The following is a 109,969-nucleotide window of genomic DNA, read 5'->3' as shown; positions in this document are numbered from 1 at the left end:
CGTATTGGCCGAAAATATTCTGTCGGCGGGAGGGAATGTCGCTCTTTTTGGGATTGTCGGGTGTCGGGGCGGCCTGAAATTCAGCTGAAACAGTTCGCACCGGCGGGTCTCGGCCACAAGGGAGCCGCCGGCCCCCGGGGCGCCCGCCCCCTTGCTGTGAACGGGGTCGCGGGGCGAAACGGGGGCGCCGGCAATTCGGAGAAGTGAATTCCGGTTGTGTGGGAAACCGTTGACAGCTGCTGAGCAGGCTTGCGATGTTTCTCACCGCGCCGGTCGAACGAATGGTCGGCGAGCGGTACGGGGGAAGTAGGTGCAGTGGGGGCGGCAGATGGAATGCGGCATGACCGGCACGTGCCGGGCCGGAATCAGCCGGCGGACGGGGGCGGTGAGGCGGTCCTCGTGATCGTCGGGGCCAATCCGACCGTCGCCCGGGAGGCGGCGGCCCTGCCCGCCGAGTCGGTGCACGTGCAGCTGCCCGGCGCGCCTGCCCTCGACCCGGGGGCCAGGGTCCTCACCGCCGACTTCCTGGACCTGCCCGCCTTCCTCGCCTTCACCGACGAGGTCCTGCGGCCGCTGGCGCCGGCCGCCGTCGTCTCGCTCACCGAGCTGGGCCTGGAGCCGGCCGCCCTGGCGGCCCGCCGGCTCGGCGTCGCCGGCGTCGACCCGGCCGCCGTACGGGCCACCCGCGACAAGCTGGAGATGCGGCGCATCCTGGAGCGCGAGGCCCCGCACCTGAACCCGGCCTTCGCGGCGGGCGACGACGCCGAGGCCGTGGCCCGCCTGTTCGCCGCCCACGGCCGGGCGGTGGCCAAGCCGGTGGACGGCGTCGGCAGCACCTCCATCGCCCTGGTCGAGGGCATCGACGCACTCCCCGCCGACCGCCGCACGGCCGCCACCCTGATCGAGCAGTTCGCCGAGGGGCGCGAGTTCAGCGTCGAGGCCCTGTCGGCGGCCGGTCGGCACACCGTCCACGGCATCGCCGAGAAGGGCACCACCGACGGGTTCATCGAGGTCAGCCACATGATGCCGCCGCCGTCCCTGGACGCGCGCCGGCAGGAGCTGGTCGCCCGTGCCGTCGGCGAGCTGCTCGACGCCCTCGGCGTCACCGACGGCCCCAGCCACACCGAGGTCAAGGTCGACGGCGACAAGGTCGTCGTGATCGAGACCCACACCCGCCTCGGCGGCGACGGCATCGCCGACCTGGTCCGCCTCACCACCGGCGTCGAGTGGCGCCGCGCCGCCCTCGGCTGGGCCGTCGGCGCCGAGGTCGTCCGGGGGCCCGCCGCGGCGGCCGCGGCCGCCACCGTCTTCCTCACCGCCCCGCCCGGGCGGGTGACGGCCGTCGCGCCGCCGCCCGTACTCGCCCACGGGGACGTCCACACCTGGGACGTGTCCGTCCGCCCGGGCGACCCGGTCGGTGCCCTGCGCTCCTCCTCGGACCGGCTGGGCATGGCCGTCCTGACCGCAGCGGACACCGACGCATGCGCGGCAGCCGTCACGGAGCTGATCGGCCACCCGGTGGTCACCACCGCACCCGATCCGAACCTCTGACGAGCACCCCGCACGTCCGGGGGCACGGCCCCGCGCGGCCCGTCACACCGTCACTTCTCCACCGATCACGCCACCGCAACCGCAGGGGGGAACACATGTCTGTCCAGAACGCGCCCATTTCCTACGATTTCCACGGAGACGCCCCGTTCTCGATGCCCTTCAAGGACATCAAGCCCGAGGACATCCACATCTACCTCGACCTCGACACCAAGGTAGGCAAGAACACCTGCGGCCAGAAGTGCACGCACTGCTGGTTCGTCAACTACGAGAAGGTCTACGACAAATCCTTCGCGATGGAGGAGGGCCCCCGCATCCTGGAAGGCCTCCAGTCGCACGGCTACCACGTCTACCCCCGCTACGTGGACAGCTTCGCCTACGACGGCGAGTTCATGCGCCTCTACGGCCCCGCCAACAACCGGGAGTTCCGCCAGGAAGCCGACCACACGCCCACCGAGACGATGGAGAAGGGCGACGCCTGGACCAGCGGCCGCCCCCTGCTCGCGGACAACTGGACCGAGCTCCTCGACCTGGCCGTCAAGAACGGCTACGGCACCATCTCCATCACCTACCACGGCGTGATTGACGAGAACCTGCAGGTCACCGACCACAAGACGTACCCCATCAAGGGCGTCTTCTCCGGCGCGGAGACCGAGGAGGTGCTGCGCCGCATAGCCGAGTACAACAAGGGCGTCGCCCCCGAGGACGCCTTCCGCGTCAACATCGGCGTCACCATCGGCCGCCACAACCACGGCCGCACCTCCCTGGAGCGCTACGCCCACTACTTCAACAACCTCGGCGTCGACACCGTCCGCTTCAACAACTTCACCGACCACGGCGGACGCCACCCCGAGCTGCGCCTGACGCGCGAGGAGATCGAGCAGGCGTACCGCGACTTCAAGTGGGTCCACGAGACGATCCCGCTCCGCTTCCAGCTCGGCGTCAGCGAGGACTTCGGCACCTTCGGCATCAAGGCCATGGGCTTCCCCTCCCACGTCGGCTGGTGCCGCGCCGGCCGCCAGCTGTTCGCCGCCATCCCGGCCCAGGAGGAGGTCCTCTCCGACAGCCCCGCGGGCCGCCGCGAGAAGATCGGCGACGTCGTCGGCTGCGTCAACACCTTCGAGCCGCACCTCGGGATCCTCGTCCGCACGGTCACCACCGGCGAGGACGGCGAGCACACCGCCTACGACGTCGAGTTCGACCACGACGCGATCGAGGCCTTCACCGCCAAGCGCCTCTCCGGCGTCTACAAGGACGGCTGCTTCGCCACCGAGCTGTCCGAGGAGCTCGGCCTGATCTCCCGCGTCCCCCAGCGGCGCCGGCTGCCGCTCCTCGTCGACGCGCAGTCCTGACGCCGCGGCCCCGCCGCAGCTCCGATGCCGTCCTGACGCCGTCCTGACCCGAGAGAAAGACCGCCGCGATGCGCCACGTCCTCGTCTTCGCCAAGACGCCCCACTCCAAAACCCCGTACGACCAGTGGCTGGCCGGCTCGGGGATCACCCCGGTCATCGTGACCGCGACGGAGTACGCGGCGGGATACTCCCACCTCCCGCACGTGCACGCCTTCGACGCGTACGACACCAACCAGCTCGTCGAGAAGACCGCGCTTCGCCTGGCCCGCGAGTTCGCGGTCGAGGCGGTCTTCGCCCGCGCCGAGGCGGACGTCGTACGGGCCGCGCAGCTGCGGGAGCTGCTCGGCCTGCCCGGCCAGCACACCGCGAGCGCGCTCGCCTTCCGCGACAAGGTCGTCATGAAGGACCACCTCGCGGGCGGGCCCGTCGAGATCCCCGCCTACCGGCGGCTCGACTCGGCGTACACCGCGCTCGGATTCGTCGCCGAGCACGGCTACCCGGTCGTCATCAAGCCGGTGTCCGAGTCGGGCTCGCTGGGCGCGGCGATCATCCGCGACGAGGCGGAGCTGGACGCGTACCTGGCCAGCCCGTGGCGCGGCTCCAGCGAGGTCGAGGCGTTCGTCCCCGGCCAGATGTACCACGTGGACGGGCTGGTCGCGGGCGGCGAGGTGGTCTTCGTCCACCCCTTCCGCTACCTCCACGACTGCCTGTCCTTCCGGGACAACGACTGGGTGGCCAACCTGCCGCTCACCCCTCAGGACCCGGCGTACGACCGGCTGGTCAAGGCGGCGCGGGCGGTCCTCGCCGAGCTGCCGACCCCGCCGCAGACCGCCTTCCACGCCGAGTTCTGGATCACTCCGGACGACCGGCTGGTCTTCTGCGAGATCGCCAGCCGCACCGGCGGCGGCATGATCAGCTCGATGGTGCGGCACGCCTTCGGCATCGACCTGGACAAGGAGTGGCTGTACGCGGAGTGCGGCCTGCCCCCGACACTCGGCACCCCCGCGTACCGGCCCGCCGGGGCGCTGTGCATCCCGCCGCAGAACGGCGTGCTGGAGCAGCTCCCGGCCGCCGGGGCGGGCACGGACCGGCCCGGGTGCGTCCGCGAGGCGATGCTGACCGGGACGGTCGGCCAGGAGTTCCACGGCGGCGTCAAGTCCGGGCTGTTCCTGGCCGGCTATGTGGTCGACGGGGACACCGAGGAGGATGTGGCGGCCAACCTCGAACGCGTGGCGCGCTGGTTCTCCGACAACACCCGCTGGCGGCCCGCCGACTCCTCCGGAGGCACCGCATGAACGACGCGACCGCATCCCCCGCCCCTGCTGCGGGAACTGCCGACGGCGGCCTGCCCGGCCCCCTCGTCTCCGCCGACTGGCTCGCCGCGCGGCTCGGGGAGGGCGCGGGCACCGTCCTCTTCGACGCCTCCGTCGGCGCCCACCGCGGCGCCGCCCTGCGCATCCCCGGGGCCCGGCCCTTCGACCTCGACGGCGACCTGTCCGACCACACCTCCGCCGTACCGCACACCATGCCCGGCGCCCCGCAGTTCACCGAGGCCATGCGCGCGCTCGGCGTGCACGACACCGACACCGTCGTCGTCTACGACGCGCAGGGCATCTACTCCAGCGCCCGCGCCTGGTGGATGCTGCGCGCCATGGGCTTCGACCGGGTCGCCGTCCTCGACGGCGGCCTGCCCGCCTGGACCGCCGCCGGCCACCCCGCCGAGCCCGTGGCCGCCGCGTACGACGGCCCCCGCGGCGACTTCACCGCCCGGCCCCGGCCCGGCCTGCTCGTGGACGCCGACACCGTCGCCGCCGCCCTCGCCGACCCGGCCGCCGCCGTCCTCGACGCCCGCACCCGCGAGCGGTACGCCGGCACCGCACCCGAGCCGCGCCCCGGCCTGCGCGGAGGCCACATGCCGGGCTCCGCCAGCCTGCCCTTCGGGGAACTCCAGCGGGACGGCGGGCTGATGCGCCCCGCGGACGAGCTGCGGACGGCGTTCGCCGCCGCTGCCGGGGAGCGCGAGCGGCTGTACTTCAGCTGCGGATCCGGCGTCACCGCCTGCGTCCTCGCACTCGGCGCCACCCTCGCCGGGTACGGCGGTCTCGCCGTGTACGACGGCTCGTGGAGCGAGTGGGGCATGCCCTCCGACCGCCCGGTCGCCACCGGGGCGGGGGCGGCCGGAGGGAGCGGCTCACCGTGACCGGGAAGCGGACCGGCCGCGGCGGCGGACCGGCGGCTGCATGGCGCACGTTCACCGGGCTGCCGTCCGGCCTCAAGGCCCTGATCGGCCTGTCCTTCGTCGTCGCCCTCGGCAGCTACATGGTCACCCCGTTCATCGGGGTGCTCATGGTCGAGGCCGTCGGCATGGACGTCCGGGTGGCCGGCGTCCTGGTGGCGGTGGCCACCTTCATCCAGTTCGGCGGGAGCATCCTCGGCGGCCCGGTCGTGGACCGGCTCGGGCTCAAGCGGACGATGGTGCTCGCGCTGGCCCTCCGCACGGTCGGGCTGGTGCTGTTCGGCCTGGCCGTCGCGGTGCCCTGGGTCGCGTACCCGGCCGTCGTCCTCGTGGCGGCCGGCCCGGCGCTGTACCTCCCCGCGAACAAGGCGTACATCGTCACCAGCGTGTCCGACACCCTGCGCCCGCTCTTCCTCGGCGTGAGCAGCGCCGCCCTCAACGCGGGCATGGGGCTCGGACCGCTGCTCGCCGCGCTGCTCGTCGACGCCGACCCGGTGCTGCTGCTGATCGGCCTCGCCGCGCTCTTCGCGCTGATCACCGCGGCGCACCAGGCCGCCCTGAAGCCGGTGGAACGCCGACCGGCCGAACCGCCGGCGGAGGCGGCCCCGGTCGGCGCCGGGGCCGGGACCCGGGGGAGGCGGGCGGCGCTCCGCTCCGCGCTCCGCCCGATCCTCTTCACGTCCCTCGCCTTCTACGTCTACTTCTTCTTCCAGAGCTTCATGGGCCTGTACGCGGCCGGGGTCGGCAACATCCAGGTCCTCGGCTGGGTCATGCTGCTCAACTGCGCCATGGTGGTCGTGCTCCAGCCGGTGTGGGCCGACCGCATCGCCCGTGCCGACTACCGCCTGCTGGTGGCCGGCTCGTTCGCGCTGATGGCCCTCGGTACGGCGGCCATGGCCCTCGGCAGCATCCCCGCCCTGCTGGCGGGCACCGCCCTCTTCACGCTGGGCGAGATCTTCCTCTTCCTGCGCTGCGACCTGGAACTCGTCGACCGGGTGCCGGGCAATCCGGCCTTCGCCTTCGGCGTCCAGCGGCTGACCGCCGGCATCGGCGGACTCCTCGCCGGTGTCGTCGGCGGCTTCGTCTTCGCCCACTACCAGGCGGCAGGCGACATCGACGCGTTCTGGCTGGCGGTGGCGGCCCAGTCCGCGGGCGCGGCCCTCCTCGCCGCCCTGCTGGGCGCCGGCCGCCGTACCGCCGCGCAGGCACCGACCGAACCCGAACAGGCAGTGGCGGCGACCCGATGACACACGAGGCACCCCTCTCCCCGGAGACACAGCTCGTCCACGCCGGCTCCGACCCGGGCCGGCAGGGCGGCTACGTCAACCCGCCCGTCCACCGCGCCTCCACGGCCCTCTACCGCGACACGGCCGAGATGGACGCCTCCCAGGCCGACCCGCTCAAGCGCGGCACCCCGGTCTACGGCCGCTTCGGCACCCCGACCGGCCGCGCCTTCGAGGAGGCCCTGACCGTCCTGGAGGGCGGCCACGCCACGGTGGCGACCTGCTCCGGCCTCGCGGCGATCACCACGGCGATCCTCGCGTACGTCCGGGCCGGCGACCACATCCTCGTCAGCGACTCCGTCTACCTGCCGACCCGCAAGTTCTGCGACTCGCTCGCCGCCCTGGGCGTGGAGACCGAGTACTACGACCCGTGCGCGACCGGCGCCGCGATCGACGCGCTGATCCGCCCCCGCACCCGCCTGCTCTACCTGGAATCCCCCGGCTCGACCACCTTCGAGGTCCAGGACATCCCGGCGATCACCGAGGTGTGCCGGGCCCGCGGGGTGGCCACCATCGCGGACAACACCTGGGCGACCCCCGCCTTCTGCCGGCCGCTGGGGCTGGGCGCGGGCGTGGACGCGGTCGTCCACTCCGCGACGAAGTACCTGACGGGGCACGCGGACAGCATCCTCGGTGCGATCGTCTGCACGCAGGAGAGCTACCCGCTCATCCGCGGCGCGGCCATCCGCCTCGGCCAGTGCGCGGGCGCCGACGACCTCTACCTGGGCCTGCGCGGCCTGCGCACCCTGGGCCCCCGGCTGGCCCGCCACCAGGAACAGGCCCTGGACCTGGCCCGCTGGACCGCCGCCCAGGACGGCGTGGCATCCGTCCTCCACCCCGCCCTCCCGGAGGACCCGGGCCACACCCTGTGGCGCCGCGACTTCACGGGCGCGGCGGGCCTGTTCGGCGTGGAGCTGGACCCGCGGTTCACGAAGCCCGCCGTGGAGGCCATGCTGAACGCCTTCCGCATCTTCGGCCTGGGCCACAGCTACGGCGGCTACGAAAGCCTGGTCGTCCCCGCCGACCCCGCCGCCGGCCGCCTCCCGGGCACCTGGTCGGGCCGCGGCCCCCTGATCCGCGTGCACGTCGGCTTCGAGTCCCCGGCCGACCTGAGGGAAGACCTCCGGACGGCCCTCAAAGCCCTCCACACCGCCTGACGCCCGCCACACCACCCGCCCGGGCCGACTCCGGGAGTCCCGGGCCCGCCACGCCGGGTGACACAGACGACATCCGGCATCACGCATCGTGGCATGCTGGCGGGGAAGGATCCCTTCCGCAGTGACGCCGGGAGCCGGGTACGGGCCGCAGCACGACACGCGCGGCGGGTGAGTCCGACCGGCAATCGACGGCTCTCGTACCGCCTCATTGACCGGAGAGAAGGCATGAACATCAAGGACATCGGGCCGGACCCCCAGAGCTTCGACCTCGAGAAGGCGACGGTCGGCAACACGGACTACCGCACGGTCGCCTGGTCCGGGAAGTACCTGCAGCTGACCCTCATGTCGATCCCGGTGGGCGAGGACATCGGCCTGGAGGCGCACCCGGAGACCGACCAGTTCCTCCGGCTCGACGCAGGCCGGGGCCGCGTCCAGATGGGCCCCGCGAAGGACCGGCTGGACTTCGAGCAGGAGGTCGAGGACGGCTGGGCGATCTTCGTGCCGGCCGGCACGTGGCACAACGTCACCAACATCGGCGACGAGCCGATGCAGCTCTACGCCGTGTACGCGCCGGTCCACCACGCGCCGGGCAGGGTCCACGCGACGGCCGCCGACGCGGAGGCCGACGAGGAGGCGGGCGGCGACGAGCCGCCGAGCTGGTCGGTGCAGCCCGTTCGCCAGCCGTCGGACAAGCACGCCTGACGGCCCCGCGCGCGGCTGCGGCGGGGGGAGGGGCAGGACGGCCGCGCCGCCCGTCACGGCCGCGCCGGGTGCCTCGTATGCCGCATCGGGCAGGCGCACCACGCCGCGGTCCTTCCCGCCCGCTCCGCCCCGTGGCCCCAACGTGCAAGCCCCGGAGGGTGGTTCGGGGTACGGGCGGCGAACTCCGCGACGGCGGGGACCGGGCTCATGCGTCCGCTTGCCGGCCTGCGCAGTAGGCGTTGAGGAGCGCGGCGCCGCGTTCGGAGTCGTCGACGCTCACAGCGAACTCGGCACCCTCGCGGGGGCGGATGACCAGGCACTCGCCGGACCGGAGCATGACCGTGGTGCCCAGTCCGCCGAGCCGGTAGCCCCAGCCGCCGACCTGTGCCGGGGAGCGGTCCTCGGAGCGCGCCGACACGATCTCGGCGGCCGTCCAGCGGCGGACCGGTCGGCCCAGGGGGCCGAAGGAGACCTCCAGGCCGGCCCCGGTCACGCGCGCCTGCACCGAGGAGCAGGCGAGAACCAGGACCGAGGCGCTCGCGAACGGGGTGATCACCGCCCACTGCATACCGGTCAGGAGCCCACCCGCGGCCGCCGCGGCGGCCGCGACGGCGATCAGACCCGTGAGGGCAGCGGTGAGGTGGAGCCAGGGGTTCGACGTACGGGAGAGCCAGACCCGGCGCTCCCCGGCCGGGATCTCCATGACGGCGCCTCCGACGGGCTGCCCCGGCGCAGCGGGCAGCGCCGCGTGCCGCCAGGCCACCCAGCCGAGCAGCCCTGCGGCCGCAGCAGCCGCGACGGTGACCACCACTCCGGTGTCGACCGGGCCGGCGTCCTTCCAGTCGGCCCGGTCCAGGTTGGCCCGCACGATCGACGCCTGGGTGCCCGCCAGGAAGACGCCCCCGGACAGCAGCGCAGCCCCGACCCACCCTCCCGAGGGTGAGCCGCCCCGCCGCCCGGCGAAGGACAGCGAGAGGACCAGTACGGCCCAGAGCGCCGCCGGGAGGAGCGCTGCCGCCCACAGCGGCATCGAACCGTCAGGGGAGCCGTCCCCCCAGTGCGTGGCGAGCCGCTCCGGGAGCCGCCTGTTCGCCGAGAGGGGGAGTGCGGCCAGGACGGCCAGCACGCCGGCCGCCCATATCGCCGCCCCCCACCGGGCGCCGTCCCTCTTCGTACGGTCAGTCACGAAAGCCCCCTGATCATCGCGATGAGATCGTTCTTGCTGTAGCCGAGGTGCGCCGCGTCGGCCACCAACTGCCGTGCCCGGTCGAGCAACTGCGCGCGCTGGTCGGCGGCCTCGGCGACGGTGACGCCGCGCCCGCGCCGGAACTCCAGCACCCCCTCGTCCCGCAGGGCGCGCAGCCCGCGGAGGACGGTGTTCGCGTTCACGCCCAGCGCGCGGGACAGGTCCCGCGCCGGAGGCAGCCGGTCCCCCGGCGCGCACTCGCCCTCGGCAATGGCCCGCCGGATCGCTCCCGCCACCTGCTCGTGCAGGGGGCGGCTGTCCGTGGTGTCCAGTCTCAGCAACATGATGCTAATGACAGTAGCACTATAGGTGTCATGATGGCGATGCAGCTGTGCCGTAGAACCTGGGGACGCGGTGCACCGTGCGAGCCGCAAGGGCGCACGCCGCATGCGGCGGGGGCTCCGAGCAGCGCAGCCCTGCGTTGGGGCACGCGGAGGGCGCGTCGAGGGCACGAGAGAGCCGCACGGTGACGAACGCCCCGGTCTCCGACGAGGGCGCGTGGGCGCAGCAGCGGGGCACTTCTCCCGACCGGGGAGCGGCGGTACCGCCGCGGGGACGGCAGGCGTCACCTCCACGTGCTCCGCGGCACGTAGATCATGCGCGCCCCCACCACGGGGCGGGGCTGCGGGGAGGTGTCGCCCTCCGCCTGAGGGTCCCCCCCACCGGCCCGTGCCTCCCGCAGGCGGCGGCCGGTCGCGTCCTCGTCGGCCATGAGGGTGTCCGTGGTGCGGACATTGCCCGGGGCGGAGGCGGCGGCCATCAGGCGCGCGGCGGACGCGCGTTCGGTCTCGGGGGGAAGCACGAGCAGGTCGCAGCGGCCGAGGCTGTACGAGAGCAGGATCATCGTGTCGCGGGGCTGGCCGGTGAACCAGCCGATGTGCACGGCGTATCCGCCGACGGAGACCCTGTACGGGGCCGGCGGCCACGGCGCGGGGTTCGCGGTGATGCGCGTGACGCGTCCGAAGCGGTCCCGCAGCGCGTCCACCAGGGGCGGCAGCTCGGCGGCCAGATCGCGTGAGTACGGCCACCAGGCGCCGTCCAGCAGGCCGGCCATGGAGGTGTGCGGGGTGAGTGCCAGGCGCGCCTGGTGGGTGGGAGCGGTGGTGGCCATGAGACCGGGACCCGTCCCCGGGACGCCTGCGGGCGCCCCGGCCTAGTGATCGCCGGGAACGACATCCGCGTGAGGGCGGCTGTGCGAAGTACTCCCGGTACCTCCAACGTACTCCGCGCCGGAACCGGACGCGCCGAGCCCCGCGGGCCGGTCAGGGTTCCTCGGAGTGCGGGCCGGTGCCGCTCGGGGGTCTGCTGGTGGCCAGCCAGGACCGGGCCGGTTCGGCGGCGTGGTCGGTGTCGACGGTGAGGTGGAGGCGGGTGCCTCCGCCCGGGGCGGGATAGCTGCGCTGCTCGTCGCCGCCGAAGCACCGGCGCAGCACGTCGGCCACCCTGCGGGCGGCTTCCGGGGTGGCGGAGACGATCCGCACTTCGGCATGGCCCGGCGGCGGCATGGCCTCCGCGTCTGGCTCGTGGCGGTCCAACGCTGCACCGTCCTCTTCTCCCGAAGGAGGCCCGCCCGCGACGCCCGGAGCGGGCCGGACCGGCCTTGGTACCTCCACGGTACGTCCGGAGCGCGGTGCCGACCGGTTCCCCGGCGGGGAGCGGCGTGTCCGCGCGGCCCCGCGGAGTACGGTGAAGGAACGGGGCCGTCGCCCCGCCTGCCGGCCACCGCAGCCCGGGACCGGGCAGCCGCGGCACCACGCCGGACGGACGGACTGATCATGACCGACGCAGGTACTTCCCCGCACGACGGCGCCCCGCCGCCGCGCCTCCTGCCGGACGAGGTCCACGCGGCCGTGGCACCCGGCACCGCGCTGCTCCGGCTGGAGACGACGGGGGCGCGGCAGAGCCTCCTCGACGGTGCGTGGTGGCCCCGCTCGCGTGACGTCGAGCGGGAGCTCCCGCCGCTGATCACCGCTCTGACCGAGCACCTCGGGCCCCTCACCCGGGTCGGCCTGGACGCCTCCGCCTGGAACCGCATCCCGACCCGCCTGGTCGTCGACGACCGGGTCGTGCACCTCGACTCCTTCCCCGTCGGCGACGACACCGTCCTGATCACCCGCGGCGAAAACGACCACTTCTCCCTCATGGTCGTCCCGCCGGCCACCGAGCCCGAGGCCGCCCGTACGGCCATGGCCCGCGCCGTCCACGCCGACAACGTCATCGGGGCAGCCGACATCCTGCTGGCCGAACTCCACCGCCCGGCGGGCCCGCGGGGCGGCAGGGCCGCGGAGAACGACGAAGGCCCGGGTCTCTGACCGGAGCCCGGGCCCTCTTCGCTTCGCGTGCCGACGGAAGCCGACCGTGTCCGTCAGGTGTTCCGGCGGGCACCGAGCAGCGCGGATTCCTGCGGGAGCAGGCCGAGCAGGCCCGTCGCCCCGGCGGCCGGAGGGGCCGTGTGGCACGTGAACCCGAGCCGGGCCATGGCCCGGAGCACTTCGCCGGCGCTGAAGTCGCGGCGGTCCTGGCCGGTGATGATCTGGCCGACCTGCTTGACGGGGTAGGTGCGGCGGCCGATGGTCACCGATGCGCCGGTGACCGGCTCGGGCGCAATGCCCTTCATCGACTCAAGGACACCGCTCTTGGTCAGGTCGAACGGGAAACGTGCGATGACACAGCGCATGAGGCCTCACAGAAAGGAAGGGGAACGGTCGTGTCGCGCGGCGTGGTTCAGCGCGCAAGGTCGAGGACGCCGACGGCGCTGCCCTCTTCGTCGACGACGGGCAGGAGGTCGACACTGCGGTGGCGCATGGCCCGTTCGGCTTCGGCCATGGCGGTCAGGGGCGAGGTGAACGGCCCGCGGCCGCCCAGGACGTCGCGCAGTCGGGCCCGGTCGGTGTAGGCCGGGCTGTCGCGGATGGCGGTGAGCCGGGCCCGCGTGACCAGCCCGGTGCACAGGCCGTGCTCGTCGCTGACGAGCAGATGGCCGGCGCGGGCGCCGGCCATGACGGCCAGGGCCACTTCGACCGTCATGTCGTCGCAGACCTGCGGCCCTGTCGCCTCCATCGCGTCGCGCACCGTCCGGTGCGAGCGGTGCAAGCGGTTCGAGCCGGGGTTCGACACGGGGGGCTGCATCCGGGCCGGTGTCACAAGGTGCCTCCTGAAGAGATGTGCCGGTTTCCTGCTCATGCGGCTCTCAGGCCGCCGGGTCGAGCCCGGTCTGCCGCACCCTCGTGCGGCGGTCCGTCGGAGCAGGCCGGCGCCGCCTGCCGGGGTCGGACGTCCTGCGCCTCGCCCGTTCGGCGGCCGGCGGGGTGAGGACGACGGGGACGCCGGTGGGCGGCTGGGCGCCGGTGATGCGGTTGAGGGCTTCCTCGCCGGAGCGGACCCGGGTGGTCTGCGGGGTGATGCCGGCGGCCGCCATCAGGCGGGTCATGTCGCGGCGCTGGTCGGGGGTGACGAGGGTGACGACGCTGCCGGACTCCCCGGCGCGGGCGGTACGGCCGCCCCGGTGGAGGTAGTCCTTGGGGTCCGTCGGGGGGTCGACGTTGACGACGAGGTCGAGGTTGTCGACGTGGATGCCGCGCGCCGCCACGTCCGTCGCGACCAGCACGGTCACGTGGCCGGTCTTGAACTGGGCGAGGGTGCGGGTGCGCTGCGGCTGGGACTTGCCGCCGTGTAGGGAGGCGGCACGCACCCCGCTGTTCAGGAGGTCACTGGTCAGCCGGTCGACGGCGTGCTTGGTGTCCAGGAACATGATCACCCGGCCGTCGCGCGCCGCGATCTCCGTCGTCGTCCGGTGCTTGTCGGCGGCGTCGACGTGCAGCACGTGGTGCTCCATCGTCGTCACCGCACCGGCCGAGGGGTCCACCGAGTGCACGACGGGGTCGGTCAGGTAGCGCCGGACCAGCCGGTCGACGTTGCGGTCGAGGGTGGCGGAGAAGAGCATCCGCTGCCCGTCGGGCCGCACCTGGTCCAGGAGCGCGGTGACCTGCGGCATGAACCCCATGTCGGCCATCTGGTCGGCCTCGTCGAGGACGGTGGTGCCGACGTCGTCCAGGATGCAGGCGCCCCGGTCGAGGAGGTCCTTCAGCCGTCCGGGCGTGGCCACGACGACCTCCGCGCCTCCCCGCAGCGCCCCGGCCTGCCTGCCGATCGGCAGACCCCCGACGACTGTGGTCAGGCGCAGCTGCACGGCGCGGGCGTACGGGCCGAGGGAGTCGGTCACCTGCTGGGCCAGCTCGCGCGTGGGGACGAGGACGAGGGCGAGCGGTCGGCGCGGTTCGGCGCGCCGACCGGCGGTACGGGCCAGCAGGGCGAGGCCGTACGCCAGGGTCTTGCCGGAGCCGGTGCGGCCGCGGCCGAGCACGTCACGGCCGGCGAGGGTGTTGGGCAGCGTTGCGCCCTGGATGGGGAAGGGCACGGTCACCCCCTGGGCGCCGAGGGCGGCCAGCAGCGCGGCCGGCATGTCGAGCTCGGCGAAGGCGCGGACGGCGGGCAGCGCGGGCGTGAGGGTCTCCGGCAGGGCGAATTCGCCTCGGACGGCGCGCATGCGCCGGGGACGGTCGTTCGTGCGTGTGCGGTTCATTCAGAACCTTCCCTGATGCGGCACGTGTCAGGGAATTCCCGCGGTGGAGAACACGGCAGGGAATAACGAGAACGAGCCGAACGGAATGCGGATGCTGCTCTTTGTGCGCCCCTGGGGAGTGGGTGTGTGAAACGCGTGCAGCTGGGGCCCGCACCCCGAAGGATGCGGGCCCCAGCTGTGAAATGCGCGTCGGCGTCAGGCGGGAACGATGTTCTCGGCCGTCGGGCCCTTCTGGCCCTGCGCGATGTCGAAGGTGACCTTCTGGCCCTCCTGCAGCTCGCGGAAGCCCTGGGTGGCGATGTTCGAGTAGTGGGCGAAGACGTCGGCGCCGCCGCCGTCCTGCTCGATGAAGCCGAAGCCCTTTTCCGCGTTGAACCACTTCACGGTGCCAGCAGCCATGTTTTTCTCCTTTGGGGCAGTACGCAGGCGTCCGCACTGTGCGGATGCCGTGTCGCCGCGATGATGCCCTGCCGGAAATAACCGGAAATACGAAGCGCTTCAGTGCGGCACGGAGGCCGGGCGAAGCGCTTGAAATTCATGGGTACCAAAACTGCAACTGGGATCGACAGTAGCACGCCCGAGAGGTTTTTGTGCGCGGCTTATTTCGCTGCGCGCGGCGGGGGTAAAAACCCTCCCGGTGGCACCCGCCAAAATCTGCAGCGGCGAAAACAGAAAATTGAACCCCCGAGTGCGGCGTTTCGCGGGAGGTCCCGCGCTTGCACGGTGCGGCCCCGACCGCGGCTCCCGGCCGCAGGAGGGCGGGACTGCGCCCGGTGTGAATCGCCGTGTATGACGCGCGGCCAAGGCACGTCCGGCCGGCCCGGCCGTGGCAGTCTTCTCGCCAGGCAGGGTTCTCGGAGTGGAGGTACGTCCGCCGTGGGTGTCACTGGAAACCCCACCGTCAGCAGGCGCCGACTGGGCTCGGAGCTACGGCGGCTCCGGGAGATCAGCGGTATGACGACGCAACAGGTGGCGGCACGCCTGTTGATCTCCCAGCCCAAGATCAGCCTGCTGGAGAACGGCCGCCGCAACGTCAAGCCACGCGACGTGCGAGACCTCTGCGGGCTGTACGGAGTCCGGGACCAGCGGCGTGTGGACGATCTGATGCGGATGGCCAGGGAATCGGGCCGGCAGGGCTGGTGGCACGCCTACGACGACATCCGGTACGGCGCCTACATCGGTCTCGAGAGCGAAGCGGCCGCGGTCCGCTGCTACGAGGCCCAGGTGGTCCCCGGCCTGCTGCAGACTTCCGCCTATGCGCGGTCCGTCATCGCAGGAACGATCCCTCAAGCCACTGCCGAACAGGCCGCCAGACGGCTCGAGGTGCGGATGCGGCGCCAGGACCGCCTGCGCACCACGGGCACTCCGCTGCGCTTGTGGGCTGTGATGGACGCATCGGTGCTCTGGCGCGTCGTGGGCAGCCGCGAGGTCATGCGCGCACAGCTGGAACACCTGATCCGCATCAGCGCCCAGCCGCACATCACCCTGCAGGTTCTCCCCCACGACGCCGGTGCGCACCCGGGTGTCGCGGGACAGTTCACGCTGCTCGATTTCGCTGAGGCCACCGACGGCAGCGTGGTGTATCTGGAGAGGTTCACCAGCGACCTCTACCTGGAGAAGCGATCCGACGTGCGGCGCTACAGCGACATGTACGCGCACGTGCAGGCCCGGGCACTGAGCCCGGACGGCACCCGGAGATTCGTCGAGGACGTCATCAAGGTGTACGCCGGCCCGGAACCGTCACCGGACGACCACTCGCGCAGCCGCTGAGCCCCGCCGGCGGACGGCCGGTGCCGTTGAGCGGGCTCCATCCCCTGCCTGCCAGGGGCAGGCCCTGGAGGGTGGTCCGTGACGGGGCCCGGCCGGGTCGCTCCGGACCGGCGGCCGGGCCCTGCGGGTGTGCGAGGGGCGTTCCGGTCAGAGGTTCTCGTCGTGCAGGTCTTCTTCGCGCAACAGGTCGTCCTCGCGGCGGTGGGAGGTCTCCGCTTGGTCCTGCTTCCGGCCCTGCGCGCGCGATGACTTGCCCGGCCGGGGGTGAGCGGGGTCTCCGGAGCGGTGGTGCTGCTGCGCCTCGCTGCCCTTGCCCGGCTGGGGCTTGTCCTGCGTACCGCCCATGACGGCGACTCCTCTTGATGAGTGGGGTACGGATGCCTCACCGACGACGCTGACACGCACCGCCGCACTCTGCACCCTCTCGCCGCCGAAGCGAGGCACGCAGGTGACGCCCGTCCCCGATGTGGCGGCGTCAGAGGGCGGGTCGGCCGATCGGTGCCGAGGACGGGTCGGACGCGAGCCCGGTGGCCGGCGTGGTGTCCTTCGGCGCAGGGGCGGCTCGGCGCCCGGTGCCGGGTACGCGGGTCCTGCCCTGCGGCGGTACGGTTCCTGACCCCGCCGCCCGGCCGGGTGCCGGCCGCCGCATCCCCGTGCGCCGGGCCGCGCGCCGCCACAGGTGAGGCAGGAAGGCGTAGAAGCGGTCGGGAAGGAAGACGGCGTCCGCGACGATCATCGCGCCGGAGAAGAGGGGCAGCCCCAGGAGCACCGCGATGCCGAGGTGCATGCCCAGCAGCACGGTCAGTACCGGGTACTTGAGTCGGCCGAAGAGCACGAACGGGAAGGCCACCTGCAGGAGCACCGTCACGTGGCCGGCGATCGCGATCACCATCGGGTACTCGTCCACGAGGTGGGAGAGCGCGGGCCAGGGCTGGAAGAGCTCGAGGTTCAGCGCGTAGTGGAGGGCGGTGCCGCCGCCCCAGGTGGAGCCCTGGATCTTGTACAGGCCGGACGATCCGTAGAGGAAGCAGACCTGTGCCGCGATGACGAGCATCCCGCAGTTGTGCACCGCCGTGGTCAAGGTGGTGCGGGCGGCCCGGAGCTGCTCTGCGTGAAAGCGCCTCACCGGCTCCGGTGCCTGGTCCGCACGAGCCGCCCTGAGCCGCTCTCGGCGTGCGTCCAGGGACCAGCGCCGACCGCACGCGGTGAGGACGAGGTAGAGGGCCATCAGCAGGACCAGGTTGTCGCCTCCGTCCGTCATGAAGATCGACCTGGCGTGGAAGGAGGTCACCACGACGGCGAAGAGGATGGACATGGCGCGGGTCCGCCAGCCCAGCATGAACAGCGCGGAGGTGAGGAGGGCCGCCGCGTAGCAGAGTTCGAAGTAGGCGCGGCTGTCGGACAGGATCAGGATGCTGTTCCAGCCCGTCTGGTCGAAGAGCTGGTGTGCCAGCGCGGGCGTCCAAGGGGAGCCGGGGCCCCAGATCTCGTCGCGGTGCGGGAACTCGCGCAGCAGGAAGACCAGGTAGAGCAGCCCGTAGCCGATGCGCAGGACCGACGCGGCGTAGAGGGAGATCGGCCGGTCGGTGAGAAGCGCCCACAGGGCGCCGATCCGGTCGAGCAGGCGGCGGCGGGCCGCGAGGGCGATCGAAGTCTCCTGGCCCGGCGGGTGGTGCGGCCCGGCTGCCGTGGAAGGGTGCTGGGGGGCCTGTTCATTTCCCATGGGGGGTCACCTTCCACCAGGGCAGGAGCCGGTCCTCGGTGGGTGCCGGCGGGCGGTTCCCGGCCGGTGCGCCGGGCGCGGCAACGGGCAGTGTGACGACCCGGAGCTGAATGAAGCCGAAGGCGCGGCCGCCGTGGTGGGCGGCGAAGCGGTCCGCGGCGATGTTGCGCAGGTACGTCTGCAGCATCACGGCGCGTTCCGAGCGCGCCGTGTCACTTCCGCCGTGGGTCTCGACGTAGGAGGTCCAGGCGCGGCGCAGCAGGTTCTGGGACGTGTGGCTCGGAAACGGATTGTGGTCGACTGCGGAATGGTCCACCGCAGCCAGGTCGAACCAGGGGGTCACCTGCACCGATCCTGTGGAGTCGGTGTGTGCGGTTCTCGCCAGGATCTTTCGGTTGAAGGAGTCGGGGTCCGGGGCGAAGAGCCGCCAGTTCTGTTCGAAGAGCGGGAACACCCATCCATTCACCTGGGAGCTGTACCGCTTCGACACGGGGCTGGCGGGGGCCACGTGGAGGAACACCAGGGCGATATGGACCAGGGCCGTCACCAGGCAGAGGGCCACGGCGGTGTGCAGCCCCGCTTTCAGTGCACGAACGCCCATGGGGGACCCGCCCGGTCTGACCGCTTCGCCAGGGCGCTGCACGGGGACCGGACCGGAATCGGACTGAGGGAGTTCCTTCACGTCCGCAGATTCAATCCCGCTCGACACCGCCCACCCGGTCCTTCTCATGTCTGTTGATCGCCTGAGGTACCTGCGCGACTCTCACCGGCGGCGCGCGGCGGACTCGATGAGCATCCCGCCGCGCGCCGCCCTTCGGTGATCGGGTTTCGTGCAGGCTGCTGCCTAGCCCTCGATGCCCGCGGGCTTGTTGCCGTAGCCGTAGTGGTCGTCCGGCTTCCCCGTGCCGTCGCGGCCGTGGTCATGGCCCGGCTTGCCGGGTGCCTCCTCGTGCCCGTGGTCGTGGCCTGGCTTGCCGGGTGCCTCCTCGTGCCCGTCGCCCGGGCCGCCGTGCTCCGGCCCGTGGTGTTCCAGGCCGCTGTGGTCCCGGCCCGGCCCGCCGTGGTCCGGTGCGCCGGGCTTGCCGCCCTGCCCGCCGGTGACGTTTCCGCCGGTGGTGTTCCCCCCGATGGTGTTCCCACCGACCGTGTTCCCGGCCGTGTTGCCCGCGGTGTTCCCGGAGGTGTTGCCGGCGATGTTCCCCGAGGTGCCGCCGGACACGAGGTCGACGATCGGGCCGCCCAGGAGGCCGCCACCGATCAGACCCACGGTCGTGCCGGTCGTCGTGCCGGCCGTCGGCGTGCCGGTGGTCGTGCCGGTGGTCGTTCCGGTGGTCGTTCCGGTGGTCGTGCCGGTGGTCGTTCCGGTGGTGGTTCCGGTGGTGGTCCCGGTTGTCGTGCCGCCGGTGGCGCAGCCGCCGAGGAAGATCCTGTTGTTGTTGAGGGTCACCTCGCCCTCACGGGCCAGCGCCCGGCCCTCGATGTTCGCCCCCTGATTCACGAAGATGGAGGTCAGAGCCATGATGGTGCCGACGAACGTGGAGGTGGTGCCGATGGTCGCCGAACTCCCGATCTGCCAGAACACGTTGCACGGCGAAGCGCCGTTCGTGAGGAGGATCCGGCTGCTGGACGCCGTGGTCAGGGCTTCGGGAACCTGGAAGACCCAGACCGAGTTGGGGTTGCCCCCGGCGTTCAGGATCAGGTCGCCGGTGAGTCAGACACCGGATGTGGCCCTGTGGACGCCGGGAAGCAGTTCCTGGCCCCCGCCGATCCCGGCCGCGAGCGCGAAGTCCGGTGCCTGTCCGGCCGCCTGGTTGTACGCCACGATCAGATCGCTCTTGGCCTGAGCGGCCGCGGCGTCCGCAGCGTGCACCGCGCCGAGCACCAGTCCGGGCGGGAACCCGGTGATGGCCGGGTTCGGGTGCGTCCCAAGGTCGTGGTCGAGTACCGAGGGACCGGTGTTCGTGACTCCCTGACCTGCCAGGACGGAGTAGCTGGCGGTGGTGCCCAGCGGCACGGGTGTCGCGATGGCGATTGCCTGTGTCGGCAATCCGGCGACCATTACAGCGGCAATCGTGACGGCGACGGCCGAGGACAGCCAGCCGGAAAGAGTGCGGCGCCGGGCCGCCTGGATTTTCAGCTTCATCAAGAGGCCATTTCCTGTGGGGGGCGTGGCGTACCGGGCCCTACCGTTCGCCCGGGAAGCCCTGGTGTGTCGCTCGCCGCATATTACGCAGGAAATTTCGCGCAGCTACAACAGATGAGGGGTGGGGAGGGGGGTTAATACAAACACATACATGACTGAAATCGTGCCGAAAATAACCGGACTCGCATTGTTGATCATCCGACAATGCCGCCGAATAGGCAGAGCGCGATTAACTCGTAGGAGGGTGCATCGCACACCTGCCCCAGCACATCCGGTGGCCCGTCGCGGACATGTGCCGCCGGTCAGGTGATCTCGCGGATCCGCGGGCGCGGGCGTGGCGGCCGGTTCGCCGCCATGTTCCCCGCTCCGGCGGCGCTGTTGGTCTGCTTCTGCCGCTGCGGCCCGATGCGCCCGGACGGGCAGGCGGCCCTGCGCGGGGCCTCGGCCGCCGGGCGGCACCGGGCCGAGGCCCGCGCGGACTCCGTGTGTCCGCCGGCGTCCCAACTCCCGCCGACGCCCCGGCCCGAGGTCCGCTGCGGCTCGCGGCGCATGTGCGCGAGCCCTATGCCTCGACCGCGGCGGGGCGGGGGGAGTCGACGTCGTCCATGAAGGACAGCATCCGGGCGTTGACCACGTCGGGGTGGTCGATCTGCGGGCCGTGCCCCGTCGCGGTGATGATCTCGGCGCGGGCTCCGGGGACGAGGCGCGGTACGCGTTCCAGCTGCCGCCTGGGGTGAACGAGCAGGCTGTGCTTGCCCATGATGACGTAGAGCGGGGTCCGGATGGACCGCAGCGCGTCCTCGTCCAGCGGCAGCGGCGCGGGGCGGCGGATCCGGTACGCGCGGGCGCCGAGCTGGATCCACTTGCGCATCTCGGGGACGGCGATGACCGGCTGGTCCAGCCACTTGGCGAGCCGGGGACGCAGCGCCTTCGGGGCGAAGGTGGCGAACAGGCTCACGAAGACCCAGGCGAAGAAGCGCAGACCGACCTTCTCCAGGCCGCCGGGGTCGAGGGCGGTGACCGAGGCGAGCCGTCCGGACCGCCGGTGGGCCTGGTTGAGCACCAGCCAGCCGCCGTAGGAGGAGCCGACGAGGTGGACCCGGTCGAGGCCGAGCGCGTCGAGGGCCTCGTCCATCCACTGGGCGGCACGCTCCGGCTGCCACATGGGCTCGCGGTGGACGCTGCGGCCTGCATCGCCGGGCGTGTCGAGAGCGTAGACAGGGCGGTCGAGGCTGAGCCCAGGGGTGTTGGGGTACCACATCGCCGAGCTGTAGCCGGCGCCGTGGATCAGGACGATCGGGGTCCGGGACTCGGCGGCGGGGTCCGAGGGCCCGTACCGGTAGACGTGGGTGGTGCCGAAGCTGGTCTCCACGTCCGTCTCGGAGCGGGCGGGCGCCCCCATCGCGTAGAGGGCGTCGGCGGCGGCGAAGTAGCGGTCGCGCAAGGCGTCGTTGACGTAGCGGCCGACATCTCGGCGTACGCGGGCTTTGTTCTCGGGCACGGCGGCACCTCCGGTGAAGTCCCCTGGTTGTGGTACGACCGTACCATCAAAATGGTACGCCGGTATCATGAAAGGCCCGGGCAGGAGAGCACGGCCCCACCGACGACGGGCGGAGACACGGAACCATGCCGAAGCGGGTGGACCACGAGGAGCGGCGCGCCCAGATTGCCGAGGCGCTCATCCGGGTCGCAGGGCGGCGGGGGCTGCATGCCGTCGGCATGCGCGACGTGGCCGCAGAGGCCGGTGTGTCGCTCCGGCTCGTGCAGTACTACTTCGAGACCAAGGAGAAGCTGCTCTTCTACGGCCTCCGGCACCTGACCGACCGCTTCACTGCAAGGGTGGGGGCGCGCCTGGCTGCTGCCGGCCCGAACCCGGGCGCGCGCGCCACCGTGGAGGCGCTGCTCCTGGCCTCGCTGCCCACCGACGAGGAGAGCCGGACGTTCCACCTGCTGTACAGCTCCTACGCCATCCTGTCCGTCACCGACGGGGCGCTGGCTGCGCAGCCGTTCATCGACAAGCCCGACGCTGCGGAGAACGCCCTGGCCGGGCTCCTTGAGCAGGCGCAGGCGGCCGGCCTGGCAGACCCGGACGCCGACGCGCGCACGGAGGCGATCAGCCTGCTCGCGATGGCGGCGGCCATGGGTACCAGCATCCTCGTGGGCCAGCGCAGCCCGGAGTCGGCGATTGCGGTGCTCCGCCACCACTTGGACCGGATCTTCAGGACTGCTTCCGCCGCGGAGCGGATGCCGGAAGCCGAACCCGCGCCCCGGGCTTGGGGATCACCCGGCGCGAGGTCTGTGTAAAGGGAGTTCGACCTGCGCGCGAGCCGGTTCGAGGCCGGCGTCCCGTCGTTCCCTCGCACCATGGTGTCCGCCTGCAAGCGCCGCTGCCGGCACGTGCGGCACCCCCTTCCCGGTGGCGCGTGCGCAGAGGGAGCCGCCCCGGGGTGCATGTGATCCAGTGCACACCGCCGGGAGCGATGACTTCGCCTCCTGCCGCCGGTCATACAAGCGAAACCACCGAGGGAAGGAAGGCCCGCCATGCCTCACACGCTGACCGCCCCGCGCGACACCGTCTCCCACGCGCCCGCCCCGCGCCCCGCGGCACGATGGACGGCGAGCGGCGGCGTGGTGGCAGGTCCGCTGTTCCTGGCGGCCGGGCTCGCCCAGGGCATGGTGCGGGACGGCTTCGACTTCACCCGGAACGCGATCAGCCAGCTCGCCCTCGGTGACTCCGGATGGATCCAGACGGCGAACTTCCTGCTCGCCGGCGCGCTGCTGCTCGCCGGTGCGACGGGCATGCGGTGGGTGCTGCGCGGTATGCCGGGCGGGACCTGGGGCCCGGTCCTGGTCGGCGTGTTCGCCCTGTCCTTCTGGACCGCCGCGGTGTTTCCGGCCGACGCCGGGGCAGGCTTCCCCGCCGGCTCGCCCGAGGCGACCGTGATGAGCGTGCACGGTGCCGTCCACATGGCTGGCGGGCTGGCCGGGTACCTCGCCCTGTGCGCGGCGTTCGTCGTCCTGGCCCGTCCGCTCGCCGCGCGCGGCCTGCGGGGATGGGCCGTCGCCACCCGCCTCGTACCGGTGGCCGTCCTCGCCGGCTTCATGGCCTCGGCCGTCTCCGTCCTGGCTTTCACCGCCGGTGCGGGACTGGGCCTGCTGTGGCTGACCGCGGTGACGGCCCGGCTGGCCGCAGCTCCGGGCACCCCCTGACGGACCGCGTCTCCCACAGGCACCATCGACACCAACCAGCCCATTCCGCTGTGACATACAGAAGGGGATACCCGTGACCGCCGCTGTGAAGGGCCCTGCCGCCTACTTCCCGTCCATCGAGAAGAAGTACGGCCGTCCGATCGCCGAGTGGAAGGACCTCATCCGCTCTTCCCCGCTGACCAGGCACATGGAGCTCGTGAACTGGCTCAAGTCCGAGCACGGCCTGGGCCACGGCCACGCCAACGCTCTCGTCGCCCACACTCTCGCCGAGAACAGCGGTCGGTGAACCCCGTGGCGGCCCGCTACCCGGGTGGCGGCGGATCGCGAGACCTCGCGAGCAACGTACGGCGCCCCGGCAGGCGCGGATGGCGCACAGGAGGCGTGTGATGCCCGGCAGATGTTCCGTGTCTGCGACCACTCGGTACGGGCCGGCAGCGTGATGGACGCGATGATTCGGCAACCTGATCGCCCATGCGGGGATCCGTCCCGCCTGTTCGCGGGAACTCCGTCGCACCGGCCTCCGGTCTGAGGCCTTCGAGGAGACCCTGTGTCCTGACCTGCCGCTGGCCGGCCGGCTACGCAATACCACCCGCGAAGTCGACCTCGCCGGAACGCTGATCCCGGCCGGAGCGCACCTGCTGCTCCTGCCCGCTGCCGCATTCCGCGACGAATGCCACCGGCTCACCTTCATCCACCCGGAACGGTGCCACCCCGACACCCGGCAGGTAGGCACGGTACGGCCCGCCGTCTCTCACGGGCTGCCTGGTGCCCGGTACGCGGCGAGGAAGGCGCGGATGCCGGCCGTCGCGTAGAGGTCGAGGTCGGCCTCCGTGTGCTGGACGCCGCCGTGGAACATGGCCCGGTTCACGGGGATCCACAGCAGCAGTCCGGCGAAGTGGTGGGCGGCCAGCATGGGGTCGTCGGCCTTGAGTGCTCCCTGGTCGGTCAGGCGCTCGAAAGTGGCCGCCAGGGTGGCCAGGACCCGTTCGAAACCGTGCTCGTACCAGGCGGCTCCCAGCGCGGGGAAGGTGTCGGCGTTGGCGATGATCAGTCGGCGCAGCTGGATGACCTGGGGCTGGGTGAGGGCTGCGAGGAACCGGCGGGCGAGACGAGTCAGGTTCTCGTCCAGGGCGTCGGCGTCGGCGGGCACCTCGGCCACCAGGTCGATCATGCCGTCGATGCGGTCGGTGGTGGCCATGACGATCGCGGCGAAGAGCTTCTCCTTGTCCGCGAAGTGCTTGTAGACGGTCTGCTTGGAGACCGCTGCCAGCTTCGCGATGTCGTCCATGCTCGCCCCCGAATACCCCTTGTCCAGGAACACGGTGGTCGCGGCATCCAGGATCGCCTGGTGCTTGCGTGCCGAACGGCTGTCCATCTTCGACTCCTCCTGCCCGTCGTCGCCGGTGCACCCGAAGAGTACTGGACCGTGCAGTACTCGACCGAGTACTGTACGGTCCAGTTCCGAACGGGTGGAGTCTCACGGCAGACCCGCACACCTATGGGGGGTTTCACATGGACAAGGTCTTCTCGGCCGACGCCACGGCCATCGCCTTCGAGCAGCGGGGATCCGGCCCCGCGCTGGTGCTCGTCGGGGGAGCGTTCATGACACGGCACGAGTCGGCGGAGCTCGCCGCCCTGCTGGCCGAGCGCTTCACGGTGATCACGTACGACCGCCGCGGACGGGGCGACAGCGGCGACAGCCCGGCGTACGACGTGCAGCGTGAGGTCGAGGACCTGGACGCCCTGATCGGGCACGCCGGCGGCGAGGCCATGCTCTTCGGCATGTCCTCCGGCGCCGTCCTGGCGCTGGAGGCCGCGGCGCGGGGCAGCGCCGTGACCCGGCTGGCCCTGTACGAGCCGCCCTTCGTCACCGACGACAGCCGTCCGCCGCTGCCCGCCGACTACGTCGCCCACCTGGACGAACTGGTGGAACAGAGGGCGTACGGCGATGCGGTGGCGTACTTCATGACCGCGGCCGTGGGCATGCCCGCCGAGGCCGTCGCCGCCATGCGGCAGGCCCCCTTCTGGGCGGGCATGGAGGCCGTCGCCCGGACGCTGCCCTACGACGGCCGGGTCATGGGCGGCACCATGTCCGGCCGTCCTCTGCCTGCCGACCGCTGGCAGTCCGTGACGGTTCCCGTCCTCGTCGGCAGCGGCGACGCCGGTGCACCGCACATGCTCACCGGCGCCCGTGAATTCGCCGCCTTGGCAGACAACTTCACTTTTCGGGTCTTTCCCGGGCAGGAGCACACCATCGCCCCCGCCGTCCTCGCCCCCGTCCTGGCGGACTTCTTCACCGCCGGGGAGCAGGTGTGAGGAGGGTCTTCGCCAGTCTGGGCATGCCCCTGGACGGCTTCATCTCCGCTCCCGACTCCGGCCCCGACAACCCGCCCGGTACGGCGGGATGCGCATCCGCGAAGGGGTCTTCGGCATCGAGAGCCGACGGGCCCCCGCCCTTCCGCGCCTCCTCTTCGTCCTCACCCGCGCGCGTCGGGAACCGTAGGTGCGGCAGGGTGCCAGGCCCTTGACCTTTGCGACCGAGGGGATCGACAGCGTGCCGGCCCAAGCACGCCGGGCCGCAGGGAGTAGGGACGTCCAGATCTCCGGCGGTGCCGACACCGTACGGCAGTTCATCGACGCCGGACTCGTGAGCGAACTCCAGATCCACCTCGCGCCCCTCGTCCTCGGAGCCCGTCTCACGTACCGGCTCGCAGTGCCCTGGCTCCGAAAGGCCAGGACAACAAGCAAGCCCCAGGTCGCTGACCTGGGGCTTTGCTGTGGAGCGGATGACGGTAACCGAACCCGCGCCAGAGGCTTGGGAATCAGCCGGTACCGGGGTGCGCGAACGCCCTCTGACCTCCGGAAACGGTCACTTCCGGCTCTGGTCTGGCCGCTTCGCCGACCCCTTGCGGACCGCTGTTTCTCCGCCCCCACGGGCACGTCGTGGCACGGAGCCGGCCGAAGGAGCGCCACGGTGGGCGCCGTCTCCGGCACTCACCCCGCGCGTCAGCCGGTCGTGGTCAGACCTGCCACTCGATCCGTTCCACCGTGTCGTTGTGCTCCGCCGGCTCTTCCAGCTTCTCGCCGGCCTTCAGGATGCGCGTGCCCTTCTTGCTGATCAGCTTCGCGTCGGTGTCCGTGTTGTTGAACCATGACGACACGTTCTTGGACATGGTGTCGCCGCCGGGCAGGGGCAGGAGGCCGAGGTCCACCTTGTAACCGGGGCCGATCCCGTATGCCTCGCCTGCGCGGTTGTAGTGCCGCCACAGCCCCAGGGTCATCTGCGGGCAGGGTGCGCCCTCAGGCGGGCTGATGACGACGACGCCTGCGGGCAGGGTGGGTGCGCTCATGACTCTCTCCGTTCTCGCGATCCCGCCGGTCTGTCCGGCGGGTGCGCCACCAACGTCCCGCCGGGAGCCCCTGGCGTATGCCAATGGCACGGGAGTGATCGTTTCTGCCGTGTGCATGACCACCCGTCCGGCCGAGAGGCGGCCCGGGCCCGTCATCACCGTCCCGGCACCCCGGACGACGCTGCCCGCGCCGATGAAGCAGCCCTTGCCGGTACGGACAGGACGGCGCTCGATCAGGTCCGAACCCGGCGTGCTTTGCAGCGTCACGGCGAGCCCGCTGCTGTGGGCGAAGACCTCGGCGCGGACGCCGATGGGCGCACTGCTCTCCCGGCCCCGACCGGCGCATCCGCCGCGAACGCGCCCCCCAGGCACGGAGCGTCGCCGGGCCCGGACACCATCACGCGGCGCCCCGACCTGTCCCAGGCCCGTCGCCCCCTCGGGCACCATCCGGCACGGAACTTCGACCGGGGCCTGCAGGACACCATCCGATGGGCCCGGCACCTGGGCCCGTATGCCCTCACCCTCGACCACGAGACTCGGCCCGTCCGTGGACCGGTCCCGAGGCCGAAACGAAGGCGCGGGCGACCTGGTTGACGTCGTCGCCGGCGCGGCCGAGGCACCGACGGGCGGCGACCCAGTAGGCGGTAAACAAGCCCCAGGCCGCTGACCTGGGGCTTTGCTATGGAGCGGATGACGGGAATCGAACCCGCGCTATAAGCTTGGGAATCACCCGGCGCTTGCGCCGTGGAATCGCATCTGACCTGCGGAAACGTTAGCCTGGCGTCGCGTCTTCGCTGTCTCCCCGGGTTCGTTGTTGTCCGCTGCTGACCGCCCCTACTGGCACGTTGTGGCACGGCGGTGGATCAGCCGCGCCACTCGACCAGGACGAGGGTGGCATCGTCCGAGGTGGCTTCGCCGCGTGCTCGCTTGAGCGTGTGGGACAGGTCCCGTGCCACCGCGCGGACGCCTCGGTCCGTCTTCTCCAGCTGGTTCACCCAGTCGAGCAGCTGTTCCTCGCCGAACTGCTCCTGGCCGCTCTCGTGTTCCTCGATCAGGCCGTCGGTGAAGCAGAGGACGCGGTCCCCCGGCTCGAGCAGCACACTGCTGACCTGCGGCTGTGCTCCGCCGAAGCCCACGGGCAGGGTGGTGGGGCTGTCCAGGCGGCCCATGACGCGGTGCTTGCGGATCAGGACGGGGGCGGGGTGTCCGGCGTTGACCCACTGGAGATGGCCGGTGGTCGTGTCCAGTTCCAGCATCTGCGCGGTGACGAAGTGGTCGGGGGCGAACTGCTCGGCCACGGCCCGGTCCATGAAGAGGTAGATCTCTGGTAGATCGATGCCGATGCGGCGGGCGTGCCGGTACGCGCCGATGGCCACGGTGGCCATGGTGGCCGCGTCCAGGCCGTGGCCCATGGCGTCGATCACGGCGAGGTGGAAGGTGTCGCCGTTCAGGGCGTAGTCGAAGCTGTCGCCCGCGACGTCGTAGGCGGGCTCCAGGACTCCGGCGACGGCGACGCGCGGCATGGTCATCGCCAGTGGTGGCAGGAGCGCCCATTGGATCTCGGCGGCGACGCTCATCGGCTCGCCGCGGCGGGTGCGGAAGAAGAGATCGGTGTGGCCGTTCTTGGTCTGCAGCAGGTCGGCGACCAGCCCCGCGATCCTGCGCAGGAGTCGGCGGTCCTCCTCGTCGACCGCGTCCAGGGTGACGGCCAGGACGCCGCCGTCCAGCAGCGCCACGTGGACGCGTACTCCGTCTTCCACCGCCAGCTCGACCGGGAGCGACGTCAGGAAACACCTGCCGGCGTCCGAGCCGTCGATGGACAGCGGCTCGCCGCCCGTCAGCCCTTCGGCGAGCAGCGGAACGAGCCTCTGCTGCCCGTAGTCCTGGAGCAGGATCTGCGGGTTCCTGCCGCCTAGCCGGGCCACCGTCTCGGCGACGACCAGTCCGACCCGGTGGGGCGGCAGCTCGTCGGCGCGGTCCAGGATCGTTCCCAGGAGTTCCTCTCCGAAGCTCTCCGAGCGATCGGGTTTCCCGAACCGTCCGACGGCCATCCCGTTGCCTCCAACCGAGCGGCGACGGCCTGGTTCGGGTCATGCCGTACGGGGCGGGTGTCGAGGCCCTGCGGCGGCCGGGGGCGGGCGCGGCGCGGACCAGAGACGCGGCCTCCAGGATGCATCTCGGCTGCCGGTCGCGCCACTCGGCCTCCGCTGTGCGGGGCCCGGTCGCGGGTCGTCGCGTCGCCCTCTCCGGGCCCTTTCGAGTCCGCCTGGGCCTGAGGTGGACCGGCTCAGTCGCCCTTTTCCTCCTCCGCCTCCATGAGGCGGATGCCCTGATGGGTGAGCGAGACCATCGCGGGTGTGTTTCCCGGCTCCCAGTCGACCGTGACCAGTCCCTCGCCCGCGAGGTAGGAGCAGGCGGCGGCGAGGTCCTGCTCCGGGATGCGCAGGTCGTGGTTGAGCGCGGCTCCGGTGATACCGAGCAGGCGGTTGCCTTCGGCGGCCGTGTAGAGGGCCTGGAGGATCTGTCGGCGGTACCGCTGCCGCTCGTGGAGTGTCGCCATGGCCGCGTGGTCCTGTCGTCGTGCGTGGCGGTCGTTCGTGACCGGTCAGGGTTCCTCGGTGTGAGGTCCGGAGCCGGTGGGCTGTCTGCTGGTGGCGAGCCAGGTGCGGGCGGGTCCGGCGGCGGTCTTGGTGTCGACGGTGAGGTGGAGCCGTGTGCCGCCGCCCGGCCCGGGGTAGCTGCGGTGCTCCGCCCCGGCGAAGCACCGGCGGATCACCTCGGCGACCGCGCGGGCGGCCTCGGGGGTGGCGGAGACGATGCGGATCTCGGTGTGACCCGCCTCCGGCAGGGTCTCGTTCTCGGTGGGACGCAAGACGGTGTGCTCCGTTCGGGACGAAGGCGAGAGGCCGGCGGGTGGGTTGTCCCTGCTGTCGGGTGCCCCACCCGCGGCCTTCGGTCGGAGGAGCGGTCTGCGGTCAGGGCCAGGAGCCCGTGGGCCGGCGATGGGCGATGTGCTCGGGCGGCCCGGGGTTGCCCTGGCCGGGGGGACGGCTGAGGGAGGGGTAGGGGTCGCTGAAGCGGTGGGCCGCTATGCGTGCGTCGTGCTGGGCGTTGAGCCGGTGGATCAGGCGTGTGCCGAGCGCGATCAGGAGAGCGCCTGCCAGGAGGGTGATCACGGTTTCCATGCCCTCACCTCCCGGTGTGTCCCGGCAGCGGAATCATCCGCGCGCCGACGGCGGGGTGCGCCGTTGGGCGCGGCTGCGGCTGCGGCTGCGGCTGCGGCTGGGGTGCCGGGCCGGCCCCTCCCTCACTCTCCCAGGCGCTCTCGCTGCTTCGCGCCTCCCGCATGCGGCGGCCGGTCGCGGCCTCGCCGGACATCAGCGCGCCCGCGGTGAGGACGCTGCCGGGGAGGGCGGCGGCGGTCATCAGCCGGGCCGCGGAGGCCGGGTCGGTCTCGGGCGGAATCACGAGCAGGTCGCAGCGGCCGGTCGTGTAGGACAGCAGAATGATCTTGTCCGGGTCCTGCTCGGTGAACCAGCCCGAGTGCAGCACGTGGCCGATGACGGCGACCTTGTGCGGGACGACCGGCCAGTGGGAGGGGTTCACCAGGACGCGGGTGATGCGGCCCCAGCGCCCTTCGAGGGCGTCGACCAGCGCCGGCAGCTCGGCTGCCAGGTCGCGTGAACGGGGCCACCAAGCGCCGTCGAGACGACCGGTGAGCGTGGTCTTCGGGGTGAGTGACAGGCGGACCGGAAGTCCTGGGTCGAGGGCGCGGTTCGCTGTCCTGTGGAGGGTGGTGGTCATGGCGGACCTGCCCCCGGGCTGCCCGTCGACAGCCCGGTTTTTCGTGTTCCCCGGAAATGACACCTGCGTGGAAGCTGGTGCTCGAAGTACTTCCGGTACTTCCAGCGTACGTCCGATCGGTCCGTTTTCGGCCTTTTATGAGGAAAAGCTTCCGGTCCGTACGGACGCGTGCGCGGCGACGGGCGGACAGGCGTGCGACGGGGTTACCGTGAGGTGACGGCACAGTCGCCCGCCGTTGGCCCGGCAGCACCCAGGTGAGGCCACGAGGGCCCCTGCGGCTCACCCGTAGACGAGCGGATCCAATCATGGCCGACTCAGACATCCCGTCCACGCCCCAGAGGCTCCTGCCGGACGAGATCCACCAGGCGGTACGGCCCGGTACGGCGCTGCTCCGGCTGGAGACGACGCACTCCCGGCAGGGCGTCCTCGACGGGGCCTGGTGGCCGCGCACCCGCGACGTGGAGCAGGAGCTCCCCGCGCTGGTGTCCGTGCTGGCCGAACACCTCGGACCCATCACCCGGGTCGGCCTGGACGCCACCGCCTGGGACGGGATTCCGACCCGGCTGATCATCGACGACCGGGTCGTCCACCTCGACTCCTTCCCTGTCGGTGACGACACCGTCCTGGTCACCCGAGGCGACAAGGACCACTTCGCACTGATGGTGGTTCCGCCGGACACGGAGCCCGTTGCCGCCCGCACGGCCATGGCCCGCGCGGTCCACGCCGACAACATCACGCAGGCCACCGAGCTCCTCGTCGCCCCGCTTCCCCCACCGGCGGCCGAACAGGGAGGAGAGACATGATCCAGACGGCGGACATCCGCGAGTGGCGCAACCAGGTCGTGATGGACCCCGACGGCCACAAGATCGGCGAACTGGAATCCGTCTACGTCGACACCAGCACCGACGAACCGGCCATGGCGACGGTCCGCGTCGGCCTGCCCACTCGGCACCGCCTGGTGTTCGTCCCCCTGGAAGGGGCGACGGTGGGGCCGGGGTACGTGCGGGTCGCCCACGACAGGAAACTGGTGAAACAGAGCCCCTCCATCGGCACGGACGGTGTCCTGCCCTTCGAGGACGAGGAAGCCGTCTTCCGCCACTACGGCCTCGCTTACGAACCCGGTGCGAACGGCGAACGGCAACTCGCCCGACGCTGAGCCCCCGACCGCCGGGGAGGCGGCCCCCATGACACTCTTCCTCGCCTTGATCATCGTCGCGATCATCCTGGGCCTCATCGGCGTCGTCGCCGACGGACTCCTCTTCCTGCTCTTCATCGGCATCGCGGTACTCGTGGCAGACCTCCTCTACATGGCCCTGCGCACCCGCCGCTCCGCCCGCCACCGCCCGCTCCGGTGATGTGAGGACCCTGCCGAGCCCGTATCGACCCTGCACCGGCTCCGCCACAGGGCCCCCGACCCACGACGCCGAGGACGGGCCCCTCCACCGCCATGCTTCCGGCGTGCTCCCGGCACGCTTCCGTCCGTTCCGTGGAGCGGTACGCGCGTCCAGGCGTCGACGCGGTGGCCCGGCACATCGCCGAGCGCGACCCTGCCGCCCGCCGCCGAGGCTGAACAGCATCCCCGAGGGTGCTCGTCCGCCCTGGCAGGTGGGGACCGATGGTGCGTAAAGAACGCGTCAAGAGATGCGGTGTGTGCCGGGAAGCCTGGTCAGCGAACAAGGGCGCGTGTGCCATTTGCCGATGCCCCGGAGGACCCGTATGCCTGCTGCCCCGCGTGAGCGTTCCGTCTTCCTCGCCCTGCTGCCGTGGCCGGAGCGTGTACGGGTGGCGCGGGCCCTGCGCACCGAGACGGTCGGCGGGCTGGTGCTGCTGGCGGCGGCCGTGGTGGCGCTCGCGTGGGCGAACACCCCCATCAGCGGAACGTACGAGCAGATACGCGACGCCCACTTCGGCATACCCGCGCTCGGCCTGGACCTCTCGGTGGAGCACTGGACCGCCGACGGTCTTCTGGCCGTCTTCTTCCTCGTCGCCGGGATCGAGCTGAAACGCGAGCTGGTGGTGGGCGAGCTGCGCACCCCGGCCACCGCGGCCCTGCCGGTGGTCGCCGCACTGTGCGGCATGGCCGTCCCTGCCGCCCTCTACCTGGCCACCACCGGGCTCGGCGGGGGAAGAGCGCAGGGCTGGGCGGTGCCGATGGCCACGGACATCGCCTTCGCGCTCGCAGTCCTCGCGGTGCTCTCCACCCACCTGCCCTCCGCCCTGAGGGCCTTCCTGCTGACCCTGGCCGTGGTCGACGACCTGGGCGCGATCCTGGTCATCGCCGTCTTCTTCACCGCCGACCTCAACCCGGCCGCGCTCGGCGGTGCGGTGGCCGGGCTGGTCCTCTTCTACCTGCTCCAGCGCTACCGGGTCCGCGGCTGGTGGTGGTACGTGCCCCTCGGGCTGGCGATCTGGGCGCTGATGTACAACGGCGGGGTGCACGCCACCGTGGCCGGCGTGGCGATGGGCCTGATCCTGCGCACCACCCGCGACCAGGGCGAGAAGGCATCGCCCGGGGAGCGGACCGAGCACCTCCTGCGGCCGGTCTCGGCCGGTGTGGCCGTGCCGCTGTTCGCCCTGTTCGCCGCCGGGGTGGCCATCTCGGCCGCTTCACTGGGCGAGGTGTTCACACGCCCGGAGCCGCTGGGCGTGGTCCTCGGCCTGGTCGTGGGCAAGACCGTGGGAATCTTCGCCGGCACCTACCTGGCGGCCCGGTTCACACGGGCCCGCCTCAACCCGGACCTGGCGTGGGCGGACGTGCTCGCCGTGGCGGTGCTGGCCGGGATCGGCTTCACCGTGGCCCTGCTGATCGGCGAGCTCGCCTTCCCCGACCCGGCCGATGCCGAGCACATCAAGGCCGCCGTCCTGATCGGCTCGCTGATCGCCGCAGCCGTGGCCGCGCTGCTGGTCAAGCGCCGCAACGGGATCTACCGCCGCCTGTGGGAGGCCGAGACTCTCGATGAAGACGCCGATGGCCTTCCGGACATCTACCAGCAGACCGACCGCCGAAACCGCGGCACCGCCGGCGACAGCTAGAGGAGGAAGGTCGTGCGCGCACGGGATCCCGCCGAGCCCTCCCCTTCGTGACCACCGACGACATCCCCGCCGCACTGCCCGCTCTGACCTACCTGGGTGGCATCACCGCGATGACCACGACACCTGTCAGGCAGGGACGCAGCAGATGCTTGCCGAGGTTCGGGCGTACCGCTTGGCGGAGGTGCGGAAGCGTCAGCACATCACGCAGAACCAGGTCGCGGAGATCTTGGGTGCCACTCAGGGCCGCGTCTCAGCCATCGAGAGAGGCGAGGTGAGGCGCTCTGAAGCCGAGACCCTGGCCTCCTGCGTGGCGGCGCTGGGAGGGCAGCTCAAGCTTGTAGCAGTCTTCGGAGACGAATCCCCAGCCTAGTCCTTGGCTGACTCGGCTGCTGCGGTGGTAGCGGGCTTGGACCCTCTCCTGGCCCCGGCCTGGGCTCAGACCTACCGGCACAAGCGGGGTCTGCTCGGGGCTGCTTGGAGTCCCTCAGGGCGACCAGGTCGCCGATGGCCTTCCCCTCGCTGAGAAGGTGCGGGAGGAGCAGGAAAAGAGGGCAGGTGGTGCACAGGTGGTGCAGGGCGCCTGAGGAGGTCTAGACAATGAAGAAGCCCCAGGTCGCTGACCTGGGGTTTTGTCATGGAGCGGATGACGGGAACCGAACCCGCGCTATAAGCTTGGGAATCACCCGGCACGTGGGCCTGTGTATGGCCTCTGAACTGCGCGAATGCCCGCCGATGGCTTTGTTCTGGCTGTCCCGTCAGACCTCTTGGTGACCGCTGTTCACCGCTGCTGCTGGCACGTTGTGGCACGGAGACGTGGGCATCTGCCGTGACGGTGCGAGTCGGCTGTCACGCCGCCTGTCCCCCGTCCGTCACCGTTCTTCGGGCAGGCTCGGCCTTCCGGTCTCCGCCGCGGGATCGAAGAGGGCTCCTGCTGCGCGCCGCGGCAGGTGCAGGCGTTTGAGCGCGAGGGCGTTGAGGGCGACGATGACGCTGGAGCCCGACATGGACAGGGCGGCGATCTCGGGTCGCAGGACGAGCCCGGTGGCGGGTTCGAAGACACCCGCGGCGATGGGGAGGGCGATGGCGTTGTAGCCGACGGCCCAGCCGAGGTTCTGCCGCATCTTGCGCAGGGTGCCCCGTCCGATGCGCAGGGCAGGGGGTACGTCCAGCGGATCGGAGCGCATGAGGACGAGGTCGGCCGTCTCGATGGCGACGTCGGTGCCGGCTCCGATGGCGATGCCGAGATCGGCCTGAGCGAGGGCGGGGGCGTCGTTGACGCCGTCACCGACCATGGCGACCTTGCGGCCCGGGCCTTCCCCGCGCGCGGTGCCACCGCGCTGGAGTTCCGCGATCTTCGCGGCCTTCTCGCCCGGGAGCACCTCGGCGATGACGGTGTCGATGCCCAGCTGGTCGGCGATGCGCCGGGCGGTGGCCTCGTTGTCGCCGGTGAGCATGACGACCTCGACGCCGAGGGCGTGGAGTTCCGCGACGGCGGTCGCGGAGGTGTCCCGTGCCGCGTCGGCGATGCCGATGATCGCCGCCGCCCGGCTGTCCACGGAGGCGATGACGACGGTGCGGCCGGTGGCGGCCAGCTCGTCCCGCCTCTCCGCGAGCGGACCGAGGCCGACGCCTTCGCGTGCCGCCAGGCGCCGGTTCCCCACGGCGACGCGGTGGCCGTCGACCACGGCGGTCGCACCCTGGCCCGGTACGTTCTCGAAGTGGCGCGCCTCGGCCCGCGGCACACCGCGGCCGTCGGCGTGACGGACGACCGCCTCAGCCAGGGGGTGCTCGGACTGCCGCTCGACGGCGGCGACCAGCCCCAGTACCTCGTCCGGGTCCGCGCCGGGGGCCGTGATGACGTCGGTGACCTCCGGCTCGCCCTTGGTGAGGGTGCCGGTCTTGTCCATGACGACGGTCTGGACGGAGGCGGAGGCTTCGAGGGCTGCCGCGTTCTTGAACAGCACTCCGCGCCGGGCGCCCAGACCCGTACCCACCATGATCGCCGTCGGGGTGGCCAGGCCGAGGGCGTCGGGGCAGGTGATGACGACGACCGTGATGGCGAAGAGCATGGCGGAGCTGAACGGCCGGTCGGTGGCCAGCAGCCACACGGCCAGGGTGAGCGCGCCGCCGATCAACGCGACGAAGACCAGCCAGAAGGCGGCCCGGTCGGCCAGCCGCTGCCCGGGGGCCTTGGAGTTCTGCGCCTCCTGCACGAGCTTGACGATCTGGGCCAGTGCCGTGTCCGCGCCGATCCTGACGGTCCTGACGTGCAGCGTGCCGTTGGCGTTGACGGTCGCGCCGACCACTTCGTCCCCCGGTGCCTTGTGGACGGGGAGGCTCTCACCGGTCACCGTCGACTCGTCGACGTCGCTCTCGCCCTCCTCGACCACGCCGTCGGCGGCGATCTTCGCGCCGGGGCGCACCAGGAGCAGGTCACCGACGGCGACCTCGGCCGTCGGGATCTCGACCGGCTCGCCGTCGCGCAGCACCAGCGCCCTGGGCGGGGCGAGATCCAGGAGCGCGCGGATGGCGTCGTTGGCCCCGCCCCGGGCACGCATCTCGAACCAGTGTCCGAGCAGGACGAACGAAGCCAGGACGGTGGCCGCTTCGTAGAAGACGTCACCGCCCCCGGTGAGGGTGACGACCAGCGAGTACACCCAGCCGGCGCCGACGGCGACGGCGACCAGCACCATCATGTCGAGGGTGCGGGCCCGCAGGGCCCGCACCGCGCCGGTGAAGAAGATCGTGCACGAGTAGAAGATCACCGGCAGGCTCAGGAGCAGCGCCCACACGTCCTGCCGGAGACCGAACGGCACGGGGGCGTGGAGGCCGAGTACGTCCTCACCGATCGGCGACCAGATCACGATCGGGACGGAGAAGAACACCGCGACGAGGAAGCGGTTGCGCATGTCGGCGACCATCGCCGACATCGACATACCGGCGTGCCTGCCGTGCTCCATGGCCTCGTGCGGCGGTCGCGCCTCCCCGGGCGCGTGAACCCCCGGAGGGGCCGCGGGCGGATGAGGGGGACGCTCGACGGGCGCCGTAGGTCCGGCGGGCGCGGGCCGGGCCGGCAGGGGTGGGTCCGGCTCGGCCAGGGGGTCGCAGATGTGCCTGGGCACCGACTGCCCGGCACAGTGGTAGCCGCACTCCGTCACCCAGAGGCGCAGCTCGGCCAGCGACGTGCTGCGCGGGTCGAACACCACGGTGGCCTCTTGGGCGACCGGGTTCACCTCGACGTCCAGCACACCCGGCCGGCGACCCAGCACGGCGGCGACGGTGCTCTGCTGAGAGGCCCAGTTCAGCCCCCTCACATCGAGTACCGCCGTGCTGCGCCCCTTGTCCCCGGTCCCCGGGATCCGGGGACCGTTCCTCTCCGGCGGGTGGGACATGTGCCTCATCTCCCGACGAGTCGAAGGCAGGATGCTCCCTGAGCCAGTGTCCCGCGCACCGCAAGCGCGTGCCGCTCATGCCGCCGCGTCCGCGGCGGACGCGGCTGTCGGTCCCCGACTCCGCCACGAGCACGAGCCCTGAACCCGGAGGCCGCGGCGCAGACCTCATGGCGTCCGAGAGGCTGGAGGGTGCTCACTCGTACCCAGGAACTCGCCGTGCCAGGTGTGGTACCACACCTGTCCCGTGGACGAGTTGACCGACAGCATGCCCGTGATCCGGTCGCCGCGCAGGGTGTGCAGCGTGTAGTAGCCGGGGAACGCCGTCGTTTCGGCGGCGCGCAGGCCGGGCCGGTACTGCTCCAGCCATTGGTCGGCGATCCGCACGGCCTGACCGGAGGCGATCGTGCGGGAGCCGGTCTCGACGGGCCGCGCCATCATGCCGTACGCGGTGTTCCACGTCATCGCCGGGCCGAACTCCACGTGGACGGTGCCGCTCCCCGGGTCGATCAGCACCTCCGTGGCGCCCCTGCCGCGCGCGTCGAGAAGCTGTGCGTAGTAGCCGTCACTGAACCGCATGACTTCCCCGACGCGCAGGTCCCAGCGGTCGGCGAACCGCTGGGCCGCCTGTTCGGCATCGGAGAAGTCGCGTACCGGGCCTTCCTGGAAGACGGCCCCCGTCATCGCCCGTGGCCCGGGCCGCCAGGTGTCGGCGCCGACCACCCACACCAACGACGTGATCAGCGCCGACACCGCGACGACCAGCACCGCCAGCGGCACTCTCCGACCACGAGGCACGGTTCTCATCGGGGTCTCGGCCGGTGCTCGGCGAGCTTCCTGCGCGCCTCGGAGTACGCGGCGGCGTCGATCTCCCCGGAGGCGAAGCGCCGGTCGAGGATCTCCTCAGGGGTCTCGCCCGGCCCTCTCTCGCGGTCGGTGGCGCCACTGCGGGAGGAGGGGTGCTGGGTGAGTCGTACCACCGCCCATATGACCAGACCGATGAGCAGGATCCACAGCAACGGCATGAAGGCCATCCATGCCCAGCCTCCGCCGTCATGCCAGTACATCACTGGCTCACCTCCTCGAAGGGTTCCTCCTGCCAGTGTGTGCCCCGCCGCAGAGGATCACGATGGGCCGTTCGGCCTGCCCGGGGGCCATGTGTCTCTCCCTGGGACCAGGCCCTGGGTGTACGAGCGGCCCAGCGGGCGGAACTCGCGGCGAACGTCGTGGCCGGGCGGAGCCGAGGCGCAACCTCACACTCCGATGCCCGGCGGCAAGACACCCGTATTGCGTGTTACTTGCCCGGTCTATTCCCTTGTGCCGTGTCGGTCCCTGGCGTTCCCCGCCGGGCAGCCTGTGGGTGCCCACGACCTGGTGGTCGAACTGGCGAGTTCGCCGACTATCCCTTCGACCGCTGCACGGCGGAGCTCTACTTCTCGGCGACGGCCGACGGGCGGCCGGTGCCGGTCGAGCTGAGGCTGGACGAGGCGGCCCCGCTGTTCACCCAGCGCGCCACCGGCAGCGCCGGTCCCGAGCCGGGTCTCGTTGTCTCGCTTCTGCGCAGTCGCGGCACGTTCGCCATGGTCAGCCTGGTGTTTCTCGTCATGTGGACCCTGGCCCTCGCCGTCGCTGTGGGAGCCCTGGTGATCGGAGGGACGCGCAGGGGGCTGCTCTGGCCGGCCATGGGCTGGATGGCCGCGACCCTGTTCGCGCTGGCAGCCTTCCGCAACACAGCGCCCGGCGCGCCCCCCATCGGATGTCTGCTGGACTACACGGCCTTCTTGTGGGCGGAGGCGATCGTCGCCTTCGCGGTCGGATACGTCGTCCTGCGCGGCACGCCCGTCGGGATTCGTCCTGTGGGGAAGACGCCGTGAGAAGAGTGTCCGCGGGGTGGTGCCCCGGCGGCCGGGGGCCGGGATCCTCAGGTCAAGACGCCCTGCCGCAGGATGCCCTGGATGAAATCGGGCGCCTGTCGTGCCCCCATGTGCCCCTCCAGAGTCAGCTCCCAAGCGGTCTCGGCGATGCTGCAGAAGGTCGACGCGAGCCACGGGGCAGGCATGTCCGTCCGCAGAAGACCGGCCTTCTGCGCCCGCTCGACGAAGGAGACGGTGCGACGGAATACCATCGAGGCGCGATCGCTGGCCTGGTCGGCGCCGAGTACCTGGGAACTCGCCGGACGCATCGCCGAACTGCCCGGCGACATCGAGGTCGTCGCCTACTGTCGCGGCGCCTACTGCGTCCTCGCCCACGACGCCGTACGCACCGGCACGGCCGCAAAGCCCTGCGACTCACCGACGGCATGCTGGGATGGCGCCTGGCCGACCTGCGCGTGGAGGCGGACACCGCCTGAACGGCGCGCCAGTCGTTGAGCGAGCCCATAGTCGGTGGGGGCGGGGCCGGGTGAGAGTAGGGCGGACATCGTCAGGAGGGAGGTCGGCCATTGGACGAACGGCGCTCCCTGCACTGCCTCTTGGTGTCGGTAGGCTGAGGCCGCCGCGGAGCCCTGAGCACGAGCTGTTGCTGCCGAGTGCGGGCCGCGTTCGTCTGGGTCGCTCACGAGAATCGGGGATGTGCGCACGTGCTGGTGGCAGAGCGGTACCGGTTGGACGCCCCTATCGGCAGCGGTGGCATGGGAGAGGTCTATCGGGCCTCTGACCACGTGCTGGGCAGGCCGGTTGCCGTGAAGCTGCTGCTGGGGGGAGCCGCCGATCCGTCGGCGGGCGACCGCTTCCGCCTCGAAGCGCAGACCGCCGCGCGTCTGAACCATCCCCATGTGGTGGGAGTCTTCGACTTCGGGTCCTGGGACGACCGCTTCTACCTCGTGATGGAACTGGTCGAGGGCGCCAGCCTGGCCGGGGAACTGGAACGGGACGGCCGGCTGTCGGCTGAGCGTGTGGCCCGCATCGCCGCACAGGCGGCTGCCGGACTGGCGGCAGCCCACGGGCAGGGCATCGTGCACCGTGACATAAAGCCCGGCAATCTCCTGACGGATGCCGCCGGGACGGTCAAGATCGCCGACTTCGGCATCGCCAAGTTCGTCGACGATCCCTCCGCGGCCCTTACCTCCACCGGCCAGATCCTGGGGACCGGTCTCTATCTGGCGCCTGAGCGGGCCCTGGGCCGGCAGGCGGGTCCCGCGTCCGACGTGTACTCGCTCGGCTGCGTGCTGTATCAACTGCTCACGGGACACCCGCCGTTCCAGTCCGACACCACGACCGGTGTGCTCTACCAGCACGTCGATGCACAGCCGGTGCCGCCACGGCAGCTGGGCACGGATCTGCCGGCCGCGTTCGAGGCGTACCTGCTGCGGCTTCTCGCGAAGCAGCCGGAGGACCGTCCGACGGCACAGCACGTGGCCGAATGGTTCGCCACGGAATCGTGGCGGGGCCGCGCCGCTCCCCGTCCCTCGACGGCACCGCCGACCGCGTACGGGAAGGCGCCCACGGGACCGACCGCGGCCGAGACCGCTCACATGCCTGCCCTGACAGCACCGCCGCTTGCCGGCGGGCACCGTGCAGCGCCCGGACAGTCCCGCAGGATCACCGCGTGGGTCCGCTCCATGCCGCGAGCAACACGGCTGATCGCCGGGATTGTTGTCCTGGTCGCCGCGTCCCTGATGGGGATGGTCTGGCTCTCGTCCGAGGGTTCGAACAAGACCCCGCAAGCGGATCCGTCCGGCTCGGTGATCAGCCCGCCGCGCCCCTCACCCTCCCTGTCCTCGCCCGGGCCTACGGCGTCCGACAACCCGGATGGTGAACGCAAAGAGAGCGAGGACGAAGGCGGCGGGAAGGACCGGAAGAAGCAGCACGGCAAGAAGGGCCGGGGAGACTAGCGGCAGCCGCTACCGAGCGCTCCGCCAGCCGGTAGCGGCTGCCCGGCGGAGCGGAGATCGGCCTCAGTCACCCGCTGCGCCGTTGTCCAGTCCCAGGCGCTCAGGCAGCGTGGAGGGCGAAGGCGCTGCCGTACTCCGGAGATCTTGGGAGACTCCAGGTCGCGTCGCACGACAACGACGCCTGCCCTCTCAACGGTCCGGATCACGTCGTGCACCGGGCCGTCAGGCAGGAGCCAGCTTGCGCGGATCTCGGCCGCGGCCTGCTCTGGAGTGTGTTCGTCGGCGTCGAGGACGGGGAGTCGGTAGATCGGCTCGATGCCGACGCTGGCTTCGAGTCGGCGGAGCTGCATGAGGAGCAGGGTGACCTCGGCTTCGATGCGCTGGAGCGCGGTCTCGCCCAGGCCGGACTGCTTGCGGTGGTAGAAGCCTGAGGGCCCGAGCCCGACTGGCTCATCCGGCCAGTCGAGCAGCTCTCTGGGATAGCCGAGCGCTTCCGCCACCGCTTGCCTGGCTGTGTCGTTCAACTTGCCGGCCGTGTCATGCGATTGCCTCGCCCATGCGTACGGGAAAGCGGCGGACTGGCCGACTGGCCGCGGGTGTACCCGTCCGACATGACGGACACGGAATGGGCGGCGGTGCGGTCGCAGCTGCCGTGCCGGCCTGCCGGAGGGCAGGGGCGGTAAGCCGAGGGCCACTGCCACCAGCCGGTGATTCGGCCCCTTCGCGAGCACGGGCCGGAGCTGTTTGAGGTAGACCGCGTCCGTGGTGGCCCGACTGCTGCGGGCGACCACGGACGCTGACCCGTCAGTGGTCCTGCTTGCTCCTGCCTCCGATTTGGAATGGCCGCATCATCTCGTTGTCCTCGTGCTCGACGATGTGGCAGTGCCAGACGAAGCGGCCAGGGTGGTCGAATCGTGCCTTCACCCGGGTGATCTCTCCTGGATAGGCGATCACGGTGTCTTTGAAGCCGCGCTCCCAGCTGTCCGGCGGAATGGGTGCCCCGTTGAACGGTTGCCGGTCCACCACCTCGAACGTCACCTCGTGGATGTGGATCGGGTGGGCGTCCACAGTGAAGTTGTGCAGCTCCCATGTTTCGGTCGCGTTCAGCCTTGGGTTCTCCGTGACCGGGTCGGCCCAGGCGAGTGCCACCGGGTTGCCGGCTGCGTCGAGCGTCCCGAGCAAGTTCTGGACAGGTGTTCCCGGCGGCACCAGGGGGCTGCTGGAATTCGCCTCGGTGAGAGAGAGCCGACGGGTCACGCTCGCCGAGCCGAGTGGCCTGATCCTGGGCAGCCTGAGCCGGTCCGGCGGGATGCTGGTGTCCTTGCTCGCCAGTGGGCCGACCACGAATTTCATCACCTGCCCAGTGGTGGCCGGATCTGCCACGGGGAAGGCCACGCCCGGTTCGCCCCGGCCGAAGGGTTCGTCCGCGCCCTCGTTGATGAGGTACAGCTCGGTCCCCTCCGGGATTCCGGTGAAGTCGACGATGACGTCGGCCCGCTCCGCGTTGGCCAGCAGCAGCCGCTCCAGCCGCACCGGTGCGGGCAGGAACCCGCCTTCGTTGCCGATCTGCCAGAACGGTACGGCCGACTGAGCCGGCCGGGCGGTCGGGCTGTTCGCGATCTTCAGGATGAGGAACCGGGCATTGCATCCGTTGAGGAAGCGCAGCCTGTAGCGGCGCGGCTCGACTTCGAGCTTCGGCCATGTCCGGCCGTTGACCACCATGGTGTTGGCGAAGAATTCGGGGTTCCAGATGGGGGACACATCGGTGGTGGGAATGTACGGCCCCGCGAACCCGTCGAAGAATTCCCGACTCGTGGGGTAGAACAGCGAGCCGTCCGAGTTGAACGAGCGGTCCTGGATGACCAGGGGGATCTCGTGGTACCGGGTACCCGGCCGATCTCCGTAGGCGGGCGCCGGTCCGGGCAGCTTCCCCTTGGGCAGGTCGGACTCACCGCCGCGGAGCAGATAGAAGCCGGCGGGTCCGGCGTAGACGTTGAGCCGGGTCAGACCCAGGGTGTGGTCGTGGAACCAGAGGGTCGATGCCCGCTGGTCGTTGGCGTACTGGAAGGTCGCGGTACCCGGATCCCACTTCAGGCCGTGCGCATCGGCGAACTTGTCCCGGAACTCGTTGTAGAACGAGCCCACGGTGGCGTATCCAGCAGGGATGTTGTTCGCGCGTGGCAGGTACCACGCTTCGGTGTAGCCGTCGCTCTCCTCGGTGGAATGCCCACCGTGCAGGTGAGTGACGATCGGTACGGGGCCGGTGTACGGACCCGGCGTCGAGGTGAACGTCGGCCGGGAGTCACGCCCGCTCGTTCCGCCCGGCGGGTTCGCCCAGTGCAGGGTGGGGTCGACCGCCAGCAAGTGCGGGAGGAAACGGCCCTGGCTGTCGACGAGATCGTTCACCCAGGTCACCCGGACAGGCCGGTCGGTCTTGGCCTCGATGGTGAACGACGGGTAGTTGAACGTGCTGTCGTCCCCGAGCGAGCCGTATCCCCACACAGTGGTGGCGGGCAGAGTGGACGGCAGTACCTGCTGGCTGAATTGCCGGACCCCGATGACGTACGTGTCGAGGCCGTGCCGCTGCTGGTGTCGGGCCTTCGGCATCACCGGCGGGATCACCAGGTCGGTGACGTACTTCGGAATGGTCGTGGGGTCCAGGGTGGGGGCCGGGAACGTGCCGACAGCCCCGGCCCCTGGCGCCGCCCCGGTCCCCTTCGGGAGTGCCACGGCTCCACTGGGTCCTAGAAGAACCAATGACGCCCCGCCAGCGGCTCCGGCTACGAGCACGTCTCTTCGCGCGATCATTTCTCTCGCCTTCTGCAGCCCGAGGGCGCGGATCATTTCCACACCAGATGTTACGGGTCATGCACAGTGGGTAACGGAATGGCGCCTGGCGCGTCGGCGGACCGGCGGTATCGGGCGCTGTGCGGGCTGTAGTCGGCGCGGTGACGGCCCGAACCCGCTACCGCGATTCCCGGCGGCGTGCCTGGCGCGAGGGCGCAATTTCTTCGCAGGCACCACGGCCCCCGGTGCCGACGCGGCCACGGGCTCAGGGTCGGGCCCGTGCGGCGCGACCTTCTCCCCTCCGTCCTCCGTGATGACGGCGGTCTCGGCCGCGGACACGGCCAGGGCATCAACGAGTTCCTCGCGCGCGATCACCCGCCGCTGCAGCTGGACCTCGGCGGCCTCCAGCACCGCAGCCGCCAGCGCGGCGGCCTCCGCAAGCTCTTCGGCCCGCACACGAGCAGCCGCCTCGCGCTCCTCCAGCAAACCCAGAATCGACGCCACCGCGCGCACCTCGACGATCAGACGGAAACAGGACGCGAGGTCTCTCCCTCATCCCACCGAAACCGTTCCTGTTTTGTCGGCGTCTGCTCGTTCGCCGCCGCCGGACTCGACGACGACCACGACGTTGCAGCCCAGGCTGTGGACGCCGCGCAGACACATCCACATCCGGTGCTATCTTCCTCCCGTCCCGGGTGGAGGGCCCCTGTTGGCCTTCCCGTCACCAAGCCCTCCTACGGTCGTGAAGTGTGAGCTCAGGCAAGGTCCGTCGCGACCGTCACTCGGGAGCGTTGCTGCGGGCAACGCTCCTCGCGGTGGTGCTTGCCCTCTTCGCGATACACGTCCTGGCCTCACACGAGCCAGACCACAGCGGGCATGCTGCCGCGTTCCCGCTCGTCGACGCAGGGGACAAGGCCCAGCACGCGCACCCGGACGGCACCCCTGGGGTTGTCACCGAAACACCGGGCAGCCCGGACAGGGAATCCCCCTGCGACCACGGCGGAGTCGGAGAGAGCTGTCTGGCGCTGCTGTGCATCGTCGCTGCCCTGTTCACGTTCGCCATCAGGCACAGGGTCTCCAACCGCGTCCTCCAGCTTTGGGCAGTACGCGTGCGCCCCTGGGCCAGCCGCACCGGCGACCCGCCGTGTCTGTACCGACTTTCGATCCTGCGCTGCTGAGAGCTGCATCAGCCTGGCGCCGCACCACTGGTGCCGGCGCGGCTTCTGCCTGCTCTCACACACCAAGATCCGAAAGGCCTTACCCGCGTGACCACCGTTCTCGAGCCCGAGCGCCACCAGACTCCCGCCACGAAACACCGCCGCCCGGTCTTCGACAAGAAGTCCCTCCCGGCTCGCTACAGCGGCCAGATGCTCTACTTCATGGGCGCCGCCCTCATCGCCGGTGCCGTCGTCCACTACCCGATCAACCCGTCGCTGTATGCGATCATCTGCGTCGTCGGCGCCTTCGTCTTCCTCCTCGGCACCATCGTCAACGAGTTCGTGCTGGCCGACGAGCGGCCGGTGCTGAGCCAGGCGGTCTCGCTGGTCGCGTTCTCCCTGCTGCTGTCCTTCGGTGTCGGCATGGTCGGCGGCGGTATCCAGCATTTCGAGCAGTTCCCCGAGCGCAGTGCCTGGATGACCCCCATCGGCCTGCTCATGTCGTATGTCGCGTTCGTCGCCAAGGACTCCAAGGGGCGCTGGCAGCACCTCGTCAGCCCGTTCGCGGCCGGTGTCGTCGTCCTCTCGGCCCTCGTCTGGCTGGGCATGACCGCCCTCGCCGGCACCATCGGCTCAGACGGCCACAGCCACGACCACGGCTCCACGACAGGAACCCCCGCAAAGCCGGACCAGGCTCCCGTCAAGCAGGATCCCCCGGCCAAGGCACCCGCCGAGCCGGCAGCGGACGGCCACACTTCCCACAGCCACTGACGCCGGTCCAGCACTAGCCGTTCTCGCGGGCCCACGTGTGGATCACGCTGGGCCCGCGGTCCGCTCATGGCACCTGCACGTGCCGTCACTCAGGATGGGTGCCGACCCGCGCCTTCGGGCGACTACCGCATCACGCGGCGGGCTGGGGCTGGGGCAGTCCGGCCTGGCCGAAGAGAAACGCGTAGCCCGTGGGGAGCTGGTGGAGGATGCGTGCGAGGAGGTCGGCGCCGGCGAGGCGGGTGACGACGGTGAGGCGGGTGACGACGGTGAGTACGGCGCCTGTGTCCCAGCGGGCGATGGCGGGGCTGGTGTCGGTTTGCGCCGCCAGGGCCTTGACGAACCCCACGCGCCGACGTCGATCTCGACGCGGGCTCGGTCCGCGTACGCAGGGCCGCCCCGGAGCTGAACACGGGCCGCAGGGTGATCAGGGATCCCAAGTCCCGTGCGGGCAAGCGGGAGATCATGCTGCCGAGCTTCGTTCTCCTGGACGCCCGCCGGCACCTGGAGTGGTTCGCGCAGGACGGGCCCGAGGGGCTGGTCTTCGTGGGGGAGAAGGACGCACCCCTGCGAGGTACGTCCTTCGGCCGCAAGTGGCGCAAGGCCCGCGATGCGGTCGGGATGCCGAACGAGTTCCGCTTCTACGACCTGCGCCACACCGGGAACACCCTCGAGGCCGACACCGGTGCCGAGCTGAAGGGTCTCATGGTCCGCGCGGGCCAGCCCTCGGAGCGGGCCCAGCTGATCTACCAGCATGCCACCAAGGAGCACCAGCGCAGGCTCGCCGCCGGTATCGACGCCATCGCCCGGCTCCAGCGAGTGCCGGCTGACCGCGGGCACTCCGGCCTGTCCGGGGCCGCCCGCACGCACGTGTCCCCGCTTCCCGCGCTGGCACCCGGCCGCACCGCGCGGGCGAGGTGATCCGCGCTGGGGGCGCGGCGGCAACCTGACGCCCCGTTAGGGAAGATGTGGCACGCGAATGGCGCGCGTGGCCCGATAGGTCTAGACAACAAACAAGCCCCAGGTCGCTGACCTGAGGCTTTGCTGTGGAGCGGATGACGGGAATCGAACCCGCGCTATAAGCTTGGGAAGCTCATGTTCTACCATTAAACTACATCCGCAGGTCGCTCCAGGGGTCTGGAGCGGTACCGTTGCACACTCTACCTCATGATCGACCCCCGGTGAATCGGCCGCGGGGTCGTCTTGTGTTTGCGGGGTGCACCGGCCGTCGCGGGGGCGGGAGTTGGGGCGTAACGTACCGGTGTGGCGGGCCGCGGGGTGGCGGCTGGAGCGCGGTCTCGATCATCCCCTAATGTGGCGATTCGTCGCAGTACGGCAGGTTGGGGAAAGGGACTCGATGGAGAACACCGTCGTCCGTTGTGCCGAAGGGCATGTGTTCAGCACCGCTTCGTTCCCGCTGCAGCACCTCGGTGCCGGCCGGATCGGGCCGGGACGGCTGCTGCGGTGTCCGCGGTGCGCCCGGCTGAGGCACGCCGTGCCCGTCGGGGCGGCCGTCAAGCGGTAGGCGTCACGGCGTCCCGGCCGTCCGCGGCCGCCCCGCCCCCGCGGCGGGCGCCGCGGCCCGGGCGCCGTACTCGATTGGGGGCGGCTCGCGCCCACTGCGTATCCTCGGGACGTGCTTCTCTCCGACAAAGACATCCGGGCCGAGATCGACAGCGGACGGGTGCTCATCGACCCGTTCGACGAGTCGATGGTGCAGCCCTCCAGCATCGACGTGCGTCTCGACCGCTATTTCCGGGTGTTCGAGAACCACCGCTACGCCCACATCGACCCCGCCATCGAGCAGCCGGACCTGACCCGTCTGGTCGAGCCCGAGGGGGACGAGGCGTTCATCCTGCATCCGGGCGAGTTCGTGCTCGCTTCGACGTACGAGGTCATCTCGCTGCCCGACGACATCGCCTCCCGGCTGGAGGGGAAGTCCAGCCTGGGCCGCCTGGGACTGGTGACGCACTCGACCGCCGGGTTCATCGACCCCGGCTTCTCCGGCCACGTCACGCTCGAGCTGTCGAACCTCGCCACCCTCCCGATCAAGCTCTGGCCCGGCATGAAGATCGGGCAGCTGTGCATGTTCCGGCTCAGCTCGCCCGCCGAGTTCCCGTACGGGAGCGAGCGGTACGGATCGCGGTACCAGGGTCAGCGCGGGCCCACGGCCTCGCGCTCCTTCCAGAACTTCCACCGCACCCAGGTGAGGCACGAGGCATGAGTGTTGTACGCGAGTCCCTGAACTACGAGGGCTTCGGCCGCGCCGTGCGCGAGCTGGCGAAGACCATCGCGGACGACGGCTACGAGCCGGACATCATCCTGTCCATCGCGCGCGGCGGCGTCTTCGTCGCCGGCGGTCTGGCGTACGCCCTGGACTGCAAGAACATCCACCTCGTGAACGTGGAGTTCTACACCGGCGTCGGCACCACCCTCGAAATGCCGGTCATGCTCGCCCCCGTCCCGGACGCGATCGACTTCTCCGACAAGAAGGTCCTGATCGCCGACGACGTCGCCGACACCGGCAAGACGCTCAAGCTCGTCCACGACTTCTGTGTCGGCACCGTCGCCGACGTCCGCTCCGCGGTCATCTACGAGAAGCCCCAGTCGCTCGTGAAGTGCGAGTACGTCTGGAAGCGGACCGACGACTGGATCGAGTTCCCCTGGTCGGTCGAGCCGCCCGTCGTCCAGCGCGAGGGCCAGATCCTCGACGCCTGAGCCGCGGCCGGGCGTCTTCGGACGCGGAAGGGCCCGCCGCCGCACCCTGCAGGTGCGGCGGCGGGCCCTTTCGTTCTCGCTGCGGACCCCCCTACAGGGTGCCGAGCTTGATGATCGACAGCAGCGCCACCAGCTGGATCGCGGACGCGCCCAGCGCCTTCGGCCACGGCAGGTCGTGCGACTTGCTGATCAGCGACGTGAACAGCGCGCCCGCCGCCACCCAGGTCGCCCAGCCGAGCACCTGCACGAACATGTTGTCGCCGCCGAGGAACACCGCGAAGATCAGGCGCGGCGCGTCAGAGATCGACATGACCAGCATCGACAGGCCGACGGTCGGCTGCCAGGCCCCCTCGCCGCCCAGCTGGCGGGCCAGGGTGTGGGTGACGGCGCCGAGGATCAGGCCGCAGATGACGAACGCCACGCCGGCGCTCAGGACGATCGGGACGGCGTTCGCGAGGGTGGCGCTGATGACGTCCTTGCGGGCCTCGTCGAAGCCGAAGACCGCGAGCAGGCCGTAGAGGAACGTCACGATCAGCGCGGGGCCCCACACCGGGTAGTCGCGCATCTGGAAGAACGTCGGCCCCGGGCGCATCACGATGCCCTTGAGCAGCTCCTTCCACGGCAGCCGCGGGCCGGCCGGGGCCGCGGCTGCCGCGCCGCCGTCCGCCTGGTAGGTGCCGGGGGGGCCGTACGGGTCCTCGCCGTAGGCGAAGACCTGGGTGTGGCCGGGGTTGTCGTTCGCGTACGAGCCGCCGCCGTGGCCGCCCTGGCTGCCGCCGGGCGGGCCGTACGGGGGCTGCTGCGGGTACGCCTGCGGGGGCTGCTGGTGCTGCCCCTGCTGGTGGCCGTGCGGGTGCCCGTACGGGTCGAAGTACTCGGGCTCGCCGTGCCCCCCGCTACCGCTCGCGGCCTGCTGCGGCCACTGCTGCTGGGGAGGGTAGGGCTGTCGGCCGTACGGCGCCCCCTGCGGCTGCTGCTGCGGGTGCTGCTGACCGTACGGCTGCTGCCGCGGGGGTTGTTGTGCGCGGTCGTCGTCCCTGCCGCGTCCGATCCTGAATCCAGCCACGTGATCGAACGTACCTGGTCCCGCGCAATCGGGTGCAGTCGGTGCCGGATTAAGCACCCTTTGCGGCTGAGCTGTGACATCCCTTAGGGGAACCCCGGGGGGCTGTCCCCCCTGGCGTGCGCGGCCGGGCGGGCCGGGCCGGGGAAGCGGAACGGCCGGCCCCCGGGCGGGGGCCGGCCGTTCCGGCGCGGTTGCGCTGAGCCGATCCGGGCTGCGGTTCGGGCTACTTGGCCGTGTTGGCCTCGGCCGCGTCGCCGTCGGCCTCCGCCTCGGCCTCCGGCGCCTTGCCGGCCTCCGGCTCCTTTTCCGCCTCGGGCTCGGGCTCGGGCTCGGTCTTTGCCGCCGCTTCGGCTTCTGCCTTTGCCTTCGCCTTCGCTTCCGCCTCGGCCTTTGCCTTCGCCTCGGCTTCCGCCTTTGCCTTCGCCTCGGCTTCCGCCTTTGCCTTCGCCTCGGCCTCGGCCTTCGCCGCCGCCTCGGCCTCGGCCTTCGCCGCCGCCTCGGCCTCGGCCTTCGCCGCCGCTTCGGCCTCGGCCTCCGCTGCGGCCGCCGCCTCCGCCTCCGCCAGTTCGGCCTCCGTCGGGGCCGGGGCCTTCACCGACTCCAGGAGCAGCTGGGCCACGTCCACGACCTGGACGGACTCCTTGGCCTGGCCGTCGTTCTTCTTGCCGTTCACCGAGTCGGTCAGCATCACCAGGCAGAACGGGCACGCCGTCGACACGATGTCCGGGTTGAGGGAGAGGGCCTCGTCGACGCGCTCGTTGTTGATGCGCTTGCCGATCCGCTCCTCCATCCACATGCGCGCACCGCCGGCGCCGCAGCAGAAGCCGCGCTCCTTGTGGCGGTGCATCTCCTGCTGGCGCAGGCCCGGGACGGCGGACATGATCTCCCGCGGCGGCGTGTAGACCTTGTTGTGGCGGCCCAGGTAGCAGGGGTCGTGGTAGGTGATCAGGCCGTCGACCGGGGTCACCGGCAGCAGCTTGCCCTCGTCGATGAGGTGCTGGAGGAGCTGCGTGTGGTGGATGACCTCGTACTCGCCGCCCAGCTGCGGGTACTCGTTCGCGATGGTGTTGAAGCAGTGCGGGCAGGTCGAGACGATCTTCTTCGCGGACTTCGGCTTCTTCGTCGACTCGTCCTCGTCGTCCTCGCCGAAGGCCATGTTCAGCATGGCCACGTTCTCCTGGCCCAGCTGCTGGAACAGCGGCTCGTTGCCCAGGCGGCGCGGCGAGTCGCCGGTGCACTTCTCCTCGCCACCCATGATCGCGAACTTGACGCCCGCCATGTGCAGCAGCTCGGCGAAGGCCTTGGTGGTCTTCTTGGCCCGGTCCTCCAGCGCGCCCGCGCAGCCGACCCAGTACAGGTAGTCGACCTCGGTGAGGTCCTCGACGTCCTTGCCGACGATCGGGACCTCGAAGTCGACCTCCTTGGTCCACTCGACGCGCTGCTTCTTCGCCAGGCCCCAGGGGTTGCCCTTCTTCTCCAGGTTCTTGAGCATCGTGCCCGCCTCGGACGGGAACGCGCTCTCGATCATGACCTGGTAGCGGCGCATGTCGACGATGTGGTCGATGTGCTCGATGTCGACCGGGCACTGCTCGACGCACGCACCGCAGGTGGTGCAGGACCACAGCACGTCCGGGTCGATGACGCCGTTCTCCTCGGCCGTGCCGACCAGCGGGCGCTCCGCCTCGGCGAGGGCCGTCGCGGGGACGCCGGCGAGCTGCTCCTCGGTCGCCTTCTCCTCGCCCTCCATGGTCTTGCCGCCGCCGGCCAGCAGGTACGGGGCCTTGGCGTGCGCGTGGTCGCGCAGCGACATGATCAGGAGCTTCGGGGAGAGCGGCTTGCCCGTGTTCCAGGCGGGGCACTGCGACTGGCAGCGGCCGCACTCGGTGCAGGTGGAGAAGTCGAGGATGCCCTTCCAGGAGAACTGCTCGACCTGGGAGACGCCGAAGACGTCGTCCTCGCCCGGGTCCTCGAAGTCGATCTCCTTGCCGCCCGAGGTCATCGGCTGGAGCGCGCCGAGCGCGGTCGCGCCGTCGGCGTTCCGCTTGAACCAGATGTTCGGGAAGCCGAGGAAGCGGTGCCAGGCGACACCCATGTTGGTGTTCAGCGAGACCGTGATCATCCAGATCAGCGAGGTGCCGATCTTGATCATGGCGGTGAAGTAGATGGCGTTCTGCAGGGCCGGCAGCGACAGGCCGTCGAACGCGAGCACCAGCGGGTACGACACGAAGTACGCCGGCTCGTACGAGTCGACGTGGTGGATGGCGCCCTCGAGGCCGCGCAGGGCGAGGATCGCCAGGCCGATGGTGAGGATCACGTACTCGACGAAGTACGCCTGCCAGGCCTTCGAGCCCGCGAAGCGCGACTTGCGGCCGGCCCGCGAAGGCAGCGACAGCAGGCGGATCACCATCAGCACGGCGATGCCGACGACCGTCATCAGGCCGATGAACTCGATGTACATCTCGAACGGCAGGAACCCGCCGAGGACCGGCAGCGTCCAGTCGGCCTGGAAGAGCTGGCCGTACGCCTGGGCGAGGGTCGGCGGCAGGGTCAGGAAGCCGATCGCCACGAACCAGTGCGCGAAGCCGACGATGCCCCAGCGGTTCATCCGGCTGTGGCCCAGGAACTCGCGGACCAGGGTGAGCGTTCGGGCCTTCGGGTCGTCCGTGCGGCTGCCCGCCGGCACGGGTTGGCCGAGTTTCACGAACCGGTAGATCTGCGCCACGGCTCGGGCGAGCAGCGCGACGCCGACCACGGTCAGGACCAGCGACACGATGATCGCGGCGAGTTGCATGGGAGGGCTCCTCGGGCGGGACTTACTAAGCAGTAACTTATTGAGTCAAGGCTTGAGGTTACCCATTCTCCGCGCTGCACTGTAGGTGAGCGTGCGGTGATCTGTGTCGCTCAGGCATGCCTGTGTGCACGGGCCGCGCGGGGGGTCCGGGCGAGGATCGCGAGATCCATCCCCAGCCAGTGGCTCTCCACATAGTGCCTGTCCAGGAGGGCCATCTCCTCCCAGGGGAGGTCCGACCGGGCGCTGACCTGCCACAACCCGGTCATGCCGGGGCGTACGAGCAGCCTGTCGGGCCGGTCCGTACGGGCCTGCGGCCGCGGACCGACGAGCGACATCTCGCCCCGGAGCACGTTCAGCAGTTGCGGCAGCGCGTCGAGTCCGCACCGCCGGACCGCCGCCCCGGCGCGCCCGGCTCCCGCGGTGCGCAGCCGCCAGGTGCGGAACGGCCGCCCGCCGAGCCCCGCCGCCGGCTCCCGCAGCAGGATCCTGCGGCCCGCGCGCGGCCGGGCCAGGAAGAGTGCGGCGGCCGCGGCGAGGAGCGCCGGCAGGGCCGCGGCCAGCAGGAGGAGGCCCGCGGCGAGGTCGAAGGCCCGCTTGGCCGGATACGCGGGCACCCGTGGCACCCGCAGCGCGGGCCGCGGCATCCGCAGCGCGGGCCGGGGCGGCCGCGGCGAGGGCCGCGGGGCCGCGGGCCGCGGGCGGGGGCCGGTGCGCCGGGCGGGGCGCCGGACCCGGGGGAACCGGACCCGGGGGAAGGGGAGGGGCGGCAGCGGCATGCAGGCACCGTGCCCTGCCGCCGCCCCCGCCGCCGGGCGCCGCGCAGCGCGCGGGCGCCTGCGTCCCCCACTCGGCCCCGCCCGCTTGACGTCCGCTCGCGGCTGAGCATAAGACCGGGATAAAAGTTGAGCCGCCCCGACTCACCTCTGTTGACGGCGCGCGGTCGTTGGGGCACCCTTGAGTCTGTTCCACTCAAGTCAGCTGGAGGAATCGAAATGGCACGTGCGGTCGGCATCGACCTGGGCACCACTAACTCCGTCGTCAGCGTTCTCGAAGGCGGCGAGCCCACCGTCATCACCAACGCCGAGGGCGCCAGGACCACGCCGTCCGTCGTCGCCTTCGCCAAGAACGGCGAGGTCCTCGTCGGCGAGGTCGCCAAGCGCCAGGCGGTCACGAACGTGGACCGCACCATCCGCTCGGTGAAGCGCCACATGGGCACCGACTGGAAGATCAACCTGGACGGCAAGGACTTCAACCCGCAGCAGATGAGCGCCTTCATCCTGCAGAAGCTGAAGCGGGACGCCGAGGCCTACCTGGGCGAGAAGGTCACCGACGCGGTCATCACCGTCCCGGCGTACTTCAACGACTCCGAGCGCCAGGCCACCAAGGAGGCCGGCGAGATCGCGGGCCTGAACGTCCTGCGCATCGTCAACGAGCCGACGGCCGCCGCCCTGGCCTACGGCCTGGACAAGGACGACCAGACCATCCTCGTCTTCGACCTCGGCGGCGGCACCTTCGACGTGTCGCTGCTGGAGATCGGCGACGGCGTCGTCGAGGTCAAGGCCACCAACGGCGACAACCACCTCGGCGGCGACGACTGGGACCAGCGCGTCGTCGACTACCTGGTGAAGCAGTTCGCCAACGGCCACGGCGTCGACCTCTCCAAGGACAAGATGGCGCTCCAGCGCCTGCGCGAGGCCGCCGAGAAGGCGAAGATCGAGCTGTCCTCCTCCACGGAGACCACGATCAACCTGCCCTACATCACGGCGTCCGCCGAGGGCCCGCTGCACCTGGACGAGAAGCTCACCCGCGCCCAGTTCCAGCAGCTGACCGCCGACCTCCTGGAGCGCTGCAAGACCCCGTTCCACAACGTCATCAAGGACGCCGGCATCGCCCTGAGCGAGATCGACCACGTCGTCCTCGTCGGCGGCTCCACCCGCATGCCCGCCGTCGCCGAGCTCGTCAAGGAGCTGACCGGCGGCAAGGAGGCCAACAAGGGCGTCAACCCGGACGAGGTCGTCGCCATCGGCGCCACCCTCCAGGCCGGCGTCCTCAAGGGCGAGGTCAAGGACGTCCTGCTCCTCGACGTCACCCCGCTGTCCCTCGGCATCGAGACCAAGGGCGGCATCATGACCAAGCTCATCGAGCGCAACACCACGATCCCGACCAAGCGGTCCGAGATCTTCACGACGGCCGAGGACAACCAGCCGTCCGTGCAGATCCAGGTCTACCAGGGCGAGCGCGAGATCGCGGCGTACAACAAGAAGCTCGGCATGTTCGAGCTGACGGGCCTGCCGCCGGCCCCGCGCGGCGTCCCGCAGATCGAGGTCTCCTTCGACATCGACGCCAACGGCATCATGCACGTGACCGCGAAGGACCTCGGCACGGGCAAGGAGCAGAAGATGACCGTCACCGGCGGCTCCTCGCTCGGCAAGGACGAGGTCGACCGGATGCGCCAGGAGGCCGAGCAGTACGCGGAGGAGGACCAGCGCCGCCGCGAGGCCGCCGAGACCCGCAACCAGGCCGAGCAGCTCGTCTACCAGACGGAGAAGTTCGTCAAGGACAACGAGGACAAGGTCCCGGGCGAGGTCAAGACCGAGGTCGAGGCCGCCGTCGCCGAGCTGAAGGAGAAGCTCAAGGGCGAGGACACCGCCGAGATCCGCACCGCCACCGAGAAGGTCGCCGCCGTCAGCCAGAAGCTCGGCCAGGCCATCTACGCCGACGCGCAGGCCGCCCAGGCCGCCGGCGGCGCCGGTGAGGCCGGCCAGGCCAAGGCCGGCGGTGCCGACGACGACGTCGTCGACGCCGAGATCGTCGACGAGGACAAGCCGAAGGGCGCGCACTGATGCCGGAGGAGACCGCGGGTTTCGAGGAGAAGCCCGAAGTCCCCGACGGCGCCGCCCCTGAGGACGCCGCCGAGCCGAAGACCGCCGACTCCTCCGCGGAGGAGCCGGCGGCCCCGGCCGGGGACTCCGGAGCACGGTCCGCCACGTCCGCCGCGCAGGACGCGGACGCGGCCCTCCTGGCGCAGCTGGACCAGGCGCGCACGGCCCTCGCCGAGCGCACCGGCGACCTCCAGCGGCTCCAGGCCGAGTACCAGAACTACCGCCGCCGCGTGGAGCGGGACCGGGTCGCCGTCAAGGAGATCGCGGTCGCGAACCTGCTGACGGAGCTGCTGCCCACCCTGGACGACATCGGCCGGGCGCGGGACCACGGCGAGCTGGTCGGCGGCTTCAAGTCGGTGGCCGAATCGCTGGAGACCGCAGTCGCCAAGCTCGGCCTGCAGCAGTTCGGCAAGGAGGGCGAGCCCTTCGACCCGACGATCCACGAGGCCCTGATGCACTCGTACGCGCCGGACGTCACCGAGACGACCTGCGTGGCGATCCTGCAGCCCGGGTACCGGATCGGGGAGCGCACCATCCGCCCGGCACGGGTCGCCGTGGCCGAGCCCCAGCCGGGCGCGGCGCCCAAGTCCGAGTCCGGGGAGGGCGACGCGCCGTCGGACAAGGACGCGGATGCTCCCGAAAAGGGCTGACGTCCGCGAGCGCGGTCAGGTGAAGGCACGGGAGGAGGGACACCGGGGATGAGCACGAAGGACTTCGTCGAGAAGGACTACTACAAGGTCCTCGGTGTCCCGAAGGACGCCACCGAGGCCGAGATCAAGAAGGCGTACCGGAAGCTCGCCCGCGAGTACCACCCGGACGCCAACAAGGGCGACGCCGCGGCCGAGGAGCGCTTCAAGGAGATCTCCGAGGCGAACGACGTCCTCGGCGACGCCAAGAAGCGCAAGGAGTACGACGAGGCCCGCGCCCTGTTCGGGAACGGCGGCTTCCGCCCCGGCCCGGGCGCGGGCGGCTCGTTCAACTTCGACCTGGGGGACCTCTTCGGGGGCTCCCAGCCCGGCGCGGGCGGCTTCGGCGGCGGCGGCGGCCTCGGCGACGTGTTCGGCGGGCTGTTCAACCGCGGCGGCGCCGGCCCGGGCGCCCGGACCCAGCCGCGCCGGGGCCAGGACATCGAGTCGGAGGTCACCCTCTCCTTCACGGAGGCGGTGGACGGGGCCACGGTCCCGCTGCGGATGTCCTCCCAGGCGCCCTGCAAGGCCTGTTCGGGCACCGGCGACAAGAACGGCACCCCGCGGGTGTGCCCGACCTGCGTCGGCACCGGCCAGGTGTCGCGGGGCAGCGGCGGCGGCTTCTCGCTGACCGACCCGTGCGCGGACTGCAAGGGCCGCGGCCTGATCGCGGAGAGCCCCTGCGAGGTCTGCCACGGCAGCGGCCGCGCCAAGTCCTCCCGGACGATGCAGGTCCGGATCCCGGCGGGCGTCTCCGACGGCCAGCGGATCCGGCTGCGCGGCAAGGGCGCGCCGGGCGAGCGCGGCGGACCCGCCGGCGACCTGTACGTGGTGGTCCACGTGGGCAGCCACCCGGTGTTCTCCCGCAAGGGCGACAACCTGACCGTGACGGTCCCCGTCACGTTCACCGAGGCCGCCCTGGGCGCCGACATCAGGGTCCCGACCCTGAACGGCCCTGCGGTGACGCTGAAGCTTCCGCCGGGCACCCCGTCCGGCCGTACGATGCGCGCCCGCGGCAAGGGCGCCGTCCGCAAGGACGGCACCCGCGGCGACCTGCTCGTCACGGTGGAGGTCGCGGTCCCGGCCACGCTGTCGGACAAGGCCCGCGAGGCCCTGGAGATGTACCGCGACGCGACGGTGTCGGAGGACCCGCGCGCCGCGCTGTTCGAGTCCGCGAAGGGAGCATGACATGGACGGCCGCCGACGACAGCCGCGGTTCGGTGGCGGGGCGTACGAGCTGACCGACGAGACCCCGGTCTACGTGATCTCGGTGGCCGCCCAGCTCTCCGGCCTGCACCCGCAGACGCTGCGCCAGTACGACCGTCTCGGGCTGGTCTCCCCCGACCGGACCGCGGGCCGCGGCCGCCGGTATTCGGCCAGGGACATCGAGCTGCTCCGCACGGTGCAGGCGCTGTCCCAGGACGAGGGCATCAACCTCGCCGGCATCAAGCGCATCATCGAACTCCAGAACCAGGTGGCCGCCCTCCAGGCGCGCGTGGCCGAGCTGTCGGCCGCGGTCGACGGAGCGGCCGCGGTGATGCAGCAGCGCGAGGCCCAGGTGCACGCCTCGTACCGGCGGGATCTGGTCAAGTACCAGCCGCCGGTCGGGGGCAACGCCCTGGTCGTCTGGCGGCCCGCGCCGAAGCGGTCCGCGGACTGACCGCAGCCCCGCCCCGGCCCGTCGCCCGGGGCCGCTGGAGGCCCGTACAGCGCGCGCAAGGCCCCGCCCGGTGTTTCCGGGCGGGGCCTTGCGCGTCCGGCCCGCAGGGGCCGGCCCGGGGCTCTGCGCGGGCCTGCCGGGCCCGCCGCCTGCTCAGTCGGGGTCGTCCTCCTCCAGGATCCCCGACCGGGCTATGAGGAAGCCGAGTTGGGCGCGGCTGCCGCTGCCGAGGATGCCGGCGAGCTTGGCGATGTGCGCGCGGCAGGTCCGAACGTTCATGCCCAGCCGGCGGGCGATCGCCTCGTCCACGTGCCCCTCGACGAGGAGTTGGGCGATGGTGCGCTGGACGCCCGAGATGCCGTCGCGGGTGTGCCGGTAGGTGACCTCCTCCTGGAGCGGCACGGCGCGGTGCCACAGCTGCTCGAACACCTTGATGAGGTAGTCGACGAGGCCGGGGTGGCGCAGTTCCAGGGCGACCTGGCGGTCGTCGCTGGCGGGGATGAAGGCGACGGTGCGGTCGAAGATGATGAGCCGCTCGAAGAGCTCCTCCAGCGTGCGCACCTCGACCTTGCCGGCCTTCAGGATGTCGATGTACGCGAGGGTGCCGCGGCTGTGGCGGACGGTGTGCTGGTAGAGGGTACGGATTCGGACACCGCGGTCGGTGAGCGGCTGGTCCCGCTCCAGGGCTTCCGTAAGCTCCAGACTGGGGCGTGCGCCTCCGGGCTGGACGGTGAGCATCTCGGTGTGGCATTCGGCGGTGGCCAGGTTGAGGGCGGCGTTGATGGCGTCGAAGCCCTCCAGCACGGTGATGGCGTGGGTGCTGGCGGGTGCCTGCGCGCTGATGGCGAGGAACGGCTCGAATGCCTCGGACAGTTCGAGGGAGTCGCGCCGGCGGTCGCGGATCTCGCGCTCGATCGGGTGCAGCCGCTGGGCCAGTGCGACCGCCGGGGGAACCGGGCGGAGCGAATTGACGTCATCGGGATCCGGCTGCAACAACGCCAGATCGAGCAGGCAAGGAGCCGTTTTCACGTCCGCACGTGCAATGCGACCGGTCCGCAGCGCGCTCGTGTAGAGCCGTGCGCCCTCGCTGCACAGGTCGGTGACCGCGTGGGGATGTGTCGCTTTTGTTGTGTTTAGTGCCAAATCTCCACCCCCCAGGGTCCTGAACATGCAAGAACATGATGCATCGTCCCTGTGGCAGCGACGTGCCTGAATGAGCCATCGTCTGACAGGCGGGGGAGAGGATTTCATCAAGTGAGGACGAAGCCGACCATGAACAAGAGAATGCTTCGCTCGGCGCTTGCCACCGTCATCTTCTCGGCTGTGGCCGGTCTGGGACTCGCCGGGGCCACTCTGGGGGGCGCCGGAGGAGGTGCCGCGGACATCCGGGCGGCGCTGCTGGAGGACAGCGGATGGCGTGAGCCGTCGATGGACAGCGGATGGCGTGCCGCCCCGCTGGACAGCGGATGGCGCTCCGCCCCCGCCGACACCGCGTCCGCCGGACTTGTCGTGGAGAGCGCGGCATGACCCCCGACGACCGCGGCTTCCGCCGCGAGATGGCTTCCGCATACCGCTCCGGCTGGCAGTTCATCGACCTTGCGACGGCCATCCCCCAGGTCGGCGACTCGCTGATGGTCACCCTCTTCGGCCAGCCGATCGTGATCACGCGCGAGGAGGACGAGGACGTCCGGGCCTACCGCTGCCTGCGCCGCCCCCGCGGCGCGCCGCAGCCCGTCCGCTGCGAGGTGCGCTACGGCATGGTCTTCGTGAACCTCGATCAGCGCGACCACCAGCTCTTCGAACCCGACATCACCACCGCCACCCCCCGCAGTGCCTGAGGCGATTCCCCCGTCGTTGCAGATCGCCCCAGGTGCTTCCCCCACACAACGGCGCCATCGTGGACCTGACCACGATGGCGCCGTTGTGATGTCCGCGTCCAGTAGTCGAACCGGACAAGCAGAACCGGACAGGGCCGGCCCGGCGGGCGGCCCCGCTCAGGCGCGGCCCATCGCCCGGTCCAGGGCGATCTCGATGACCACCCGGTCCGGGTTCGGCGAGGGCGTGCGCCCGTACCGCTCCGCGTAGCGCGCCACCGCCTCGGCGACCGCCTCCGCTTCCGTACGGACGACCGCGCGGCCCTCCAGCGTCGCCCAGCGGCGCCCCTCCATCTGGCACACCGCGACGCGGGCCGCGCCGGCCGGGGACGCCTGGGCGGCCAGCACGTTGCGGACCTTCTTGCTGTGCCGGTTGCTGATCACGCGGGCGAGCCCGGCGCCGGGGTCGTAGGTCACGCCGACCGGCACCACGTGCGGGGTGCCGTCGGGGCGGGGCGTGGTCAGCGTGCACACGTGCCGCTCCCGCCAGAAGGCCAGGTACTCGGGCGTCGGGTGGAGGACGTCATGGGACATGCCCCGAGACTACGATCCCGGCCTTGAGTGGAATAGACTCAACTTTGCGCACGTTGTCTCTGTCAGATCCTGCCTGACCCGTATCCCCTGACCCGTATCCGTAGGGAGAGGAGAAGCCGCCCGTGGACGCCGAGCTGACCAACAAGAGCCGGGACGCGCTGAACAACGCCACCAGCCGCGCCGTCAAGGACGGCCACACGGACCTGGCCCCGGCCCACCTGCTCCTCGCCCTCCTCGCAGGCGAGGACAACGAGAACGTCACCGACCTCCTCGCCGCCGCCGGGGCCGACCAGGCCGCCGTCCGCGCCGGCGCCGAGCGGCTGCTCGCCGCCCTGCCCAGCGCCACCGGCTCCACCGTCGCGCCCCCGCAGGCCACCCGCGAACTCCTCGCCGTCCTCGCCGAGGCCGACCGGGAGGCGGGCAGGCTCGGCGACGACTACCTCTCCACCGAACACCTCATGATCGCCATCGCCGCCAAGGGCGGCGCGGCGGGCGAGGTCCTCACCGCCCAGGGCGCCACCGCGGCCAAGCTGCTGGACGCCTTCCAGACCGCACGAGGAGGACGGCGGGTGACCACCCCCGACCCCGAGGGCCAGTACAAGGCCCTGGAGAAGTTCGGCACGGACTTCACCGCAGCAGCCCGCGAGGGCAAGCTCGACCCCGTCATCGGCCGCGACCAGGAGATCCGCCGCGTCGTCCAGGTCCTCTCCCGCCGCACCAAGAACAACCCCGTCCTGATCGGCGAGCCCGGCGTCGGCAAGACCGCCGTCGTCGAGGGCCTGGCGCAGCGCATCGTCAAGGGCGACGTCCCCGAGTCCCTGCGCAACAAGCGCCTCGTCGCCCTCGACCTGGGCGCGATGGTCGCCGGCGCCAAGTACCGCGGCGAGTTCGAGGAGCGCCTGAAGACCGTCCTCGCCGAGATCAAGTCCAGCGACGGCCAGATCATCACCTTCATCGACGAACTGCACACCGTCGTCGGCGCCGGGGCCGGCGGGGACTCCGCCATGGACGCCGGCAACATGCTCAAGCCCATGCTGGCCCGCGGCGAGCTGCGCATGGTCGGCGCGACCACCCTCGACGAGTACCGCGAGCGGATCGAGAAGGACCCGGCGCTGGAGCGCCGCTTCCAGCAGGTCCTCGTCGCGGAGCCGACCGTCGAGGACACCGTCGCGATCCTCCGCGGCCTCAAGGGCCGCTACGAGGCCCACCACAAGGTGCAGATCAACGACAGCGCCCTGGTGGCCGCCGCGACCCTGTCCGACCGGTACATCACCTCCCGCTTCCTGCCCGACAAGGCCATCGACCTCGTCGACGAGGCCGCCTCCCGGCTCCGCATGGAGATCGACTCCTCCCCGCTGGAGATCGACGAGCTCCAGCGCGCCGTCGACCGCCTCCGCATGGAGGAGCTGGCGCTCAAGAACGAGTCCGACCCGGCCTCCCTGGAGCGCCTGGAGAAGCTCCGCAAGGACCTCGCCGACAAGGAGGAGGAGCTGCGCGGCCTGACCGCCCGCTGGGAGAAGGAGAAGCAGTCCCTCAACCGCGTCGGCGAGCTCAAGGAGCGCCTGGACGACCTGCGCGGGCAGGCCGAGCGCGCCCAGCGCGACGGCGACTTCGACACCGCCTCCAAGCTGCTCTACGGGGAGATCCCGGCCCTGGAGCGCGAGCTCGACGAGGCCTCCGAGGCCGAGGCGGAGGCCGCGAAGGACACCATGGTCAAGGAGGAGGTCGGCCCCGACGACATCGCCGACGTCGTCGGCGCCTGGACCGGCATCCCCGCCGGCCGCCTCCTGGAGGGCGAGACGCAGAAGCTGCTGCGCATGGAGGCCGAGCTCGGCCGCCGCCTGATCGGCCAGGGCGAGGCCGTCCGCGCCGTCTCCGACGCGGTGCGCCGCACCCGGGCCGGGATCGCCGACCCGGACCGGCCGACCGGCTCGTTCCTCTTCCTCGGCCCCACCGGCGTCGGCAAGACCGAGCTGGCCAAGGCGCTCGCCGACTTCCTCTTCGACGACGAGCGCGCCATGGTCCGCATCGACATGTCCGAGTACGGCGAGAAGCACAGCGTGGCCCGGCTCGTCGGCGCCCCGCCCGGGTACGTCGGCTACGAGGAGGGCGGACAGCTCACCGAGGCGGTGCGCCGCCGCCCGTACAGCGTCGTCCTGCTGGACGAGGTGGAGAAGGCCCACCCCGAGGTCTTCGACATCCTGCTCCAGGTCCTCGACGACGGCCGGCTCACCGACGGCCAGGGCCGCACCGTCGACTTCCGCAACACCATCCTGATCCTGACCTCGAACCTCGGCAGCCACTTCCTGACGGACCCGACGGCCACGCCCGAGGAGAAGCGGGAGCGGGTCCTGGAGACGGTGCGGGCCTCCTTCAAGCCGGAGTTCCTCAACCGCCTCGACGACCTGGTCGTCTTCTCCGCCCTCAGCGGCGAGGAGCTGGCCCGGATCGCCGAGCTCCAGGTGGCGCGGCTGGCCAAGCGGCTGGCCGACCGCCGCCTCGCCCTCGACGTCACGCCCGCGGCGCTGGCCTGGCTGGCCGACAAGGGCAACGACCCCGCGTACGGCGCCCGGCCGCTGCGCCGCCTGATCCAGACGGCCGTCGGCGACCGCCTCGCCAAGGAGATCCTGGCCGGAGAGGTCCGCGACGGCGACACCGTCCGGGTCGACGTCGCCGACGACGGCCTCCGCGTCGGCCGGGCCGAATAGGCCCGGCGGGGGCGGCCTGCGGTGGCTCCGGGCGGACCAATCGTGTCCGCTCGGAGCGGATCGCACGTGCGGGGCTGGACACGGGGTAGGCGCCATGGGGGAGGATGACACCATCCGCACGAAGGGAAGAACACGGTGAGCATCGACCCGGCCTCGATTCCGAATTTCGGAGGGCAGCAGCCCGAACCGCAGGCCACAGGACCGGCGGGCCCCGTGGTCCCCGACCAGGATCTGGTCAAGCAGCTGCTGGAGCAGATGGAGCTCAAGTACGTCGTCGACGACGAGGGCGACCTCGCGGCGCCGTGGGAGGAATTCCGCACCTACTTCATGTTCCGCGGTGAGGCCGAGCAGCAGGTCTTCTCCGTCCGCACCTTCTACGACCGTCCGCACGCGATCGAGGAGAAGCCGAGGCTCCTGGAGACGATCGACGACTGGAACCGCCGCACCCTGTGGCCGAAGGTCTACAGCCACACCCACGACGACGGCTCCGTCCGCCTGATCGGCGAGGCGCAGATGCTGATCGGCACCGGCGTCAGCCTGGAGCACTTCGTGTCCTCCACGGTCAGCTGGGTCCGCGCCTCCATCGAGTTCGACAAGTGGCTCGTGGAGCAGCTGGGCCTGGAGAAGGACCTGGAGGCCGGCGAGGACGGCAAGGACGACGAGGAGTCCTGACTCCTCCCCGCCGCCGAACAAGAGCCCGGCCGGGCCCGCGGTCCCCTGACCGCGGCGCCCGACCGGGCTCTGTCACGCAGCGAGCCGCCCGAGGCGGGCGCCCGCCTCCTGGAGGACCAGTCCGCTTGCTCCAGGGCAAGGCATGAGCAGCGCGCGACCACGGAGACTGTGGCACTCAGAACACAGTCTGAGTACAGTCTGAGTATGAGCCTTGCTTACCTGGGAGCCGAGCCCGAGTCGGTCTCGTTCACGGACCTTTCAAGAAACCCCAAGGCCGTGGCCGCCCGGGCTGCCGCCCTCGGTGTTCTGCGGGTTACGCATCGCGACGCACCCGACATGGTGCTGACGACTGCCCTGCACGCGGAGCGCACCGAGGAGAACCTCACGACGGCGTCCCGGCTCTTCCTCGCGCTCATGAAGCACGACGACGGAGCCCGGTCGCTCCTGCTGGCGCTGCCCGAAGTCTTCCCTTGGGTGCGGCATCTGGACGACGCAGAGATGCGCGCGTTCACCGTGGAACTCCTGGAAGCGCTGTCCGATGCGGCGGAGCTGGGCGCGCGGGAGGCCGTGCACCGCGCGCTCGTCTCCTGGAGGGCGACGGCTCGTGTCAACGCGGACCCGGAGCAGCTCAGGGAGGCTCTTCGCCCGCTCGACGGGGATGATCTGGGGCCGGTCGAGGTGGGCGGGTGAGCCCGAAGAAGGGCGATCGCGTCAGCGTGCCGCCCCTGAGCGGGTGGAACGTGGTCTTCGGGACCACGGAGGCGGTGGCGGGGTGGGAGGAGCTGTGTCGCGCGGCGCTTCCCAGTGCCCACCGCTGCCTGGAGGCGCTGCGCACCGACCCGCTGTCGCGTGAGCACTGGAACCGTCAGCACCAGCTGCGCGGGCGGCTCGCCACCAAGGAGTGGAAGGGCTCCGCGCTGGAGCAATGGGAGTTCGAGGTTACGAGTGGCGGCCGTGTGCGCTATCTGGTCAGCCCCGAGACATCGACCGTCATCCTGGTCTACGCATCCACGCGGCACCCGAAGGACACCGAGTAACCCGTAGTTCCCGTGCGGCACGGGCTCCGGCTGAACGGCCGGGCCCCGTGCCTGCACGTCCATCCGGCTCGCGCTCAGCGAGACAGCCGACCGAGGCGCTCAACCGCCTCTTCCAGAACAACCGTGCGCTTGCAGAAGGCCCAGCGGACGTGGGTCGCGCCCGCTGTGCGGTCGTCGTAGAAGACCTGGTTCGGGATGGCGACGACGCCGCACCGCTCCGGCAGGGAGCGGCAGAACGCCAGGCCGTCCTTCTCGCCCAGCGGGGTGATGTCGGTGGTGATGAAGTACGTGCCCTGCGGGCGGAACACCTCGAAGCCCGCCGCGGCCAGGCCGCCGGCGAGGAGGTCCCGCTTGGCCGCCAGGTCCGCGCGGAAGTCCGCGTAGTAGGAGTCCGGCAGGTCGAGGGCCTCCGCGACCGCGTACTGGAACGGCCCCGACGAGACGAACGTCAGGAACTGCTTCGCGGAGCGGACCGCCGCGACGAGCTCCGGCACGGCCGTGACCCAGCCGACCTTCCAGCCGGTGAACGAGAACGTCTTGCCGGCCGAGGAGATCGTGACCGTCCGGTCGCGCATGCCCGGGAGCGACGCCAGCGGTGTGTGGACGCCCTCGAAGACCAGGTGCTCGTACACCTCGTCCGTCACGACGAGCAGGTCCCGCTCCACCGCCAGCTCGGCGACCGCGGCCAGCTCCGCGGGGCCCAGTACGGTGCCCGTCGGGTTGTGCGGGCTGTTCAGCAGCAGCAGGCGGGTCCGCGGGGTGACCGCGGCGCGCAGCTCGTCGAGGTCGAGGGCGAACGCGCCGCCGTGCGGGCGGAGCGTGACCGGGACGCGGGCGGCGCCGGCCATGGCGATGCAGGCGGCGTACGAGTCGTAGTACGGCTCCAGGGCGACGACCTCGTCGCCCGGTTCGAGCAGCGCCAGCAGTGACGCGGCGATCGCCTCGGTCGCACCCGCGGTGACCAGCACCTCGGCGTCCGGGTCCCACGACAGGCCGTAGAACCGCTCCTGGTGGCGGGCGACGGCGGCCCGCAGCTCGGGGACCCCCGGGCCGGGCGGGTACTGGTTGCCGAGCCCGGTCAGGACGGCGCGGGAGGCGGCCTCGGCGATCTGTGCGGGCCCGTCGGTGTCGGGGAACCCCTGGCCGAGGTTGATGGAGCCGGTGCGCGCGGCCAGCGCGGACATCTCCGCGAAGATCGTCGTGCCGAAGGACGCCAGACGGCGGTTGAGGAGGGGGCGGCGGCCGGCCGCGGGTTCGGTCATGGGCGCCATCCTGGGGCGAACCTCTGGAGTTGCTCAAGTGCGCTTTGGGCGAGGCGGCCGCCGGGAATCGTTGCTGCACGCGGGACGAGGGGATCCCGCTCCTCGGGCGACCGAGGCCTAGGCAAAGGGGGTCGAAGGATGGTCCTGGGTGTTCTGATACTGGTGGCCGTGCTCGTTGTCGGCGTGGGGGTCATCGTGGCCGTCGCCGCCAGGTTCGCCGCCGCCAAGCCCGCCACGTCCCTGTCCAAGCCCGCGGTCAGGCGGCACGGCTCGTCCTCGTCCTCGTCGTCCTCGTCGTCCTCCACCGACTCCGGGTGGTGGGTCGGCACGTCGTCCTGCGGGTCGTCCTCGTCCTCCTCCTGCGGAACCTCCTCCTCTTCCTGCGGTTCCTCCTCGTCCTCGTCCTGCGGGGGCGGGGGCTGCGGCGGCGGCAGCTGACACGGGGCAGCTGCACCGCGCGCACGGAGCGCCCGGCGGCGCACGGAAGCCGCCGGGCGCCCCCGTATCCATCACCCGGAAGGGTCAGGCGGCGGGGTTCGGAAATGCTGCCGGTGAACACGTGAACTGGCGGGCCCCCGCGGGGATGTAAACCCAACCAAGTTGGGTAAAAACGCTGTGAGTGCCGTGCCTTTCATGATTCCCTCGGTTGAGTAGACCAGTCCCCGGGCCCCGCGGGATCTCCTGCGGACCCGAGCCGGTTTCCCCCCACCCGTTGACCACCGCTGGCGGGGTCCGGCCCCTCTCCCTCGCGCGTTTGCGGAGCCGACTCATGCTCACGACCCTCCAGACCACCTACACCGACACGCGTGCTGCCGACCTGGCCTGGGCCCTGGGCCGTGGCCGGCTGCCCGCCCTGGCCGTGCTGAACCTCGAACTGAACGGTGCCAAGGTGGAGTTGCGCCTGCTGGGGGCCTCGCACCAGGTGCTCCTGGAGGAGGGCGAGGTCGTCTGCTCGGAGACGGTCGCCTGCATGCCCGGCAGCAGCACGCCCCTCCCGCTCGGCGTGGCGAAGCGGATGAGCGGCTGGGAGTACGAGTTCGCCGCCCGCGTCGAGACCCTGTCGCAGGGCTCCTTCGCCGGCCGGGCCCAGGAGCTGCTCGCCCTGGTCGCGGACCACCCGAACGGATTGGCCGGAACCTTTCCCGGCAGCCCGCACGCCTTCACCGCGATGCTCGCGCAGCGCCACGAGGGGCAGGTGCGCTGGCGGACCTGGCACGCATACCCGCAGGAAGGCCAGTTGGTGGCCACCCGTACGAGGGTCGGGGTGCGCGCGGGTGCACCGGCCGGCGCGTTGGAGCCGGCCGCGCCCTGACAGCCGCCGGTGCGCCCCCGCCCCGGCGCCGCAGCCGCCCTCCGCTGCACAAATCACCGCCGGGGCCGGGGGCGCAGGGTCTCGCGACCCCGCTGCACCGGCCCGGCGCATTGCGCCAACCGGCTGAAACAGGAGGGTACTTGCACCCATGTGGGTGACTTGATGCCCGTGGGCGGTGACATACGGTTCGCTGCATGATCGACCGTTCCGTCCCCCGCCGGGTGCGCCCGGCTCCGGAGCCGCCGGCCGCGGCGGCGCCGGCGGCCGCCCTCCCCGTACGGCCCCGGACCGGCCGACTCCTCGTCCTGGCCACCGTCTTCGTCTGCGCCGCCTGCGGCCTCGTCTACGAGCTGGAGCTGCTGGCCCTCGGCTCCTACCTCATCGGGGACTCCGTCACCCAGACGTCCGTCGTGCTGTCCGTCATGGTCTTCGCCATGGGTGTCGGATCCCTCCTGGCGAAGCGGCTGCGGACCCGGCCCGCCGTCGGGTTCGCCCTCATCGAGGCGGGCCTCGCCCTGCTCGGCGGGCTGTCGGCGATGGCGCTGTACGCGACCTTCGCCTGGCTGGGCGAGTCCCGGCCGGCGCTCGTCGCGTTCTCCCTCCTGATCGGGGTGCTGATCGGCGCGGAGATCCCGCTGCTGATGGCCCTCATCCAGCGGATCCGCAGGCAGGACGCCGGGGGCGCCGTCGCCGACCTGTTCGCCGCCGACTACGTGGGCGCCCTCGTCGGCGGCCTCGCCTTCCCCTTCCTGGTGCTGCCGGTGCTCGGCCAGCTCACCGGCGCCCTCCTGACCGGCACCGTCAACGCCGTCGCCGGCGCAGCCCTGGTCCTGTGGCTCTTCCGCGGCGACCTCACCCCCCGCTGGCGCCGGCTCCTCCTCGCCGTGAACGCCGCCGTCCTCGCCGTCCTCGGCGCCGCGACCGTCCTCGCCGACGACTTCGAGGAGGTCGCCCGCCGGGCCGTCTACGGCGGGGAGGTCCGCGTCGCCCGGCAGACCGGCATGCAGGAGCTCGTCATCACCGGCCCCGCCGGCGGCCCGCCGCGCTCCCTCGACCTGTTCCTGGACGGGCGCCTGCGGGTCAGCGGCTACGACGAGCACCGCTACCACGAGGCGCTCGTCCACCCCGCCATGACCGGCCCGCACGAGCGGGTCCTCGTCCTCGGCGGCGGCGACGGCCTCGCCGCCCGCGAGGTGCTGCGCCACCCCGGCGTGGCCTCCGTGACCGTCGTCGACCTCGACCCCGGCGTGGTCCGCCTCGCCCGCACCGACCCGGTGCTGTCCGCACTGAACGGCCGCGTCTACGAGGACCCGCGGACCGCCGTCGTCACGCAGGACGCGTTCCGCTGGCTGCGCGGCCCGGCGGCCGCCCTCCGCTTCGACGTCATCGTCTCCGACCTGCCGGACCCGGGCGTCACCCCCAGCACCAAGCTGTACTCGCAGGAGTTCTACGGGCTCGCCGCCCGCGCCCTGGCCCCCGGAGGCCGCCTCGCCGTGCACGCCGGCTCCCCCGCCGCCCGCCCCCGTACGTTCTGGACCGTCGACGCCACCCTCCGCGCGGCCGGCCTCGCCACCGCCCCCTACAGCGCCGGAGGCCGCCTCGCCGGGTTCGCCGGGCCCGACCGCAGCCCGCGGGCCGGCGACGCACCGCCGCAGGAGTGGGGCTTCGTCCTCGCGGGACGCGGGCCGGACGCCCCCGAGCTGCGCGTCGACCAGGGCACGCCCGCGCTGCGCTCGCTGACCACCCGGTCCCTGCGCGACGCCGCCCGCGACACGGAGCGGACCCGGGTGGCGGGGCTGCCGCCGTCGACGCTCCCGCATCCGCGCTACTCCTGACCGCTCCCGCGGATCGCGGTGCGCCGCGGGGGGCCCGCGGGCGGCCCGCGTCGGTAGGCTCGACTGCATGGAGCATCAGGTCTTCCTCCCGGTACCGGCCGACCGCCTCCGCGCCGTGCTGCGCGACCCCGCCCGGGTGGCCCGCTGCGTGCCCGGCCTCCAGCAGGACGCCGACGCCGCGGCCGCGGAGGCGGCCCCGGGCCAGGTCGCCGGCCGGCTGAGACTGCGGGTCGGCGGGAACACCGTCACCTACCGCGGCCGCCTCTCCGTGGCCGCCCGGGGCGGCGACCGCTTCACCGTCGAGGGGGAGGGAGTCGAGATCCGGGGCAGCGGCACCGTCAAGCTGACCGTGGACCTGCGGCTGGCCCCGGCCGGCGAGGGGAGCTCCCTGGAGTTCACCGCCGCGGGCGAGGCGGGCGGGCGGGCCGCCGGGTTCGCACCGGACGCCGTCGAGGCCGCCGTCCGCAGGCTGCTGGACAAGGCCGCAGCCCAGCTCGCCGTCCAGGCCGGAGCACCGCACGCGCCGCACGCGCCGGACGCCCCGGACGCGGGCACCGCCGGCACGGCCGACACCGGGGACACCGCCGGGGAGGGCGCACCGGACACCGAAGCCGGGGACACCGAAGCCGGGGAGACCGCCGGAGCCACCCCGTCGGTGTACGACACCGAGGTGCCGCCCTCCTCCCTCGACCCCTTCCTCGACGGCGACTTCGAGGACCTCGGCGGCGTATCCGACTTCGGCGAACTCGACCGCATGCGCGACACCGACGCGTACGGCGCCGCCCAGCCCCCCGCCGAGGCCGCCCACGCCCGCCGCACGATGATCGGCCGCAGCGCCGAGGAGGTCGACCACGCGCCCCCGCGCGGCCGCTACGCCCCCGTCCCCGCACCGGCGTCCGCCGCCGCGGGGGCCGGCCTGCGCTGGATCGCCCCGGCCGCCGCGTTCGCCCTCGCCTCGGCGGTCGTCATCGGCCGCGCCCTGCGCCGCCGCCGCTGAGCTCCCACCGGCAGGACCGTCGGCCCGCGCACGCACATCCGGCACAGGCCACGGACCTCCGCCCGGCGGTGCACCGCACCGTACGCCTCGGCCCGGCAAACCTTCCCGGTCACAGCACTAGGCTCGGCCGCATGAGTACGCAACTGTCGGCCGGCGGCGTGGAAGTGACCGTCGACCAGGAGAACGGCTGCCGGATCAGCAGCCTGCGCATCGACGGGACGGAGCTGCTGCGCCAGGGCGCGCACTACGGCTGCTTCCCGATGGTGCCGTGGTGCGGGCGCACCGCGTACGGCGAGTTCCGCGACGGCGCCGCCGTGCACAAGCTGCCCGTCAACCAGCCGCCGCACGCCATCCACGGCTTCGGCCGCGACGCCGCCTGGCGCCCGGCGCCCGCCGCGGTGACCGCGACCGACGCCGCGTTCACGTACGACCTCGCCGACCCGTGGCCCTACCCGGGCCGTGTCACCCAGACCGTCAGCCTCGACCCGGGCGGCAGCTCCCTGACGCTCGCCATGGGCGTGGAGACGTACGGCGACTCCTTCCCCGCCCAGGCCGGCTGGCACCCCTGGTTCCTGCGCAACCTCGGCGCCGGCGGCGAGGACGTCCGCCTGGACTTCGACCCCGTCTGGCAGGAGGAGCGCGGCCCCGACCACCTCCCCACCGGCCGCCGCACCGACCCGCAGCCCGGCCCGTGGGACGACTGCTTCGGCATGCCCTACGGCGTCGAGGCGGTGCTGACCTGGCCCGGCGAGCTGGAGCTGAAGGTGACCAGCCGCGCCGAGTGGGTCGTCGTCTACGACGAGCAGCCGGAGGCCGTCTGCGTGGAGCCGCAGTCCGGGCCGCCGAACGGCCTGAACACGCTGCCGCGCCTGGTGACGCCGGTGGACCCGCTGGAGGTCTCCATGACCTGGGCCTGGCGCCGTCTGTCGTAGCGCCCGCGCGCACGCAACTAAGCTCGGGGCCATGAGTGACGTACGCGATGCGCTTCTGCAGCAGATCAAGGACAAGGCCGTCGTGCACGGCAAGGTGACCCTCTCCTCCGGCAAGGAGGCCGACTACTACATCGACCTCCGCCGGATCACCCTCGACGGCGAGGCGGCCCCCATGGTCGGCCAGGTCATGCTCGACCTGACCGCCGAGCTCGACTACGACTGCGTCGGCGGCCTGACCCTGGGCGCCGACCCGGTCGCGACGTCGATGCTGCACGCCTCCGCCGCCCGCGGCGGCCGCCTCGACGCGTTCGTCGTCCGCAAGGCGCAGAAGGCGCACGGCATGCAGCGCCGCATCGAGGGCACCGACGTCAAGGGCAAGCGCTGCCTCGTCGTCGAGGACACCTCCACCACCGGCGGCTCCCCGCTGACCGCGGTCGAGGCCGTCCGCGAGGCCGGCGGCGAGGTCGTCGCCGTCGCCACCATCGTGGACCGCGGCGCCGCCGACGCGATCGCCGCCGCAGGCCTGCCGTACCTGACCGGCTACCGCCTCGGGGACCTCGGCCTGGCCTGAGCGCGCGGCCCCGAGGGGCGCCCGCGACGGGGACCGGCCGCGGCGCATCCGCGGCCGGTCTTGCATGCCGGACCGCCCACCGGCTTCCCCGGAGCCCGGCCGGCCGCCGCGAAACCCGCTCTGAGCTGCGGGTTTCTCACCCGGTGGCCTGATTTCCGGAAATCGCAGCGGCCGGCGCGGGTCGAGTGACACGCGGAGCGTGGAAAGATAGGCGCGACGGTTACGTCGCCCCCAGGTCAGGGTCAGCAATCGCACACTCCCCGCACAACAGAGGAGCGGACAGATGCCCATCGCAACCCCCGAGGTCTACAACGAGATGCTCGACCGGGCGAAGGCAGGCAAGTTCGCCTACCCGGCCATCAACGTGACCTCGAGCCAGACCCTGCACGCTGCCCTGCGCGGCTTCGCGGAGGCCGAGAGCGACGGCATCATCCAGATCTCCACCGGCGGTGCGGAGTTCCTGGGTGGCCAGCACAGCAAGGACATGGTCACGGGCGCGGTCGCCCTGGCCGAGTTCGCGCACATCGTCGCGGCGAAGTACGACGTCAACATCGCGCTGCACACCGACCACTGCCCGAAGGACAAGCTGGACGGGTACGTCCGCCCGCTGATCGCCGTCTCCGAGGAGCGCGTCAAGGCCGGCCGCAACCCGCTCTTCCAGTCCCACATGTGGGACGGCTCCGCCGAGACCCTGGCCGACAACCTGGCCATCGCGCAGGAGCTGCTGCCCCGCGCCGCCGCCGCCAAGATCATCCTTGAGGTCGAGATCACCCCGACCGGCGGCGAGGAGGACGGCGTCACCCACGAGATCAACGACGAGCTGTACACCACCGTCGACGACGCGATCCGCACCGCCGAGGCCCTCGGCCTGGGCGAGAAGGGCCGCTACCTGCTGGCCGCCTCCTTCGGCAACGTGCACGGCGTGTACAAGCCGGGCAACGTCGTCCTGCGCCCGGAGCTGCTGAAGGACCTCCAGCAGGGCGTCGGCGAGAAGTACGGCAAGACCAGCCCGTTCGACTTCGTCTTCCACGGCGGCTCCGGCTCCACGGAGGAGGAGATCGCCACCGCGCTGGAGAACGGCGTCGTGAAGATGAACCTCGACACCGACACCCAGTACGCGTTCACCCGCCCGGTCGCCGACCACATGTTCAAGAACTACGACGGCGTCCTGAAGGTCGACGGCGAGGTCGGCAGGAAGTCCACCTACGACCCGCGGACCTGGGGCAAGCTGGCCGAGGCGAGCATGGCCAAGCGCGTCCTGCAGGCCTGCGCCGACCTGCGCTCCACGGGCACCCGCCTGAAGTAGCGGCCGGCCGGCGCCCTGACCGGCCCGGACACACGCACGGAGAAGGGGCCCGGTGCTCCCGCCGCTCGGCGGGGGCGCCGGGCCCCGCCGCGTTCAGAGGGCCGCGAGCGCGGGCCGGCGTACCGCGGCGGTGTGCCGGCCCCGCGCGGCGGCGAGCGCGCCCGCGCGGGCCGCCACCGGAACCGCGACCGGAACCGGAGCGGCGTCGGTTGTACCGGCCGTACGGGGGACGGCGACCGGGACGGAGCCGGGGGCTCCGGCCGCCGGCGCGGCCAGGCAGAGCGCCGCGTGCGCCACGGACGCCAGCGTCACGTGCCGGTGCCAGCCGGGCAGCGACCGGCCGGAGAAGTCGCGCAGGCCCACCCGCTGCACGCTCGCCGCGGACGCGGCCGACACCCGCAGCGCCGTCTTCGTCATCCGCACCAGCGCAGCCGGGTCGGTGCGCACCATGTCCGTCACCCACAGCTGCGTCGGCAGCCGGCGCGCCGCCTCCCACTCGCCGAACAGCAGCACCTCGCGCCGCCGGCCCTGCGCCGGGTCGGGGACCATCACCCGTACGGCCGCCACCAGCGACGTCCGCCGCGCGCCCGGCACCTCCGGGTCGGGCCACTCCACCGGCATCCGCAGCCCCCGCACGTTCTGCAGGACGTCCCGCGCGGCCATCGTGCCCGCGCCGAACCCCGGCACCCGCGGGTCGGTCACCAGCAGCCGCGCCTCCGCACCGATCCGGGCGACCACCGGCACCCGCGCCTCGGCGAAGCGGTGCAGCGTCGACCGCGTCGCGATGTCCCGCACGTCCAGGACGACCGGCCGGACCGGCAGCCGCGCCTCGCGCACCGCGTTCAGCACGCCGCTGACCGCGCAGCCCGCGTACGACTCCTCCTCGCCGGTGCCGCACTCCTGCACCGAGTCCTGCGAGGGCGCCGGCGCCGACTCCTCGTCGAGGAAGAGCCGCCACCCCACCGGCGTCACCACCGGCGCGGAGGTGTACCAGAGCCCGAACGCCTGCTGCCCGCGGAACATCTGGCCCCGGTGCGGGTCGAAGCGGTGCCCGGCGCCCACCGAGTGCTCGCCGCCCTTGGGGATGGCCATCGGCTGCGCCACCCAGGCGGTCAGCGGCGCCGTCCGCCCCAGGTACTCGGCCAGCGCGGTCCGGATCGGCTGCCAGTCCCACGTCGAGGCGGCGATGAAGTGGTGCAGGCTCTGCTCCGCGGCCGCGGCGCCGGCGCCGCCGGCCGCGCCCGCCCGGTCTAGCTGGAGGGCGATGTTGCGGATCGACTTGCGGCCCTCGGCGGTGAGCAGCCCCTGCACGTACTGGCGGCCGCGCTCCCGCTGGTCCTTGCGGCGCAGGGAGGCGAACACCGCGGAGCACAGTTCCTCGACGGCCCCGTCCGCGCACGCCGCGCCGTTCGCGCCGGCCGCTGCTGCTGTGGCGGCGGCGGCCGCGCGGGTGCCGGCGGGCCGGCTGCCGGAGGCGGTGAGGGCGGCGGCGGTGCGGTCGGCGGTGCGGGTGCTGGTGGCGGCGTTCACGAGTTCCCCTTCGTCGATGGCCCCCCTACCGTCCGCCGCGGCCCCCCGCCGCGGGGAGGTGCGCCGGGCACACGGCTCGGCCGCCGGGTGGTGGGGCGCCCACCACCCCCCGCCGGAGGCTGCGGTGGCGGTGGGCCCGCCACCGCCGGGCGCGCGGCGGGCGCGGCGCCGGGGTGCCGCATGCCGGGCAGCGCGCCGGGGAAGGCCGCCGTACGGGACGCGGATGCCCCAGACTTGGGGCATGTCCATTCACCAGAACCTGCTCGGGGGCCCCGCCCCCACCCACCTCCCCGACGAGCCGGGCCGCGAGGCCATCGCCGCGGGCACGCCCGCCGTCGAGGTGGCCGCCGCGCACCCGACGTCCTCGCTCGCCTGGGCGGTCCTGTCCGACGAGGCGTTCGCCGCGGGCCGCAGCGTCGAGGCGTACGCGTACGCGCGCACCGGCTACCACCGCGGGCTCGACGCGCTGCGCCGCGCCGGCTGGAAGGGCCACGGCCCGGTGCCGTGGGAGCACGGCGCTACATGTGATCGTGTGATTCCTGCTTCCCGTGCCGCCGTCGCTGTCTGAGTGACGGCGGCACAGATGTTTCACCTGTGGTGATGGTTACCGCTTCAGCTCGGCGTACGCCTCGGAGCTGCTGTCCTTGAGGAACTGCCAGCACCGCTCCGTCTCGTCCTTCTCGTCGATCTCGCCGGCGGCGCGAGCGAGGGCGGCGAGGCATCGCAGGAACCCGCGATTGGCCCGGTGCTCCCAAGGGATGGGGCCGTGTCCCTTCCATCCGGCCCGGCGCAGTGCGTCCAGACCCCGGTGGTAGCCGGTGCGCGCGTACGCGTACGACTCCACCACGCGCCCCGCCTCGAAGGCGTCGTCGGCGAGCATCGCCCAGGCGAGCGAGAAGGTGGGATCCTTCGCCACCACTTCGGCCGGCGGCAGGGACTCCTCACTCAGGAGGCGGTACGCCTCTTCATTCTCCGGCAGGTACGTCGGCTCCGGGCCGCCGAGCAGGTTCTTGTGCGTCGTCATGGAAGCAGTCTGCCACTCGGGGAATGGCATCCAAGATGCCCGCGAGGGATATCGGCCGTGGACCAAGGAGAGATGAGAATGGCAGTTGATGTAACCGGTGGCGCCATGCGACGCCCCGGCGCATGGCGGCACGACGGGGGTCCTCCGGGACCGTACACGTGGGCATCTACACCCGGATCAGCAAGGACGACGAGGCTTAGGGTCTCGGCGTCGCGCGGCAGGAGGAGGACTGCCGGCTGCACTGCGCCGCCCGGGGGTGGGAGGTCGCCAAGGTCTACGAGGACAACGACCTCTCTGCGTACAAGCGCAAGACGGTGCGCCCCGAATTCCGACAGATGCTTGAAGACCTGAAGGCCGGGCGGATCGACGGGGTCGTCGCCTGGGACATCGACCGCTTTACGCGTCAGCCGCGCGAACTGGGGGCATGGATCGACGAGTATGAGGATGCCGAGCGCGGGAAGCGCCATCTCGTCTTCGACTCCGTCTCCGCGTCGGACATCGACCTTTCCACGGAGAACGGCCGGTTCATCGCCCGGATCAAGGTCACCATCGCCAACAAATCCTCGGCGGACACCTCGCGGCGCACGAAGCGCAAGCACCTGGAGCTGGCGATGCAGGGCAGGCTCCCCGGCGGCCGGGCGCCGTACGGTTGGAACCGCGACGACCGCAGGACGCTGGTCCCGGAAGAGGCCGAGCACCTCCGCACGGCGGTGAAGGACTTCCTGGGCGGAATTTGGTGGGCGTCGATCGCGCGCGACTGGCGGGACAAGGGAGTCCGGTCCCACAGCGGCGGCTTCTTCGACGACTCCAAGATCAAGCGGATGCTGCAGATCGCGGAACTGCGGAGGGAGCGAGTCCTGCACTGCGCCGAGGCCGCGACGTTTACGGCTGGCCCCGTCGACATCCGGAAGCGATGGGAGAAGCTGACGATCGAGCAGCAGCGGGTCGCCGTCCTCAAGGTCTTCCGCGCGGTGGTCATCAAGCCCGCGTCCAGGGGGCCGATCTTCGACCCTGCGGACATCGAGCCGGTGCTCAGATGACGAGGTCACAAACGGCAGGCGGGCCACGTAGCAATCGGGGCCCGGCTTCGTTCGTTCACGACCGGTTTATGCCGAAGATGCGGAGCAGGTCATCCCCCTACCCGGCCATCTACGAGGCGTGGGCCGATCAGATGGGTGTCCCGTCCAAGGAGACGGTCGAGCGGGCCCGCGCACGGGTGGACGAAACGATCTGTGCGGAGCGCGCATTTCCGGGTCATCGGCCTCGGCGGCATCCTCGTCTGCTGTTGACCAACACATAGCGCCGAGTACATGCAACCTCCCCCCCGGGGAAGGGTCCCGACGATGATGACGGATGAGGGCCACGCCTGCGGCTGCCGGTGCGGTGGCACCCCTACCGGCGGAAGATTCTTGCCTGGCCACGACTCGAAGACTGTGCCGCAGCTTGAAGCGGACCACGGGAGCCTGATCGCCTTGTGGGCCTGGTACGAGAAGGCGATGGCCGATACGCCGCCCAAGGCGCTTTGACGCGCATCCGGTTCACCGTGATGTTCAGTCGCGCACTGCACCGGTTCCGTTGCTCTGGGGCCCCCGGACCTCGTTCTCACCGGGGAGGAGGTCGGTCATCATGTCCCATATGCGCTTGCTGTTTACCGGACGGAGCACCAGAGGGCTGTCCGGTCCCACCTGGCCCTCGTGCACCGGCTCGGACGGGGATTCCCGGTGCCAGTAGCCCAGCGGACCGCAGTCCCAGATGCCGAATCCGCGTACACCGACCGTCAGCTGCCCGCCGTCCCGGCCGTGCCACGCCGAGGTGAGCCGCCAGTGCGCGCGCAGTTCGGTGAGCAAGTGGGAGAAGAGGGAGAGGGCGGGCTCGGTGAGGTCCCCCACTTCGGTCAGGGCCCGCTGGATCCGTTCGGGCGCGTCGTCGTCCGCCGGGCCGTCCAGGGCGGCAAGCCCAACGTCCATCGTCCCGATGGATGTCTCTATGTACGGCACCGCGACATCGAGCGCATCGGCCTGCCGCAGGTTCACCAGAAAGGCCAGCGACCATACGAGCAGTTTCGGCTCGACCTGCGCGTACTCGACCTCGCGCTGCCCCGGCCATTCCTCGTGCGAGAAGACGTACGTCTCACCGACCGCCAGCCCGTGGTTCAGCACGCCCTGCTGGCCGATTACCTCCGCGCTGATTGCCACCTCGGGTGCGGCCAGAGTCTCCAGCAGAGGGACGAGCTGGACGGAGATCTCTCCCGTCTCGCTCACGAGCCCGGAGTGCTGCAGTTCGGCAGCAGCGGCGCCGTACCCGGCAGGCAGCGGCTCCCCGCTCATCATGTGGATCAGCAGCGCCAGGTGGTCCTCAGCCAGCCGGAAGCGGGATCGGGCGCTGTCATAGGAAGGCATCAGTCAGCTCCGCGCTGCGTTGTCGGCCAAGAGGTTGAAGATCGTTGAGAAGCCGGCGCGGAAGGCACCGCCCAGGGTCAGCTGAGAGCGGTTCACACGGGAGAAGAGCACCGCCAGGGAGATGTCGACCGGCTCGGCAGGACCGTCGATCACTACCGTGAGGCGGCGCCGCTTCCTCCCGAACCCCGATTCGGTGACCGTGACGGCCAGTCCCGGGCGGGTGAAGGCGTACTTCTTCCGGCTGACCGCAGTGCACCGGTAGTCCACCCCCTCGTTCGTCAGACGTAGTGCGCGCCGCTCACGGCTCACCGCCCAGGGGTTCCTTCGCAGCCTCACCTTCTCGTCGGCGACCCACAGTTGGGCGCCCGTCAGCCGTGGATCGCCGCCAAAGAGGGAGAACCCGGTCAGGAGCGCCGTCGGAATCACAGTGCCCTGTACCTTCGCACCCGTTCCATCCTTGGGACCGAGATCCTTTGGACTGAACACTTCGATCGCGCCGAACTCCTCGGACGTGCCCGACCAATCGCGTGTGCGTCTGGTGTGTGCTCTTGTCATCTCGAACGAGGTGGTCAACGCGTGCTCCTAGTCGAAGGGGTTGAGGAACTTGCCGACCTTGCTCGCGCCGGACGCGATTCCCTTCCCGAGATCCTCCGCCTTGTCCCCCACCCAGTCGGTGGACGTGTTCCACGCGTCGGCGATGTTCTCCCGGTTCTCCCAGACAAGGGCACCGGCATAGATCACACCCGTGCCGACGGCCAAGCCCACCGTGACCGGGTTCGGGGCGATCATCGCGGCAGTGAGGGTCGCGTTGAATGCGGTGCCCGTCAGGTCGGAGGCGAATTTGTCGGGGTTGTTCGCGATCTTCTCCGAGTCATAGGTGGAGAGGTTCGCGACCCCGTAGAGCGTTGCACCCGCGGACCCGACGACGCCGAGCCCCCGCATCGCACCGGCCGCCTTGGCTGCATTGGCCAGGCCGCCGCTCTCGGCGACCGTGAGGAGGTTTGCCTGACTCGCTGTGGGAGTGATGAGCGCGCCGTTCTTCATGTATGAGCCGTACTGCGCAGCCACCGCATGGGAGCCGCCTAGGGCCGATCGGACGGCAGGGGAGACGCCGTTCAGGGCGTTGGCGGTCCCGGGAACGTTCATGCTGCCGTTGATGAGGCGCGCGGTCAGGGTGCCCGGGGCGTTCAGCGGAACGCCGGGATTGCGGTAGGCCTGGATCAGGGCGGACACGCCGGGGACCGTGACACCGGTCGCCCTGGCGAAGGCGGCGAGGGAGACGGCACCTGATACGTAACGGGAGTAGAGCTTGCCCCATTCCGGGTTGCCCGAGAGTCTGGCGACGATGTCACCCTGAGCGCGCGCCGACCACATGCTCAGGGTCTCCGTCTTCGGATTCATCATCAGCGAGCTGAGGTCGAGAGAGACCTCATCCCCGGCCTTCGGCGGGGCGGCCGCGATCATGTCACCCTTCGCCTGGCCGTTGAATCCGCTGCCGAAGGTCATATCGTTCGCGTTTCCGCCGCCGATGGTGTCCGTGATCACGGTCTCCAGTGACGCCTTGAGGTCCTTGTCCGCCTCGTCGAAAGACCTCACACAGGCATCGATGTGCTCGGCCCAGGCCCCTTCGTTCTCCTTGACACTCTGGAGGGCCTTGGAATCCGCCTGGAGGTCGGCGCGCTCCTGGCCGGTCAGTCGGTCGTAGTCGTAGGCGACACGACCCTGCTCCGAGACCTTCATGCCCGCAGCCACAGCGTCCGCGCGGGCGGAATCAAGGACCTTCTTGAGCTCAGCGAATCGCTCACGCCCCGCGCGCAGCACCTTGGCAGTGGCTTTTGCCTGGGTTTGCGCCGCCAGATACTCGTAGTGGGTGCCGACGGACCGGCGGTTGGCGGCGATTGCCGAGACCCCCACCCAGCCGGAGCCGGTTGTGATGGGCAGGACGGCGCTCCTGTAGCGCCCTTCGACCTTCTTCAGTTCCTCGGCGACCTTGTCCCACCCCGTCGCGGCGGTATCGAGAAGGCCGAAGTCGGTGGCCATGGCCTCGTGATACGTCAGCAACGCCCATCCCCCGAGAGCATCTCGCCGGCATAGGGCGCACCAAAGCCCGCGTAACCGTTCCTGTGTTCGAGGCAACCCTACCCAACCTGACCCGTCCACGTGCCGGCACGCGAACCGAGGAAGCGTGCCATGGAGTGGCAATGGATTCGGACTGATCGTCTTCTCACTCACCCTGCCGCCCGCCGCGGTGGCGGTGATCGTCGGTCGGGTGCCGCGTCGCCTGCGGTGCAGGCCGGCGGCCGCACGCACGCATGGCTGGGGCTTCCTGCCGATCTACGCCACCGCATCCGCGAACGCCGTGCGCGACTCGCCGGGGGCTTCCCCGGCATCGACCTGGCCTGCACCGCCGCCGACGGCGCCTCGCGGGGTCGGGTACCCGGCGCTGGGTGTCGCCAAGTGCAGGCATCAGGCAGGTGGGTGCGGGCTGGAGCCGATTGGTGTCGACGCGTCGCTGTCATGAAGGGCGCCCGCCGCCGCGGAGGGCGGGGAGGTCTCCCCTGTCGGGGGCTTGTCGCCAGTCCACTCCGTGGAGCAGATTCCGGCGAGGTCCATCACCCATTCCAGGTTCCGCTCCGGCAGTCGGGCCGCGAGGCTGTCCAGCCACTCCTGCTCGGTCATGTCGTGCTTCCCACTGCCGGTGTGTGAAATGCGTGTGTGACGACCGTCACGCACCATTGGAGCACCCGGGGGGAGCGGTTTTATGATGCGCACAGGGGACCGGGGCTCCACACACCCTTTCGGAAGGAGCGGACCGCTACCCGGAAGCACGTGTCGAGGAGACAGCGATGTCGAACACCCTTGATGCCTCCGGAGCCGGTTCGGACACCCCGAACCTCGACTTCGCCGGCACGACCCCGTACGAGGACTACGTCCAGGCGGACGTCCTCACCCACCTCCAGCACCCCCGCTCGGACGACCCGGGCGAGATGGTCTTCCTGGTCACCACCCAGGTCATGGAGCTGTGGTTCACGGTCATCGTCCACGAGTGGGAGACGGCCGCGAGGGCCCTGCGGGAGGACCGCGTCCCCGTCGCGATGGACGCGCTGAAACGATCCCTCCGCGAGCTGGAGGCCCTCAACGCCTCCTGGCGCCCGCTCGCCCAGCTCACCCCCGCCCAGTTCAACTCCTACCGCGGCGCCCTCGGCGAGGGCTCGGGCTTCCAGTCCGCGATGTACCGGCGGATGGAGTTCCTGCTCGGCGAGAAGTCGGCGTCGATGCTGGTCCCGCACCGCGGCGCGCCGCGCGTCCACGCGGAGCTGGAGAAGGCGCTGCACGAGCCGAGCCTGTACGACGAGGTGCTGCGGCTGCTGGCCCGCCGCGGCCTGCCCGTCCCGCAGTCCGTCCTCGACCGCGACCTGTCGCGGCGCTACGAGGCCTCGCCCCAGGTCGAGGCCGTGTGGACCGCCCTGTACGGGGACCCCGACGCCCATCCCGACCTGCACCGCCTCGGCGAGGCCCTCACCGACGTCGCCGAGCTGGTGTGGCGCTGGCGCAACGACCACCTCGTCGCCACGCGGCGCGCGATGGGCGCGAAGACGGGCACGGGCGGCTCGGCCGGCGTCAGCTGGCTGGAGAAGCGCGCGTCGAAGAACGTCTTCCCCGAGCTGTGGACGGCGCGCAGCCATGTCTGAGCCGACCACCCGCCGCGCGGCGGAGCTCGCCGAGCGCGCCGCCGGACTCGACGCCGCCGACCCGCTCGCCGGGCTGCGCAAGCGCTTCACCCTGCCGGACGGTGTCGTCTACCTGGACGGCAACTCGCTCGGCGCGCTCCCCGCGGGAGTGCCGGAGCGCGTCGCGGAGGTCGTCTCCCGCGAGTGGGGGACGGAGCTGATCCGGTCCTGGAGCAGCGGCACCTGGTGGACGGCGCCGGAGCGGATCGGCGACCGGATCGCCCCGCTCGTCGGCGCCGCGCCCGGGCAGGTCGTCGTGGGCGACTCCACCAGCGTCAACCTGTTCAAGGCGCTGGTCGGCGCGGCCCGGCTCGCCGGGCCCGGCCGCACCGAGCTGCTCGTGGACGCCTCCACCTTCCCGACCGACGGCTACATCGCCGCCTCCGCCGCCCGGATGACGGGGCTGACCGCCGTCCCGGTGGACCCCTCGCGGGCCGCCGCGGCGATGGGGGAGCGCACCGCCGCCGTCCTGCTCAACCACGTCGACTACCGCAGCGGCCGGCTCCACGACCTGCCCGGTCTGACGCGCGCCGCGCACGCCGCGGGGGCGCTGGCGGTGTGGGACCTGTGCCATTCGGCGGGCGCGCTGCCCGTCGGGCTCGACGCCCACGGTGTGGACTTCGCGGTCGGCTGCACGTACAAGTACCTCAACGGCGGCCCCGGTTCGCCCGCGTACCTGTACGTCGCCGAACGCCACCAGGAGGGCTTCGACTCGCCGCTGCCCGGCTGGAACGGGCACGCGGAACCGTTCGCGATGACCCCGGAGTACGCGCCCGCCGCGGGCGCCGTCCGGGGGCGGGTCGGCACGCCCGACATCCTCTCGATGCTCGCCCTGGAGGCGGCGCTCGACGCCTGGGACGGGGTGGAGGTGGAGGCGGTGCGTGCGAAGTCCCTCGCGCTGACGGACTTCTTCCTGGAGTGCGTCGCCGCGTACGTGCCGCAGGGCCGGGTGGAGTCGGTGACTCCGGCGGCGCACGCCGAGCGCGGCAGCCAGGTCTCGCTGCGCACGGAGGGTGCCCGCGCGGTGATGGACGAGCTGATCGCACGCGGCGTGATCGGGGACTTCCGCGCCCCGGACGTGCTGCGGTTCGGCTTCACCCCGCTGTACGTCGGCTTCGCCGACGCGGAGCGCGCGGCCCGGACGCTGGGTCACGTTTTCGGGTGATCCCGGGGCGAAACGTCACGGCACGGGGCGGGCGGGGCGCGGTCCCGCCCGTCGCCGCCCGCTCCCGTGCCGGGGCCCGTGACGGGAAACCGACTCCCCGGGACAGGCCTGTTCCGGCCTGATACGGTCCCGCTCTGCCGGAACACCGGAACACCAGTCCCACGCGTTACGAGAGGTGGAGCCGATGTCGGATCCCGCAGTCGAACGGGACGCCGCCGAGGCCGCCTCGGCCTTCGCCCACCCGCCGGTCGCGCCCGACGCGACCGCCGCGTACGGGGAACACCCCGACCACGTCGTGGACTTCTACGCCCCGCGGGCCGGGGACGGCTCCGCCGCCTCCGCGCCGCTGGTGGTGCTGCTGCACGGCGGGGCCTGGCGCGCCCCGTACGACCGCGCGCACGTGACGCCGCTGGCGGACTTCCTGGCGCGGCGGGGTTTTGCCGTGGCCAACGTGGAGTACCGGCGCGGGAGTTCGCTGCCGCACCAGGACGCGGACGGCCCGGTCGCGGGGCGCTGGCCGGAAACCTTCGACGACGTCGCAGCGGCGATGGACGCCCTGCCGGGGCTGGCCGCCTCCGCGCTGCCGCAGGCGGACCTGCGGCGCACGGTCGTCACCGGGCACTCGGCGGGCGGCCACCTGGCGCTGTGGGCGGCCGCCCGGCACGTGCTGCCCGCCGGAGCCCCGGCTGGCTGGCGGCTGCCCGAACCGCCGCCGCTGCGCGGCGTGGTGGCGCTGGCGCCGATCGCGGACTTCGAGGTCGCGGGCAGGCTCGGCGTGTGCGGCGGGGCTGCCGAGCAGCTGCTGGGCGGCGCGGCGCACCTGGCGGAGCGGTCGCCGTACGCGGACCCGGCGGTGCTGCTGCCGACGGGGATCGCCACCGCCGTGGTGCACGGGCGGGAGGACATCGTGGTGCCGGCGGCGGTCGCCGAGTCGTACGTGGAGGCGGCGGCCCGGGCCGGCGAGACGGTGGGGCTGACCCTGCTGGACGGGGTCGGGCACTTCCCGCTGATCGACCCGGGCGCGGACGCCTGCGCGGTCGTGGCCGAGGAGGTCGCGCAGCTGGCCTGGTAGGCGCGGGCGCCGTGCGCAGGCCCAGGCGGCACCCGTCGGCCGCGGCCGGTGTCAGGCCGTCGCGGCGAGGCGGGCGGCGAAGCGGGCCAGCCGTGCCCCCTGGTGGCGGGCCGCGGCGAGGGCCTCCTCGGTGACGGGGCCGCTGCCGCCGGGGTGCGAGGTGCCGTACGGGTTTCCGCCGGCGGCGAAGACGGCCGGGTCGGTGAAGCCGGGGGCGACGATGACCGAGCCCCAGTGGTGGAAGGTGTTGTACAGCGCGAGGAGCGTGGACTCGTTGCCGCCGTGGGCGTTGTGCGCGCTGGTGAAGCCGGTCGCCGGCTTGTCGGCCAGGGCGCCCTGCTGCCAGAGGCCGCCGGTGGTGTCGAGGAACTGCTTCAGCTGGCCGGCGATGTTGCCGTAGCGGGTGGGGGAGCCGATCGCGTAGGCGTTGGCCCAGGAGAGGTCGTCGAGGGTGGCGGTCTCGACGTCCTTCGCGGCCTCGACGTGCTCGCGCCACGCGGGGTTGGCGTCGATGGCGGCGTCCGGGGCGAGTTCGGGCACGCGGCGCAGGCGCACCTCCGCGCCGGCCTTCTCGGCGCCTTCGGCGACGGCCTGCGCGAGGGCGTGGACGTTCCCGGTGGACGAGTAGTAGACGACGGCGACCTTGGCACCCATGGTGAATCTCCTCCTGGTGAAGCGGATCGCTATCCGCTTTCGCTGGAGCAGAGTCAATCGGATAGAAATCCGTTTGGCAAGCGGATCCGGTAGCCTGCCTGCATGAGCCGCACCGAGCTGCCCGTCACGGGCCAGGCCCCGCCGGAGCGGGCGGACGCCGCCCGCAACCGGCGCAGGATCCTGGACGCGGCCGCGCGGCTGCTCGCCGACCAGGGGCCGGATGCCGTCACGATGAACGCCGTCGCGCACGCGGCCGGCATCGGCGTCGGCACCGTCTACCGCCGCTTCGGCGGCGTCAGCGGCCTGCTGCTCGCCCTGCTGGACGAGGACGAGAAGCGCTTCCAGGAGGCGTTCCTCGCCGGCCCGCCCCCGCTGGGCCCCGGGGCGCCCCCGGAGGAGCGGCTGCGCGCGTTCCTGCACGCGCTGGCCGATCGGCTCTCCACCTGCCGGGCCGTGATGGGCGCCGCCGAGGCTGCGTCGCCGGGAGCCCGGTACGGCAGCGGCGCCTACCTCACCCTGCACACGCACGTGTCCCTGCTGCTGCGGCAGGCCCGCCCGGAGGCGGACGCGCCGGTCCTGGCCCACCTGCTGCTCGCTCCCTTCGTCCCGAGCCTGTTCGAGCACCTGACGGCGGAGCGGGAGGTGTCGCCCGACCGGATCAAGGCGGGCATCGACGCCCTGCTGGGAGCGGGCGGGGGGTGAGCCGCCCGCCCCCTCCGGGGCCCCGCCCGCTGTGATCAAGCCATGGCCTGATCGGTAACCTGGGCGTCCGAATCCGATCACGGGTTCGAGTGATAGACCTCAGGGGGGAACGGTGCTCCGCCACCGACTCGTTTTTCCGGCTGCCCTCGTGGCGGCAGCCGCCGTACTGGCGCCGGGAGCAGCCCACGCGGCCCCGGCGGCTCCGGCCGCCGTGACAGGGGCCTCCGACCCGCAGTCGTACACGGCCCCGCCCTACTGGACCGTGCGCACCCCGCTGGGCGACGGCCCGATCGGCCACGACGGCCTCCAGATCGACCTGCACGCGGGGATGTTCACCGCGCACGGCATCCACCTGGAGGCCGCGGCCCTCGACGTCCGCGGCCCGTCGTCCGTCACCGTCGAGTGGGGCGACGGAGCGAAGGACACGGCGGAGATCACCGAGCCCGCCGACATCAAGCGCCTGGACCACGCCCACACGTACGCCGAGGTCGGCACCTACACCGTGACGTACACGGTGACCGACGCCGCGCACAACGTGCGGGCCGTCAACAAGGTCATCGTCACCACGGCGGGCGCCGAGTTCACCGCGCACGCGCCGACCCGCCTCCTCGACACCCGCGACGGGACGGGTGCCGCGAAGGCCAAGGTCGCCGGGCGCAGCAGCGCCCGCGTGAAGGCCGCCGGCAACGCCCGGATCCCGGCCGGAGCCACGGCCGTCGCGCTGAACGTGACGGTGACCAACACCGTCGAGGCCGGGTACGTCACCGCGTTCGCCGGGAAGGGCGCCCGGCGGCCGGACACCTCGAACCTCAACTACGCGCCCGGGCAGACCGTCCCCAACCTGGTGATCGTCCCCGTGGGCGACGACGGCCACGTCGAGCTCTTCAACGGCGGCTGGGCCCCGGTGGACCTCATCGCGGACGTGACCGGCTACTTCACCCGGTCCGCGGCAGCCGGCTACACCCCGCTGGCGCCGGCGCGCCTCGTCGACACCCGCGAGGGGCTCGGCACCGCGCAGGGGCAGGTGCCCGGCCAGGGGGCCTTCACCGTGGCGGCCGCCGGGGCGGGGAAGGTCCCGAAGGGCGCCACCGCGGTCGCCCTGAACGTCACCGCGACCAACCCGGCGGAGGCCGGGCACCTGACTGTTTTCCCGAGCGGCCAGTCGGCGCCGAGCACGTCCAGCGTCAACTTCACGGCGGGGCAGACCGTCGCCAACGCGGTGGTCGTGCCGGTGGGCGCGGACGGGAAGATCAGCGTCCGCAACGGCAGCTGGAAGGGCGCCGACGTCGTGGTCGACGTGGTCGGCTACTACAGCCCCGACAGCAGGGCCGCCTACCGGCCGTTCCACCCGTTCCGGCTCGCGGACACCCGCGAGGACAGCCGGCACCGCCCCCGCGGCCCCGTCCCGGCCCGCGACTACCTCCCGCTGCCGTTCACCGGCGAATCCCCGGTGCCGCCGGCGGGCTGGGTGCTGAACACCACGGTCACCAACACGACCGAGGCCGGCCACCTGTCGGTCGCCCCCGACCCGAACACGTGGGCGGACTACCAGAAGGGCATCGCGGCGAAGCCGGAGCGGCCCCTCTCCTCCTCCCTGAACTGGGGTGCGGGCATGACCGTGCCCAACCTCGTCCAGACGCCCGCCGGGCCGGGCGCCGTCATCGACTTCTGGAACCAGGGCTGGCAGCCGGTCGACGTGATCGTCGACTGCCTCGGCGTCTACGAGACGGACTGACCGGAACGCGAAGGGGGGCGGTGCACCGTGCGGTGCACCGCCCCCCTTGCGGCGGACGGGTGTCGGGCCGTCCCGTCCGGAGGCCTAGAGGAACGAGTTGATCTCGATCGTCTCGGTGCGGCCGGGGCCGACGCCGATCGCGGAGATCGGGGCGCCCGACATCTCCTCCAGGGCCTTCACGTACGCCTGCGCGTTCTTCGGCAGGTCGGAGAAGGTCTTGGCCTTGGTGATGTCCTCGGACCAGCCCGGCAGGTTCTCGTAGATCGGCTTCGCGTGGTGGAAGTCCGTCTGCGAGTACGGCAGCTCCTCGACGCGCTTGCCGTCGATCTCGTACGCGACGCACACGGGGATCTGCTCCCAGCCGGTCAGCACGTCCAGCTTGGTCAGGAAGAAGTCCGTCAGGCCGTTCACGCGGGTGGCGTAGCGGGCGATCGGGGCGTCGAACCAGCCGCAGCGCCGGTCGCGGCCGGTGGTCACGCCGCGCTCGCCGCCGATGCGGCGCAGGTCCTCGCCGTCCTGGTCGAACAGCTCGGTCGGGAACGGGCCCGCGCCGACGCGGGTCGTGTAGGCCTTCAGGATGCCGATGACGCGGCTGATCCGGGTCGGGCCGACGCCCGTGCCGGTGCAGGCGCCGCCCGCGGTGGGGTTCGAGGAGGTCACGAACGGGTACGTGCCGTGGTCGACGTCGAGGAGGGTGCCCTGGCCGCCCTCGAACAGCACGACCTTGTCCTCGTCGAGCGCGTTGTTGAGGATCAGGGTGGTGTCCGCGACGTACGGCTTGATCTGGTCCGCGTACTGGAGCATCTCCTCCACGATCGCGGCGGCCTCGATCGCGCGGCGGTTGTACAGCTTGGCGAGCAGCTGGTTCTTGTTCTCCAGCGCCGCCTCGACCTTCTGGATGAGGATCGACTCGTCGTAGAGGTCCTGGACGCGGATGCCGACGCGGTTGATCTTGTCCGCGTACGTCGGGCCGATGCCGCGGCCGGTCGTGCCGATCTTGCGCTTGCCGAGGAAGCGCTCGCCGACCTTGTCGAGGGTGACGTTGTACGGCGTGATCAGGTGGGCGTTTCCGCTGATCAGCAGCTTCGAGGTGTCGATGCCGCGCTCGTTCAGCCCGCGCAGCTCGGACAGGAGCACGGACGGGTCGACGACGACGCCGTTGCCGATGACCGGGGTGCATCCGGGGGACAGGATGCCGGACGGGAGAAGGTGCAGCGCGTACTTCTGGTCGCCTACGACGACCGTGTGGCCGGCGTTGTTGCCGCCCTGGTAGCGCACCACGTAGTCAACGGATCCACCGAGCAGGTCGGTGGCCTTCCCCTTGCCCTCGTCACCCCACTGAGCTCCGAGCAGCACAAGAGCGGGCACAGGCGTACACCTCTTCCGGATGGGGCATGTCCAAGGCCAGGGGGCGTACGACGATGTACACCGCAGGCTGGGCCGTCGGACCGGTACCCCGGAATAGACGAAGGCCCTGGCGCAATAGCGCAAGGGCCTCTTGCACAAAGATGCTACCCGAGGAAGGACCGAGGTGTCGGCTCCGGAGCCCACCATGAGCCCTGCGGGCGCGCCGGTCGGCGGCCTGCTCGTGCTCGTCGACCCGGTCGCGCGCCGTCTCGACGGAGAGTCCGTGCGCATCGCGAGGGACGTGCTGTCGGCCGGGGCGGCGGCGAAGATCTGCCTCCCCCAGTCGCCGGAGGAGTTCGCGCGGGCCCTCGCCCGCCGTGGCCATCGGCGGCCGGTGATCGTCGGCGACGACCGGGCCCTCGTACGGGCGGTCGGGCTGCTGCACCGGGAGCGGGAGCTCGACGGGGAGGCCCTCTCGGTGGTTCCCGTGGGGCAGGCGGGCTCGCTGGGGCTGGCGCGGCTGCTGGGGGTCCCCTTGTCGGCGGTGTCCGCGGCGCGGGCGGCCCTGGACGGGGTCGTCGGCGTCCGAGACCTGCTCGTCGACGACAGCGACGGCGTCGTCCTCGGCGGACTGCGCATCCCGCCCGTCCGGCCGCCCGCGCCCCGGGCGGGCGGGGCGTCGGTGCGCAGCGCCTACCGGTCGCTGGTGCGGACGCTCGCCGGGCCGCCCGCGGCGCCGGCCGCGGGGCACCGGCTGCGGGTGGAGGCCGACGGGGTGGTGCTGGCCGACGTGGACCGCCCCGTCGACGACGTCGCGGTCGCGCCCGGCGGGGGCGGCCTGGCGGAGGTCGCCGTCCGGGCGGAGGGCGCCGTGGTCCGGGCCCGCGCCGCGGCGGTCACGGTGGCGGGCGCCGACTTCCGCTACCGGGCCGACGCGGCGGTCTCCGGGCCGGTCCGGCGGCGGACGTGGACCGTGCGGCCGGCGGCCTGGGGGCTCATCCTGCCGCGCTGACCGGCGTACGGGCCGTCTCGCGCAGCACGCGGCGGCGGGAGAGGACGGTGACGGCGAGCGAGGCGGCCGCGAGCCCCGTGATCGCCGTCGCCGGCCCGACGGCCTGGGCGGCGGCGCCGGCGAGGGCGGCGCCGATGCCCTGCCAGGTCATCCGGCCCGCGGACTCCGCGCCCTGGACCTGGCCGCGGACCGCGTCCGGGGTGAGCGCGAGGAGCTGCTCCTGCATCGGCAGGGTGGCCGCGAAGCCGGCGCCGGCGAGGAACACGGCGACGGCGGCGACAGGCAGCGGCGGGTGGAGCGCGAACACCAGGAAGGGCGCGGCCATCAGCAGCCGCAGGGGGAAGGCGGCGCGGCGCCTGCCCCCTGCGGTGAGGAGCCGCCCGACGGCGAGGTCGCCGAGGAGCAGCCCCGCGGACGCGGCGGCCAGGAGGTGGCCGGCGTACTGCCCGGCGTACGGGATGAACAGCGCCTCGCAGCCGACGACCAGGCCGTTCGGCACCCAGAGGTTCAGCAGCAGGGCCCGCCGGCCGGGACGGCCCAGCAGTTCGGTGTTGCCGGCCCAGGTGCTGCGCAGGCCGGGGCGGCGGGCGAGCCGGACGGAGCGCTCGCGGAGGGTGGCCGCGACGGCGGCCAGGGAGAGCGCGGTGAGCGCGGCGGCGGCAGCGAACAGCCCGTGCGGGCCGATCGCGCGCACCAGCACCGCGCCGGAGGCGTAGCCGAGGACGGAGACGGCGCCGGCGGTGATGTTCATCAGCGAGCGGGCCGGGGCGTAGGCGGATGCGGGGACGATCTCGGCGAGCAGGCCCATGCGGGTGCCGGTGCCGAGGGACTGGAAGAAACCGAGGGCCAGGAGCAGGGCGAAGCGGGCGGTGAGCGGCAGACCCGGCACGGCCTGGGCGGCGATGCCGGCGAGGGAGGCGCCCTGGAGGGCGAGCAGGGTGCGGCGGGGGCGGCTGCCGTCGGCGACGGACATCAGGGTGAGCGCCCCGAGCACGGTCGCGAAGGTCGCCCCGTACATGCTGACCGCTGTCAGGAAGGGGGAGCCGGTCTGGCGGTCGACGAGGCTGCCGAGGGCGAACCCGGACAGGGCGCTCGCGGCGGCGGTGAGGGCGAAGCTCGCGAAGAGCCCGGCGAACTCCCGGTTCCGGAGCAGCTCCCGGTACCCGGGACGGGCTCCCGGCGGCACGGGCGCGCGCGATGTTGATGAGGCGTCAGAAGGCATGAAAAAAGCCTCCGTTCGCTCCCGTCAGGGAGAGCCGGAGGCCTTGGGTGGACCATAGCACGCGGGGGCGGGGCGTTCAGAACTCGACGATCAGCTCCCGCAGCCCGCGGATCACGTACCCGGGCTGCCACTGCGGTTCGCGGACCAGCTTCAGCGGGGGCACGCCGTCCGCCAGGAGCGCGCCGAAGGAGGCCGCCAGCTCGCGGCGGGCCAGCGGGGCGCCCAGGCAGTAGTGGATGCCCGCGCCGAAGCTGAGGTGCGGGTTGTCGGTGCGGGAGAGGTCGAGGGTGTCCGGGTCCGCGAAGCGGGCCGGGTCGCGGTTGGCGGAGCCGAACAGCAGAGCGACCTCCGCGCCGCGCGGGATGACCGCGCCGCCGATCTCGATGTCGTCCAGGACCCACCGCTCGAACATCTGGAGCGGGGTGTCGTAGCGCATCAGCTCATCCACAGCTGTGGACAACTTTTCCCGGTCGAGCGCGGCCAGCTGTCCGGGATTGCGGAAGAGTGCCCACCAGCCGTTGACGGTCGTGTTCACGGTGGCCTCGTGGCCGGCGTTCAGCAGGAGCACGCAGGTGGAGATCATCTCCTGTTCGCTGAGCCGCCCCTCCTCGTCGTGCGCCGCGATGAGCCCGGAGACCAGGTCCTCCCCGGGCTGCCGGCGCCGCCGGGCGATCAGCTCACGCAGGTAGGCGCTGAACTCGGTGCTCGCCTGCACGGCCCGCCGCGCGGTCTCCTCGTCGGGCCGCAGCTCGAACATCCCGCAGATGTCCGCGGACCACGGCCGCAGCAGCCCCCGGTCCTCCTCCGGCACCCCCAGCAGCTCCGCGATCACCGCCACGGGCAGCGGCTCGGCGACCACCGCCAGCAGGTCGCCGCCCCCGTCGGCGAGGAGCCGGCCCACCAGCTCCCCGGCGAGCCGCTCCACCGCCGGCGCGAGCCGCTCCACCGTCCGCGGCGTGAACGCCTTCGACACCAGCCGCCGCACCCGCCCGTGCGCCGGGTCCTCCAGGTCGAGCAGCCCGTTGTCGTTGAGCACGTGGAACGGCTCGTGCTCCGGCGGCGGCGCCGTACGCCCGAACTCCTCGTGCGAGAAGCGGTGCAGGTACGTCCGCCCGAGCCGCCGGTCGCGCAGCAGGGCACTCACGTCGGCGTAGTGCGGCACGAGCCACTGCCCGGTGGCCTCGCACCAGACGGCCCTGCCCTGCTCCCGCAACTCCCGGTAGGCCGGGTACGGGTCGGCGACGAACGCGGCATCCCACGGATCAAAGCCCATGCCCGCAGCCTAGTGCTGCGACCCCTGCCGGGCAGCCGGACCGCGTCGGGCCGGCTATGCGGGGGTGACGAGGCGGGTCTCGTAGGCGAAGACCGCCGCCTGCGTCCGGTCGCGCAGGCCCAGCTTCACCAGGATCCGGCTGACGTGCGTCTTGATGGTGGACTCGGCCACCACCAGCCGGTCCGCGATCTCCGCATTGGAGAGGCCCTGCGCGATCAGGACGAGCACCTCCGTCTCCCGGTCCGTCAACTCCCCCACCCTGGAAGCGTCGACCGGCCGGGGGGCCGCGGACAGCCGTGAGAACTCCGAGATCAGCCGCTTGGTCACCGTCGGCGCCAGCAGCGCCTCCCCGGACGCCACCACCCGCACCCCCTCGGCCAGTTGCCTGGCGGAGGCGTCCTTCAGCAGGAACCCGGACGCCCCGGCCCGCAGCGCCTGGTACACGTACTCGTCGAGGTCGAAGGTCGTCAGGACCAGCACCTTCGCGTCCGTGCCCATGGCGGCGATCTCCCGCGTGGCCTCCAGCCCGTTCATCACCGGCATCCGGACGTCCATCAGCACCACGTCCGGACCGAGCGCCGCCACCTGCGCGACGGCCTCCCGCCCGTCGACGGCCTCGCCGACCACCTCGATGCCGTCCATCGCGTTCAGCAGGACCGAGAAGCCCTCCCGGACCATCATCTGGTCGTCGACGATGAGAACCCTGATCGTCATGCCTGTTCCCGCGCCGTCTCCAGAGCCGCTTCCTGCCCGCGCACGGGTATGAACACCGCCACCTCGTATCCGCCTTCCGCCGTCCGCCCGGCCGTCATCTGCCCCTCCAGCATGGCGACCCGCTCCCGCATGCCCGTGATCCCGTGCCCCGCACCCGGCGAGGGCCGCACGTCCCCGGTCGGCGCCCCGTTGACGACACGTATGCCGAGCCCGCCCAGCACGTACGACACCTCCACGCCGGCGGCCGCTCCCGGCGCATGCCGCAGGGTGTTGCTCAGGGCCTCCTGCACGATCCGGTACGCCGACAGCTCGACTCCCTGCGGCAGCTCCCGCACCGCACCCGTCACCGTCTTCTCCACCCGCAGGCCGGCCTCCCGCACATTGGCGACGAGCCCGTCCAGCGAGGCCAGTGTCGGCTGCGGGGCGTCCGGCGCCTCGTAGTCCTCGGAGCGGACCACTCCCAGCACCCGGCGCAGCTCCGTCAGCGCCGCCACCGCGTTCTCCCGGATCGTCGCGAACGCGGCCTCCAGCTCCTGCGGCGGGTTCTTCACCCGGTACGGTGCGGCCTCCGCCTGGATCGCCACCACCGACATGTGGTGGGCCACCACGTCGTGCAGCTCGCGCGCGATCGTCGTCCGCTCCTCCAGCAGCGTCCGCCGGTCCCGCTCGACCGCGGTGACCTCCGCCTGGGCGCTCACCTCCTGCTCCGCCTCCCGGCGCGTGTGCCGGACCGTCACCACCAGCAGCGACACCGCCAGCAGGAACAGGATCGGGACAACGCTGCCCGAGTCGCCGCCGGCCAGGACGGAGGCCGATATCCCGAACAGCATCGTGACCAGCCACATCCAGCCCGAGGTCCGGGGCCGGGTCCGCATCGCGACGACGGTCACGGTGAACAGGTACGCGACGAAGCTCGCCGGTCCCCACGGCCAGGTCGACCCGTCCCCCGCGCCCGCCACGGCGAGCGCCGAGGTCGACGCGAGGGCCGCCCAGAACGCCCCGACGGGCCGGACCAGCGTCATCAGCACCGGCGCCGCCGCGACCGCGCCCAGCAGCAGTGCTGCCGGCGGCCACAGGAAGTCGTGCACGCCGAGCGTGGTGAGCGCCACCAGCAGGGCGGTGCCGGCGACCACCGCGTGCGGCAGATACGGCGCCTTCGCCCGTATCCCCGCGGGGAGCCGCCGCACCAGCGGGCCGTCCGTGCGCATCGGCGGCAGCGGCCGGTACGCGAAAGCGTCCGTGAGGAGCTCCTCGCGCAGGCTCCGGAGGATTCCCGAAGCCAGCCGGATCTCGGGGGTCCCGGGATTCGCCCCGGAAGTCTTCTCGGTCATGGCACCACCGTAGGTCTGCGGCCCTCTCGTCCGCGTCGCCGCACAAGGGGATCTGCGGGCCTCCCCCTCAGGTACTACCCGAGGCCCTCAGTAGCCCGCCGGACGGACCAGACCCGTCTCGTACGCGAAGACCGCCGCCTGCGTGCGGTCCCGCAGGCCGAGCTTCACCAGGATCCGCCCCACGTGCGTCTTCACCGTCTGCTCGGCCACGACGAGCCGTGCGGCGATCTCCGCATTGGACAGCCCCTGCGCGATCAGCGCGAGCACCTCCGTCTCCCGCTCGGTCAGCTCCGCGATCCGCGCCTTCGACGGGGCGCGCGGTGCACCGAGCCGCGAGAACTCGGTGATGAGCCGCTTGGTGATGTTCGGGGACAGCAGGGCCTCACCGGCCGCGACGACCCGCACCGCCTCGGCCAGCTGGTCCGCGGAGGCGTCCTTCAGCAGGAACCCGGACGCGCCGGCCCGCAGCGCCTCGTACACGTACTCGTCGAGGTCGAAGGTCGTCAGGACGAGCACCTTCGCCTCGGAGCCCGACGCGGTGATCACCGACGTCGCCTCGATGCCGCCCATTCCCGGCATGCGGATGTCCATCAGCACCACGTCGGGGCCGAGTTCGGCGGCCTTCGCCACGGCGTCCGCGCCGTCCACGGCCTGCCCGACGACCTCTATGTCGGGCTGCGTGTTGAGCAGGACCGTGAAGCCCTGCCGCACCATCATCTGATCGTCGGCGATCATCACCCTGATCGGTCGGGTCGTCGTCGTCATGGCGTCCTTCTAGTCGTTCGTCCGAGGGTCCACGGGCAGCACGGCGCTCACCTCGTACCCGCCGCCCGGCCGCGGACCCGCGGCGAGCTCGCCCCCCAGCATGCCCGCCCGCTCCCGCATGCCGAGCAGCCCGTGCCCCGCACCGTGCGAGGGCGGGGCCTTCCGGCCCGGCGCCGTGTTGGCGACGCACAGGTGCAGCTCGCGCGGCCCGTACGCGATGCCGACCTCCACCTGCGATCCGGGGGCGTGCCGCAGGCAGTTGCTGAGGGCTTCCTGCACGATCCGGTACGCGGTGAGCTCCACGCCCGGCGCGAGCGGCCGCCGGATGCCCGCGATCGCCGTGGTCACCTCCAGCCCGGCGCTTCGCACGTTGCCGACGAGCCCCTCCAACTCGGCAAGGGTGGGCTGCGGATGGTGGGGGTCGGCCGGGTCGGCGGCCTGCTCCGAGCGCAGCACGCCCAGCACCCGCCGCAGCTCCGTGAGGGCCTCCAGGGCGTTCTCCCGGATGCCGGCCAGGTTCTCCCTGAGCTCCGGTGACGGGTTCTCGACCAGGTGCGGGGCGACCTGCGCCTGGATCGAGATGACCGACATGTGGTGGGCGACCACGTCGTGCAGTTCGCGCGCTATACGGCTGCGCTCCTCCAGCAGGGCCCGGCGGGCCCGCTCCTCCTCGGTGAGCGTCTCCTGTTCGACGAGCTTGCTGCGGGCCAGGCGGCCGGCGCGCAGGGCGTATCCGAGCACGCCGGCGAAGGCGAACAGCAGCAGGGTGGCGGGGATCGTGCTCTCGCTGCCCGCCGGCCGGAACCGCACCTCGGCCAGGGCGCCGAGCGCGACGGACAGCCCGACCACCGCCGTGGTCACCCGCGCCGGCACCCGCAGTGCGACCAGCAGCACCACAAAGGCGAACAGCACCACGCCGGCGGGCGTCCACGGCCAGCTCTGCCCCTCGCCGGCACTGCCCTGCGTCTGCACGGCCACCATGAACGCGGACGCGAGCGCCAGCCACCATCCGGCGATCGGCCGGAACATGGCGAGGACCACCGACGCGCCGCCCGCCACGGCCGCCAGGAGCGGGTAGCCGCCGCTCACCCCGTAGTGGGAGGACATCTGCTCGGTCGTCAGGAACGTGCAGAGCACCGCCACGTATCCGAGGGCCAGATGCGGCAGCCGGGCCAGCCAACGCGGCCGGGACATCCCCGGCAGCGGGTTCCGTTCGAGCGTGAACAGCCCGGCGGCCAGGGTCCGCAGCGCCCCGAACCGCCGGCCGGCGTCCGCGCCGGGACCGGAACCGGGGCCTGCGGCCGGGGTGCTGTGCTGCTCTTTCACGCCGTCCACCCTAGACACGGGACGCCTCCCGCCTCCGGGCCGGCCCGACCGGACGGAAGGCGCCGCCGTCCCCGGCCGCGGCACCGGCGCCGCCCTGCCGGCCCTGTCGGCCCCGCCCGCCCCGCTCGTGCGCGTGGAATGCGGCCAGGCACACGGTCAGCGCGGCCGCGAACACCGGAAGCCACAGCAGCCGGGCGGGTATCCACAGCGCCGAGTCGGGGACGGTGTGCAGGCCGGGCAGTTCGACAGGGGAGGTGAGGCCGAGCGCGGTGACGGCCATCATCGCCGTCTGGTGCCAGAGGAAAACGGTCATCGCCGACAGGTTCAGCAGGGCGACTGCCGCCCACACCCGCGGCCGGACCGCGGCCCGCGCCAGCTGCCCCCGCAGCAGCAGCGCAAGCCCGCACTGCGCCAGCCCGAACGCGACCGCGGCCGACGTCGGCGGGTTCAGGTTCGACACGGCCGCACCGGGCACGCCGACCATGGACGCCGGGTAGCCGCCCCACAGCACCAGCACCGCCGTGCCCGCAGCCCCGCCCGCCAGCAGCGCCAGGGCCGGGCCCCGCCGGTCGAGCCGCCCCTGCGCCCAGGCCGCACCGAGGGTGTACGGGACGAGCCAGCCGGCGGCCACGTTGACCCAGCCGACCCACTCCGGCCCGCCGAATCCGAACCGCCACAGGTCCACGGCCGCCACCACGGCCGCGGGCCACACCGGGTGCAGCCGCACCGCCAGCGGCGTCGCCGCCGTCAGCACGGCGAACACCAGCAGGAACCACAGCGGCGACAGCACGAGCCGCACCAGCGCGTGGACGGTGCCCCACGCGGCCCCGCCCAGCAGCATCCCGCCCGCGGCCACCGTCCACAGGGCGAGCACCGCGGCGACCGGCCGGAACAGCCGGGACAACCGCTGCCCCACCCAGGCCCCGTACGGGACGCCGCGCTCCCGGGCGGAGGCGTGGCCGCGGGCGGCGACGAGGCCGCCGACGAAGAAGAACACGGCCAGCGTCTGGAACAACCACGACAGGGGTGCCAGCCACGGCATGTGGGCCAGCGGGCTGGTGGTGGCGAGCGCGCCTTCCGAGGAGGTCATCGCCGTCACCAGCCAGTGGCCGAGCACCACGCCGAGGATGGCGAGGGCCCGCAGGGCGTCCACGGACCGGTCCCGGTCGGCGGGAGTGCCCGCCTCGACCCGGTCGGCGACGGCGGACCAGCGGGCGCGCAGCCTAAGCACGGGGCACCTCCGGGGTGGCGGCGGCCCGCCCCGCACCGCCGCCGGCGGTGCCGAGGACGATGCCGGCCAGGCTGTCCAGGGACTCGCTGCCGGGCTTCAGGTAGTCGCTGTGGCCGCTCGGGCCGGCACGGAACGGGCGGGCCCCGAAGGCCGGGTCGACCGGGTCGGTGCCGAAGCCGACCTGCCCGAGGCGGACGTGCGGCACGTTCCCGATCCAGTCCGACCCGCCGCGGCCGGCCCAGACGCGGGCAGCGGTGGGCAGGTCGGCCGCCGAGTCGGCGCCCGTGCCGGGGCTGCCGTACAGGACGACATCGGTGACGGGGGAGCCGGTGGCCGTGCGGGCGCAGACGACCGTGCCGTAGGAGTGGCACAGCAGGGACATCCGGGCCCCGGGCCCGGCGAGGCGCGCCAGGTGGGAGAGGAACGGGCCGAGTTCGGCGGCGGCCTCGTCGGCCCGGTCGGCGGTCAGGACGGTCGTGCTGACGGTGCCCGGCGTGTCGTACCCGAGCCAGGCGACCACCGCGGCCCGGGGGTGCGCTGCGGAAAGCCGCACGTGCAGGGCGGAGGCGCCCTCACGGAACCGCTGGTAGGTGTCCAGCGTGGTGTCGGATCCGGGGACGAGCACCGCTATCCGGTCGGCCGTCGCGAGGTCGCCGAACACCTCCACCGCGCGGCCCGTCCCCCTGCCGTCGAAGGCGAGGAACTGCGCGGCACCGCCCGCCTCCATGGTGTGCAGCCGGTCCGCCCGGCCGGGGCGGCCGGCGTCCGCGGCCATGCGGGCGGCCTCGGCGAGACCGGTGCGGTGCGCGGCGTACACCGCCTGCAGCGGCTCCTGTTCGCCGACGGCGGCCGGTATGGGCGCGGGCACGGCCGGGGAGGCGGCCGCGGACACGGGCAGCACCACGGCCGCGGCGACCGCGCCGGCCAGCAGGGTGCGGCGCAGGCGGCCGCGCAGGCGGTGTCCCTCGCGGCGGCCTCCGGGGCGTCCTTCGCGTCGGCTGGTCATGGCGGTCCCTGCTCCTTCGTCCTGCGCATGTCGCGCTGCCGGTGGGAGCGGGTGCGACCTCTGCGGCCGGGTCCCGCCTCCCATGACGAAGCTATGGATCAGGGGCCATCGCCCGCGTCCCGCCGCAGAGCGCCCTTTCTGAATGGCTCTCAGGTATGACAGGGGAGACCTGCGAGCTATCCGCCTGCACCCGGCAGGCCGACGGATCCGCCTCCGGGATGCATCCCGCGGCGGCCCGATCCCCGCCCTTTCCAGGCCCTCACCGGCAGGGGACGCCTACGCTCGACGCATGATCGACACCGACTGGCGCAGCGACCGCATAGGCAGCGCGCACCGCGGGGAGAACCCCACCGTCATGCGCCGCCTCGACCAGGGCTTCGCGGTGATCGGGGACCGGCAGTTCCTGCCCGGCTACTCCGTCCTCCTCACCGACGACCCTTCGGTGACCCGGCTCTCGGACCTGCCCCGGCCGCGCAGGGCGGCGTACCTCGCCGACATGGAGCGGCTCGCCGAGGCCGTCGAACTGGCCTGCCGCCGCCTCGACCCGGCCTTCCGCCGCGTCAACATCGAGATCCTGGGCAACACCGACCCGTACCTGCACGCGCACGTCTGGCCCCGCTACGACTGGGAGCCGGCCGACCTGGTCCGACTGCCCGTCTGGCTGTACGGGGAGGAGCACTGGAGAGGGACCGAGCACGAACTCGGCACCCGGCACGAGGGCCTGCGCACCGCCATCGGCGGGGAACTCGACCGGCTCGCCTGACCGGGGCCGGCAGGCCAGGCCGCCGTCGCGACGCGCACGCCGAACCCGGTCAGGACAGCCCGGCCACCCGGTCAAGGGCCCGGCGCACGCGGGGGCGGGCGCCCCCGGCGCCCGTGCGCAGGCCGTCCGCGCGGCCTGGCGCCGACGGGGCGCCGAGTCCTGGCCGTTGCCCGTCCCGTAAACACGCGCCGGCGATCTCGCCGCCCGGGGTGTCCACGCACCCAACAAGCGCTGGCCGCAGCGCCGTTGACGCCGCCGCCCGCGCAGGCTCAGTCGCCGGACGGGGGAGCGGGCGGCCCGGGGAGGGCGTCCATGGCCGCGGCCAGCCGGTCCAGTGCGGCCACGACCTCCCGGAACGCCTCGTCGCCGAGGTGCTCCGCCAGCGCCGTCGCCGCCGCCGCGTGCGCCGGTCCGATACGGGCGACCGCCGCGCGCCCCTCGCGGGTGGGGCGCAGCAGCTTCGCGCGCCGGTGCGCGGGGTTGGCCACGTACTCGGCGAGCCCCTGCGCGGCCAGCAGGTCCGCCACGCGCTGGACGCTCTGCCGGGTGATGCCCATGGCGCGGGCGATGCCGGCTACCGGCAGCGGCTCCCGCAGGACCGCGCCGAGCACCTGCCAGCGCGCCGCGGTCAGCCCGGCCGGCCGGGCCAGCTCCTCCGAGAGGGCGAGGAACCGGCCGTTGAGGCCGAAGACGCCGAGCGCTGCCGCGCTGAGCAGCTCCTGCCGCTCCCGAGTCGACAGCCCTTCGCCGCCTCCGCTGCCTCCGCCGCCTCCGCTGCCTCCGCCGCCTCCGCCCCGGCCGCTTCCGGCCGCGGTCCCGCCCGCCGCCGCGCGCTCAGGCATCCCCGCGCTCCGCCGCCGCCATCAGCACCGGGAACGCGCTCGCGTCCGAGTCGTGGAACAGCCGGTACCACGCGTCGAGGACCTCCGGCCCGTACACGTCCAGCCGGGCGAAGACCTCCCGCGCGAACGCCACCGGCTCCGTCGGCCCGGCGGTGATCAGGTCGCCGTCCGTCACCGCGTCGGCCTCGACGTACTGCTCTGCCCCCGCGTAGCCCGGCTGCTCCGCCAGGTAGGCCGGGGCGCCGCTGGTGTGGGCGCGCCCGTCCAGCAGCCCGGCGCGCGCCAGGCCGGCCGTGGCCCCGCAGATCGCCGCGACGGGAACCCCGGCGGCCAGGAACTCCGCCGCCTTCGCCGCGAAGGGGGCCAGCTCGTCGCCGGTGTCCCACAGCGCCGCGCCGGTCAGGATCAGCAGGGAGGAGTCCTGCGGCGACAAGTCCGACAGCGCGCCGTCGGGCCGGATGCGGACGCCGCCCATGGTGGTCACCTCCTGTCGGCCGTCGTCCGCGACGGTCCGGACGCGGTACCCGCGCTGCGTGAGGTGTGCCGTGGTGTGGCCCGTCTCCCAGTCCGCGTACGTGTCGTACACGGCCAGGTGGACCGGCTTGTCGGAGCGGTTCGCGGTCATGTGGATCGCCTCCCGTGCGTATCGGCGGGCTGCTCCGGGTCCGCCGCGGCGCCGCCGCAGGTCCGCCCGGCCGCCCTGTCGACCGGCTGCTTATGACAGCAGGCTGTCATTACGTCAGCATGCTGTCAACCCTTGTGCCCGCCGCGTGACCGCCGCGCGCCCGCCCGTACCGCGCCGCCCGGCGACAGACTGCCGAGGCCCGGCCCCGACCCCCATACACTCCGCCGATACCCCCTCCCACCTGCGCACTTCTAGCGTGGCCGCATGACCCCTCATCTCCCCGCCGACGCGGACGGCGCCACCGTCAAGGCCGCCGACCGCGCCCACGTCTTCCACTCCTGGTCCGCCCAGGCCCTGATCGACCCGCTCGCCGTCGCCGGGGCCGAGGGCGCGTACTTCTGGGACTACGACGGCCGCCGCTACCTCGACTTCTCCTCCCAGCTGGTCAACACCAACATCGGCCACCAGCACCCCAGGGTCGTCGCGGCCATCCAGGAGCAGGCCGGCCGCCTGTGCACGCTCGCGCCCGGCTTCGCCGTCGACGTCCGCTCCGAGGCCGCACGCCTCATCGCCGAGCGCACCCCCGGCGACCTGGACAAGGTCTTCTTCACCAACGGCGGCGCCGAGGCCGTCGAGAACGCCGTCCGCATGGCCCGCCTGCACACCGGCCGCCAGAAGGTCCTCTCGGCGTACCGCTCCTACCACGGCGCCACCGCCGCCGCGATCAACCTGACCGGCGACCCGCGCCGCTGGCCCTCCGACACCGGCTCCGCCGGGGTGGTCCACTTCTGGGGGCCCTTCCTCTACCGCTCGCCCTTCCACGCGACCACGGAGGCGGAGGAGTGCGAGCGGGCCCTGGCCCACCTCGCCGACACCATCGCCTTCGAGGGCCCGGCCTCCATCGCCGCGATCATCCTGGAGACCGTCCCCGGCACCGCCGGCATCATGGTGCCGCCCGCCGGCTACCTGGCCGGCGTACGCGAGCTCTGCGACCGGTACGGCATCGTCTTCATCCTCGACGAGGTCATGGCCGGCTTCGGCCGCACCGGCCGCTGGTTCGCGGCCGAGCACTGGGGCGTCACCCCCGACCTGATCACCTTCGCGAAGGGCGTCAACAGCGGCTACGTCCCCCTCGGCGGCGTCGCCATCTCCGCAGCCATCGCCGAGACGTTCGCCACCCGCCCCTACCCGGGCGGACTGACCTACTCCGGACACCCGCTCGCCTGCGCCGCCGCCGTCGCGACCATCCGCACGATGGAGGAGGAGGGCGTCGTCGGGCACGCCGCCCACCTCGGCCGGAACGTGATCGGACCGGCCCTTGCCGAGATCGCCGAACGCCACCCGTCGGTCGGCGACGTCCGCGGCCTCGGCGCCTTCTGGGCCGTCGAGCTCGTCCGCGACCGGGAGACCCGCGAGCCGCTCGTCCCGTACAACGCCGCCGGCGCGGACAACGCGCCGATGGCCGAGTTCGCGGCCGCCTGCAAGGCCTCCGGGCTGTGGCCGTTCGTGAACATGAACCGCGTCCACGTCGTCCCGCCCTGCACCGTCACCGAGGCCGAGGCGAAGGAGGGCCTGGCCCTGCTGGACGAGGCGCTCACGGTCGCCGACCGGCACACGGCCTCCGCCTGACCGGGGGCGAACTCGGTAACAGCACCGAATCGATCGGTTTTCGGCCGCGCTGCCTGCCCTAAGGTGTCCGAAGTTCACCCCAAGGAGTAAGGACCCCCATGGCAGGCAGCGCCGCCGTCACCCGCAACACACTCCGCCGGCAGATCGCGGACGCGCTGCGCGACGAGGTGCTGGCCGGGCGCCTGCCACCGGGCACCGAGTTCACCGTCAAGCAGATCGCCGAACAGTACGGCGTCTCCGCGACGCCGGTGCGCGAGGCGCTCGTCGACCTCGCCGCGCAGGGACTGCTGGAATCCGACCAGCACCGCGGCTTCCGCGTGCGCGCCTTCACCCTGGACGACTTCCGGGGGATGATCGAGGCCCGTACGCTCATAGTCGACGGGATCTTCCGGCGGCTCGTGGAGCGCGGCACCGCGCCCGGCTGCGGCGAGAGGCTGGTGTCGGTGCGCCGTCGGGCCGAAGAGGCGTGTCGGGCCGTGCAGAGCGGCTCGCTCGAAGTGCTGATCGGCTACGACCTGCGCTTCTGGAGGGAGCTGAGCGGGCTGGTCGGCAACACGTACATCTCGGATTTCCTGCACCGCATCCGCGTGCAGTGCTGGGCCTTCGCCGTGCCGCACCTGAAGGCGGCACCGGACCTGAACGCCGGGCTGTGGTCCGGCCACAACGAGCTGATCGACGCGGTCACCCGCGGCGACGCCGACGAGGTGCGCCGCCTCGTGCACGCGTACAACCAGCACGGCCTGGACTGGGCCGCCACGCTGACGACGGCCGACGCATGAGCGCCGCGAACGCGGACTCCGCCGCCACCACCCTGCCCGGCCCGGCCGCTGCCCCGGGCGGCCCCGCCGCGCCCGCCGGCCTCTCCGTCGTCGTCCCCGCCTACCGCGACGGGCACCGCATCCGCGCCACGGCCGCCGCCCTCCGCGAGCACCTCGACTCCCGCCTCGGAACCGGACCCGGCGCCTGGGAGCTCGTCGTCGCCGACGACGGCTCCGACGACGACACCGCCGCCGCCGTCGCGGCCGAGGCTGCCGCCGATCCGCGGATCCGGCTCGTCCGCCTCGACGCCCCCCGCGGCGAGGGCGCCGCCCTGCGCGCCGGAGTCGCCGCTTCCACGGGTCGCCGCATCCTCCTGGCCGACGCCGGCCTCGGCGTGCCGCCGGAGGAACTGGACCGCCTCGAACCGCTCCTGGCCCCGCCCGCCGGCCTCCCCGCCGACCGGGACCCGCACACACCGGCCGCCGAAGCAGCCGAAGCAGCCGAAGCAGCCGAAGCGCCCGGAACCCCCGGAGCCTCCGCACTCCCCGTCGCCGTCCTCGGCCGCACCGGCAGCCGCCTCGTCCGCGCCCTCGGCATCCCCGGCGTCCCCGGCTTCCGGGCCGACACCTGCGCCTTCGCCCTCCTCGACGGCGACCGGGCGCGTGCCGCCTTCGCCGCCTCCACCCTCGACGGCCCCGCCGTCGACGCCGAGGTGACCCGCCTGCTGCGCCGCGAGGCCGGACCCGGCGCCGTCGCCGACGCGCCCGTACGCCGCTCCGCCGCGCCGACCGGCCCGCCCGGCCGCCGCCCCGCGGGCGGCCGCCGCCGCGCGCTCGCCGACCTGTGGCGTCTGAACGCCGGCGGCCTCGCCGTCGCCGGGGTGTTCCTCGCCCTGTCCTTCTACCTCTTCCACGGCCTGTGGGCCGACCTCGACGGCCGCTACCTGCGCGACGCCCTCCAGGACCAGAACCAGTGGGAGTGGTTCACCGGCGTCGTCGCCGACAACGTCACCCACCTGCGGAACCCCCTCTTCACCACCGCCCAGGGCATGCCCGACGGCGTGAACCTGATGGCGAACGCCACGATGCTCGGCCTGAACGTCCCGTTCATCCCGATCACGCTGCTGTTCGGGGAGACGGTCACCTTCGCCCTCGTCCTCACGCTCGGCATGGCCGCCAGCGCCTGGACCTGGTACTGGCTGATCCGCCGCCGCTTCGTCCGCAGCCGGTGGGCCGCCGCCGCGGGCGGGGCGCTCGCCGCGTTCGCGCCGCCGATGGTCTCGCACGCCAACGGCCACCCGAACTTCGTCGTCCTCTTCATGCTGCCGCTGATCGTCGACCGCGCCCTGCGCCTGTGCGAGGGCCGCCGCGTCGTCCGCGACGGGGTGCTGCTCGGCCTGTTCGCGGCGTACCAGATCTTCATCGGCGAGGAGCCGCTGCTCATCGCCGCGCTCGGCATGCTGCTGTTCTGCCTGGCGTACCTGGCGGTCGACCGGCGGCGCGCCCTGGCCGCCGCGCGGCCTCTCGCGCGCGGCCTCGCCATCGCGCTGGCCGTGTGCCTGCCGCTGGTGGCGGTCCCGCTGTACTGGCAGTTCCTCGGCCCGCAGAGCTACCACTCGGTCCTCCACGGCGACAACGCCGGCAACAGCCCGCGCGCGCTGATCGAGTACGCCGCCCGGTCCCTCTTCGGCGACGCCGAGACCGCCGCCCGGCTCTCCATGAACACCACCGAGCAGAACGCCTTCTACGGCTGGCCGCTGCTCGCCTTCGGCACCGCCGTGTGCGTCTGGCTGTGGCGCCGGCCCGGCATCCGCGCACTGGCCCTCACCGGCACCGCCGCGCTGCTGCTCTCGCTGGGGCCCCGGGTGCGGCTGCCGCTCACCGACATCGTGCTGCCCGGCCCCTGGGCGGCGCTCGCCCACGCGCCGCTGTTCGAGTCGGTGATCGAGGGCCGCGTCGCGATGGTGTGCGCCCCGATCCTCGGCATCCTGCTGGCGCTGGCCCTCGACGGGGCCGCCCGCGCCCGGGTGCGCGAGCTGCGGACGCTCGGCCTGCTCGCGGCGGCCGCTGCCGTGATCCCGGTGCTGCCGCTGCCGCTCGCGGTACGGGACCGGGCGCCGGTGCCCGCGTTCATCACCTCGGGCGCCTGGAAGGACTACGTCCGCGAGGGCGAGGCCCTCGTCCCGGTGCCGCTCCCCGACCCGGGCCAGGCCGACGCGCTGCACTGGCAGGTCGAGGCGGACTTCGGCTTCCGGCTGGCCGGCGGCTACTTCAACGGCCCGTGGGGCGAGGAGCGCATCGGCATCTACGGGGCCCCGCCGCGGCACCTGTCGAACCTGCTGCGGGACGTCCGCTACGGCGCCCCGGCCCCCGAGGCCACCCCGGAGTGGCGGGAGCAGGCCCGCCAGGACCTGGCGCACTGGAAGGCGGGCGCCGTGGTGCTTCCCTCCCAGGACCGGGCCGAGGAGCTGCGCAGCCTGCTGACGGGGCTGCTCGGCGCGGAGCCGGAGCGGGTCCGGGACGCCTGGGTCTGGCGGGTGGGCCGCCGGTAGCAGGTCTCCGGGCGCCAGGCCGCCCGGTGGCCGGAGACCGCCCCCGGCGGCCCCCGGGTTCTGCGCGGCCCTTCGCTCCGCGTGTCCGGAGCACTACGCTGACGGCATCGGCGCGACAACGACTGATCGGAGCCCGAGTGGCCTGTGACCTGTGGCTGGTTCCCCTTGTCGACGTGCTGTGCCACAGCGCCGACAACCCCTTCGCGGAAGAGATCGCCTCGTACGACAAGGCGCTGGGCGAGGCCGGGCTGCCGTCCGTCCCGGTCTTCGCGTACATGCCGGGGCTGAGCGGGGACGTCGCCCCGGTCGCCGGGTTCGACTACGACGCCCTGCACTTCCTGCGGCGGGCCTACCTGCTGCGGGTCTGCGGACTGCCGGTCACGCCCGTCGACGAGCTGGGCGGGGACTACGAGCAGCTGCTGGAGATGTTCGAGGCGGCGGCCCAGCAGTCGCACCTGGTCTGGCACTACGACCACGCGGGCGCGTATGTGCCGGTGGACTTCCCGGCGCCGCTGGCCAACGAGGAGCTGCTGGCCGGGGGCGGCCCGCTGGGCTCGGCGCAGGGCCTGCTGCGGGAGCTCGCGGTGGTGGCCCCGGCGATCGGGATCGACCCGGCGAACCCGCCGGTGGCGCCGGCCCCGCCCGGCCGGCCGACGTCGCTGGAGGAGCCGGCGGGGCCGATCCCGTACGACGACAGCCCCTTCGCGCGGGAGCGGCACGTGTGGCTGGGCCTGCACGCGGCGGCGACGCGGAGCCTCGGCCAGGGCTCGATGATCATCTTCAGCTGAGGCCGCCCGCGCCCGCCCGCGTCCCCGCCGCAGGTCAGCGGGGCTGCTCGGGCGGCCGCTGCCGCGGCATGTTCGGGCGCGTCCCCGGCGGGAGCGGGAAGCGGGCCGGCGGCGCGCCGGCCTCCGAGGCGCGGCCGGCGGACCCGCCGAGGGACTGCATCACCAGCGGCGCCGGGCCGACGCTGAACTCGACCATCCACTCGGCCGTCTCCGAGCGCACCAGCTCCGTGATGTCCTCCGAGAAGCGGCGCAGGACCGTCAGGCAGCGCTCGGCGGCCTCGCTGGCGGTGCCCTCGGTGGGTCCCAGCACCTCGCGCACGTTCTCCGAGGCCCAGTCGAACTGCAGGGTCTGCAGGCGGCGCTGTACCGCCTGCGCCGTGGCGACGTCGCGCATCCAGCCGGAGGTGAGGCCGAAGAACCGGTCGCAGGCCAGGCAGGCGGCGCTCAGCAGCAGTGCGAGGTAGCCGTACTGCGACGCGCCGTGCGCGGCCCCGGCCAGGTCCAGCAGCGGCATCGCGGCGCCGGCGACCGCGCCGGCAGCGGTTCCCGCCCGCAGGATCCGCGCGCCCCGCCGCTTGAACGCCCGGTCGGAGAGGTACCACTCGGCGGTGCGCAGCGCGTCGGCCTCGACCCGCCGGTACAGCTCGTCCAGCCGCTCGGCCGGCTCGCCCCAGTCCCCCAGGGGGAACGGCCCCCCGGTCAGGTCGCCCGCCGCCATCGGTCCGCCGCCCTCCTCCCGGGGGTCCCGGGGCTCCCGGGGATCCCGGGCGGGCCCCTCGGGCTGCATCTCCGGCTGGCTCACCCGGCGCTCCCTCTGCTGCGCTGACGTGTGGTGGTGCGCGTGTGCTAAATGGTGCGCATGCCCTTTCCTACCTTCGAATGGCGGCCGGTGGGCGAGGAATCCCCGGTTTTCCGCCCGCAGGAAGGTCCCCATCAGCGGTGCGCACGCCGCGCCCCTCACTCGAAAGAGTTGGTCCTCTCGGCGTAGGGCGCTGCGCGCGGTGAGCACGTAGGCTCGGATTGACCAAGCGTCCCGACGTACGGAGTGAATCACCTGATGTTTCCCGGTGGCGGTCAGCCCAACATGCAGCAGCTGCTCCAGCAGGCCCAGAAGATGCAGCAGGACCTCGCGGCGGCCCAGGAGGAGCTGGCGCGCACGGAGGTCGACGGGCAGGCCGGAGGCGGCCTGGTCAAGGCGACCGTGACGGGCTCCGGTGAGCTGCGCGCGCTGGTGATCGACCCGAAGGCGGTGGACCCGGAGGACACCGAGACCCTCGCTGACCTGGTCGTCGCCGCCGTGCAGGCGGCGAACGAGAACGCCCAGGCGCTCCAGCAGCAGAAGCTGGGCCCGCTGGCCCAGGGCCTGGGCGGCGGCAGCGGCATCCCCGGCCTGCCGTTCTAGCCCCCCTCCCCGCACCCCCACCCGATAGCGAAAGAAGGCGTTCCGTTGTACGAAGGCGTGGTCCAGGACCTGATCGACGAGCTGGGCAGGCTGCCCGGCGTCGGGCCCAAGAGCGCGCAGCGGATCGCCTTCCACATCCTGCAGGCGGAGCCGACGGACGTCCGGCGCCTCGCGCACGCCCTGCTGGAGGTCAAGGACAAGGTCCGGTTCTGCGCGGTGTGCGGGAACGTGGCGCAGGAGGAGCGCTGCGGCATCTGCCGCGACCCGCGCCGCGACACCTCCGTGATCTGTGTGGTGGAGGAGCCGAAGGACGTCGTCGCGATCGAGCGGACCCGCGAGTTCCGCGGCCGTTACCACGTACTGGGCGGGGCGATCAGCCCCATCGAGGGCGTCGGCCCGGACGACCTGCGCATCCGCGAGCTGCTCGCGCGGCTCGCGGACGGCGCGGTGAACGAGCTGATCCTGGCCACTGACCCGAACCTGGAGGGCGAGGCGACGGCCACGTACCTCGCGCGCATGATCAAGCCCATGGGCCTGAAGGTCACCCGCCTGGCCAGCGGGCTCCCCGTCGGGGGAGACCTGGAGTACGCGGACGAGGTCACGCTCGGGCGTGCCTTTGAAGGAAGGCGACTTCTCGATGTCTGACGCAACGCTGCACGCCCTGGGACAGGACCCGGACGACTTCGCCGTCCAGATCGCGGACCAGATCGAGTCGTTCATCGTCGCGGTCACCGAGGTGGCCAAGGGCGAGGACCCCGACAGCGCCGTGCCCTTCCTCCTGCTGGAGTTCTCGCAGCTGCTCCTGGCGGGCGGCAGGCTCGGCGCCTACCAGGACGTCCTGCCCGACGAGCGCTACGAGCCGGACCTGGGCCCCGAGCCGGACGTGGACGAACTCCGCGAGCGTTTCGCGTACCTGCTGGAGCCGGTCGACGTCTACTCGGAGGTCTTCGACCCGTACGAGCCGCGGAAGGCGCCGGTGGCGCACCGGATCTCCGACGACGTGGCCGACGTGGTGGCCGACCTGCGGCACGGCCTGGCGCACTACCGGGCGGGCCGGACGGCCGAGGCGCTGTGGTGGTGGCAGTTCTCGTACTTCTCCAACTGGGGCCAGACGGCCTCGGCGACGCTGCGCGCCCTCCAGTCCCTCGTTGCGCACGTGCGGCTGGACCAGCCGCTGGCCGCGCTGGACGGGCTCGACACGGACGAGGACCTCGCCGAGGACGACCTCGCCGAGCAGGCCGGCCTGGTGATGGCCGAGGAGCTCGGGAACGTCGGGCGCCGGCCCGTCCGCAACCCGGTCGGCGAGCGGTAGCGGAAGACAGCCGCCCCCGCGGGCGGCGCGGCACGGCGCCGCGTGGCACGGCGCCGCTTGGTGTGATCATGGGCTGAACCGAAGGTCTCATGATGTGGTACACGTCGGCCGTATTGCGGTCGCTCGTTACACTGGCCCGCGACCGCAGTACAGGAATGAGCGAGGAGCGCACGTGGGCCTTGTCGTGCAGAAGTACGGAGGCTCCTCCGTAGCCGATGCCGAGGGCATCAAGCGCGTCGCCAAGCGGATCGTGGATGCCAAGAAGAACGGCCACCAGGTGGTCGTCGTGGTTTCCGCGATGGGCGACACTACGGACGAGCTGATCGATCTCGCCGAGCAGGTATCCCCGATGCCTGCAGGGCGGGAATTCGACATGCTGCTGACCGCCGGAGAGCGGATCTCCATGGCGCTGCTGGCCATGGCGATCAAAAACCTGGGCCACGAGGCCCAGTCGTTCACGGGCAGCCAGGCAGGCGTCATCACCGACTCGGTCCACAACAAGGCGCGCATCATCGATGTCACGCCGGGCCGCATCCGCACCGCGCTCGACGGGGGCAACATCGCCATCGTCGCCGGCTTCCAGGGCGTCTCCGCGGACAGCAAGGACATCACCACCCTGGGCCGCGGCGGCTCCGACACGACCGCCGTCGCGCTCGCGGCGGCGCTCGACGCCGAGGTGTGCGAGATCTACACGGACGTCGACGGCGTCTTCACCGCCGACCCGCGCGTCGTGAAGAAGGCGCGGAAGATCGACTGGATCTCCTCCGAGGACATGCTGGAGCTGGCCGCCTCCGGCTCCAAGGTGCTGCTGCACCGCTGCGTCGAGTACGCGCGCCGTTACAACATCCCGATCCACGTCCGCTCGTCCTTCTCCGGACTGCCGGGTACCTGGGTCAGCAACGAGAAGCCCGAGTCGCAAGGGGACGAGCAGGTGGAGCACGCCATCATCTCCGGAGTCGCCCACGACGTCTCCGAAGCCAAGATCACTGTCGTCGGCGTCCCGGACAAGCCGGGCGAGGCCGCGGCGATCTTCCGCGCCATCGCGGACGCCGAGATCAACATCGACATGATCGTCCAGAACGTGTCCGCCGCCGCGACGGGCCTGACGGACATCTCCTTCACCCTGCCCAAGACCGAGGGCCACAAGGCCATCGACGCGCTGGAGAAGGCGAAGGCCGCGATCGGCTTCGACTCGCTGCGCTACGACGACCAGATCGGCAAGATCTCCCTGGTCGGCGCGGGCATGAAGACCAACCCGGGCGTCACCGCCTCGTTCTTCCAGGCGCTGTCCGACGCGGGCGTCAACATCGAGCTGATCTCCACCTCGGAGATCCGCATCTCGGTCGTGACCCGCCAGGACGACGTCAACGCCGCCGTCGTCGCCGTCCACACGGCCTTCGGCCTGGACTCCGACAGCGACGAGGCCGTCGTCTACGGAGGCACCGGACGATGACCCCCGCCCGGTCCTCCGGCCCGGTGCTCGCCGTGGTCGGGGCGACCGGCGCGGTCGGTTCCGTCCTGCTCCAGCTCCTGTCCGTACGGGCGGACGTCTGGGGCGGGATACGCCTGATCGCCTCCCCGCGCTCGGCCGGCCGCCTGCTGGCCGTCCGCGGGGAGGAGGCCGAGGTGCTGGCCCTCACCGAGGACGCCTTCGACGGCATGGGCCGCGGCGACGTCGCGGTGTTCCTGACCCCGGCCGACGTCTCCGCCCGCTGGGCGCCCGCCGCCACCGCGCGCGGCGCCGCCGTGGTCGACCAGTCCGCCGCCTTCCGGGAGGACCCCCGGGTTCCGCTGGTGGTGCCCGAGGTCAACGCCGAGGACGCACGGGAGCGCCCGCGCGGCATCGTCGCCGGCCCCGACTGCGTCACCGCCGCCATGGCCGCGGCCCTCGGCGCCCTCCACGCCGAGTACGGGCTGCGCGACCTCACGGTCTCCTCGTACCAGGCCGCCAGCGCGTCCGGCCGGGCCGGCACCGAGGCGCTGCGCCGCCAGATGTCCCTGGTCGCCGGGACCTCGCTGGGCGGGATGACCGGCGACGTGCGGCGGGCCGTCGGCGAGGACACCGGGCCCTTCGCGGGCCCCCTCGCCCTGAACGTCGTCCCCTGGTGCGGTGATCTCGCCGCCGGGGGCTGGTCCACGCACGA

The 109,969-nt window shown here is 72.2% G+C and carries 108 protein-coding genes, 1 tRNA gene and 5 pseudogenes (1 of these 114 cut by a window edge); 61 read left to right on the top strand and 53 right to left on the bottom strand.

What is annotated here, in order from left to right; genetic code table 11:
• Window positions 1–351: 351 nt before the first annotated feature.
• The 7 genes from MUK52_RS15245 to MUK52_RS15215 all read left to right on the top strand — a co-directional run bounded on the left by MUK52_RS15245 (window position 352) and on the right by MUK52_RS15215 (window position 8,278).
• Window positions 352–1,551: an ATP-grasp domain-containing protein gene (locus tag MUK52_RS15245; RefSeq protein WP_284577049.1), complete on the top strand. Its 1,200-nt coding sequence runs from the start codon at window positions 352–354 to the stop codon at window positions 1,549–1,551.
• Window positions 1,552–1,646: 95 nt separating this feature from the next.
• Window positions 1,647–2,900, top strand: a complete 1,254-nt coding sequence (locus MUK52_RS15240) for a radical SAM protein (protein ID WP_246042244.1) — start codon at window positions 1,647–1,649, stop codon at window positions 2,898–2,900.
• A gap of 68 nt (window positions 2,901–2,968) precedes the next feature.
• Entirely contained in the window at window positions 2,969–4,195 is a 1,227-nt protein-coding gene (locus MUK52_RS15235; protein WP_114053403.1) for an ATP-grasp domain-containing protein, read from the top strand.
• Window positions 4,192–5,100: a sulfurtransferase gene (locus MUK52_RS15230; RefSeq protein WP_114053404.1), complete on the top strand. Its 909-nt coding sequence runs from the start codon at window positions 4,192–4,194 to the stop codon at window positions 5,098–5,100. The genes MUK52_RS15235 and MUK52_RS15230 overlap by 4 nt, the downstream gene beginning before the upstream one ends.
• A complete protein-coding gene (locus MUK52_RS15225; RefSeq protein ID WP_284577046.1) occupies window positions 5,097–6,383 on the top strand; it encodes an MFS transporter in 1,287 nt (428 codons plus the stop codon). Before MUK52_RS15230 ends, MUK52_RS15225 begins: the two co-directional genes overlap by 4 nt.
• Window positions 6,380–7,576 carry a cystathionine beta-lyase gene (metC, locus tag MUK52_RS15220; protein WP_284577044.1) on the top strand — a complete coding sequence of 399 codons (1,197 nt, stop codon included), beginning with the start codon at window positions 6,380–6,382 and terminating at the stop codon, window positions 7,574–7,576. Before MUK52_RS15225 ends, metC begins: the two co-directional genes overlap by 4 nt.
• 225 nt (window positions 7,577–7,801) lie before the next feature.
• A complete protein-coding gene (locus MUK52_RS15215; RefSeq protein ID WP_114053407.1) occupies window positions 7,802–8,278 on the top strand; it encodes a cupin domain-containing protein in 477 nt (158 codons plus the stop codon).
• A 205-nt stretch (window positions 8,279–8,483) separates the two neighbouring features.
• Here the strand turns inward: MUK52_RS15215 and MUK52_RS15210 are convergent, their stop codons facing one another.
• The 4 genes from MUK52_RS15210 to MUK52_RS15195 form a co-directional block, all read right to left on the bottom strand.
• Window positions 8,484–9,464 carry a DUF1648 domain-containing protein gene (locus MUK52_RS15210; RefSeq protein WP_284577040.1) on the bottom strand — a complete coding sequence of 327 codons (981 nt, stop codon included), beginning with the start codon at window positions 9,462–9,464 and terminating at the stop codon, window positions 8,484–8,486.
• The gene (locus tag MUK52_RS15205) at window positions 9,461–9,808 is read right to left on the bottom strand and encodes a GntR family transcriptional regulator (RefSeq protein WP_114053409.1); all 348 of its coding nucleotides are present in this window, start codon (window positions 9,806–9,808) and stop codon (window positions 9,461–9,463) included. Before MUK52_RS15205 ends, MUK52_RS15210 begins: the two co-directional genes overlap by 4 nt.
• A gap of 281 nt (window positions 9,809–10,089) precedes the next feature.
• Entirely contained in the window at window positions 10,090–10,635 is a 546-nt protein-coding gene (locus MUK52_RS15200) for a DUF5994 family protein (RefSeq protein WP_284577037.1), read from the bottom strand.
• A 151-nt stretch (window positions 10,636–10,786) separates the two neighbouring features.
• Window positions 10,787–11,029: a hypothetical protein gene (locus MUK52_RS15195; RefSeq protein WP_114053411.1), complete on the bottom strand. Its 243-nt coding sequence runs from the start codon at window positions 11,027–11,029 to the stop codon at window positions 10,787–10,789.
• Window positions 11,030–11,299: 270 nt separating this feature from the next.
• On the opposite strand from MUK52_RS15195, the gene MUK52_RS15190 reads away from it, so the two are divergent.
• Complete coding sequence (locus MUK52_RS15190; RefSeq protein WP_246042246.1) at window positions 11,300–11,836, top strand: DUF5994 family protein; 537 nt, start codon at window positions 11,300–11,302, stop codon at window positions 11,834–11,836.
• Window positions 11,837–11,889: 53 nt separating this feature from the next.
• Here MUK52_RS15190 and MUK52_RS15185 read toward each other — a convergent pair whose 3' ends face one another.
• From MUK52_RS15185 to MUK52_RS15170, 4 genes are all read right to left on the bottom strand, one after another.
• Window positions 11,890–12,201 carry an SCO5918 family protein gene (locus MUK52_RS15185; RefSeq protein WP_114053412.1) on the bottom strand — a complete coding sequence of 104 codons (312 nt, stop codon included), beginning with the start codon at window positions 12,199–12,201 and terminating at the stop codon, window positions 11,890–11,892.
• Between the two features lie 47 nt (window positions 12,202–12,248).
• Window positions 12,249–12,653 carry a CBS domain-containing protein gene (locus MUK52_RS15180; RefSeq protein ID WP_114058373.1) on the bottom strand — a complete coding sequence of 135 codons (405 nt, stop codon included), beginning with the start codon at window positions 12,651–12,653 and terminating at the stop codon, window positions 12,249–12,251.
• Between the two features lie 61 nt (window positions 12,654–12,714).
• Complete coding sequence (locus MUK52_RS15175) at window positions 12,715–14,106, bottom strand: DEAD/DEAH box helicase (protein ID WP_114053413.1); 1,392 nt, start codon at window positions 14,104–14,106, stop codon at window positions 12,715–12,717.
• Window positions 14,107–14,301: 195 nt separating this feature from the next.
• Window positions 14,302–14,505 carry a cold-shock protein gene (locus MUK52_RS15170; RefSeq protein ID WP_114053414.1) on the bottom strand — a complete coding sequence of 68 codons (204 nt, stop codon included), beginning with the start codon at window positions 14,503–14,505 and terminating at the stop codon, window positions 14,302–14,304.
• Window positions 14,506–14,982: 477 nt separating this feature from the next.
• Between MUK52_RS15170 and MUK52_RS15165 the strand changes: the two genes are divergently transcribed.
• Complete coding sequence (locus MUK52_RS15165) at window positions 14,983–15,876, top strand: helix-turn-helix domain-containing protein (protein WP_246042248.1); 894 nt, start codon at window positions 14,983–14,985, stop codon at window positions 15,874–15,876.
• A 147-nt stretch (window positions 15,877–16,023) separates the two neighbouring features.
• Here MUK52_RS15165 and MUK52_RS15160 read toward each other — a convergent pair whose 3' ends face one another.
• The 5 genes and pseudogenes from MUK52_RS15160 to MUK52_RS15140 all read right to left on the bottom strand — a co-directional run bounded on the left by MUK52_RS15160 (window position 16,024) and on the right by MUK52_RS15140 (window position 21,243).
• On the bottom strand, window positions 16,024–16,221 hold the full coding sequence (locus tag MUK52_RS15160; protein WP_114053416.1) for a hypothetical protein: 198 nt from the start codon (window positions 16,219–16,221) through the stop codon (window positions 16,024–16,026).
• Window positions 16,222–16,351: 130 nt separating this feature from the next.
• Window positions 16,352–17,599: an HTTM domain-containing protein gene (locus tag MUK52_RS15155; RefSeq protein WP_114053417.1), complete on the bottom strand. Its 1,248-nt coding sequence runs from the start codon at window positions 17,597–17,599 to the stop codon at window positions 16,352–16,354.
• On the bottom strand, window positions 17,589–18,329 hold the full coding sequence (locus tag MUK52_RS15150; RefSeq protein ID WP_114053418.1) for a DUF5819 family protein: 741 nt from the start codon (window positions 18,327–18,329) through the stop codon (window positions 17,589–17,591). Before MUK52_RS15150 ends, MUK52_RS15155 begins: the two co-directional genes overlap by 11 nt.
• A gap of 114 nt (window positions 18,330–18,443) precedes the next feature.
• A pseudogene (locus MUK52_RS15145) lies at window positions 18,444–19,658 on the bottom strand (ice-binding family protein).
• Between the two features lie 646 nt (window positions 19,659–20,304).
• Complete coding sequence (locus MUK52_RS15140) at window positions 20,305–21,243, bottom strand: alpha/beta fold hydrolase (protein ID WP_114053421.1); 939 nt, start codon at window positions 21,241–21,243, stop codon at window positions 20,305–20,307.
• Between the two features lie 125 nt (window positions 21,244–21,368).
• Between MUK52_RS15140 and MUK52_RS15135 the strand changes: the two genes are divergently transcribed.
• The 3 genes from MUK52_RS15135 to MUK52_RS15125 all read left to right on the top strand — a co-directional run bounded on the left by MUK52_RS15135 (window position 21,369) and on the right by MUK52_RS15125 (window position 23,238).
• Window positions 21,369–22,046 (top strand): TetR/AcrR family transcriptional regulator, encoded by a 678-nt coding sequence (locus tag MUK52_RS15135; protein WP_284577029.1) that lies wholly within the window; start codon window positions 21,369–21,371, stop codon window positions 22,044–22,046.
• 237 nt (window positions 22,047–22,283) lie between these two features.
• Window positions 22,284–22,952, top strand: a complete 669-nt coding sequence (locus MUK52_RS15130; protein ID WP_114053423.1) for a DUF998 domain-containing protein — start codon at window positions 22,284–22,286, stop codon at window positions 22,950–22,952.
• Window positions 22,953–23,025: 73 nt separating this feature from the next.
• A complete protein-coding gene (locus MUK52_RS15125) occupies window positions 23,026–23,238 on the top strand; it encodes a DUF4287 domain-containing protein (RefSeq protein WP_114053424.1) in 213 nt (70 codons plus the stop codon).
• A 465-nt stretch (window positions 23,239–23,703) separates the two neighbouring features.
• On the opposite strand, the gene MUK52_RS15120 is transcribed toward MUK52_RS15125, so the two are convergent.
• On the bottom strand, window positions 23,704–24,327 hold the full coding sequence (locus MUK52_RS15120) for a TetR/AcrR family transcriptional regulator (protein ID WP_114053425.1): 624 nt from the start codon (window positions 24,325–24,327) through the stop codon (window positions 23,704–23,706).
• A 137-nt stretch (window positions 24,328–24,464) separates the two neighbouring features.
• Between MUK52_RS15120 and MUK52_RS15115 the strand changes: the two genes are divergently transcribed.
• A complete protein-coding gene (locus MUK52_RS15115) occupies window positions 24,465–25,268 on the top strand; it encodes an alpha/beta fold hydrolase (protein WP_284577026.1) in 804 nt (267 codons plus the stop codon).
• 187 nt (window positions 25,269–25,455) lie between these two features.
• The gene (locus MUK52_RS33170) at window positions 25,456–26,070 is read left to right on the top strand and encodes a dihydrofolate reductase family protein (protein WP_350205479.1); all 615 of its coding nucleotides are present in this window, start codon (window positions 25,456–25,458) and stop codon (window positions 26,068–26,070) included.
• Here the strand turns inward: MUK52_RS33170 and MUK52_RS15110 are convergent.
• The 6 genes from MUK52_RS15110 to MUK52_RS15085 all read right to left on the bottom strand — a co-directional run bounded on the left by MUK52_RS15110 (window position 25,973) and on the right by MUK52_RS15085 (window position 30,106).
• Window positions 25,973–26,302 (bottom strand): hypothetical protein, encoded by a 330-nt coding sequence (locus MUK52_RS15110; protein ID WP_284577024.1) that lies wholly within the window; start codon window positions 26,300–26,302, stop codon window positions 25,973–25,975. The two genes, MUK52_RS33170 and MUK52_RS15110, sit on opposite strands and share 98 nt — an antisense overlap.
• 863 nt (window positions 26,303–27,165) lie before the next feature.
• A complete protein-coding gene (locus MUK52_RS15105; RefSeq protein WP_114053428.1) occupies window positions 27,166–28,353 on the bottom strand; it encodes a PP2C family protein-serine/threonine phosphatase in 1,188 nt (395 codons plus the stop codon).
• A 236-nt stretch (window positions 28,354–28,589) separates the two neighbouring features.
• Window positions 28,590–28,862, bottom strand: coding sequence for a hypothetical protein (locus tag MUK52_RS15100; protein ID WP_114053429.1), 273 nt, complete (start codon window positions 28,860–28,862; stop codon window positions 28,590–28,592).
• A 45-nt stretch (window positions 28,863–28,907) separates the two neighbouring features.
• Window positions 28,908–29,174, bottom strand: coding sequence for a hypothetical protein (locus tag MUK52_RS15095; RefSeq protein WP_284577021.1), 267 nt, complete (start codon window positions 29,172–29,174; stop codon window positions 28,908–28,910).
• Between the two features lie 103 nt (window positions 29,175–29,277).
• Complete coding sequence (locus tag MUK52_RS15090) at window positions 29,278–29,487, bottom strand: hypothetical protein (RefSeq protein ID WP_114053431.1); 210 nt, start codon at window positions 29,485–29,487, stop codon at window positions 29,278–29,280.
• Window positions 29,488–29,491: 4 nt separating this feature from the next.
• A complete protein-coding gene (locus tag MUK52_RS15085; protein WP_284577017.1) occupies window positions 29,492–30,106 on the bottom strand; it encodes a DUF5994 family protein in 615 nt (204 codons plus the stop codon).
• Window positions 30,107–30,411: 305 nt separating this feature from the next.
• On the opposite strand from MUK52_RS15085, the gene MUK52_RS15080 reads away from it, so the two are divergent.
• The 5 genes from MUK52_RS15080 (at window position 30,412) to MUK52_RS15060 (ending at window position 33,509) form a co-directional block, all read left to right on the top strand.
• Entirely contained in the window at window positions 30,412–30,909 is a 498-nt protein-coding gene (locus MUK52_RS15080) for a DUF5994 family protein (protein ID WP_114053433.1), read from the top strand.
• Window positions 30,906–31,262, top strand: coding sequence for a PRC-barrel domain-containing protein (locus tag MUK52_RS15075; RefSeq protein WP_114053434.1), 357 nt, complete (start codon window positions 30,906–30,908; stop codon window positions 31,260–31,262). Before MUK52_RS15080 ends, MUK52_RS15075 begins: the two co-directional genes overlap by 4 nt.
• Before the next feature lie 28 nt (window positions 31,263–31,290).
• Entirely contained in the window at window positions 31,291–31,461 is a 171-nt protein-coding gene (locus MUK52_RS15070; RefSeq protein WP_174250327.1) for a hypothetical protein, read from the top strand.
• 361 nt (window positions 31,462–31,822) lie between these two features.
• Entirely contained in the window at window positions 31,823–33,139 is a 1,317-nt protein-coding gene (nhaA, locus tag MUK52_RS15065) for a Na+/H+ antiporter NhaA (RefSeq protein WP_114053436.1), read from the top strand.
• The gene (locus MUK52_RS15060) at window positions 33,063–33,509 is read left to right on the top strand and encodes an XRE family transcriptional regulator (RefSeq protein ID WP_350205475.1); all 447 of its coding nucleotides are present in this window, start codon (window positions 33,063–33,065) and stop codon (window positions 33,507–33,509) included. The genes nhaA and MUK52_RS15060 overlap by 77 nt, the downstream gene beginning before the upstream one ends.
• Before the next feature lie 499 nt (window positions 33,510–34,008).
• Here the strand turns inward: MUK52_RS15060 and MUK52_RS15055 are convergent, their stop codons facing one another.
• From MUK52_RS15055 to MUK52_RS15045, 3 genes are all read right to left on the bottom strand, one after another.
• Entirely contained in the window at window positions 34,009–36,408 is a 2,400-nt protein-coding gene (locus MUK52_RS15055; protein ID WP_502963572.1) for a heavy metal translocating P-type ATPase, read from the bottom strand.
• A 288-nt stretch (window positions 36,409–36,696) separates the two neighbouring features.
• Entirely contained in the window at window positions 36,697–37,308 is a 612-nt protein-coding gene (locus MUK52_RS15050) for a hypothetical protein (protein WP_284577010.1), read from the bottom strand.
• A gap of 23 nt (window positions 37,309–37,331) precedes the next feature.
• Window positions 37,332–37,595 carry an SHOCT domain-containing protein gene (locus MUK52_RS15045; protein WP_284577008.1) on the bottom strand — a complete coding sequence of 88 codons (264 nt, stop codon included), beginning with the start codon at window positions 37,593–37,595 and terminating at the stop codon, window positions 37,332–37,334.
• On the opposite strand from MUK52_RS15045, the gene MUK52_RS15040 reads away from it, so the two are divergent.
• Window positions 37,584–38,402: a DUF8686 domain-containing protein gene (locus MUK52_RS15040; protein WP_284577006.1), complete on the top strand. Its 819-nt coding sequence runs from the start codon at window positions 37,584–37,586 to the stop codon at window positions 38,400–38,402. The two genes, MUK52_RS15045 and MUK52_RS15040, sit on opposite strands and share 12 nt — an antisense overlap.
• Window positions 38,403–38,449: 47 nt before the next feature.
• On the opposite strand, the gene MUK52_RS15035 is transcribed toward MUK52_RS15040, so the two are convergent.
• Window positions 38,450–38,731, bottom strand: coding sequence for a hypothetical protein (locus tag MUK52_RS15035; RefSeq protein WP_284577004.1), 282 nt, complete (start codon window positions 38,729–38,731; stop codon window positions 38,450–38,452).
• A gap of 375 nt (window positions 38,732–39,106) precedes the next feature.
• Here MUK52_RS15035 and MUK52_RS15030 point away from each other — a divergent pair, with 375 nt between their 5' ends.
• A complete protein-coding gene (locus tag MUK52_RS15030; protein ID WP_284577002.1) occupies window positions 39,107–40,360 on the top strand; it encodes a serine/threonine-protein kinase in 1,254 nt (417 codons plus the stop codon).
• On the opposite strand, the gene MUK52_RS15025 is transcribed toward MUK52_RS15030, so the two are convergent.
• The gene (locus tag MUK52_RS15025) at window positions 40,357–40,884 is read right to left on the bottom strand and encodes a hypothetical protein (RefSeq protein WP_284577000.1); all 528 of its coding nucleotides are present in this window, start codon (window positions 40,882–40,884) and stop codon (window positions 40,357–40,359) included. The two genes, MUK52_RS15030 and MUK52_RS15025, sit on opposite strands and share 4 nt — an antisense overlap.
• A gap of 280 nt (window positions 40,885–41,164) precedes the next feature.
• Window positions 41,165–43,090, bottom strand: coding sequence for a multicopper oxidase family protein (locus MUK52_RS15020; RefSeq protein WP_284576998.1), 1,926 nt, complete (start codon window positions 43,088–43,090; stop codon window positions 41,165–41,167).
• Between the two features lie 336 nt (window positions 43,091–43,426).
• Here MUK52_RS15020 and MUK52_RS15015 point away from each other — a divergent pair, with 336 nt between their 5' ends.
• Entirely contained in the window at window positions 43,427–43,900 is a 474-nt protein-coding gene (locus tag MUK52_RS15015; protein ID WP_284576996.1) for a hypothetical protein, read from the top strand.
• A 512-nt stretch (window positions 43,901–44,412) separates the two neighbouring features.
• Window positions 44,413–45,075, top strand: a complete 663-nt coding sequence (locus MUK52_RS15010) for a hypothetical protein (RefSeq protein WP_284576994.1) — start codon at window positions 44,413–44,415, stop codon at window positions 45,073–45,075.
• Window positions 45,076–45,205: 130 nt separating this feature from the next.
• On the opposite strand, the gene MUK52_RS15005 is transcribed toward MUK52_RS15010, so the two are convergent.
• Window positions 45,206–45,421, bottom strand: a complete 216-nt coding sequence (locus MUK52_RS15005; RefSeq protein ID WP_502963571.1) for a hypothetical protein — start codon at window positions 45,419–45,421, stop codon at window positions 45,206–45,208.
• On the opposite strand from MUK52_RS15005, the pseudogene MUK52_RS15000 reads away from it, so the two are divergent.
• Window positions 45,421–45,993, top strand: a pseudogene (locus MUK52_RS15000) (site-specific integrase); the annotation flags it as partial. The gene MUK52_RS15005 and the pseudogene MUK52_RS15000 sit on opposite strands and share 1 nt — an antisense overlap.
• A gap of 126 nt (window positions 45,994–46,119) precedes the next feature.
• Here MUK52_RS15000 and MUK52_RS14995 read toward each other — a convergent pair.
• A tRNA-Gly gene (locus tag MUK52_RS14995) sits at window positions 46,120–46,193 on the bottom strand.
• A gap of 515 nt (window positions 46,194–46,708) precedes the next feature.
• On the opposite strand from MUK52_RS14995, the gene dcd reads away from it, so the two are divergent.
• Both dcd and MUK52_RS14985 read left to right on the top strand, forming a co-directional pair.
• Window positions 46,709–47,296, top strand: a complete 588-nt coding sequence (gene dcd / locus MUK52_RS14990; protein ID WP_114053441.1) for a dCTP deaminase — start codon at window positions 46,709–46,711, stop codon at window positions 47,294–47,296.
• A complete protein-coding gene (locus tag MUK52_RS14985; protein WP_114053442.1) occupies window positions 47,293–47,790 on the top strand; it encodes a phosphoribosyltransferase in 498 nt (165 codons plus the stop codon). Before dcd ends, MUK52_RS14985 begins: the two co-directional genes overlap by 4 nt.
• A 91-nt stretch (window positions 47,791–47,881) precedes the next feature.
• Here MUK52_RS14985 and MUK52_RS14980 read toward each other — a convergent pair whose 3' ends face one another.
• The 3 genes from MUK52_RS14980 to MUK52_RS14970 form a co-directional block, all read right to left on the bottom strand.
• Window positions 47,882–48,856, bottom strand: coding sequence for a Yip1 family protein (locus MUK52_RS14980; protein WP_114053443.1), 975 nt, complete (start codon window positions 48,854–48,856; stop codon window positions 47,882–47,884).
• A gap of 223 nt (window positions 48,857–49,079) precedes the next feature.
• Complete coding sequence (locus MUK52_RS14975; RefSeq protein WP_284576990.1) at window positions 49,080–51,647, bottom strand: heterodisulfide reductase-related iron-sulfur binding cluster; 2,568 nt, start codon at window positions 51,645–51,647, stop codon at window positions 49,080–49,082.
• Window positions 51,648–51,757: 110 nt separating this feature from the next.
• The gene (locus MUK52_RS14970) at window positions 51,758–52,261 is read right to left on the bottom strand and encodes a sugar transferase (RefSeq protein ID WP_342777085.1); all 504 of its coding nucleotides are present in this window, start codon (window positions 52,259–52,261) and stop codon (window positions 51,758–51,760) included.
• A 378-nt stretch (window positions 52,262–52,639) separates the two neighbouring features.
• Here MUK52_RS14970 and dnaK point away from each other — a divergent pair, with 378 nt between their 5' ends.
• From dnaK to MUK52_RS14950, 4 genes are read left to right on the top strand one after another with little or no spacing between them, the layout of a single operon-like run.
• Window positions 52,640–54,490: a molecular chaperone DnaK gene (gene dnaK / locus MUK52_RS14965; protein WP_284576988.1), complete on the top strand. Its 1,851-nt coding sequence runs from the start codon at window positions 52,640–52,642 to the stop codon at window positions 54,488–54,490.
• Window positions 54,490–55,179 (top strand): nucleotide exchange factor GrpE, encoded by a 690-nt coding sequence (grpE, locus tag MUK52_RS14960; RefSeq protein WP_284576985.1) that lies wholly within the window; start codon window positions 54,490–54,492, stop codon window positions 55,177–55,179. Before dnaK ends, grpE begins: the two co-directional genes overlap by 1 nt.
• A 48-nt stretch (window positions 55,180–55,227) precedes the next feature.
• A complete protein-coding gene (gene dnaJ / locus MUK52_RS14955) occupies window positions 55,228–56,403 on the top strand; it encodes a molecular chaperone DnaJ (protein ID WP_284576982.1) in 1,176 nt (391 codons plus the stop codon).
• A 1-nt stretch (window position 56,404) separates the two neighbouring features.
• The gene (locus MUK52_RS14950; RefSeq protein WP_114053447.1) at window positions 56,405–56,875 is read left to right on the top strand and encodes a heat shock protein transcriptional repressor HspR; all 471 of its coding nucleotides are present in this window, start codon (window positions 56,405–56,407) and stop codon (window positions 56,873–56,875) included.
• Between the two features lie 153 nt (window positions 56,876–57,028).
• Here MUK52_RS14950 and MUK52_RS14945 read toward each other — a convergent pair whose 3' ends face one another.
• Window positions 57,029–58,045 carry a helix-turn-helix transcriptional regulator gene (locus tag MUK52_RS14945; RefSeq protein ID WP_114053448.1) on the bottom strand — a complete coding sequence of 339 codons (1,017 nt, stop codon included), beginning with the start codon at window positions 58,043–58,045 and terminating at the stop codon, window positions 57,029–57,031.
• A gap of 102 nt (window positions 58,046–58,147) precedes the next feature.
• On the opposite strand from MUK52_RS14945, the gene MUK52_RS14940 reads away from it, so the two are divergent.
• Window positions 58,148–58,402 (top strand): hypothetical protein, encoded by a 255-nt coding sequence (locus MUK52_RS14940; protein ID WP_246042259.1) that lies wholly within the window; start codon window positions 58,148–58,150, stop codon window positions 58,400–58,402.
• Entirely contained in the window at window positions 58,399–58,713 is a 315-nt protein-coding gene (locus tag MUK52_RS14935) for a Rieske (2Fe-2S) protein (RefSeq protein WP_114053450.1), read from the top strand. Before MUK52_RS14940 ends, MUK52_RS14935 begins: the two co-directional genes overlap by 4 nt.
• Window positions 58,714–58,869: 156 nt before the next feature.
• Here the strand turns inward: MUK52_RS14935 and MUK52_RS14930 are convergent, their stop codons facing one another.
• Window positions 58,870–59,283, bottom strand: a complete 414-nt coding sequence (locus MUK52_RS14930; RefSeq protein WP_125543358.1) for a pyridoxamine 5'-phosphate oxidase family protein — start codon at window positions 59,281–59,283, stop codon at window positions 58,870–58,872.
• Between the two features lie 122 nt (window positions 59,284–59,405).
• Between MUK52_RS14930 and clpB the strand changes: the two genes are divergently transcribed.
• The 4 genes from clpB to MUK52_RS14910 all read left to right on the top strand — a co-directional run bounded on the left by clpB (window position 59,406) and on the right by MUK52_RS14910 (window position 63,700).
• Entirely contained in the window at window positions 59,406–61,991 is a 2,586-nt protein-coding gene (gene clpB / locus MUK52_RS14925; protein WP_284576975.1) for an ATP-dependent chaperone ClpB, read from the top strand.
• A 135-nt stretch (window positions 61,992–62,126) separates the two neighbouring features.
• A complete protein-coding gene (locus MUK52_RS14920) occupies window positions 62,127–62,663 on the top strand; it encodes a YbjN domain-containing protein (protein ID WP_114053453.1) in 537 nt (178 codons plus the stop codon).
• 204 nt (window positions 62,664–62,867) lie between these two features.
• Window positions 62,868–63,353, top strand: a complete 486-nt coding sequence (locus MUK52_RS14915) for a prevent-host-death family protein (RefSeq protein WP_114053454.1) — start codon at window positions 62,868–62,870, stop codon at window positions 63,351–63,353.
• Window positions 63,350–63,700 carry a hypothetical protein gene (locus tag MUK52_RS14910; RefSeq protein WP_114053455.1) on the top strand — a complete coding sequence of 117 codons (351 nt, stop codon included), beginning with the start codon at window positions 63,350–63,352 and terminating at the stop codon, window positions 63,698–63,700. Before MUK52_RS14915 ends, MUK52_RS14910 begins: the two co-directional genes overlap by 4 nt.
• Before the next feature lie 74 nt (window positions 63,701–63,774).
• Here MUK52_RS14910 and MUK52_RS14905 read toward each other — a convergent pair whose 3' ends face one another.
• On the bottom strand, window positions 63,775–64,971 hold the full coding sequence (locus MUK52_RS14905; protein WP_284576970.1) for a pyridoxal phosphate-dependent aminotransferase: 1,197 nt from the start codon (window positions 64,969–64,971) through the stop codon (window positions 63,775–63,777).
• 153 nt (window positions 64,972–65,124) lie between these two features.
• Here MUK52_RS14905 and MUK52_RS14900 point away from each other — a divergent pair, with 153 nt between their 5' ends.
• From MUK52_RS14900 to fbaA, 7 genes are all read left to right on the top strand, one after another.
• Entirely contained in the window at window positions 65,125–65,400 is a 276-nt protein-coding gene (locus tag MUK52_RS14900) for a hypothetical protein (RefSeq protein WP_284576968.1), read from the top strand.
• 331 nt (window positions 65,401–65,731) lie between these two features.
• A complete protein-coding gene (locus MUK52_RS14895) occupies window positions 65,732–66,274 on the top strand; it encodes a DUF2617 family protein (protein ID WP_114053457.1) in 543 nt (180 codons plus the stop codon).
• Window positions 66,275–66,468: 194 nt separating this feature from the next.
• Window positions 66,469–68,109, top strand: coding sequence for a polyamine aminopropyltransferase (locus MUK52_RS14890; protein WP_114053458.1), 1,641 nt, complete (start codon window positions 66,469–66,471; stop codon window positions 68,107–68,109).
• Between the two features lie 67 nt (window positions 68,110–68,176).
• Window positions 68,177–69,106 carry an SRPBCC family protein gene (locus tag MUK52_RS14885; protein ID WP_284576964.1) on the top strand — a complete coding sequence of 310 codons (930 nt, stop codon included), beginning with the start codon at window positions 68,177–68,179 and terminating at the stop codon, window positions 69,104–69,106.
• A 131-nt stretch (window positions 69,107–69,237) separates the two neighbouring features.
• Window positions 69,238–70,038, top strand: coding sequence for an aldose epimerase family protein (locus MUK52_RS14880; protein WP_114053460.1), 801 nt, complete (start codon window positions 69,238–69,240; stop codon window positions 70,036–70,038).
• 31 nt (window positions 70,039–70,069) lie between these two features.
• Window positions 70,070–70,609 (top strand): orotate phosphoribosyltransferase, encoded by a 540-nt coding sequence (gene pyrE, locus MUK52_RS14875; RefSeq protein WP_114053461.1) that lies wholly within the window; start codon window positions 70,070–70,072, stop codon window positions 70,607–70,609.
• 283 nt (window positions 70,610–70,892) lie between these two features.
• Window positions 70,893–71,915, top strand: coding sequence for a class II fructose-bisphosphate aldolase (fbaA, locus tag MUK52_RS14870; RefSeq protein WP_114053462.1), 1,023 nt, complete (start codon window positions 70,893–70,895; stop codon window positions 71,913–71,915).
• A gap of 252 nt (window positions 71,916–72,167) precedes the next feature.
• Here fbaA and MUK52_RS14865 read toward each other — a convergent pair.
• Window positions 72,168–73,445 (bottom strand): annotated as a pseudogene (locus MUK52_RS14865) (IS701 family transposase); the annotation flags it as partial.
• 241 nt (window positions 73,446–73,686) lie between these two features.
• Here MUK52_RS14865 and MUK52_RS14860 point away from each other — a divergent pair.
• A pseudogene (locus tag MUK52_RS14860) lies at window positions 73,687–73,959 on the top strand (DUF3151 domain-containing protein); the annotation flags it as partial.
• A 90-nt stretch (window positions 73,960–74,049) separates the two neighbouring features.
• Here MUK52_RS14860 and MUK52_RS14855 read toward each other — a convergent pair.
• Entirely contained in the window at window positions 74,050–74,469 is a 420-nt protein-coding gene (locus MUK52_RS14855) for a DUF3151 domain-containing protein (RefSeq protein WP_284576960.1), read from the bottom strand.
• A 221-nt stretch (window positions 74,470–74,690) separates the two neighbouring features.
• Here MUK52_RS14855 and MUK52_RS14850 point away from each other — a divergent pair.
• Window positions 74,691–75,509 (top strand): annotated as a pseudogene (locus MUK52_RS14850) (recombinase family protein); the annotation flags it as partial.
• Between the two features lie 510 nt (window positions 75,510–76,019).
• Here the strand turns inward: MUK52_RS14850 and MUK52_RS14845 are convergent.
• From MUK52_RS14845 to MUK52_RS14830, 4 genes are all read right to left on the bottom strand, one after another.
• Window positions 76,020–76,868, bottom strand: a complete 849-nt coding sequence (locus MUK52_RS14845) for a histidine kinase (protein ID WP_284576958.1) — start codon at window positions 76,866–76,868, stop codon at window positions 76,020–76,022.
• A 3-nt stretch (window positions 76,869–76,871) separates the two neighbouring features.
• Window positions 76,872–77,441 (bottom strand): hypothetical protein, encoded by a 570-nt coding sequence (locus tag MUK52_RS14840; protein WP_284576956.1) that lies wholly within the window; start codon window positions 77,439–77,441, stop codon window positions 76,872–76,874.
• A gap of 9 nt (window positions 77,442–77,450) precedes the next feature.
• Entirely contained in the window at window positions 77,451–78,908 is a 1,458-nt protein-coding gene (locus tag MUK52_RS14835; protein WP_284576953.1) for a hypothetical protein, read from the bottom strand.
• Between the two features lie 426 nt (window positions 78,909–79,334).
• A complete protein-coding gene (locus MUK52_RS14830; protein WP_284576951.1) occupies window positions 79,335–79,547 on the bottom strand; it encodes a hypothetical protein in 213 nt (70 codons plus the stop codon).
• 167 nt (window positions 79,548–79,714) lie between these two features.
• Between MUK52_RS14830 and kynA the strand changes: the two genes are divergently transcribed.
• The 3 genes from kynA (at window position 79,715) to MUK52_RS14815 (ending at window position 82,836) form a co-directional block, all read left to right on the top strand.
• Window positions 79,715–80,560: a tryptophan 2,3-dioxygenase gene (kynA, locus tag MUK52_RS14825; protein ID WP_284576949.1), complete on the top strand. Its 846-nt coding sequence runs from the start codon at window positions 79,715–79,717 to the stop codon at window positions 80,558–80,560.
• Window positions 80,553–81,764: a kynureninase gene (kynU, locus tag MUK52_RS14820; protein ID WP_114053466.1), complete on the top strand. Its 1,212-nt coding sequence runs from the start codon at window positions 80,553–80,555 to the stop codon at window positions 81,762–81,764. The genes kynA and kynU overlap by 8 nt, the downstream gene beginning before the upstream one ends.
• 184 nt (window positions 81,765–81,948) lie before the next feature.
• Window positions 81,949–82,836 (top strand): alpha/beta hydrolase family protein, encoded by an 888-nt coding sequence (locus MUK52_RS14815; protein ID WP_284576947.1) that lies wholly within the window; start codon window positions 81,949–81,951, stop codon window positions 82,834–82,836.
• A gap of 51 nt (window positions 82,837–82,887) precedes the next feature.
• Here MUK52_RS14815 and wrbA read toward each other — a convergent pair whose 3' ends face one another.
• Window positions 82,888–83,490 carry an NAD(P)H:quinone oxidoreductase gene (wrbA, locus tag MUK52_RS14810; RefSeq protein WP_284576945.1) on the bottom strand — a complete coding sequence of 201 codons (603 nt, stop codon included), beginning with the start codon at window positions 83,488–83,490 and terminating at the stop codon, window positions 82,888–82,890.
• 102 nt (window positions 83,491–83,592) lie between these two features.
• Between wrbA and MUK52_RS14805 the strand changes: the two genes are divergently transcribed.
• Together MUK52_RS14805 and MUK52_RS14800 are read left to right on the top strand one after the other, a co-directional pair.
• Window positions 83,593–84,192, top strand: a complete 600-nt coding sequence (locus MUK52_RS14805; protein ID WP_284576943.1) for a TetR/AcrR family transcriptional regulator — start codon at window positions 83,593–83,595, stop codon at window positions 84,190–84,192.
• A gap of 112 nt (window positions 84,193–84,304) precedes the next feature.
• A complete protein-coding gene (locus MUK52_RS14800) occupies window positions 84,305–85,927 on the top strand; it encodes a hypothetical protein (RefSeq protein ID WP_284576941.1) in 1,623 nt (540 codons plus the stop codon).
• A gap of 84 nt (window positions 85,928–86,011) precedes the next feature.
• Here MUK52_RS14800 and MUK52_RS14795 read toward each other — a convergent pair whose 3' ends face one another.
• A complete protein-coding gene (locus MUK52_RS14795; RefSeq protein ID WP_114053471.1) occupies window positions 86,012–87,295 on the bottom strand; it encodes an adenylosuccinate synthase in 1,284 nt (427 codons plus the stop codon).
• A 184-nt stretch (window positions 87,296–87,479) separates the two neighbouring features.
• Between MUK52_RS14795 and MUK52_RS14790 the strand changes: the two genes are divergently transcribed.
• A complete protein-coding gene (locus MUK52_RS14790; RefSeq protein WP_114058376.1) occupies window positions 87,480–88,286 on the top strand; it encodes a diacylglycerol kinase in 807 nt (268 codons plus the stop codon).
• Here the strand turns inward: MUK52_RS14790 and MUK52_RS14785 are convergent.
• The 8 genes from MUK52_RS14785 to MUK52_RS14750 form a co-directional block, all read right to left on the bottom strand.
• The gene (locus MUK52_RS14785) at window positions 88,270–89,508 is read right to left on the bottom strand and encodes an MFS transporter (RefSeq protein WP_114053472.1); all 1,239 of its coding nucleotides are present in this window, start codon (window positions 89,506–89,508) and stop codon (window positions 88,270–88,272) included. The genes MUK52_RS14790 and MUK52_RS14785 overlap by 17 nt on opposite strands.
• 76 nt (window positions 89,509–89,584) lie before the next feature.
• A complete protein-coding gene (locus MUK52_RS14780; protein WP_284576937.1) occupies window positions 89,585–90,781 on the bottom strand; it encodes a cytochrome P450 in 1,197 nt (398 codons plus the stop codon).
• A 54-nt stretch (window positions 90,782–90,835) separates the two neighbouring features.
• Window positions 90,836–91,495, bottom strand: a complete 660-nt coding sequence (locus MUK52_RS14775; protein WP_284576934.1) for a response regulator — start codon at window positions 91,493–91,495, stop codon at window positions 90,836–90,838.
• On the bottom strand, window positions 91,492–92,826 hold the full coding sequence (locus tag MUK52_RS14770; RefSeq protein ID WP_114053475.1) for a sensor histidine kinase: 1,335 nt from the start codon (window positions 92,824–92,826) through the stop codon (window positions 91,492–91,494). Before MUK52_RS14770 ends, MUK52_RS14775 begins: the two co-directional genes overlap by 4 nt.
• A gap of 87 nt (window positions 92,827–92,913) precedes the next feature.
• Window positions 92,914–93,591, bottom strand: a complete 678-nt coding sequence (locus tag MUK52_RS14765; protein WP_284576932.1) for a response regulator — start codon at window positions 93,589–93,591, stop codon at window positions 92,914–92,916.
• 9 nt (window positions 93,592–93,600) lie between these two features.
• Window positions 93,601–94,917 (bottom strand): sensor histidine kinase, encoded by a 1,317-nt coding sequence (locus MUK52_RS14760; RefSeq protein ID WP_284576930.1) that lies wholly within the window; start codon window positions 94,915–94,917, stop codon window positions 93,601–93,603.
• Window positions 94,918–94,927: 10 nt separating this feature from the next.
• Window positions 94,928–96,148, bottom strand: a complete 1,221-nt coding sequence (locus MUK52_RS14755; protein WP_284576928.1) for an acyltransferase family protein — start codon at window positions 96,146–96,148, stop codon at window positions 94,928–94,930.
• Entirely contained in the window at window positions 96,141–97,154 is a 1,014-nt protein-coding gene (locus MUK52_RS14750; protein WP_284576926.1) for an alpha/beta hydrolase, read from the bottom strand. Before MUK52_RS14750 ends, MUK52_RS14755 begins: the two co-directional genes overlap by 8 nt.
• Before the next feature lie 289 nt (window positions 97,155–97,443).
• Between MUK52_RS14750 and MUK52_RS14745 the strand changes: the two genes are divergently transcribed.
• Entirely contained in the window at window positions 97,444–97,917 is a 474-nt protein-coding gene (locus MUK52_RS14745) for an HIT family protein (protein WP_284576924.1), read from the top strand.
• A gap of 269 nt (window positions 97,918–98,186) precedes the next feature.
• Here MUK52_RS14745 and MUK52_RS14740 read toward each other — a convergent pair whose 3' ends face one another.
• Together MUK52_RS14740 and MUK52_RS14735 are read right to left on the bottom strand one after the other, a co-directional pair.
• A complete protein-coding gene (locus MUK52_RS14740) occupies window positions 98,187–98,759 on the bottom strand; it encodes a MarR family winged helix-turn-helix transcriptional regulator (protein WP_284576922.1) in 573 nt (190 codons plus the stop codon).
• Window positions 98,752–99,384, bottom strand: a complete 633-nt coding sequence (locus MUK52_RS14735; protein WP_284576920.1) for a DJ-1/PfpI family protein — start codon at window positions 99,382–99,384, stop codon at window positions 98,752–98,754. The genes MUK52_RS14740 and MUK52_RS14735 overlap by 8 nt, the downstream gene beginning before the upstream one ends.
• A 264-nt stretch (window positions 99,385–99,648) precedes the next feature.
• Here MUK52_RS14735 and MUK52_RS14730 point away from each other — a divergent pair, with 264 nt between their 5' ends.
• The 4 genes from MUK52_RS14730 (at window position 99,649) to MUK52_RS14715 (ending at window position 105,111) form a co-directional block, all read left to right on the top strand.
• Window positions 99,649–101,013 carry an aspartate aminotransferase family protein gene (locus tag MUK52_RS14730; RefSeq protein ID WP_284576918.1) on the top strand — a complete coding sequence of 455 codons (1,365 nt, stop codon included), beginning with the start codon at window positions 99,649–99,651 and terminating at the stop codon, window positions 101,011–101,013.
• A 98-nt stretch (window positions 101,014–101,111) separates the two neighbouring features.
• Window positions 101,112–101,792, top strand: a complete 681-nt coding sequence (locus MUK52_RS14725; RefSeq protein ID WP_114053483.1) for a GntR family transcriptional regulator — start codon at window positions 101,112–101,114, stop codon at window positions 101,790–101,792.
• On the top strand, window positions 101,789–104,323 hold the full coding sequence (locus tag MUK52_RS14720) for a glycosyltransferase (protein ID WP_284576915.1): 2,535 nt from the start codon (window positions 101,789–101,791) through the stop codon (window positions 104,321–104,323). Before MUK52_RS14725 ends, MUK52_RS14720 begins: the two co-directional genes overlap by 4 nt.
• A 137-nt stretch (window positions 104,324–104,460) precedes the next feature.
• Complete coding sequence (locus tag MUK52_RS14715) at window positions 104,461–105,111, top strand: putative DNA-mimic protein (protein WP_114053485.1); 651 nt, start codon at window positions 104,461–104,463, stop codon at window positions 105,109–105,111.
• Between the two features lie 34 nt (window positions 105,112–105,145).
• Here the strand turns inward: MUK52_RS14715 and MUK52_RS14710 are convergent, their stop codons facing one another.
• The gene (locus MUK52_RS14710; protein WP_174250329.1) at window positions 105,146–105,913 is read right to left on the bottom strand and encodes an SLATT domain-containing protein; all 768 of its coding nucleotides are present in this window, start codon (window positions 105,911–105,913) and stop codon (window positions 105,146–105,148) included.
• Window positions 105,914–106,168: 255 nt separating this feature from the next.
• On the opposite strand from MUK52_RS14710, the gene MUK52_RS14705 reads away from it, so the two are divergent.
• The 5 genes from MUK52_RS14705 to MUK52_RS14685 form a co-directional block, all read left to right on the top strand.
• Window positions 106,169–106,513 (top strand): YbaB/EbfC family nucleoid-associated protein, encoded by a 345-nt coding sequence (locus tag MUK52_RS14705; RefSeq protein ID WP_114053486.1) that lies wholly within the window; start codon window positions 106,169–106,171, stop codon window positions 106,511–106,513.
• Window positions 106,514–106,558: 45 nt separating this feature from the next.
• A complete protein-coding gene (gene recR, locus MUK52_RS14700) occupies window positions 106,559–107,158 on the top strand; it encodes a recombination mediator RecR (protein WP_114053487.1) in 600 nt (199 codons plus the stop codon).
• Window positions 107,151–107,825, top strand: coding sequence for a DUF5063 domain-containing protein (locus MUK52_RS14695; protein ID WP_114053488.1), 675 nt, complete (start codon window positions 107,151–107,153; stop codon window positions 107,823–107,825). Before recR ends, MUK52_RS14695 begins: the two co-directional genes overlap by 8 nt.
• A 172-nt stretch (window positions 107,826–107,997) precedes the next feature.
• Entirely contained in the window at window positions 107,998–109,278 is a 1,281-nt protein-coding gene (locus MUK52_RS14690) for an aspartate kinase (RefSeq protein WP_114053489.1), read from the top strand.
• Window positions 109,275–109,969, top strand: the 5' portion of a protein-coding gene (locus MUK52_RS14685; protein WP_114053490.1) for an aspartate-semialdehyde dehydrogenase. Its footprint extends 379 nt past the window's final position; the window shows 695 of its 1,074 coding nt (coding positions 1–695); its start codon is at window positions 109,275–109,277; the stop codon falls past the right edge of the window. The genes MUK52_RS14690 and MUK52_RS14685 overlap by 4 nt, the downstream gene beginning before the upstream one ends.

Source organism: Streptomyces sp. 2P-4, from assembly GCF_030167965.1.
In the GTDB taxonomy this organism is placed as follows: domain Bacteria; phylum Actinomycetota; class Actinomycetes; order Streptomycetales; family Streptomycetaceae; genus Streptomyces; species Streptomyces globosus_A.
This window is presented reverse-complemented; position numbering and strand designations above follow the sequence as displayed.

Excerpts from the sequence above, each read along its gene's own strand:
- MUK52_RS15240 (WP_246042244.1), top strand. The coding sequence starts at position 1,647 with ATGTCTGTCCAGAACGCGCCCATTTCCTACGATTTCCACGGAGACGCC.
- MUK52_RS15235 (WP_114053403.1), top strand. The coding sequence starts at position 2,969 with ATGCGCCACGTCCTCGTCTTCGCCAAGACGCCCCACTCCAAAACCCCG.
- MUK52_RS15230 (WP_114053404.1), top strand. The coding sequence starts at position 4,192 with ATGAACGACGCGACCGCATCCCCCGCCCCTGCTGCGGGAACTGCCGAC.
- metC (WP_284577044.1), top strand. The coding sequence starts at position 6,380 with ATGACACACGAGGCACCCCTCTCCCCGGAGACACAGCTCGTCCACGCC.
- MUK52_RS15215 (WP_114053407.1), top strand. The coding sequence starts at position 7,802 with ATGAACATCAAGGACATCGGGCCGGACCCCCAGAGCTTCGACCTCGAG.
- MUK52_RS15205 (WP_114053409.1), bottom strand. The coding sequence starts at position 9,808 with ATGTTGCTGAGACTGGACACCACGGACAGCCGCCCCCTGCACGAGCAG.
- MUK52_RS15200 (WP_284577037.1), bottom strand. The coding sequence starts at position 10,635 with ATGGCCACCACCGCTCCCACCCACCAGGCGCGCCTGGCACTCACCCCG.
- MUK52_RS15195 (WP_114053411.1), bottom strand. The coding sequence starts at position 11,029 with ATGCCGCCGCCGGGCCATGCCGAAGTGCGGATCGTCTCCGCCACCCCG.
- MUK52_RS15190 (WP_246042246.1), top strand. The coding sequence starts at position 11,300 with ATGACCGACGCAGGTACTTCCCCGCACGACGGCGCCCCGCCGCCGCGC.
- MUK52_RS15185 (WP_114053412.1), bottom strand. The coding sequence starts at position 12,201 with ATGCGCTGTGTCATCGCACGTTTCCCGTTCGACCTGACCAAGAGCGGT.
- MUK52_RS15180 (WP_114058373.1), bottom strand. The coding sequence starts at position 12,653 with ATGCAGCCCCCCGTGTCGAACCCCGGCTCGAACCGCTTGCACCGCTCG.
- MUK52_RS15175 (WP_114053413.1), bottom strand. The coding sequence starts at position 14,106 with ATGAACCGCACACGCACGAACGACCGTCCCCGGCGCATGCGCGCCGTC.
- MUK52_RS15170 (WP_114053414.1), bottom strand. The coding sequence starts at position 14,505 with ATGGCTGCTGGCACCGTGAAGTGGTTCAACGCGGAAAAGGGCTTCGGC.
- MUK52_RS15160 (WP_114053416.1), bottom strand. The coding sequence starts at position 16,221 with ATGGGCGGTACGCAGGACAAGCCCCAGCCGGGCAAGGGCAGCGAGGCG.
- MUK52_RS15155 (WP_114053417.1), bottom strand. The coding sequence starts at position 17,599 with ATGGGAAATGAACAGGCCCCCCAGCACCCTTCCACGGCAGCCGGGCCG.
- MUK52_RS15150 (WP_114053418.1), bottom strand. The coding sequence starts at position 18,329 with ATGAGAAGGACCGGGTGGGCGGTGTCGAGCGGGATTGAATCTGCGGAC.
- MUK52_RS15135 (WP_284577029.1), top strand. The coding sequence starts at position 21,369 with ATGCCGAAGCGGGTGGACCACGAGGAGCGGCGCGCCCAGATTGCCGAG.
- MUK52_RS15130 (WP_114053423.1), top strand. The coding sequence starts at position 22,284 with ATGCCTCACACGCTGACCGCCCCGCGCGACACCGTCTCCCACGCGCCC.
- MUK52_RS15120 (WP_114053425.1), bottom strand. The coding sequence starts at position 24,327 with ATGGACAGCCGTTCGGCACGCAAGCACCAGGCGATCCTGGATGCCGCG.
- MUK52_RS15115 (WP_284577026.1), top strand. The coding sequence starts at position 24,465 with ATGGACAAGGTCTTCTCGGCCGACGCCACGGCCATCGCCTTCGAGCAG.
- MUK52_RS15110 (WP_284577024.1), bottom strand. The coding sequence starts at position 26,302 with ATGAGCGCACCCACCCTGCCCGCAGGCGTCGTCGTCATCAGCCCGCCT.
- MUK52_RS15105 (WP_114053428.1), bottom strand. The coding sequence starts at position 28,353 with ATGGCCGTCGGACGGTTCGGGAAACCCGATCGCTCGGAGAGCTTCGGA.
- MUK52_RS15100 (WP_114053429.1), bottom strand. The coding sequence starts at position 28,862 with ATGGCGACACTCCACGAGCGGCAGCGGTACCGCCGACAGATCCTCCAG.
- MUK52_RS15090 (WP_114053431.1), bottom strand. The coding sequence starts at position 29,487 with ATGGAAACCGTGATCACCCTCCTGGCAGGCGCTCTCCTGATCGCGCTC.
- MUK52_RS15085 (WP_284577017.1), bottom strand. The coding sequence starts at position 30,106 with ATGACCACCACCCTCCACAGGACAGCGAACCGCGCCCTCGACCCAGGA.
- MUK52_RS15080 (WP_114053433.1), top strand. The coding sequence starts at position 30,412 with ATGGCCGACTCAGACATCCCGTCCACGCCCCAGAGGCTCCTGCCGGAC.
- MUK52_RS15075 (WP_114053434.1), top strand. The coding sequence starts at position 30,906 with ATGATCCAGACGGCGGACATCCGCGAGTGGCGCAACCAGGTCGTGATG.
- MUK52_RS15070 (WP_174250327.1), top strand. The coding sequence starts at position 31,291 with ATGACACTCTTCCTCGCCTTGATCATCGTCGCGATCATCCTGGGCCTC.
- nhaA (WP_114053436.1), top strand. The coding sequence starts at position 31,823 with ATGCCTGCTGCCCCGCGTGAGCGTTCCGTCTTCCTCGCCCTGCTGCCG.
- MUK52_RS15060 (WP_350205475.1), top strand. The coding sequence starts at position 33,063 with ATGAAGACGCCGATGGCCTTCCGGACATCTACCAGCAGACCGACCGCC.
- MUK52_RS15040 (WP_284577006.1), top strand. The coding sequence starts at position 37,584 with ATGCCAGTACATCACTGGCTCACCTCCTCGAAGGGTTCCTCCTGCCAG.
- MUK52_RS15045 (WP_284577008.1), bottom strand. The coding sequence starts at position 37,595 with ATGTACTGGCATGACGGCGGAGGCTGGGCATGGATGGCCTTCATGCCG.
- MUK52_RS15035 (WP_284577004.1), bottom strand. The coding sequence starts at position 38,731 with ATGTCGCCGGGCAGTTCGGCGATGCGTCCGGCGAGTTCCCAGGTACTC.
- MUK52_RS14985 (WP_114053442.1), top strand. The coding sequence starts at position 47,293 with ATGAGTGTTGTACGCGAGTCCCTGAACTACGAGGGCTTCGGCCGCGCC.
- MUK52_RS14975 (WP_284576990.1), bottom strand. The coding sequence starts at position 51,647 with ATGCAACTCGCCGCGATCATCGTGTCGCTGGTCCTGACCGTGGTCGGC.
- dnaK (WP_284576988.1), top strand. The coding sequence starts at position 52,640 with ATGGCACGTGCGGTCGGCATCGACCTGGGCACCACTAACTCCGTCGTC.
- grpE (WP_284576985.1), top strand. The coding sequence starts at position 54,490 with ATGCCGGAGGAGACCGCGGGTTTCGAGGAGAAGCCCGAAGTCCCCGAC.
- dnaJ (WP_284576982.1), top strand. The coding sequence starts at position 55,228 with ATGAGCACGAAGGACTTCGTCGAGAAGGACTACTACAAGGTCCTCGGT.
- MUK52_RS14950 (WP_114053447.1), top strand. The coding sequence starts at position 56,405 with ATGGACGGCCGCCGACGACAGCCGCGGTTCGGTGGCGGGGCGTACGAG.
- MUK52_RS14945 (WP_114053448.1), bottom strand. The coding sequence starts at position 58,045 with ATGTTCAGGACCCTGGGGGGTGGAGATTTGGCACTAAACACAACAAAA.
- MUK52_RS14940 (WP_246042259.1), top strand. The coding sequence starts at position 58,148 with ATGAACAAGAGAATGCTTCGCTCGGCGCTTGCCACCGTCATCTTCTCG.
- MUK52_RS14935 (WP_114053450.1), top strand. The coding sequence starts at position 58,399 with ATGACCCCCGACGACCGCGGCTTCCGCCGCGAGATGGCTTCCGCATAC.
- MUK52_RS14930 (WP_125543358.1), bottom strand. The coding sequence starts at position 59,283 with ATGTCCCATGACGTCCTCCACCCGACGCCCGAGTACCTGGCCTTCTGG.
- MUK52_RS14915 (WP_114053454.1), top strand. The coding sequence starts at position 62,868 with ATGAGCCTTGCTTACCTGGGAGCCGAGCCCGAGTCGGTCTCGTTCACG.
- MUK52_RS14905 (WP_284576970.1), bottom strand. The coding sequence starts at position 64,971 with ATGGCGCCCATGACCGAACCCGCGGCCGGCCGCCGCCCCCTCCTCAAC.
- MUK52_RS14895 (WP_114053457.1), top strand. The coding sequence starts at position 65,732 with ATGCTCACGACCCTCCAGACCACCTACACCGACACGCGTGCTGCCGAC.
- MUK52_RS14890 (WP_114053458.1), top strand. The coding sequence starts at position 66,469 with ATGATCGACCGTTCCGTCCCCCGCCGGGTGCGCCCGGCTCCGGAGCCG.
- MUK52_RS14885 (WP_284576964.1), top strand. The coding sequence starts at position 68,177 with ATGGAGCATCAGGTCTTCCTCCCGGTACCGGCCGACCGCCTCCGCGCC.
- MUK52_RS14880 (WP_114053460.1), top strand. The coding sequence starts at position 69,238 with ATGAGTACGCAACTGTCGGCCGGCGGCGTGGAAGTGACCGTCGACCAG.
- pyrE (WP_114053461.1), top strand. The coding sequence starts at position 70,070 with ATGAGTGACGTACGCGATGCGCTTCTGCAGCAGATCAAGGACAAGGCC.
- fbaA (WP_114053462.1), top strand. The coding sequence starts at position 70,893 with ATGCCCATCGCAACCCCCGAGGTCTACAACGAGATGCTCGACCGGGCG.
- MUK52_RS14855 (WP_284576960.1), bottom strand. The coding sequence starts at position 74,469 with ATGACGACGCACAAGAACCTGCTCGGCGGCCCGGAGCCGACGTACCTG.
- MUK52_RS14845 (WP_284576958.1), bottom strand. The coding sequence starts at position 76,868 with ATGCCTTCCTATGACAGCGCCCGATCCCGCTTCCGGCTGGCTGAGGAC.
- MUK52_RS14835 (WP_284576953.1), bottom strand. The coding sequence starts at position 78,908 with ATGGCCACCGACTTCGGCCTTCTCGATACCGCCGCGACGGGGTGGGAC.
- MUK52_RS14830 (WP_284576951.1), bottom strand. The coding sequence starts at position 79,547 with ATGACCGAGCAGGAGTGGCTGGACAGCCTCGCGGCCCGACTGCCGGAG.
- kynA (WP_284576949.1), top strand. The coding sequence starts at position 79,715 with ATGTCGAACACCCTTGATGCCTCCGGAGCCGGTTCGGACACCCCGAAC.
- kynU (WP_114053466.1), top strand. The coding sequence starts at position 80,553 with ATGTCTGAGCCGACCACCCGCCGCGCGGCGGAGCTCGCCGAGCGCGCC.
- MUK52_RS14815 (WP_284576947.1), top strand. The coding sequence starts at position 81,949 with ATGTCGGATCCCGCAGTCGAACGGGACGCCGCCGAGGCCGCCTCGGCC.
- wrbA (WP_284576945.1), bottom strand. The coding sequence starts at position 83,490 with ATGGGTGCCAAGGTCGCCGTCGTCTACTACTCGTCCACCGGGAACGTC.
- MUK52_RS14805 (WP_284576943.1), top strand. The coding sequence starts at position 83,593 with ATGAGCCGCACCGAGCTGCCCGTCACGGGCCAGGCCCCGCCGGAGCGG.
- MUK52_RS14790 (WP_114058376.1), top strand. The coding sequence starts at position 87,480 with ATGAGCCCTGCGGGCGCGCCGGTCGGCGGCCTGCTCGTGCTCGTCGAC.
- MUK52_RS14785 (WP_114053472.1), bottom strand. The coding sequence starts at position 89,508 with ATGCCTTCTGACGCCTCATCAACATCGCGCGCGCCCGTGCCGCCGGGA.
- MUK52_RS14780 (WP_284576937.1), bottom strand. The coding sequence starts at position 90,781 with ATGGGCTTTGATCCGTGGGATGCCGCGTTCGTCGCCGACCCGTACCCG.
- MUK52_RS14775 (WP_284576934.1), bottom strand. The coding sequence starts at position 91,495 with ATGACGATCAGGGTTCTCATCGTCGACGACCAGATGATGGTCCGGGAG.
- MUK52_RS14770 (WP_114053475.1), bottom strand. The coding sequence starts at position 92,826 with ATGACCGAGAAGACTTCCGGGGCGAATCCCGGGACCCCCGAGATCCGG.
- MUK52_RS14765 (WP_284576932.1), bottom strand. The coding sequence starts at position 93,591 with ATGACGACGACGACCCGACCGATCAGGGTGATGATCGCCGACGATCAG.
- MUK52_RS14750 (WP_284576926.1), bottom strand. The coding sequence starts at position 97,154 with ATGACCAGCCGACGCGAAGGACGCCCCGGAGGCCGCCGCGAGGGACAC.
- MUK52_RS14745 (WP_284576924.1), top strand. The coding sequence starts at position 97,444 with ATGATCGACACCGACTGGCGCAGCGACCGCATAGGCAGCGCGCACCGC.
- MUK52_RS14740 (WP_284576922.1), bottom strand. The coding sequence starts at position 98,759 with ATGCCTGAGCGCGCGGCGGCGGGCGGGACCGCGGCCGGAAGCGGCCGG.
- MUK52_RS14735 (WP_284576920.1), bottom strand. The coding sequence starts at position 99,384 with ATGACCGCGAACCGCTCCGACAAGCCGGTCCACCTGGCCGTGTACGAC.
- MUK52_RS14730 (WP_284576918.1), top strand. The coding sequence starts at position 99,649 with ATGACCCCTCATCTCCCCGCCGACGCGGACGGCGCCACCGTCAAGGCC.
- MUK52_RS14725 (WP_114053483.1), top strand. The coding sequence starts at position 101,112 with ATGGCAGGCAGCGCCGCCGTCACCCGCAACACACTCCGCCGGCAGATC.
- MUK52_RS14720 (WP_284576915.1), top strand. The coding sequence starts at position 101,789 with ATGAGCGCCGCGAACGCGGACTCCGCCGCCACCACCCTGCCCGGCCCG.
- MUK52_RS14705 (WP_114053486.1), top strand. The coding sequence starts at position 106,169 with ATGTTTCCCGGTGGCGGTCAGCCCAACATGCAGCAGCTGCTCCAGCAG.
- MUK52_RS14695 (WP_114053488.1), top strand. The coding sequence starts at position 107,151 with ATGTCTGACGCAACGCTGCACGCCCTGGGACAGGACCCGGACGACTTC.